90 protein-coding genes and 2 tRNA genes (2 of these 92 cut by a window edge) are annotated in these 115,343 nt (G+C 66.5%); 34 read left to right on the forward strand and 58 right to left on the reverse strand.

Annotation, left to right across the window (positions count from 1 at the left end):
• The 21 genes from AC5RVS_RS10200 to AC5RVS_RS10300 form a co-directional block, all read right to left on the reverse strand.
• Positions 1 to 547 carry the beginning of an O-antigen ligase family protein gene (locus AC5RVS_RS10200; protein ID WP_494108044.1) on the reverse strand. Its footprint begins 707 nt before the window's first position, so the window shows 547 of its 1,254 coding nt (coding positions 1-547); the start codon lies at positions 545 to 547; its stop codon lies off the left edge, out of view.
• Entirely contained in the window at positions 540 to 1,925 is a 1,386-nt protein-coding gene (locus tag AC5RVS_RS10205; RefSeq protein WP_493987990.1) for a Wzz/FepE/Etk N-terminal domain-containing protein, read from the reverse strand. The genes AC5RVS_RS10200 and AC5RVS_RS10205 overlap by 8 nt, the downstream gene beginning before the upstream one ends.
• Positions 1,926 to 2,109: 184 nt before the next feature.
• Positions 2,110 to 3,351: a hypothetical protein gene (locus AC5RVS_RS10210; RefSeq protein WP_494108045.1), complete on the reverse strand. Its 1,242-nt coding sequence runs from the start codon at positions 3,349 to 3,351 to the stop codon at positions 2,110 to 2,112.
• A 118-nt stretch (positions 3,352 to 3,469) separates the two neighbouring features.
• Positions 3,470 to 4,894 (reverse strand): sugar transferase, encoded by a 1,425-nt coding sequence (locus AC5RVS_RS10215; protein WP_494108046.1) that lies wholly within the window; start codon positions 4,892 to 4,894, stop codon positions 3,470 to 3,472.
• 648 nt (positions 4,895 to 5,542) lie between these two features.
• Complete coding sequence (locus tag AC5RVS_RS10220; protein WP_494108047.1) at positions 5,543 to 7,990, reverse strand: LuxR C-terminal-related transcriptional regulator; 2,448 nt, start codon at positions 7,988 to 7,990, stop codon at positions 5,543 to 5,545.
• 224 nt (positions 7,991 to 8,214) lie between these two features.
• Positions 8,215 to 10,920 (reverse strand): LuxR C-terminal-related transcriptional regulator, encoded by a 2,706-nt coding sequence (locus AC5RVS_RS10225; RefSeq protein WP_494108048.1) that lies wholly within the window; start codon positions 10,918 to 10,920, stop codon positions 8,215 to 8,217.
• Between the two features lie 730 nt (positions 10,921 to 11,650).
• Positions 11,651 to 12,244 carry an aminoacyl-tRNA hydrolase gene (pth, locus tag AC5RVS_RS10230; RefSeq protein ID WP_493987976.1) on the reverse strand — a complete coding sequence of 198 codons (594 nt, stop codon included), beginning with the start codon at positions 12,242 to 12,244 and terminating at the stop codon, positions 11,651 to 11,653.
• Between the two features lie 116 nt (positions 12,245 to 12,360).
• Positions 12,361 to 12,963 (reverse strand): 50S ribosomal protein L25/general stress protein Ctc, encoded by a 603-nt coding sequence (locus AC5RVS_RS10235; protein WP_494108049.1) that lies wholly within the window; start codon positions 12,961 to 12,963, stop codon positions 12,361 to 12,363.
• 302 nt (positions 12,964 to 13,265) lie between these two features.
• Positions 13,266 to 14,291 carry a M28 family peptidase gene (locus AC5RVS_RS10240; protein WP_494108050.1) on the reverse strand — a complete coding sequence of 342 codons (1,026 nt, stop codon included), beginning with the start codon at positions 14,289 to 14,291 and terminating at the stop codon, positions 13,266 to 13,268.
• Positions 14,292 to 14,394: 103 nt separating this feature from the next.
• Positions 14,395 to 15,645: a heparan-alpha-glucosaminide N-acetyltransferase domain-containing protein gene (locus AC5RVS_RS10245; RefSeq protein ID WP_494108051.1), complete on the reverse strand. Its 1,251-nt coding sequence runs from the start codon at positions 15,643 to 15,645 to the stop codon at positions 14,395 to 14,397.
• Positions 15,646 to 15,666: 21 nt separating this feature from the next.
• Positions 15,667 to 20,892, reverse strand: a complete 5,226-nt coding sequence (locus tag AC5RVS_RS10250) for a Pls/PosA family non-ribosomal peptide synthetase (protein ID WP_494108052.1) — start codon at positions 20,890 to 20,892, stop codon at positions 15,667 to 15,669.
• A gap of 407 nt (positions 20,893 to 21,299) precedes the next feature.
• Entirely contained in the window at positions 21,300 to 22,679 is a 1,380-nt protein-coding gene (locus AC5RVS_RS10255; RefSeq protein ID WP_494108384.1) for an aspartate kinase, read from the reverse strand.
• A gap of 219 nt (positions 22,680 to 22,898) precedes the next feature.
• Complete coding sequence (gene ectB / locus AC5RVS_RS10260; RefSeq protein ID WP_494108385.1) at positions 22,899 to 24,254, reverse strand: diaminobutyrate--2-oxoglutarate transaminase; 1,356 nt, start codon at positions 24,252 to 24,254, stop codon at positions 22,899 to 22,901.
• 597 nt (positions 24,255 to 24,851) lie between these two features.
• The gene (locus tag AC5RVS_RS10265; RefSeq protein WP_494108053.1) at positions 24,852 to 27,554 is read right to left on the reverse strand and encodes a helix-turn-helix transcriptional regulator; all 2,703 of its coding nucleotides are present in this window, start codon (positions 27,552 to 27,554) and stop codon (positions 24,852 to 24,854) included.
• Entirely contained in the window at positions 27,551 to 29,755 is a 2,205-nt protein-coding gene (locus AC5RVS_RS10270) for a helix-turn-helix transcriptional regulator (protein WP_494108054.1), read from the reverse strand. Before AC5RVS_RS10270 ends, AC5RVS_RS10265 begins: the two co-directional genes overlap by 4 nt.
• Before the next feature lie 636 nt (positions 29,756 to 30,391).
• Positions 30,392 to 31,372 carry a ribose-phosphate diphosphokinase gene (locus tag AC5RVS_RS10275; protein WP_493987972.1) on the reverse strand — a complete coding sequence of 327 codons (981 nt, stop codon included), beginning with the start codon at positions 31,370 to 31,372 and terminating at the stop codon, positions 30,392 to 30,394.
• A complete protein-coding gene (gene glmU, locus AC5RVS_RS10280; protein ID WP_494108055.1) occupies positions 31,369 to 32,862 on the reverse strand; it encodes a bifunctional UDP-N-acetylglucosamine diphosphorylase/glucosamine-1-phosphate N-acetyltransferase GlmU in 1,494 nt (497 codons plus the stop codon). Before glmU ends, AC5RVS_RS10275 begins: the two co-directional genes overlap by 4 nt.
• Before the next feature lie 101 nt (positions 32,863 to 32,963).
• A tRNA-Gln gene (locus tag AC5RVS_RS10285) sits at positions 32,964 to 33,035 on the reverse strand.
• A gap of 110 nt (positions 33,036 to 33,145) precedes the next feature.
• Entirely contained in the window at positions 33,146 to 34,729 is a 1,584-nt protein-coding gene (locus AC5RVS_RS10290) for a putative bifunctional diguanylate cyclase/phosphodiesterase (RefSeq protein WP_494108056.1), read from the reverse strand.
• Positions 34,719 to 35,105: a SpoIIAA family protein gene (locus tag AC5RVS_RS10295; protein WP_494108057.1), complete on the reverse strand. Its 387-nt coding sequence runs from the start codon at positions 35,103 to 35,105 to the stop codon at positions 34,719 to 34,721. Before AC5RVS_RS10295 ends, AC5RVS_RS10290 begins: the two co-directional genes overlap by 11 nt.
• A gap of 205 nt (positions 35,106 to 35,310) precedes the next feature.
• The gene (locus tag AC5RVS_RS10300) at positions 35,311 to 36,348 is read right to left on the reverse strand and encodes a hypothetical protein (RefSeq protein WP_494108058.1); all 1,038 of its coding nucleotides are present in this window, start codon (positions 36,346 to 36,348) and stop codon (positions 35,311 to 35,313) included.
• 211 nt (positions 36,349 to 36,559) lie between these two features.
• On the opposite strand from AC5RVS_RS10300, the gene AC5RVS_RS10305 reads away from it, so the two are divergent.
• Positions 36,560 to 36,721 carry a hypothetical protein gene (locus AC5RVS_RS10305; protein WP_494108059.1) on the forward strand — a complete coding sequence of 54 codons (162 nt, stop codon included), beginning with the start codon at positions 36,560 to 36,562 and terminating at the stop codon, positions 36,719 to 36,721.
• A 79-nt stretch (positions 36,722 to 36,800) separates the two neighbouring features.
• Here the strand turns inward: AC5RVS_RS10305 and AC5RVS_RS10310 are convergent, their stop codons facing one another.
• Entirely contained in the window at positions 36,801 to 38,525 is a 1,725-nt protein-coding gene (locus AC5RVS_RS10310; protein WP_494108060.1) for an ATP-binding protein, read from the reverse strand.
• A gap of 255 nt (positions 38,526 to 38,780) precedes the next feature.
• Here AC5RVS_RS10310 and AC5RVS_RS10315 point away from each other — a divergent pair, with 255 nt between their 5' ends.
• Complete coding sequence (locus AC5RVS_RS10315) at positions 38,781 to 39,749, forward strand: ATP-binding cassette domain-containing protein (protein ID WP_494108061.1); 969 nt, start codon at positions 38,781 to 38,783, stop codon at positions 39,747 to 39,749.
• The gene (locus AC5RVS_RS10320; RefSeq protein ID WP_494108062.1) at positions 39,749 to 40,576 is read left to right on the forward strand and encodes an ABC transporter permease; all 828 of its coding nucleotides are present in this window, start codon (positions 39,749 to 39,751) and stop codon (positions 40,574 to 40,576) included. Before AC5RVS_RS10315 ends, AC5RVS_RS10320 begins: the two co-directional genes overlap by 1 nt.
• 43 nt (positions 40,577 to 40,619) lie before the next feature.
• Here AC5RVS_RS10320 and zapE read toward each other — a convergent pair whose 3' ends face one another.
• On the reverse strand, positions 40,620 to 41,768 hold the full coding sequence (zapE, locus tag AC5RVS_RS10325) for a cell division protein ZapE (protein WP_494108063.1): 1,149 nt from the start codon (positions 41,766 to 41,768) through the stop codon (positions 40,620 to 40,622).
• 163 nt (positions 41,769 to 41,931) lie between these two features.
• A complete protein-coding gene (locus tag AC5RVS_RS10330) occupies positions 41,932 to 42,507 on the reverse strand; it encodes an NADPH-dependent FMN reductase (protein WP_493987963.1) in 576 nt (191 codons plus the stop codon).
• A 124-nt stretch (positions 42,508 to 42,631) separates the two neighbouring features.
• Between AC5RVS_RS10330 and AC5RVS_RS10335 the strand changes: the two genes are divergently transcribed.
• The gene (locus AC5RVS_RS10335; protein WP_493987962.1) at positions 42,632 to 43,123 is read left to right on the forward strand and encodes a MarR family winged helix-turn-helix transcriptional regulator; all 492 of its coding nucleotides are present in this window, start codon (positions 42,632 to 42,634) and stop codon (positions 43,121 to 43,123) included.
• Positions 43,124 to 43,132: 9 nt separating this feature from the next.
• Here AC5RVS_RS10335 and AC5RVS_RS10340 read toward each other — a convergent pair whose 3' ends face one another.
• From AC5RVS_RS10340 to AC5RVS_RS10360, 5 genes are all read right to left on the reverse strand, one after another.
• On the reverse strand, positions 43,133 to 44,968 hold the full coding sequence (locus AC5RVS_RS10340; RefSeq protein ID WP_494108064.1) for an ABC-F family ATP-binding cassette domain-containing protein: 1,836 nt from the start codon (positions 44,966 to 44,968) through the stop codon (positions 43,133 to 43,135).
• A gap of 72 nt (positions 44,969 to 45,040) precedes the next feature.
• A complete protein-coding gene (locus AC5RVS_RS10345) occupies positions 45,041 to 45,976 on the reverse strand; it encodes a 4-(cytidine 5'-diphospho)-2-C-methyl-D-erythritol kinase (protein ID WP_493987960.1) in 936 nt (311 codons plus the stop codon).
• 18 nt (positions 45,977 to 45,994) lie between these two features.
• Positions 45,995 to 46,915, reverse strand: coding sequence for a 16S rRNA (adenine(1518)-N(6)/adenine(1519)-N(6))-dimethyltransferase RsmA (gene rsmA, locus AC5RVS_RS10350; RefSeq protein ID WP_494108065.1), 921 nt, complete (start codon positions 46,913 to 46,915; stop codon positions 45,995 to 45,997).
• A gap of 113 nt (positions 46,916 to 47,028) precedes the next feature.
• Positions 47,029 to 48,141, reverse strand: coding sequence for a resuscitation-promoting factor (locus tag AC5RVS_RS10355; RefSeq protein ID WP_494108066.1), 1,113 nt, complete (start codon positions 48,139 to 48,141; stop codon positions 47,029 to 47,031).
• Between the two features lie 328 nt (positions 48,142 to 48,469).
• A complete protein-coding gene (locus AC5RVS_RS10360) occupies positions 48,470 to 49,423 on the reverse strand; it encodes a TatD family hydrolase (RefSeq protein ID WP_494108067.1) in 954 nt (317 codons plus the stop codon).
• Between the two features lie 150 nt (positions 49,424 to 49,573).
• Here AC5RVS_RS10360 and AC5RVS_RS10365 point away from each other — a divergent pair, with 150 nt between their 5' ends.
• The 3 genes from AC5RVS_RS10365 to AC5RVS_RS10375 are packed head-to-tail and all read left to right on the forward strand — an operon-like array spanning position 49,574 to position 54,362.
• A complete protein-coding gene (locus AC5RVS_RS10365; protein WP_494108068.1) occupies positions 49,574 to 50,611 on the forward strand; it encodes an AAA family ATPase in 1,038 nt (345 codons plus the stop codon).
• Positions 50,612 to 50,616: 5 nt separating this feature from the next.
• Positions 50,617 to 51,990, forward strand: coding sequence for a DUF58 domain-containing protein (locus AC5RVS_RS10370; RefSeq protein WP_494108069.1), 1,374 nt, complete (start codon positions 50,617 to 50,619; stop codon positions 51,988 to 51,990).
• A gap of 5 nt (positions 51,991 to 51,995) precedes the next feature.
• Entirely contained in the window at positions 51,996 to 54,362 is a 2,367-nt protein-coding gene (locus tag AC5RVS_RS10375) for a transglutaminase TgpA family protein (protein WP_494108386.1), read from the forward strand.
• On the opposite strand, the gene AC5RVS_RS10380 is transcribed toward AC5RVS_RS10375, so the two are convergent.
• Positions 54,350 to 55,831, reverse strand: a complete 1,482-nt coding sequence (locus AC5RVS_RS10380; RefSeq protein WP_494108070.1) for an NAD-dependent succinate-semialdehyde dehydrogenase — start codon at positions 55,829 to 55,831, stop codon at positions 54,350 to 54,352. The two genes, AC5RVS_RS10375 and AC5RVS_RS10380, sit on opposite strands and share 13 nt — an antisense overlap.
• Positions 55,832 to 56,051: 220 nt before the next feature.
• A complete protein-coding gene (rsmI, locus tag AC5RVS_RS10385; RefSeq protein WP_494108071.1) occupies positions 56,052 to 56,936 on the reverse strand; it encodes a 16S rRNA (cytidine(1402)-2'-O)-methyltransferase in 885 nt (294 codons plus the stop codon).
• A 146-nt stretch (positions 56,937 to 57,082) separates the two neighbouring features.
• On the opposite strand from rsmI, the gene AC5RVS_RS10390 reads away from it, so the two are divergent.
• A complete protein-coding gene (locus AC5RVS_RS10390) occupies positions 57,083 to 58,726 on the forward strand; it encodes a dolichyl-phosphate-mannose--protein mannosyltransferase (protein WP_494108072.1) in 1,644 nt (547 codons plus the stop codon).
• A 49-nt stretch (positions 58,727 to 58,775) separates the two neighbouring features.
• Positions 58,776 to 60,587: an AMP-dependent synthetase/ligase gene (locus tag AC5RVS_RS10395; protein WP_494108073.1), complete on the forward strand. Its 1,812-nt coding sequence runs from the start codon at positions 58,776 to 58,778 to the stop codon at positions 60,585 to 60,587.
• A gap of 10 nt (positions 60,588 to 60,597) precedes the next feature.
• Here AC5RVS_RS10395 and AC5RVS_RS10400 read toward each other — a convergent pair whose 3' ends face one another.
• Complete coding sequence (locus tag AC5RVS_RS10400) at positions 60,598 to 61,770, reverse strand: TIGR01906 family membrane protein (RefSeq protein ID WP_494108074.1); 1,173 nt, start codon at positions 61,768 to 61,770, stop codon at positions 60,598 to 60,600.
• A gap of 319 nt (positions 61,771 to 62,089) precedes the next feature.
• The gene (locus tag AC5RVS_RS10405) at positions 62,090 to 63,082 is read right to left on the reverse strand and encodes a stage II sporulation protein M (protein ID WP_494108075.1); all 993 of its coding nucleotides are present in this window, start codon (positions 63,080 to 63,082) and stop codon (positions 62,090 to 62,092) included.
• A 110-nt stretch (positions 63,083 to 63,192) separates the two neighbouring features.
• Between AC5RVS_RS10405 and AC5RVS_RS10410 the strand changes: the two genes are divergently transcribed.
• Positions 63,193 to 63,996 (forward strand): RDD family protein, encoded by an 804-nt coding sequence (locus tag AC5RVS_RS10410; RefSeq protein ID WP_494108076.1) that lies wholly within the window; start codon positions 63,193 to 63,195, stop codon positions 63,994 to 63,996.
• A gap of 43 nt (positions 63,997 to 64,039) precedes the next feature.
• Here AC5RVS_RS10410 and AC5RVS_RS10415 read toward each other — a convergent pair whose 3' ends face one another.
• From AC5RVS_RS10415 to AC5RVS_RS10430, 4 genes are all read right to left on the reverse strand, one after another.
• Positions 64,040 to 65,284 carry a L,D-transpeptidase gene (locus AC5RVS_RS10415; protein ID WP_493987947.1) on the reverse strand — a complete coding sequence of 415 codons (1,245 nt, stop codon included), beginning with the start codon at positions 65,282 to 65,284 and terminating at the stop codon, positions 64,040 to 64,042.
• 198 nt (positions 65,285 to 65,482) lie between these two features.
• Complete coding sequence (ahcY, locus tag AC5RVS_RS10420) at positions 65,483 to 66,976, reverse strand: adenosylhomocysteinase (protein WP_494108387.1); 1,494 nt, start codon at positions 66,974 to 66,976, stop codon at positions 65,483 to 65,485.
• A gap of 10 nt (positions 66,977 to 66,986) precedes the next feature.
• Positions 66,987 to 67,229, reverse strand: a complete 243-nt coding sequence (locus AC5RVS_RS10425; protein WP_494108077.1) for a Trm112 family protein — start codon at positions 67,227 to 67,229, stop codon at positions 66,987 to 66,989.
• Between the two features lie 118 nt (positions 67,230 to 67,347).
• Positions 67,348 to 67,737 (reverse strand): DUF3499 domain-containing protein, encoded by a 390-nt coding sequence (locus AC5RVS_RS10430; protein WP_493987945.1) that lies wholly within the window; start codon positions 67,735 to 67,737, stop codon positions 67,348 to 67,350.
• Positions 67,738 to 67,907: 170 nt separating this feature from the next.
• On the opposite strand from AC5RVS_RS10430, the gene AC5RVS_RS10435 reads away from it, so the two are divergent.
• Complete coding sequence (locus AC5RVS_RS10435) at positions 67,908 to 68,393, forward strand: metallopeptidase family protein (RefSeq protein ID WP_493987944.1); 486 nt, start codon at positions 67,908 to 67,910, stop codon at positions 68,391 to 68,393.
• Between the two features lie 31 nt (positions 68,394 to 68,424).
• Here the strand turns inward: AC5RVS_RS10435 and AC5RVS_RS10440 are convergent, their stop codons facing one another.
• From AC5RVS_RS10440 to AC5RVS_RS10450, 3 genes are read right to left on the reverse strand one after another with little or no spacing between them, the layout of a single operon-like run.
• Complete coding sequence (locus AC5RVS_RS10440; RefSeq protein ID WP_494108078.1) at positions 68,425 to 70,344, reverse strand: DUF5719 family protein; 1,920 nt, start codon at positions 70,342 to 70,344, stop codon at positions 68,425 to 68,427.
• On the reverse strand, positions 70,341 to 73,868 hold the full coding sequence (locus AC5RVS_RS10445; protein ID WP_494108079.1) for a glycosyltransferase family 2 protein: 3,528 nt from the start codon (positions 73,866 to 73,868) through the stop codon (positions 70,341 to 70,343). Before AC5RVS_RS10445 ends, AC5RVS_RS10440 begins: the two co-directional genes overlap by 4 nt.
• The gene (locus tag AC5RVS_RS10450; RefSeq protein ID WP_494108080.1) at positions 73,754 to 74,302 is read right to left on the reverse strand and encodes a WhiB family transcriptional regulator; all 549 of its coding nucleotides are present in this window, start codon (positions 74,300 to 74,302) and stop codon (positions 73,754 to 73,756) included. The genes AC5RVS_RS10445 and AC5RVS_RS10450 overlap by 115 nt, the downstream gene beginning before the upstream one ends.
• Before the next feature lie 272 nt (positions 74,303 to 74,574).
• On the opposite strand from AC5RVS_RS10450, the gene AC5RVS_RS10455 reads away from it, so the two are divergent.
• The gene (locus AC5RVS_RS10455; RefSeq protein ID WP_494108081.1) at positions 74,575 to 75,270 is read left to right on the forward strand and encodes a TIGR03089 family protein; all 696 of its coding nucleotides are present in this window, start codon (positions 74,575 to 74,577) and stop codon (positions 75,268 to 75,270) included.
• Between the two features lie 25 nt (positions 75,271 to 75,295).
• Here the strand turns inward: AC5RVS_RS10455 and AC5RVS_RS10460 are convergent, their stop codons facing one another.
• Positions 75,296 to 75,871, reverse strand: a complete 576-nt coding sequence (locus AC5RVS_RS10460) for a GtrA family protein (protein ID WP_493987939.1) — start codon at positions 75,869 to 75,871, stop codon at positions 75,296 to 75,298.
• Positions 75,872 to 76,019: 148 nt separating this feature from the next.
• Here AC5RVS_RS10460 and AC5RVS_RS10465 point away from each other — a divergent pair, with 148 nt between their 5' ends.
• From AC5RVS_RS10465 to AC5RVS_RS10485, 5 genes are all read left to right on the forward strand, one after another.
• Entirely contained in the window at positions 76,020 to 77,192 is a 1,173-nt protein-coding gene (locus tag AC5RVS_RS10465) for a 5-(carboxyamino)imidazole ribonucleotide synthase (RefSeq protein WP_494108082.1), read from the forward strand.
• Positions 77,189 to 77,716, forward strand: coding sequence for a 5-(carboxyamino)imidazole ribonucleotide mutase (gene purE / locus AC5RVS_RS10470; RefSeq protein ID WP_494108083.1), 528 nt, complete (start codon positions 77,189 to 77,191; stop codon positions 77,714 to 77,716). The genes AC5RVS_RS10465 and purE overlap by 4 nt, the downstream gene beginning before the upstream one ends.
• A 52-nt stretch (positions 77,717 to 77,768) precedes the next feature.
• The gene (locus tag AC5RVS_RS10475) at positions 77,769 to 79,358 is read left to right on the forward strand and encodes an LCP family protein (protein ID WP_494108084.1); all 1,590 of its coding nucleotides are present in this window, start codon (positions 77,769 to 77,771) and stop codon (positions 79,356 to 79,358) included.
• A 232-nt stretch (positions 79,359 to 79,590) separates the two neighbouring features.
• Complete coding sequence (manA, locus tag AC5RVS_RS10480) at positions 79,591 to 80,868, forward strand: mannose-6-phosphate isomerase, class I (RefSeq protein ID WP_494108085.1); 1,278 nt, start codon at positions 79,591 to 79,593, stop codon at positions 80,866 to 80,868.
• On the forward strand, positions 80,865 to 81,902 hold the full coding sequence (locus AC5RVS_RS10485; protein WP_494108086.1) for a lipid II:glycine glycyltransferase FemX: 1,038 nt from the start codon (positions 80,865 to 80,867) through the stop codon (positions 81,900 to 81,902). The genes manA and AC5RVS_RS10485 overlap by 4 nt, the downstream gene beginning before the upstream one ends.
• A gap of 85 nt (positions 81,903 to 81,987) precedes the next feature.
• On the opposite strand, the gene glpX is transcribed toward AC5RVS_RS10485, so the two are convergent.
• Positions 81,988 to 82,977, reverse strand: coding sequence for a class II fructose-bisphosphatase (gene glpX, locus AC5RVS_RS10490; RefSeq protein WP_493988242.1), 990 nt, complete (start codon positions 82,975 to 82,977; stop codon positions 81,988 to 81,990).
• Between the two features lie 243 nt (positions 82,978 to 83,220).
• On the opposite strand from glpX, the gene AC5RVS_RS10495 reads away from it, so the two are divergent.
• The 5 genes from AC5RVS_RS10495 to AC5RVS_RS10515 all read left to right on the forward strand — a co-directional run bounded on the left by AC5RVS_RS10495 (position 83,221) and on the right by AC5RVS_RS10515 (position 87,920).
• Positions 83,221 to 83,814, forward strand: a complete 594-nt coding sequence (locus AC5RVS_RS10495; RefSeq protein ID WP_494108087.1) for a DUF4245 domain-containing protein — start codon at positions 83,221 to 83,223, stop codon at positions 83,812 to 83,814.
• A gap of 61 nt (positions 83,815 to 83,875) precedes the next feature.
• Positions 83,876 to 84,490: a carbonic anhydrase gene (locus tag AC5RVS_RS10500; RefSeq protein WP_493987932.1), complete on the forward strand. Its 615-nt coding sequence runs from the start codon at positions 83,876 to 83,878 to the stop codon at positions 84,488 to 84,490.
• A gap of 125 nt (positions 84,491 to 84,615) precedes the next feature.
• Complete coding sequence (locus AC5RVS_RS10505) at positions 84,616 to 86,043, forward strand: class II fumarate hydratase (RefSeq protein ID WP_493987931.1); 1,428 nt, start codon at positions 84,616 to 84,618, stop codon at positions 86,041 to 86,043.
• A 292-nt stretch (positions 86,044 to 86,335) separates the two neighbouring features.
• Positions 86,336 to 87,646, forward strand: coding sequence for a S8 family serine peptidase (locus tag AC5RVS_RS10510; protein ID WP_494108088.1), 1,311 nt, complete (start codon positions 86,336 to 86,338; stop codon positions 87,644 to 87,646).
• 43 nt (positions 87,647 to 87,689) lie between these two features.
• Positions 87,690 to 87,920, forward strand: coding sequence for a hypothetical protein (locus AC5RVS_RS10515; protein ID WP_494108089.1), 231 nt, complete (start codon positions 87,690 to 87,692; stop codon positions 87,918 to 87,920).
• A 120-nt stretch (positions 87,921 to 88,040) separates the two neighbouring features.
• On the opposite strand, the gene AC5RVS_RS10520 is transcribed toward AC5RVS_RS10515, so the two are convergent.
• Positions 88,041 to 88,547, reverse strand: a complete 507-nt coding sequence (locus AC5RVS_RS10520) for a prepilin peptidase (RefSeq protein ID WP_494108090.1) — start codon at positions 88,545 to 88,547, stop codon at positions 88,041 to 88,043.
• 56 nt (positions 88,548 to 88,603) lie between these two features.
• Between AC5RVS_RS10520 and AC5RVS_RS10525 the strand changes: the two genes are divergently transcribed.
• The 4 genes from AC5RVS_RS10525 (at position 88,604) to AC5RVS_RS10540 (ending at position 92,760) form a co-directional block, all read left to right on the forward strand.
• Positions 88,604 to 89,392, forward strand: a complete 789-nt coding sequence (locus AC5RVS_RS10525) for a hypothetical protein (protein WP_494108091.1) — start codon at positions 88,604 to 88,606, stop codon at positions 89,390 to 89,392.
• A gap of 335 nt (positions 89,393 to 89,727) precedes the next feature.
• The gene (locus AC5RVS_RS10530) at positions 89,728 to 90,657 is read left to right on the forward strand and encodes an AfsR/SARP family transcriptional regulator (protein WP_493987926.1); all 930 of its coding nucleotides are present in this window, start codon (positions 89,728 to 89,730) and stop codon (positions 90,655 to 90,657) included.
• A gap of 101 nt (positions 90,658 to 90,758) precedes the next feature.
• Complete coding sequence (locus AC5RVS_RS10535) at positions 90,759 to 91,421, forward strand: response regulator transcription factor (RefSeq protein WP_494108092.1); 663 nt, start codon at positions 90,759 to 90,761, stop codon at positions 91,419 to 91,421.
• A complete protein-coding gene (locus AC5RVS_RS10540; RefSeq protein WP_494108093.1) occupies positions 91,411 to 92,760 on the forward strand; it encodes a sensor histidine kinase in 1,350 nt (449 codons plus the stop codon). Before AC5RVS_RS10535 ends, AC5RVS_RS10540 begins: the two co-directional genes overlap by 11 nt.
• Positions 92,761 to 92,899: 139 nt before the next feature.
• Here AC5RVS_RS10540 and phoH2 read toward each other — a convergent pair whose 3' ends face one another.
• Positions 92,900 to 94,297, reverse strand: a complete 1,398-nt coding sequence (gene phoH2, locus AC5RVS_RS10545; protein WP_494108094.1) for an RNA 5'-3' helicase PhoH2 — start codon at positions 94,295 to 94,297, stop codon at positions 92,900 to 92,902.
• 268 nt (positions 94,298 to 94,565) lie between these two features.
• Positions 94,566 to 95,327 carry an isoprenyl transferase gene (locus AC5RVS_RS10550; protein WP_493987922.1) on the reverse strand — a complete coding sequence of 254 codons (762 nt, stop codon included), beginning with the start codon at positions 95,325 to 95,327 and terminating at the stop codon, positions 94,566 to 94,568.
• Between the two features lie 124 nt (positions 95,328 to 95,451).
• Between AC5RVS_RS10550 and trhA the strand changes: the two genes are divergently transcribed.
• On the forward strand, positions 95,452 to 96,213 hold the full coding sequence (gene trhA, locus AC5RVS_RS10555; protein WP_494108095.1) for a PAQR family membrane homeostasis protein TrhA: 762 nt from the start codon (positions 95,452 to 95,454) through the stop codon (positions 96,211 to 96,213).
• Positions 96,214 to 96,246: 33 nt separating this feature from the next.
• On the opposite strand, the gene AC5RVS_RS10560 is transcribed toward trhA, so the two are convergent.
• The 3 genes from AC5RVS_RS10560 to mca all read right to left on the reverse strand — a co-directional run bounded on the left by AC5RVS_RS10560 (position 96,247) and on the right by mca (position 99,738).
• Positions 96,247 to 98,406 (reverse strand): thioredoxin domain-containing protein, encoded by a 2,160-nt coding sequence (locus AC5RVS_RS10560; protein ID WP_493987920.1) that lies wholly within the window; start codon positions 98,404 to 98,406, stop codon positions 96,247 to 96,249.
• 2 nt (positions 98,407 to 98,408) lie between these two features.
• The gene (locus tag AC5RVS_RS10565; protein WP_493987919.1) at positions 98,409 to 98,759 is read right to left on the reverse strand and encodes a hypothetical protein; all 351 of its coding nucleotides are present in this window, start codon (positions 98,757 to 98,759) and stop codon (positions 98,409 to 98,411) included.
• 64 nt (positions 98,760 to 98,823) lie between these two features.
• Entirely contained in the window at positions 98,824 to 99,738 is a 915-nt protein-coding gene (gene mca, locus AC5RVS_RS10570) for a mycothiol conjugate amidase Mca (protein WP_493987918.1), read from the reverse strand.
• Between the two features lie 54 nt (positions 99,739 to 99,792).
• Here mca and AC5RVS_RS10575 point away from each other — a divergent pair, with 54 nt between their 5' ends.
• Together AC5RVS_RS10575 and greA are read left to right on the forward strand one after the other, a co-directional pair.
• Complete coding sequence (locus tag AC5RVS_RS10575) at positions 99,793 to 100,242, forward strand: DUF4307 domain-containing protein (RefSeq protein WP_493987917.1); 450 nt, start codon at positions 99,793 to 99,795, stop codon at positions 100,240 to 100,242.
• A 270-nt stretch (positions 100,243 to 100,512) separates the two neighbouring features.
• Positions 100,513 to 101,004, forward strand: coding sequence for a transcription elongation factor GreA (gene greA, locus AC5RVS_RS10580; protein ID WP_493987916.1), 492 nt, complete (start codon positions 100,513 to 100,515; stop codon positions 101,002 to 101,004).
• A gap of 98 nt (positions 101,005 to 101,102) precedes the next feature.
• Here the strand turns inward: greA and AC5RVS_RS10585 are convergent, their stop codons facing one another.
• The 5 genes from AC5RVS_RS10585 to AC5RVS_RS10605 all read right to left on the reverse strand — a co-directional run bounded on the left by AC5RVS_RS10585 (position 101,103) and on the right by AC5RVS_RS10605 (position 106,081).
• On the reverse strand, positions 101,103 to 101,681 hold the full coding sequence (locus AC5RVS_RS10585) for a rhomboid family intramembrane serine protease (RefSeq protein ID WP_494108096.1): 579 nt from the start codon (positions 101,679 to 101,681) through the stop codon (positions 101,103 to 101,105).
• A 2-nt stretch (positions 101,682 to 101,683) separates the two neighbouring features.
• Entirely contained in the window at positions 101,684 to 102,922 is a 1,239-nt protein-coding gene (gene ilvA / locus AC5RVS_RS10590) for a threonine ammonia-lyase (protein WP_494108097.1), read from the reverse strand.
• Positions 102,919 to 104,196 carry an AI-2E family transporter gene (locus AC5RVS_RS10595; RefSeq protein WP_493987913.1) on the reverse strand — a complete coding sequence of 426 codons (1,278 nt, stop codon included), beginning with the start codon at positions 104,194 to 104,196 and terminating at the stop codon, positions 102,919 to 102,921. The genes ilvA and AC5RVS_RS10595 overlap by 4 nt, the downstream gene beginning before the upstream one ends.
• Before the next feature lie 37 nt (positions 104,197 to 104,233).
• Positions 104,234 to 105,160, reverse strand: a complete 927-nt coding sequence (locus AC5RVS_RS10600; protein WP_494108098.1) for an aldose 1-epimerase family protein — start codon at positions 105,158 to 105,160, stop codon at positions 104,234 to 104,236.
• 78 nt (positions 105,161 to 105,238) lie between these two features.
• Positions 105,239 to 106,081 carry a Bax inhibitor-1/YccA family protein gene (locus tag AC5RVS_RS10605; protein WP_493987911.1) on the reverse strand — a complete coding sequence of 281 codons (843 nt, stop codon included), beginning with the start codon at positions 106,079 to 106,081 and terminating at the stop codon, positions 105,239 to 105,241.
• 222 nt (positions 106,082 to 106,303) lie between these two features.
• Here AC5RVS_RS10605 and AC5RVS_RS10610 point away from each other — a divergent pair, with 222 nt between their 5' ends.
• The 5 genes from AC5RVS_RS10610 to AC5RVS_RS10630 all read left to right on the forward strand — a co-directional run bounded on the left by AC5RVS_RS10610 (position 106,304) and on the right by AC5RVS_RS10630 (position 111,033).
• On the forward strand, positions 106,304 to 106,600 hold the full coding sequence (locus tag AC5RVS_RS10610; protein ID WP_493978707.1) for a GroES family chaperonin: 297 nt from the start codon (positions 106,304 to 106,306) through the stop codon (positions 106,598 to 106,600).
• Between the two features lie 281 nt (positions 106,601 to 106,881).
• Positions 106,882 to 108,204, forward strand: coding sequence for a branched-chain amino acid ABC transporter permease (locus AC5RVS_RS10615; protein WP_493987910.1), 1,323 nt, complete (start codon positions 106,882 to 106,884; stop codon positions 108,202 to 108,204).
• 11 nt (positions 108,205 to 108,215) lie between these two features.
• Positions 108,216 to 109,196 carry a branched-chain amino acid ABC transporter permease gene (locus AC5RVS_RS10620; RefSeq protein ID WP_493987909.1) on the forward strand — a complete coding sequence of 327 codons (981 nt, stop codon included), beginning with the start codon at positions 108,216 to 108,218 and terminating at the stop codon, positions 109,194 to 109,196.
• 74 nt (positions 109,197 to 109,270) lie between these two features.
• Positions 109,271 to 110,266 carry an ABC transporter ATP-binding protein gene (locus tag AC5RVS_RS10625; RefSeq protein ID WP_493988241.1) on the forward strand — a complete coding sequence of 332 codons (996 nt, stop codon included), beginning with the start codon at positions 109,271 to 109,273 and terminating at the stop codon, positions 110,264 to 110,266.
• Positions 110,263 to 111,033 carry an ABC transporter ATP-binding protein gene (locus AC5RVS_RS10630; protein WP_493987908.1) on the forward strand — a complete coding sequence of 257 codons (771 nt, stop codon included), beginning with the start codon at positions 110,263 to 110,265 and terminating at the stop codon, positions 111,031 to 111,033. Before AC5RVS_RS10625 ends, AC5RVS_RS10630 begins: the two co-directional genes overlap by 4 nt.
• Positions 111,034 to 111,351: 318 nt before the next feature.
• On the opposite strand, the gene AC5RVS_RS10635 is transcribed toward AC5RVS_RS10630, so the two are convergent.
• From AC5RVS_RS10635 to AC5RVS_RS10655, 5 genes are all read right to left on the reverse strand, one after another.
• A complete protein-coding gene (locus tag AC5RVS_RS10635) occupies positions 111,352 to 112,746 on the reverse strand; it encodes an ABC transporter substrate-binding protein (protein ID WP_493987907.1) in 1,395 nt (464 codons plus the stop codon).
• Between the two features lie 144 nt (positions 112,747 to 112,890).
• A tRNA-Leu gene (locus AC5RVS_RS10640) sits at positions 112,891 to 112,963 on the reverse strand.
• 47 nt (positions 112,964 to 113,010) lie between these two features.
• On the reverse strand, positions 113,011 to 113,520 hold the full coding sequence (locus AC5RVS_RS10645) for a GNAT family N-acetyltransferase (protein ID WP_494108099.1): 510 nt from the start codon (positions 113,518 to 113,520) through the stop codon (positions 113,011 to 113,013).
• Between the two features lie 99 nt (positions 113,521 to 113,619).
• Positions 113,620 to 115,068 (reverse strand): NAD(P)/FAD-dependent oxidoreductase, encoded by a 1,449-nt coding sequence (locus AC5RVS_RS10650; RefSeq protein ID WP_494108100.1) that lies wholly within the window; start codon positions 115,066 to 115,068, stop codon positions 113,620 to 113,622.
• Between the two features lie 77 nt (positions 115,069 to 115,145).
• On the reverse strand, positions 115,146 to 115,343 hold the 3' end of the coding sequence (locus AC5RVS_RS10655; protein ID WP_494108101.1) for a S8 family serine peptidase. The gene runs 1,239 nt beyond the window's last position; the window shows 198 of its 1,437 coding nt (coding positions 1,240-1,437); its start codon lies beyond the right edge, outside the window; the stop codon is at positions 115,146 to 115,148.

Genomic DNA, 115,343 nt, shown 5'->3' on the forward strand with positions numbered 1-115,343 from the left:
GGCCGTGGACGACGCCATGAAGCACGGCGAGGGCGGGCAGACCGCACAGCAGGGCAATTTCGTTCGGCGATAGCGGCGGAATTGCCCCGCCTAGCCTTTCTCCCGAGAGCATCGGTCCTATGCCGGTGATCGCACTGAGCGTTCCGACTATGGCCATGGCTGCCAGCAGCGAATTCACAGCCAGGCGCGCAGGGTAAGCCCGGAGCAACAGGATTACCGTAGCGGCCAGCAGAACCACCCGTACGGCCAGCACCGCGGACGGCAGCGTGTTGCCGTGCGCGAATGCGCCGGTGACGGAGACAGCCAGGATCAACAGCAGAAAACCCAACGACCGTCCGCCCAGTGGCTGCCGCCCCGGGGCCCGGGCCAGCACGGCCGCGGCGATCAACAGGGCTGAGCACTGGATCAGCGCCTTGGCCACTACGACGGGGTCGATGCCTCCACTGTAGAAAGCTCCCTGTCGCCAAGGCACGAGGCTGATGACGGCCAGTAGCCAGATGAGGACCGGGGTGCCCGCCAAGCGCAAGGGACTGCCGGTTTCAGCCATTGATGTCCGCACCGCGGACCACTGCATGGCGTCCGGTGGCCGCCACTGCCTGCTCGAATCCCATGACCGCCGACGGCCGCCGGCGGTACGGAACCCCGGTCAGGACTACAGCATGCGGCGGGCTGCCGGCCGCAGCAAGTTCGGCAAAAGTTCGGCGCAGTTCATCCCGCGTGGTTTTGCCGTACTGACAGATGACCACCATATAGTCAGCGTGAGGCACCAGTTGCTGCGCATCCAAGGGTCTTGACGTTCCGGTGGTTTCGGTCAGCGTGATATCAAAGCGTGCCTTGAGTTCATCTACAACCGGAATCACCTGCTGCGCCACGTCGACGCCGCGCCCTCCCTCTGCTTCCTGGCTCCCCGCCTGGACATAGGAAACCAGCCCTGCGGGCTCGGTGCTCCGTATGACGGAGGAAAGCACAGTCCGACCGGCAAGCACCTCGCTCAGTCCCGGCCCCGCCACCTCATCTCCGAAGGCCGGCGGCAGCATGGCGTCCGTCTCCAGGACGCAGACCCGCTTGCCCATATCCGCCACCATGAGTGCGAATTTCCGGCGCTGGAAGTCGCCACCGGCACCCGGGGAGGCGGGCACAAGCAACATCAGCGGCGGCAGTTTTGCCTGTCCGGCCAAAAGGATGTTGGTCAGGAGTTCGCGGTGGGCAACCCAATGCTCGCTGTCCCGGCTCCATTCAGCCGGTTTTCCAGCCCGGCCCCGATAGCGGGGAAGCTGGCCCACTACGGGAACGCCGACTGCCGATTGCACGTCACCGCCGGTGCGAAGCCGGGTGTCCAAGCGGTAGGCAGTAATGGCGAACAGCAATCCGGCGGAGAGCCCGATCAGGGCACCCAGTGCCACGTTGAGCGCGGTCTGAGGAGAGGCCGGAGCGACCGGCTGCTCCGCAGGCACCGTCAGTTTCGGATTCACAGTTACCCTGTTGTCTCCGGCAGTGGTTTCCAGCTGCCGGATATGCCGGCCCAGACTTATCGCCACCGCATTGGCGATATCCGAAGCTGTCCGCGGGTGCGGTGATTGGGCCGTGACATTCAGGAAAATCGTATCCAGCGGATTGTCCGCCGCAACCCTGTCCGCCAGCTCATCCGGACCGAGATCAAGACCGAGCTGGCGGATAACGGGTCGCAGGACCTCCGGGCTTTTAACCAGGCTCGGATAGGATTTGACCCGCTGCAGACTGAACTGAGATCTCTCATAGGCGGAACCCGAGCCGGTTTCAACCTTTACGAACAAAGTGGCTCGCGCTTCATAGACCTGCGGCATAGCCGCACTGACCGCCAAGGCGCAGCCGCTGCCCGCGAGCGTCATGACAAGAACGATTACCCAGCGGCTTAAAAAAGCCCTTGTGTAGTCACGCAGATCCATTAGACCAAACCTTTCCAGTGCCCCAAGCCGAAGGTGTACACAACATAGCACTCAGGCGCCGCTGTGGGCACTTAAAGCATTACTTTTCCGCTGACCTGCATTCGGCATTTATTTGGTGCGAACATTGAGCACGTCCTCGCCTTGCCGCGCGCCCGCCTTGGTAGGCGCCCAAGCTCGTTTTGGATCAAACATGGGCACCCGCTGTCTTGCGTGCGGCGGTTTTCTGCATCTCGTCCCGTTTCAGGGGAATCAGCAGGAGATATCTGATGGCTGCACCACCGAGCACCGAACCCAGCGCGGCCGCCCACGGGGCAAAGGCGAATTCCCCGGTCAGGTGCACAACGAGAACAACGCCGACCAGGGACAGAAGCGTTTCGACCGTCCGCAGCGCGAAAACACGCTTGGCGCTGCCTTTCACGGCAGCCAATGCTCCGTAGGGAGAGACGACAGCCACCGAGGCGGCATATGCCAACCAGCCGGCGACAGCAACGAAGTCGGGTATCTGACCGGTTGCCAGCGGTCCAGCGACGGGCAGCACCCATAGCGCAACGGCTGTTCCTGCCGCCGTAATCCCCAGCACCATCAGCAAAGCACGGTCGGCTTGGGCCAGGAGTGCAACTACTCCGGAGGCCCTGGTTTTCGCATAGGCCGCGAAGAGGTAGGAAGAAATCCCGCCGACGAACAGCATGGCCGGGGCAGCGTATATGCGGGCAATCTCCAGTTGGCCCGTCGCGGCGACCGTCACCAGGATCATCACCGTCAACCGCATGGCCGTCATCAGGCCCGGACGAAGCATCTGCTGGGCCGCTCGCCACGTTCCGTACGCGGCTACGGCTTTCCAATCCGCCTCTTTAAGGCGTACCAGATAGCGGTCGGGCCCGGGGACGAGTAAGGCTCCGACGACTATGCCCGCTGACTGGCCGCAAGCAATTGCGGCCAGGTAGCCGGCCAGGGACGCGCCGCCGTCCACGTTCTGTTGCAGCCACACCATACCCAGTGCGGCTGAGGTGGCCGACAGATCCATTAGGACGATACGCGCGAAGCCCATATGTGCCATCAAGAGACGACGGACGACATCCTCGACAAGATAGGCCACAATGGCCAGCCCGAGCAGGAGCGCTTCAATTGCGGAAACAAAACCGACGGTGAAGCTGATCGCCGGCACGAGGATTCCGCAGGCACAGCTCAGAGTCAGCAGCCACAGCTGCATCCCGGCCCGGAGCCTTCGGCCCGTACGGTCCAGCACCGTGAGGGAGTCTCCGACGAAGCCGCTGGTCGTCGCGGCACAGAGCACCAGCACTCCGTACAGCACGCCCAACTTGCCCAACTCTTGGATTTCCAGCGTCCTGGCCGCGAGGGCCATGATGAGGAAACTGCCAACGGCCTGGCTGCCCTGTGCGGCCAGCGCACCCAGGGCGCCGGTCATGGAAACCGGAAACGGCCTCAAATTCACGGCAGGTCACCCGTCCCTTCCGCGCGGTGGAACCCATGGCCTAAGCAGCGATCAGAACGACGGTGGCCACGTTGACCGGCTCTGCCTTTCATCAGTACGCTCCCACAGGATTCAGCATGACTTTCAGCGTGCGCCACATGATGATCAGGTCCCCCGGGACCGACCAGTTCTCCACGTAGTAGAGATCGAGTCGCACGCTCTCCTCCCAGTCCAGATCAGAGCGGCCGTTAATCTGCCACAGTCCGGTGCATCCGGGCTTGATAAAGAGCCGCCGATGGGTATGGGTTTCATACTTGCTGACTTCGTCGTGCAATGGTGGTCGCGGACCCACCAGGGACATATCTCCCCTCAAAACGTTGTAAAGCTGCGGCAATTCGTCCAGTGAGAATTTCCTGATCCAACGGCCAACCCTGGTAACCCTAGGGTCATCCCGAAGCTTAAAGAGGACTGAGTTGCCCTCGTTCAAATGCTTCAGCCGGGCCAACTCGTCTTCTGCGGTTACCACCATCGAGCGCAACTTGTACATCCGGAATGTTCGACCCCCTTTGCCTACACGCTCCTGAACGAAGAATCCCGGGCCGCGGCTGTCCAACTTCACGGCAACGACCAGCATGGCTATCAACGGTGCAAGAATTATTAGGCCGACAAGGGAACCCAGCACGTCGAGACAGCGCTTAACAACGTGACGGCCTCCTGTGAATGAAGGAAGTTCAACGTGCATCAAAGGCAGGCCTTCAACGGGCCGCACACGGATGCGCGGACCCGCAACATTGGTCAGGGCGGAGGCGACCACCAATTCTGTGGAGGTCTTCTCCAGATCCCAGCTGAGCTGCTGGATGTACCCGTTTCCGCGGTGCAACTGTCCGGCCACTATGACTGCGTCCGCGCCGTTAACAGCAACGGCGTCTTGAATCGTATCCAGATTCCCCAGAACGGGAACCGCGACCTTTCCGACCTGCAGCGCAGGGAATTTCAGCTTTCCTTCCAAAGCCACGCCCACGACGTCGTAGGCAGCACCCGACTTCCGCGCGATCTGGGCCACAACGTACCGTACATCGTGGCGATTGCCCACTACGATGACCCTGGATAAATAGTGGCCGAAACGGCTTTGGTAATTGAGCCATTTGCGCCAGGCCCATCGCCCCGCCAGCAGGAGGACGAGCCCCACAGGCCAGGTCAGAAAAAAGAATCCCCGCGGACCGGGAGAGTCCAGGAACACGTAACAGACAGCCACGAGTCCAAATGTCGCAGCGCTGGCGTCGATGACACGCTTGTACTCTCCTGCACCGACACCTATCAGTCTGGGATCCCTGGTACGCATCAAGCTGGTCATGCCGAACCAGACCACCGCGACGACCACCGCGACCGCTGCGTGGCTGAGAAGGACTTCTGTCGGTTGCTGCTGCGCGACCGGGACCAGCCAGACGGTCGAAGCCGCCACCGTCGCGGCGATCAGCAGACCGTCAGTGATCCGGAGCATCAGCTGGTAGCGGCGCCGCCACGAGACTCCGGACACTGCCGATGCCTTCTTCTGCGACTGTGGCACGCCTATGCGTAATCCGTATCCGCGAGTCAAGGTCATAGGACTATGCACGGCGATTCTCCTTCCGCATGAGCGTCGAGACCGTGACCCTGGTCGGCCTCCAAGTTAGGATGTGAAAGGAGCCGGCGGCTGGGGGTTGGGCTCCCGATTTAAGAGACCCATACGCCGCCGGCTCCGTATAGGGGGCCCTGGCACCGCACGGCTGCGTCTGTGCAGCAGGCAGGGCGATATGCGTGCTCCCGGCGTCGGCATTTGCCCACCGGCCGGCAGAACACGCGTTATTGCGGACGGGAGAGCGGCCGGGCCGCACTTCTCCCAGGAAAAGACCATTCATCATTTCGAGCCCCCCAACTCGTCCCCAGCCAAAACTCCTACAAAACGCAGAACCCTTTGAGAAGTTCTCTGTGTGCTGAAGCCTACGGATCCCGTCACGGGCTCTCACGAGTACGGACCACTGGGTTTTTCAGAAGTCCTTCCGCCAACTTGCGGCGCCCGCTCAGTACCCGGGGACGGGTACTCGGAAGTACGTTTCACCGGCCGGCTGGGGGCTCGCAGCCGTGCCTCTGCGGTTTGAGCGCAAACGGAAGAGGGCAGATCGCTGAGCAGCACCTGGCGGCAGCGTTAGTACTTGCTGATCAGCTTTGGAAGTTCTTCCCGACGGCTGATTCCGAGCTTCGAAAACATGCGATAGAGATGGCCTTCCACCGTTCGTGTGGACACGGAGAGCTCGCTGGCGATTTCCCTGTTCGAAGCACCGCGTCGCACCAGTGCTGCGATGGCCGCCTCCCTGCGGGTCAGTTCCGGCAGCGCGCCTTCTGCCTTGGCCGGCACCGGCTTCGGGACTTCCGACAGCTGCTCTCTGGCGGCAATGATCTCACGGCGCAGCTTGGCGAGCCTCGCATCACGGGGCAGCTTTTGGGCACGTTCGAGGGCACTGTCCAAACAGGCCGCTGCCAGAAGGTTGAAGCCGGCGTCCTTGGCTTGGGCTGCAGCGGATGCCGCAGCTTCAAGATCTCCTTCGACAAGGGCCTTCGACACCCTGGCAAGAATCCGGCTGTCGGCCCCCTCATAGACAGGCGGAGTGTTCACAAGGCGGCGCAGTATGCCGGGAATTCCCAGATGCAGGCCCAGTTCCAGTGCGTGAACTTCGACGGCGACCATTCCGCTGGCTGCCGCCAGGTCTGCCAGTTCCACCAGTTCCGCGGTGTTTCCGTCCATGGCGGCCCGTGCAGCGACAACGTAGCAGCGGCCCAGCATCAAGGTATGGGCATGACCGGCGACACGGAGCCGTTCGAATTCAGCGCAGTAGAATTCTGCCTGTTCCCGCTCGCCGCAGGCCACAGCGGCGTATGCGCCCAACCCCAGGGCCAGCGGTAACTTCTGTTCCATGTCATGTTGGTGCAACGCTTCGATGCTCATGCTGATCTGCGGCAAAGCTTGTTCAAAGCGGCCTTGGCGGCACATCACCGTTGCTTGGGCCAGACCCATTGTGCCGCCAAAGTAGTTCAACGCCCGTGGTTCCGTCACCGGGTATGAGGTGAGGACGTCCTCGAGCTGTCCCCACTTGCCGCCCAGGATCAGCAGTTCGAGGTGCCGGCGAGCTACCAGGCCAGCATGAACCGCCGTAGCAGGGCTGCCGCAACCCAGCATTTGCACGGCCTCGCTACTGGCTCGAATCCCTGCCTCGATTTTCCCCGAGAAACCCAAAGCCTCGCCCAGCAGGGCCAGCGCCAGCATTCTATGGACCGGTGCTATCTCATCGTTCTCGGGCACGGCAGTCAATTCGGCCAATGTATATGAGTAGAGGCCTTCGCAGTTGAAGGCGTAGCATTCCAGCAACTTCGTGCTTAGCCGAGCATCAGCCAACTGCTCGACGCTACCGTCGCAGGACGGCTCCTCGGCGGTGCGTTCAATGACTGCTCGCAACTCGGAGACATATCTGGCTACGCCTGAGCCCGGCTTTCCGGCAGCAACGAGTAGTTGTGCCGAAGTCCACGCCGCAGCTTCAGCCGCTTTCAGGCTCGTCGCAGCAGGTATGAGGCCGCTGAGGAGTTCCTCCGAAGCCTCGAGGTCATTTCGGAGCATCTTTGCGCGGGCAAGTTCAACTCTTGCCTCCACCATCAGCTCCGGATCCTTGACCATGGTGGCAGCCCGAATGGCAAAGACCGGATCGAACAGTTGGTTCGCCTCTGCTGCTGCGCGCAGCAGGCGGCTGCAGGATACGGGGCTGCCGCAGTCCAGCGCCCACTCAACCCGGCGTATTGTCCCCTCGGCGGGTTCATCCTCCGGCTTGAGAACCTGGGTCAATGCGTTCCGGAGGGCCATCCTGCGTCCAATTGGTATGGTTTCGCGGATGACTGCGCCGAGCAGCGGCTGCGTCAACCGCGTCGAGCCGGCCGGGCAGTCTTCATTAGTAATCAGTCCGTCATTTTCCAGCGCGTCCACGGCGGACGGACCGCCTAGGATCAGCAGAGCCGAAAGCGGCACCGGTTCACCCATGCCAACGGTTTCCAGCAGCATCCGCTCCGATACAGAACGGCTGGACAGCTGTGCCTGCACCAGATCACCAATCAAACGGCCGGGCTTGGGCGGTTCCCCCGAGAGCACCCAGAACCCCTTGCACTGCAGCAAGTGCCCAACGTCTCGGCTGCGGTCAATGGCCAGTCGCATGAGCATGGGATTGCCTCGAGTTGCGGCGAGGAAATAGCGACTCGCGGACGGCAGCAAATCGCCTGCCAGATGAAGGGCGCACAAATTGTGTGCCTCCGAAGCAGTCAACGGCGGAAGATCAACCCGACGGAGCAGTCCGTCTCTCATCAACGCGAGCAGGTCGTGCGGCAACCCTGAAATCGACCGCGTGAGCACCAGAAGCCGCACTTCTTTGGCTGCGGTCAACTGGGCAAGGATCAACGCGGAGCCGTCGTCGAGGTACTGCGCGTCATCGACCACCACCACCGGCCGGACCTCGGAATCTGCCTGCACAACCTTTAAAAACTCGCGGAAGCTGCGCAGGACCGCGAGGGCGGACAGGGTATCCCCAGAGGCCTCAAGGGATAAATGCGGTGCCATTGCACCAAACGGAAAAGCGGTAAGGACTGGCGATCCTAGAATCCAGAGGGACGATGTTCCATGAACTGGGCTCTTGAGGACCCGACGGACGAGCGCGGACTTCCCCATCCCGGCGTCGGCCACGATCACTGCGCCATCCACCACGTCTGAGCTTAGGCTCCCCGCGACAACCTTGCGGAGATCAGTACGGCCGACAAAAGAATCCTCCGCCCAGCCGGATCTCGTCATCTGGAGGACGCCTCGAGCACATCCGACAGCTCCGACCTGCCACTGACATGTAGCTTTGTGTAGATCTGGTATAGATGGCTCTCAATCGTGCGGACGGATACGACAAGTTCATCGGCGATCTGTCGGTTCGTCAGTCCGGCAACGGCGCGCAAGGCGATCTCCATTTCCTTAGCGGTGAGCGGGGTGTGGGAGGCTACCGGCACGCCGACGGGCCCCAACAGCGCGCGATACTGCTGGGTGCGTGCCTTCGCCGCTGCGATCCTCGTCCCATCGTTGGCAGCCTTGGCGAGCGAGAACGCAGCCAAGGCCGCCTCGAGGGCAAGAAGATCATGTCCAATCAGGTGGGCGTGCTCGGCGGCTATCAGGAGTTGTTCAGGATCTCCGCCGGCGAGCCCTTTGCCATAGTGCTCGCAGAGCCGGGCGAAAGCACCTTGGATCACAGAGGCCCTGGCGACTAGTTCTTCCGCGGCAGCGGAGTCCCCGAGGCGCACTGCACCGCTGATTGCAAACAGTTCAGCATTCAGCCCTCCTCGTGCACGGTGCTGGTCGGCCTGTTCGAGCAGCTTGGCCGCGGCCAATGCTTTGGATGAGAAGGAGGCAGACGCCATCGCCAGGAAGTAGTCCCTGTCGCACTCAAAAATCCAGGTAGCTCGGCTCTGGATGGTACGGCTTTCCTGAGCCTGCCGATAATACTGACGGCCCTCCTCCAAATCGCCGCACAAGCAACTCGCGTAGGCGGCCGCAGCTGAAGCGACTCCGAAGAGACCGTCTGGATCAAATTGCCGTAGCTGACTGATTTGTGGTCGGAGCTTCTTTAAACCCTGGTCCGCGCGGCCGCGATGGACGTCCATGATGCCTTCCGCCATGCCTGAAGTCGCACTTGGGATCCGCCTGTGAGCAGCCTCAAAAGACTGATCGACGGCGGATACGGGGTCGCGGCGGTGCCACTCTCGGGCAATAAAGCGCACGAGGAACAGGTCCCGGGCGGCTGATTCCAGCAGCCCGGCGGGCTGTCCCTCCCGCTGGAACCGCTCCAGCTGCGCCTGTGCGAGCTGCAACGCGTCGTCGTTTCTGCCGGCCGCTGCCATGGCCTCGGCAAGCAGGTAACCCGCACGAAGTGAATGGACCCCGCCGTTGTTCGGCAGTTCCTGCTGAACCTGCTCCAGTGCTGGAATGGCGGCCGCATGCCGTCCATCACGCGCTAATAATCCCGCAGCGGCCAGCTCGACCCGAAGGCGTAGCTCCGCGTTGACGGCGCCGTCTTGGTCTTTTCTTATCTTGGCTCTGGCGGCAGCAATAGACCGGTGGGCCGTTTCTTGATCACCGCTGTCACCCGCTATTTCCGCCGCAACCAGATCCAGCTCCACATGTGAACTGAGGCCAAAATGCACGGTTTCCAACGACTCGAGCAACTCACGGGCGCGGCCGTGCTGGCCCAAGCCCGCCAGCGCAACCAGCTGCACCAAAACTACGTCCGGATCCCCTCGTCGGTGTCCCAGCGCGCCTAGAATTCGTAGACAGGCCTTGAAACTCCCTAACCGGTTCGCCAATCGGGCGCTCTCCAATGCAAGCCCCTCGTCCGCCTCCATCCGGCATCTCATCCGCCACAGGGTGTAGGCGAGACGGCCCCTTGGCGTCATGCCCGTCACGTCTATGACGCCCTCGAGGCGTTCAAGCAGCCTGCTAGCCCGCCCGGAGGGCACATTGTCCCGAATGACCTCGCCCAAGAATGGACTACCCATAATCAGAACCGGCCCGTCGGCCAGCCTGACCTCAACCAAACGATGGGACTCGAGCTGATCCACTTCGTCCCGTCCGGCCAGGCCGTTAGCCACCCACAACGGCAGTTCCTCCGCCAGCGCGCACACGTCGAGCAGGTCCCGCTGTGCAGCTGTGAGATGTGCGAGACCGAGCTTAACGGCTTCGGCTATGCGCCCGCCATGTTCGATCAGTTCATTCCGGCAAACCCACACTCCATCGCGGCGCAACAGGTGGCCGGCATCGAGCTGCTCCACTGCCAGCGCTTGTAGGAGCCTTGGATTGCCATTTGAGGCTCTCCACAATTGCACGACTACAGTCTCGGATACAGGGCCGTTTAGGGCACCGGCGAGAACATCCCGGGATTCCTCCAGAGACATCCCTTCCAGATCAAGCCGTTCCAGGGCGCCGTCAGTCCACATGCGCATAAAGTCCGGAGCGCGGGTCAGATCACGGACGGCCACCACAGGAGTCACAATGTCCGCTGCGGCCAGCTGCGCGAGGGTCAGGGCGGAAAGGCTGTCCAGGGATTCCGCGTTGTCCACGAACATGATGACGGGCAGGCCCGCCGCCTCGGTCCGAATCGCGTCGGAGATGCCGCCGAGGATCCGCACCGGATGATCCAGCTCCACACGGAACCGGCTGAGGATAACGTTGAACGCCCCGTACGACGTCCCTTTGTGTGAAGCAGAACCGCGGAGATGTACGACATGCGACTGGCCACCAACACACCGCAGGACATGCTGAATCAGTGCGGTCTTGCCCACTCCGGCTTCACCGACTACAACGACGCCTCGGCGGTCAGGACCAGCCAGCAGCGAATTCATAGCCTTGATGTGTACTGCTCGGCCCAAAAACGGCCACGGCAAAACAAGCTGGGTCATTTCGGCCCCCCCCAAGAACCGATAATGTCGGAACCGAACCCCCCAGTCCGGATCCAACATGTGTTAAAGACACAGCCGCAGGTCCCCCGCTTGATGAGCATCCTGCAGACTGATGCTTAGCGTACCTGCAAAACGCGATTCCCAACAGGGCGAAATTCTCAATCCGGCAGTCGTACATAGGCGACATGGAAATTGGTCCACAGCCACAGACTCTGCCCGCCATCCAACTCGCGGCGAAACCCCGACGGCTTGCACCCGATTGCCGTATCGCCCGGCTTCTCTTGGGGAAGCGGCCTTGCCTGTCGCGGGCATTGGAAGGGGCCGACGATGGGATGGGGGTGGCCCGGTCTCTTCAGGCCGCCCATCGTCGGCCCCGCTCAGGGAGCCGCAATGGCTGAAACGATTTTATCCACGTGCAATGCGGTGTGCCAATTGACGGTTTTGTGACGCTTGCCAGGGCGTGCAGCACCCTGGTTATCCAGCAAGGACCGACGGGGCCTGGGGGGAAGGTTCCGCCTGCGCGGTTCCTCTGGCATTAGCCAACCCCGCCGGTCCGCTGGAGGCGCCTGGATCCTTGGGCTCCAGGCGCACGGTATTGCGACACCGCCTTGAGGGCGCCAGCAACACTTTCTCAGCGTAAACAGGCACGGGCGGCCTGACACGAGTAGTCACCACTCGTTCTTGGGCCGAGGATGCGGTGCCCGTGACCCGCGGCTACCCGGGGTTCCGCGCCCGGGCGTGCTGTCCTCCGCCGTCGGACCATGGGGTGGGAGACCCGGTCTCCTGCCGCTCACCCCTGCTTGGCATTGGCGTGGTACTTCTGCTGCGCGGCCAGGAGCCCGTCGGCCAGGAGCAGTTCGACGGCGTCTGCTGCATCGTCCAGAAGGAAGGGCAGGTCTTTCTTTTCCGCCGTTGAAAAATCGCGCAGCACGTAGTCCGCCGTATCCATCCGCCCGGGCGGGCGGCCAACGCCTATGCGGACCCTGTAGTACTCCTTGGTCGCCAGCGCCTTGGACATGTCGCGGAGGCCGTTGTGCCCGCCTTCTCCCCCGCCGATCTTGAGTTTGATCGTGTTGAAGGGAATGTCGATCTCGTCGTGCAAGGCGACCACGTGGTCCGGTTCGATTGAAAAGAACCTGCACAGCGCCGCCGTCGGCCCTCCTGACAGATTCATGAACGTCAGTGGCTTGGCGAGCACGACCCTGGGCCCGCCGATTCCCAGACGCCCTTCCAAGACCTGGGCGTGCGCCTTGTGCGACTTGAACGAACCGCCGACCCGGCCGGCCAGCTCGTCGAGGGCCATCTGGCCGACGTTGTGTCGATTGCCGCTGTAGCCGGGGCCTGGGTTGCCCAAGCCGATTATCAGCCAGGTGTCGCTGCTCACGTGGACGGGTGCTCCTCGGACGGTAGATGCAAAGGATTCAAGATCATCCTAGGGATAGACCAAAACCCCCGGCGAATGCTCAAAAGCAGTCGCCGGGGGCTTTGGAGGCAGCGTTGTTACTCGGCCGGGGTTTCGGCTGCCGGCTCAGCGGCTTCGCCCTCTTCCTCGGCTTCAGGCTCGGCCACGGTCGGAGCGGAGACCGCGGCGATCACGGTGTCCTCGGGGATCAGCAGGCTGACGCCGGCAGGCAACTGGATGTCGGTGGCGTGGACGTGCTCGCCAATCGCACGGCCCTCAACGTTGATGGTCAGCGCCTCCGGCAGAGCGGTCGCATCCGCTTCGACCAGAACGGTGAACTCTTCCAGATCCAAGACAGCACCGGGTGCGACTTCGCCCTCAACATGGATGTTGACGTCGACGTGGACCTTCTCGCCCTTGCGGACGGTGAGCAGGTCGACGTGCTCAATGATCTGGGCGATCGGATCGCGCTGGATGTCCTTGGCCAGGGCCAGGTGCTCGCTCCCGTCAACGTCCAGGGTCAGCAGCGCGTTGGAGGTACGCAGCGCCAGCGTGGTGGCCTTCTGCGGGAGCAGCACGTGCAGCGGCTCTGCCCCATGGCCGTAAATGACGGCGGGGATCTGGGCGTTGCGGCGGGCGCGGCGGGCCGCGCCCTTGCCGAATTCGCTGCGGACTTCAGCTGCAAGCTTCTGCTCGGACATGATGTTCTCCTTATGCTGGGTGGTTTTGAGGCGGGTGCCTAGAGACCGACCTACCGCACCGATACCAGCGCAGAGAAACGAAGCTGCTAGCCACCGTCGATAACGGAGGGCCGATGTTGGCTCTCCCTCGCCTAGGCAATGCATGAAGTTTATCAGGGTCGGGCCGCTGGCCCGAATCATGCACCGGGATGATCTCGTGCTTGGACTGCCCTGCGCGGGCCAGTTGATCAGAGTCCGGAAATGGGCCACGTCCCCCACGGGTGGCAGCCGTGCTCTGAGCCTGTCAATACATTAGCCGCCGCTTACTCGAGGGCGCTGCTGTCTTCGGCCAGGCTGGTGGCGGCATGGGTGATCGCGTCGGTCATGATGGTGAGAGCCTCCAGATCGACGTTGTTAATGTCATCGCCTGACTTGTGGTAGTTCGGGTCGCGTGGCTGCCCTGGAGCGCCACCGAAAAGGATGCTCTCCCGGGCCGTTTTCCTCTCGTTGCTGCCGGTGAACAGGCCGCCCACTGCAACATCTTCCTCAACGAACGCGACTTGATCGGAATAGAAGTCCCAGTCCGTAGACACCCAGGGCTGGGCCCGGGAGTCGAAGTAGTCGGTGAAGAAGTTCATGATCTCCAGCGAACCGTCCGGCACGTCCCGCAGGGAGTCGTTATCGGTTTTACGTGGGTCGTAGACCGCGATGACATAGTTGGGTGAGGCGACCATGTCGACGTTGAGATAGGCGGCGATGTGGTCGAGTTCGCCGCTGTCGTCCTCTGCCAAGTCCTCGACATAGTGCTGGGAACCGAACGCCTCCGGAAACTCTTCCGCTCCCCACCACGCGAAGCGCACTTTGTTGCTGGGTTCATTCCGTTGGCTGAGTTCTTGCGCGGCCTCCAGCAGAGCCGCCGCGCCGGAAGCGTTGTCATTGATCGCAGGACTGTTCCGCACTCCGTCGAGGTGTGCGCCAAGCATGATCACGTTCTCGTCGCTGCCGCCAGCGGTCTCGGCAAGGATGTTGAAGGACTCATGGTTCTCGCCACGACTTTCGAAAGTGAAGTACTGGCGCCAGCTTTGATAACCGGCATCCTCGAGTTGCCGTTCTACGTACTGAGCCGCGGCCTCATATCCGGAGGTGCCGGTAGCTCGGTCACCGTGCTCGTCGGCAATTGCTTGAAACTCTTCCAGATGCTCGTACGCTGTTACAGCCCGCGCCTGCGGCCCGGAATTGTCCGTCCGCACCATGGCCATGACAAGCGCCACCAGGAGAACAACCAGCCCGAGCGCCGCGATGACGACAATTGGCCTCCGAGGCCGGCTTCGGGGCCAGTGCCATTTCATGTCACCCTCATGTGTGCAACATCACGACAGCATTCTAGCGTCCGGGGCTGTCGGTCAGCGAATGTCCGATGGCAGGCATGCAGGGTGTTCCGCTGGTCCCTAATCAACGGGGAAACGTTCCGGATGCCGCGCTGGAGCCGGATGATCCGTCGTCCACGATCTCTCGAAAGTTTTTGGCAGCCGCAGCGACCGGTCTCTCCAAGGGGCCTTGTCCGAGCCACCGGCTCCAGACCACGCCGAACGCCACGGCAACCGACAGATGCACGAGGAACCACAGGAATGGTGCGTCGTAGTGCACCTCAGGGCTGAGCGCGAGCAGGTGGGCGGAGTAGAGCGTCAGGGTCATCGTGCCCATCGCGGCAAGGGGTGTCAGCAAGCGTTCGACCGCCCGCTCGGCCAGGAGGAACAGACCGGTCGCCAACAGACCGAGCCCCAGGCTGCTGGCGATCGCCAACGGCATGTTGGAGTGCGGAGTCGCGATGGCGAGCCACCAAGCGGAGGTGTCCGGGATGATCCCCGGCCCAAAGACGAGACCATAGTCCAGCTCTTCACCCGTCATCTCGCTGGTGGCCAGCAGCCGCTCGAAGCCTCCCATGCCGTACAGCAGGATGGCTGAGACCGCGTTGGAAAAGATCGCCAGGCCTGCACCGATACCGGCGATATAGCCTTGCACCTTGGGCTTTCGCAGGTCCAGTCGTCCGATCCCCAGGCCGGTCAGGATGTAGCACATGTACGGCAGCGCCGGATATGAGCCGGTCAGCAGTAGATCCGAGGTCACGCCGGCCGGTTCGAAGAAGAAATGCCCCACGGTGGGGTTGAACGTCGACGATGTTGGGAGCATTGGATCCAGCTTCTGCAGCAGGATCGGCGAGACAATGCCGAAGACGGCTGCACTGATGAACAATGTTCTGGGCCGCAGATGGAGGAAAGGAATGGCGAGCAGGAAGAACACCGAATAGTAGATCAAGATGCCGTAGGCAGGAGGGTCCTCCTGCTGCAAGAAGGGTGCGATCACCAGCGCTATGACTCCGATCAGGACGGCCCGCACGGCCAGTCCCAGACGGTCCCCCGCCATCTTCCGCCCCGTGTGCGGTCTGTACCCACCGGAGGACAGGGCCAGGCCCACTCCGGCCAGGAGGGCGAACAGCGCAGCGGAGTCGCCGGCGAACAGGATCCACGCCAAGGTCGGCTCGCCGGTGTCCTCGTTCGCGTCCGGCAAGATGTGAATGGCGATCATCCCGATGAGGGCCAGGCCGCGGGCCGCATCAATGCCGATCAGCCGCCGCCGGTTCTGCATCGACTTAGCGTCTGCAGGACCGACGTCGCGTCCCTGCCTGTCCTGCATGGGGCTCATCTACGTCCTTCTTTGTCGGTTTTAGACGATCTCCCGTGCAGGGTTGCCGCCGTACCGCGCGCCTTCCGGCACTTGGCTACCCTTCATCAGGAAGGAGTCGGCCTCCAGCACCGAACCGTCGCCCATGGCGACGTCGTAGAGCACGTAGGCGCCGACGCCCAAGGTGACCCCCCGGCCGATGGTGATGGCGTCGAGCTTGAAGACGCCGTCCTCCATTGAGTGGCACTGGACGACGCTGGCGAGGTTGAGGGTCGTGTCGTCACCGATGGCCACCAACGTCTTCTCCGGGATGACGCAGCCGTCGTCAAAGACCCGCTTTCCCATCCGCACGCCATGCAGGCGCCAGAACAGGGGCTTGAACGGGGTGCCGTCGAAGAAATACAGCGGATACGAGATGAACTTCCAAAACCGTTCGTGCCGCCAGAATTTCACGTCATAGATGGAGCAAACGGTCGGGACCATCGCTTTAAATCCCTGGGCGGCACGCTCGAGCACGATGAAGAAGGCGATCATGAAGGCGCCGAAGCTGACCGTGCCCACATAGAGCCCGGGGCCCGGTACACCGGGGAACAGGATGATGGCGAGTGAGAACGCCAGCATGCCGGCGAGGACGAGAACCCACCGGCTGGCCAGATACAGTCCAATCGACAGCGCATTGTGCCGGTTCTTGGCCCGTATCCCGCGGACGATTTCCTCCCGGCGGTTTACCTTGAGGAACGCTGTGTCCCGATCGACCGACCGGGGAATCTCGAATGCCGGTGAACCGAGCAAGCCTACGTTTTGCCGGACCTCGCCATCGATGGGAACCATGACTTTGCTGCCGAAAAGAACGTTGTCGCCGGCACGAGCGCCGGCGGGATACGGGATGTCGTTGCCGAAGAAGTTCTTCGCACCGATCTTTACCTCGGAAACGCGGAAGGACGTACTTGAGTAGTTGGCGTTGCTGATCGACACCCCGTCGGAGATCATGGTTCCGGATCCTACGGTGGTCAGGTAAGGGTTGTCGTGGTCGAGTTCCGTCCCGAAGTTCGATCCTGTCTGCTCCAGGTTGGGCTGCTTGTAGCCAAGCAAACGGAGGTAGTGCACAGCCAGGGAGCTGTCCCCGCTGATATGCATGAACTGGAAGACGTTGGTCATCCGGAAGATCAGTCGGTGGGCCGCATAGCGCAAACCATACAGTGGATAGGCCTGCCCGGGTTTGATCAAGAGGTTGAGCAGCCGAGGAACCGTCAGCATTGCGGTCAGACCGACGAACATGCCACCGAACAGCAAGACGAAAGAAGCGGATACCAGGTCCAAGTAGAACCCAGGGTTCGCATGGTCCACATGGCCGGTTTCCACGTAGGCCGGCAGGAGCAGCGCGATGGCCAGCAGAAGCAGCGGGCCGAGCAGGACCGTGTTGTTGATCAGGACGAACGCGCTGTAGGTGAGCCGTCGCCACCGGCTGCTCCGCACCGGCTCAACCAACCGGTAGTTCACGTCCGTTGGTACCGCAGGGGATCCGTGCCAGCTTTCGCCGGCGGGTACGGACTGCAGTCGCTGCAGCGACGACGAGTGGCCGAGTTGCGCTCCGTCACCCATCGTAGAGCCGATGTCCAGCACGCACCTCTCGCTGATCAAGACGTCCTGGCCAAGCGTGACCCGGCCGGTCTGGATCCACCCGTTATGGGCCCGGTAACCCAGGTAGAACGTATCCCTATTGATCACCGTCCCGCTGCCGATCGTCAAGAGGTCGGTGCACACCGGAGTAATGGGGGTGAGGATGGTGACGTTGGCGCCGATCTTGGCCCCCAGCAACCGCAGATAGAACGGAAGGATTGGAGTGCCCACGAAGTAGGCCAGCGGGTTGAGTCTAACCAGCACACGGACAAACCAGAACCTGACGTATGCCAGGGACCAGATGCGAATGTTCTGCTCTTTCCACCGTCCGAGGATCAGCCATTTGAGCAGGATCGGCACGATGCTGAGAGCCAGAAAGAAGCTGACCCCGACGACGATCGAACGTCCCCAGATCTCCAGGACGTCGGCCCCTGCAATGACCCAGGTATAGCCGGCCACGATCGCCGTGATGAAGGCGTAGGAGTAGCCGATGGAGAGCGCTGCTTGCAGGACACCGCACAGCACAATGTCGAAAGTGGAAATCCGCCCTCGTTTTGGCCGGGCGGGCGCTTCCTGTTCCGCCCAGACGTCGGCGGCGGTCGGAGAAGCGATCGCCGCAGCGAGCGCTCGGATCGTCGGATGCTCGTAAATGACCTGCAGACCGACCGGCGGCAGGTCGGTGTGTGTGCGCAGCGCAGCGGAGAAGCGCGCAACCAGCAGTGAGTTGGCCCCGAGGTTGTCGAAAATATGAGCCTCAACCGAGACGCGTCCCAATCCCAGCACGTCAGCGAGCTGCTCCGCCAGAGCCGCCTCGGCGTCCGACGCCGGCTCGCAGTACTCGGCGTCGACCGAAGCGCCCACCCGGTTGCTGGGCGTCGGCAGGTTCTTACGGTCGGCCTTGTCGCTGGGCAGCATCGGCATGGTCTCCAGCTGCTCGTAGAAAGCCGGGACCATGTAGCTCGGCAGTCGGTCGCGGAGCTCCTCCCTGATCATCTCGGGCGCGAGATCGGAGACACCTTTGCGCAACGTATAGAACGCGGCGAGCTCGGTCATCCCCGGTGCTGAATCATGCGTCTCGACCACTGCCTGAGCAATCCCGGGGACTTGCAGGAGCACCGATTCGATCTCGGACAGCTCGATCCGGTATCCCCGGATCTTGACCTGGGTGTCGATCCGGCCGTGGTACTCGATCAACCCGTCGTCGGTGATGCGGCCAAGATCGCCGCTGCGATAGATTCGTCCGGAGGGATTGTTCGGAATGCCCATGAAGTCGGGGATGAAGACTGAATCTGTCTTCTCGGGATGGTTCACGTAACCGACCGCTAGCCCGATCCCGGCGATGCCGATCTCACCCATTTCGCCCCGTGGCAGTGCCCGTGGCTCCTCTGGATCCAGGATCATGATCGTGTAGGTCGGCAGTGGCTGGCCGAGGGTGATCGGCTTGTCGGGGTGCATAACGTCCCACGTGGCGGTCACGGTCGCTTCGGTAGGCCCGTAGACATTGAGGAACCTCCGGCCCGGCCGGTGCCAGCGCTCGGCCAGGTCGCGCGGGCAGGCCTCACCGGAGACCAGCAGAAAACGCAGGCCAGGAAGCTCATGCTCCAGTGTGGCCAGCAGGGTGGGTACACAACACATCGCGGTAACACGGTTGTCGATGACGAACCGTTCCAAGTCTGCCCCGAGCAGGCTCTTCGAACTCGGCTTGGGCACCAGAGTCGCACCGACCATCCACGGCACCCACATCTCCTCGACGGAGAAGTCGAAGGCGATTGTCAGCCCCTGATAGACGCGGTCGTCGCTCTGATATCCGTAGACCTCGGCAGCGACCCGGACGAAGTTGCAGATGCTGGTGTGTTCGATGGCCACCCCCTTGGGACGGCCGGTGGACCCCGAGGTATAGATGATGTAGGCCAAGTTCTCGACTGGGTCAGGCTTCTCGCTGTCGGTGAGCCGGGAGCCGGGCAGACCCGCAATGTCCGCGGCGAACGCGTCCAAAGTCAGGGCGCGGGCGCAACCTTCCGGCAACAGGCTGGCCAAGTGGCTCAAGGTCAGCACGCAGCTGGCCCCGGAGTCCTCCATGATGTAGCCCATCCGGTCCGGCGGGAATCCGGCGTCCAACGGCACATACGCCGCCTGGATCTTAAGCACCGCCAGCATCGAGACGTAGGACCACAGCGCATCGTCGAACAGCAGCGCAATACGGTCGCCGGCCCGTGCTCCGTCGGCGAGAAGGTGCCGGGCCAGCTGATTGGCCCGCGCGTCAAGCTGATCGTAGGTCAACGTCGAGTCCCCGGAGTCGACAGCCAACTGGCTTGCTCGGCCTTCGCGGCGCAGCGAGTCGCATCGGCTCTCGAAGAGCGCTTCCAGACGCTCACCCGGCGACCACCGCACACTCTGGCGGTGCGGGGACTGCAACAGCAACGGGTCCAAAATATCTGCCGTCGCCTCATTAACCGCGTCAGCCGCGGGTACCGAATCGTTTGAGCGCACCTCGTACGGCGCCGCGCCGTGCGCCGTCTCGCTCAGTTCGAGTCCCCGTCCGGCAGGTTCGGCATGCCCGTCGGCCCGGCCGGTAAATACGAGGCCTTCAGAATCGGCGCGGACGAGGTCTCCGGTGCGGTAAGCCCGAGGCCAGCCCAGGGTGTCCACGGGAGCATATTTCTCGGCATCTTCGCCGGGATCGAGGCACCGGCCCAAGCCGACCCCGCCGATGACCAGTTCTCCTTCTTCGCCCCATGCGACAGGCGTGTCGTCCTTGTCCACCACGGCCAGTTGCCAGCCGGGCAACGGGCGTTCGATGCGTACAGGAGTCGACCCGTCGGCCTGGGCGCAGGCGACGACGGTGGTTCCGGTGGGCCCGTAGGTGTTCCAGACTTCCCTGCCGGGGGCGGCCAGTCGTGCCGCAAGATCCGCGGGGCACGCCTCGCGGCCAAAGATCAGCAACCGAACGTTTTGCAGCGATTCCGCCTGCCAAAGTGCAGCCAGGGCAGGCACCGTGGGGACCACGGTGATACCCCGTGCCGCCATCCACGGAACCAGCTCCTCGCCGGAGCGGATCACATCGCGTGGGGCCGGCACCAGGCAGGCGCCGTTTCGCCAGGCCAGCCACATCTCTTCGCAAGTGTCGGCATTGACGGGAAGACCGGCCAGCACACGGTCGCCGGGCCCGAGCGGCTCCTCGGTGCAGAAGACGGACGCTTCAGCGTCCACAAAGGCGGCCACCGACCGGTGGGAAAAAGCAATCCCCTGGGGCTTGCCAGTCGAGCCGGAAGTGAAGATGATCCACGCATCGTCGTCGGCGGTGGGCGGGCGGGCTTCCCCATGGGAGGGCGCTTCGATCACGGGACGGACCCGCAGCCCGGATTCGACTACCGCACATACTTCTGCCTCTTCCCAGACCATCGTGGCCCGGTCCCCTGGCTCGTCAGGATCGACAGGGACGTATGCCGCGCCGCGGACGAGCACGGCCAGCACGGCGATATAGAGGTCGATCGTATCTGGGGCCATCAGGATGCCGACCCGGTCTCCGGCACCGATCCCGCGTTCGCGCAGGTTCAGGGCCAGGGACTCGATCCGCCCCAGCAACGCCAGGTAACTCAACGAGGTGGTGCCGTCATCCAGCGCTACCGCGTCCGGGTACTCGTCCACGGTGCGAAAAAGGATGTCCAACAAAGTGCGAGGGATTGGCGCAGGGCCCCCCGAGGACACTGCGGTCGAGGGAGCAACCGTGCTGCCGGCCCGTCCGTTGACTCCTGCCGGGGCCTGGTCGGTTCGGGCGGCCTGCGTGGCGAATGTTTCCGGAGCCGTCTCGTGGGCACCGGCCCGCCGCTTCCGCACCGGCAACTGTCCGACGACCATGGTGGTGTCCTCTGATCCAGAGTATGAGTTCTCGGCTGGAGCCATTGGTACCTCCCGTATCGGCGGTGCTTTTTGGGTAGATGGGGTTGCTGCGGTTAGTCCCTGCTCAGGTGGCGCAGAAAGCCCATGTCCTGTGCCGGGTCCTTGTGCCGGCCCGGCAGGGTGTCTGCGCCTGCGCCTTCCCTTTCAGCCCGACGTCAGAGAGAAGATCCTGGCCGTGTAGAGGCGACAGCCTGAACGACGAACGGAGGAAGTGTGTCTTGCGTACGGTCCCCCACGGCTTCCTTGTCCAACGGCGCGGCTTCTTTTTCCAAAGGCGTCAGGCCAAAGGCGATCTGAAGCGCGCGGACAGCATCGGCAAGCTCATCGGTGCGTGCCACAGCCGCGATGCACAGCTCCGAAATTGAGATCATTTCCGGACTGATTCCGACGTCCGAGAGCGCTTTGAAGAAAGTGCTCAAGGTAGCGGGCGAAGAGCGCATCCCGAGTCCATTGAGCAAGACCTTGCCCACTTCGTCATTGTGATAGATCGCTTCAAAACCGATGCAGCTCTGGGCTGCGTCCAAGACCGAAATGGCTGCCGGCGCCTCCGCGGATGGAAGGGTGAAGGTGATATCGGCGATTTCGGCGCCCGCATCCCGCGGATTTTGGGCGATCATCTCGATGTGCAGCCCCGATGCGGCGAGTTCCTGAAGGAGCCGCGCTGCGGTCCTCGAGCAGGTTGGGATGCCAGCGACGGTGACTTGTGCTGCAGAGTTGACGCTTGCCACGCCCGAAACCAGAGTCTGTTCGCCTGCGTGCGCATTCGAATGGGGCTGGTCGAGACTGGGCAGAATCATGGTGCCCCGCTTTTGCACGAACGAGGACCGGACATGAATGGGGACACCGAAACGACGAGCGTATTCAATGCATCGGAGGTGGAGAACCTTTGCTCCCGCGGCCGCGAACTCAAGCATTTCCTCGCTGGCGAGCACGTCAATCTTGCGGGCATTGGGTACTATCCGCGGATCCGCCGTATGGATACCGTCCACATCCGTATAGATCTCACAGACGCTTGCACCCAGTGCTGCGGCGAGCGCGACGGCGGTCAGGTCCGAACCTCCCCTTCCCAGAGTGGTGACCGTTTTCCCTTTGCGGCTTTTACCCTGGAACCCTGCCACGACGGCGATCTGACCGTTCTTCAGACAGGTGCGGATTCTGCGCGGATCGACATCGATAATGCGCGCTTTGCCATGGCAGTCGTCGGTGATGAGGCCCGCCTCGCTGCCGGTGAATGTCCGAACATCGGCCCCCATATCGGCCAACGCGATCGCCAGCAAGGCCGCCGAAACGAGTTCGCCGGTCGTCAACAGGGTGTCGAGTTCGCGGGCAGGTGGATGCGGCGAGACACTGGCCGCGAGATCCAACAACTCGTCGGTGGTGTCGCCCATGGCGGAAACCACCGCTACTACTTGATATCCAGAGGCCTGTGTCTCAGCCACCCGCTGAGCCGCGCGTCGAATGCCTGCGGCATTCGCCACCGACGAGCCACCGTACTTCTGCACTATGACGTTCGTCGATCGTCCCGCCGTGCCCATCGTTACCGGCAGTCCGCCCGGCAGCGCCCCGCCGCTCGTCGAGGCGCTGCGCGGGAGGGCGAATGAGTCCTTCGCCATCCGGACAGCAGCCCCATCCATGCGCTTGAAGTTTTTCACCCTGGTCCCCCGATCTTCGTGGACTGCGCTGCACCTCGGTGCGGTGCACTGCCCGCCACCACTCCGGCCTGCCCTGCGGCGCGCGGCCGGAGCGCTTTCCACCTATCTGCCAATGTGCTCGGCCGGCTCACTGACCGCCTGCTGCAGAACGGAAGTGGATGCTCGTGCCCCCGGAACTTCCCCGCCGCGGTTGCTTGATACTTCGTCGCGCCGCTCACCGGTAACCGACCGGACCGCCTCTGCAAGAAGGTCAAGCCCGCGGGTCATGTTTTCCGCGCTGATGGTCAGCGCCGGCATGGTTTTGACCACTTCTCCCTCCGGTCCGGAGGTTTCTACGAGCAAGCCTCGGGCGAAGGATTCGGCGGCAACCTTTCGTGCCATGGTCCGGTCCGGAAGATACAGGCCGGCCAAGAGCCCGCGGCCGCGGACACGGGCGCCTTCGGTTCCGGCCGCCATCATTGCAAGAGCTGCGTGCAACTGTGCGGCCCGAGCAGCGATGTCTTGTTCGAATCCGCGGCCGTTCCAGAAGTGCTCCAGCGCAGCGGTCCCGGTGACGAAGGCCGGGTTATGGCCGCGGAAGGTGCCGTTGTGCTCGCCAGGCTTCCAGATGTCTAGTTCGGGCTTTGACAGCATGAGGGCAAGCGGCAGTCCGAAGCCGGACAGCGATTTGGACAGGCAGACAATGTCGGGGCGGATGCCTGCTTCCTCAAAACTGAAGAACGTGCCGGTGCGCCCGCACCCGGCCTGAACATCGTCAACAATAAGAAGCACACCGTGCTGGTGGCAGAGATCGGCGAGCCGCCGCAACCACCTTCCACCGGCAGCTCTCAGCCCTCCCTCGCCCTGGACAGTCTCCACGATGACTGCGGCGGGTTTATCCATTCCGGACCCGCTGTCCTCCAACGCATGCTGCAGCCACAGAAAATCTTCCGTCGGCTGGTCAAAATAACCATCGTAAGGAATGCTGGAGGCGTTATTGAGCGGAACTCCTGCGCCTTGGCGCTTCATAGAATTGCCCGTCACCGCCAGGGCGCCGAGCGTCATCCCGTGAAATGCATTGGTGAAGCTCAGCACCTGGTGCCGGCCAGTAACCTTGCGCGACAGCTTTAGCGCCGCTTCGACGGTGTTCGTTCCGGTGGGGCCCGTGAACATGACCTTGTAGTCCAGCCCGCGCGGCGCCAGGATAAGTTCCAGGAACGTCTCTAAGAATCGCCGCTTTGCCGTCGTCTTCATATCTAGTGAATGAACGATCGAGCCGGAGCGCAAATACGCAATCAGCGGCTCCAGCAGAAGCGGATTATTGTGCCCGTAATTAAGTGCGCCTGCGCCGGAAAAGAAGTCCAGATATTCCCTGCCGTCCTCGCTATACAACTTGTCCCCGGCGGCGTAGTCGAAAACGGTATCCCACGTCCGGCAGTAACTGCGGACCTCCGACTCCAGGGATGCAAAAATGTCCATCATTTGTCTGCCTTAGCTGTCGCGGACTGCCCCCGGGGTATCTCCTCGGAGCGAGGGGAGCATGGGACTGCCGGGTGACCGGCCCGGACGACGCCGGGGTCCCCTCCTGCTGCCTCGGACGGTGCGGGGCCGTCGTATGAGTGTCCATGCGGGTGGCGGACCCTCGAGACCTTGACGAATTCTTCGATCATGACCATTCCCCAATGCGTTTAACCGGGTCCCCAATCCGTTCCACCAGACGGATTCTGCGCTCGACCAGCGTGCGCTGCGCTACTGCCGTGACACTGTGAAGCGCGTTGCTGCCCGTGGCTCAGGTGAGGCCCGTATCCCCAATGCGGTGCCGGGATGGATGCACAGCCCGCCGACGCATGTCTGCGAACTGTCCCGAAACCGATGTCGTCGAAAGCCCATGCCCCCTTGTGTTTTCCGGTGCTTTCGACACTTTCAGCCTAGGAAGCGGCTACCTTGTATGCCCCAGTAGCCGACACTCGACTTGGACCGCCAAATCGGCTGATTCCCGCCCGGCCGGCCCGACTGCCTACGTACTGCTTGCCAAGCGGTACTTGGATCCGCGCGTTCAGATACTTACTGATGGCCTCACTGATCCAGTGCTTCGGCATACTGAATCAGCTGTTTGCGGTTCTCAACCCCGAGTTTTAGATATATCCGGTAAAGGTGTCCCTCGGCCGTCCGGGGAGAGAGCGTCAAGGACTCCGCGATCTGCTTGTTGGTGGCACCCTGACGCACCAGGAAGACAATTTGTTGCTCCCGCGCGGTCAAGGCCGGTCCACCCCCACGGGCACGCTCGATCGCAGGAGTCGCAACACCCTCGAGTTGACGCAGCGCCACCCGCAATTGGTGCAGTGCACCGTTGTGCTGGCGCTGAAGCCCCTGCCGCTCGTAGATGCCCGATGCCCATGCCAGTGCCGTGGCCGCGAGTAGGTCTTTGCCTGCCCGCGTCGCCATCTCGGCTGCTGCCATCAGGTCCCCCGGATCCGATGACGCCCGGCCGGACGCGACAGCCGCCAAAGCCTGGGTTTCGGGTCCATCCAACGGGGCGCAGAGTTCCGCGAGACGGTCCGCCCCGGCACCGTCCCCGAGCAGCAACTGCTGCTCCAGGATCTCTTTCTCCGCGCTGACCCATCCTGCGGCCCTGGCTGTCGCCGCGCGGGCCTCAAGTTCTGCCTGCAGAAGGACCGGAATCGGACGTGGCTTCCCCGGCGGACCCTCGCGGCACGTTGCAGCAACCGCAGCGAAAGCAGAGGCTACAAGCAGGCGCGGGCGCCTCCCGGTGACCGCTTCGTCCTGCAAGCCCGTGCGGAAGTCTGTGGCTTGCTCGCCGTTGCACAACATCGCCGCAGCAGCTGCCGCAGCTCCGACCGCGGACGGAAGCAGCATCCCTTGATCCTCATGCCGCAGCGGCCCCAAACCCTCCGCCAACGCATGGACCGCAGTCTTCATTCGGCCCCGTCGAAAGAGAAGCAGTCCTCGTAGAGCGGGTTCGGTACCTGAAAACCAACGGTGCCGGCACGGAGCGCTCCTGCCGTAATCATCCAGAGCGCGTTCGGCTTCCTGGTAGCGGCCGGAGATCAACAAGGACTCCACATGGCGGGAGAAGACGAAAGGATAGAGGGCCCGCAGCGAGGGAGTCGCTTGGACCAACTGTAGGGCCTCTGTCCCGGCTTCCGCCGCTTGCCGGAAGTGGCCGGTTTCCGCGAAGCACAGCGCCTTGACGGTACCGGTAAGCAGCCGGGCAACAGCATCCTCAGCTCCACCGGCAGGGGCCGCCAGCTGATCAAGGGCTGCTCCGAAGTCTCCTTCCAACGTGTGGGCATAAGCCCTCAGCAACCAAGCGCCGGTTGCTGCATCCAGGCAAGCTGCCGTGGCGACCGGGGCGTCGCCCGGGGCCGTCGGGGGTTGCGCTCCCGCTGCTTCCATCCAACCGGCCGAGATCCTTTCCAGCTGAACCCGGTAGTCGGCTTCCGGCTCAACCAGGGACGCCCGGAGGAGCGCGGCGGCCGCGATAGTTCGATGGTCCGCGGTGTCCTTGACCAGGTCCAATGCCGTTTTGGCATCCGTACTGTCGCCCAGCCCCCAATGGGCGCGCGCCAGTTCCACATGGGCCGCGGCAGAGTGGCCGGTTGTGGCCGCGGCATCGGCAAGCCGCAAGGCCAGCGGATGGTCACACTCGTCATTGGCATGTCGTGCGGCGCGCAACGATTCTTCAGGTGATGGCGGCCGGCCGGCGTCGATCTGCCAGCGCGCCAGCTCCACACTGGTTCTTTCCGGCGATGGTTCCAGACGGTTCAAGACGTCCAGGAACTGGTCCAGCAGTTCCGCGCTGCGTCCTGCGGGAACCATGGACCGGATAACATCGGCGTACGCCGGGAACCGGAGCCGCACGGTAAGGTCCCCGGTATGCATGTCGGCCAACAGCCCCACCTCCTCCAACGATCGGACCACCGCGCTGTCGAAGAGAGAACCGGCCGCTGCCGCCGGCACCGGGCCAGCCAGTGCGGCGATGTCCAATACACGCCGCTGTGATGCATCCAGCCCATTGACGAGTCCCTTGAACAGATCAGTGGTGACTGGATCGAGTCCAGTGGGTTCCCGGATCATCCGCCACAATCCGTGGTGCTGCACCACAGCGCCTGTTGCAGCAGCGTGTGCGGCCAGCGCCTTTAGCAGGTGCGGATTTCCCACGGACTTGTGCTGCAGCAACTGCACAGTCCCGCCGGCTATCCTCCCTCCGAGCATCTGCTCAAGGCTGTGGCGGACTTCCGCCGTCGTCAGCGGCGGTACTTCGAAGGCTTCCAGGATCCCGTCCTGGCACAATCCAAGGAGTTCACGCGGCTGCGAGCTCCAGCTTCGACAGAGCGCCAGGATCTTGAGCGAACGCGCCATGACCAGTTGCGCCAGCAGATAACTGCTCGCGTCGTCCAGGTCATGGACATCGTCGACAATCAGCAGCAGGGGACGTGCCTCGCCGTTGGAGCCCTCGGCAAGGGAGGAGCGCACTGTCCGCAGGACTGCCAGCGGAGAGTCCAATTCCGCCGCGGTCACGCCCCTTAGATAAGGAAAGAGCGCCCCGTAGGACACGTTTGCCAGCGTTTGTTCGGCCCGTGCCCGCTGCACCCGCACCGTGTCTCCAAGGCTCCGGACTACCTCATCCGCGACGGTGGACTTCCCTATCCCGGTGTCCCCGTAAAGCACCGCGCCGCCAGTAGCATGGCCGGCCAGACATCCTGCTACGGCATCGATGAGGTTCCGGCGCCCGCCCCCGGAGCCGGGGACGTTCATGCCGTTGTGCCCGGAGATTCCGGAGCCAGCATCTCGGCCAACTCTTGACGGCTGCGGATGAGCAGCTTGGCAAACACCTGGTACAAGTGGCCTTCCACCGTTCTGGTCGAGACACCCAGTTCCTGGGCAACAGCGTGATTGCTGCGGCCCTCAGCAACAAACCGGGCTACATCCTGTTCACGCGCCGTGAGGCGCCCGCGCCATGCGGCCTCGTAGCCTGGTGCCGCCCCGTCCGTCAAGAAGGTACGAATGTTGCGCCTGACTCTGCGGAGGACATCGGCCCGCCCAGATCTGGCTGCGGCCGCCTCAGCCTGGCCGGCCGCGTCGCGGGCGAAGGCCAGGTGACCGGCGCGTTGCGCTTGCTCGGCCGCTTGGAGAAGCAGGCTGGCATTTCCGGCGGCAAGCCCCTTCGCATACGTTTCACAGACAGCGGCGAAAGGTCCCTGGCACCGGGTGGCAAGTTCCAGCATCCGCTGGTCCTCGTCAACCCCCGAAAGACGCGCCATGGCCGCCAACGCCATCAGCTCAATTGTGCCGACCGCCGCTGACCGGTCCGCAGCCGCCTGCTGCCGAAGCAGTCGCAGCGCACCATCGACGTCGCCGCTGGCCGCCCGTGCCAAGGCGCGAAAATGCCGTTCCAAGCGGCTGATGAGCCAAGGGCTTGGACCGCTGCCGGGGGGCTCTGCTCCCGCCTCACCGCCGGCTTCATGGAGCACGGCCCGGCAGTAAGCCGAGGCCGCTTCGGCGAGCGGTGCCAATCCGTCCGGGTCCGCTTCCGAGACTTGGGCGCGGGCGGAACGCAGCAGGCCCGCTGCGCGGTGCAGATCACCGGTCAAGGCCAGCACGATGCCGTCAACCAGTTCCTCCCAGGTACCGCCGGCATCACCACGGCGGCCGCACTGGCGGACACTTCCACCAGAGCCCAGCCACGAGCCGGACAGCAAGTAAGCCGCGGCCCGGTGCTGTTGGATCTCCAGGCGGAATTCCTCAGACACCGTTGCAAGGTCCGGCCGGAGTTCGTCGGCGAACGCGAGTGCGTCATCACCGCGCCCGGTGATGGCCAAGGATTCGCAGAGCAGGGCCCGGCTGAGCAGCCTCTGCCAGGTCGGGACAAAGGGATCCTCCGCACAGCGCCGAAGCAGCCCTATCGACCGATCGTACTCACCGTGGAAGACCATGGACCGGGCCGCGTCCAGCGGCGGCACCAAGCCGTGCTGGATCGGTCCTGGCTGGCTGCGGGCGCCCGTCCTCCGGTTCACCGCTAGTGGCCGGGATCGATAATGGCCGTCGGGCGACGTTGCGCGCACGGCCTCGGCCACGAGCCGGTCGGCGATGTCGGCCACTGGGAACGGACGGTAGCCGATGCCAACGATTCCGCGGTGCTGAAGCTGGTCCAGGGCCTCGCCGCGTCCGGCTGCTTGCAGATCGGACAATGAAAGACCGCCGGATGCCGCCAGCTGGCGGGCGAGATCCAGTACGTCATCGTTTAAACCGCTCAGGGTCGCACACACCGTGCTTACCGTGAGCGGTCCCAACCGGACTGGATTCCCGGTATGAACCCAAACACCGTACCGTTCCCGGAGAGCACCTGACGAAACATAGTCCCTGACCAGCAACGGAACGAACCTCGGGTTCCCGCCGGAATGCGCCTGCAGCACCCGCGCGGCTTCGCGTGAAAGCCGTCCGTCCAGCCCGGCCGCAGCCAACTCGCCAACTTCCGCCTGATCCAGCGGAGGCAGGTCGATGCGCTGCAGGCGCGGGTCGTGGCCCAGGCGCAGGAACGCCGGGGGAACCGCCGAAAAGTCCCGGGCGAGGATGATGACCCGTGCGTCTCCCCGCTGGACCAGTTGGCTGAGCAGTGTGGCGGAGTCGCCGTCGAAATGCTCCGCATTATCGATGAACAGGACGACGTCTCTCCTGCCGGCCGCCTGGCTGAGCTGTTGTGACAGTCCATCGAGAACCAGCATGGGGTGCGCCAGCTGCGAGTCATCCAACTCGGCCAGCAAGTAGGTCAGCGCGCCGTAGGAGCGGCTGCGCGCGTACGCGGTGCCCCGCAGCTGGACGACCAGAACACTCGCCCCAAGCTGTCCAGCCACATGCCGTGCCAGCAGGGTCTTCCCGTATCCGGAAGGCGCGACTACGACTGCGCCCGCGGATTCACTGTCCGTCAGCGCTTCAAGAATCGCTCCTGTGGCTTCCACCCGGCCGATCAGAACGCTGTCCGGGCCGGGCACAAGCGCATGACTGAATAAAGTTCCAGCCTTCATGGCGAGACCGTCTTTCTTTCCCCTGCCCCCAACGCCCAACCCCCATCGGACGTGAAATTAACCATAGCCAGCAAGCCGGGCCTTGTATACGAGTAGCAGGTGGGCCGGGAACGGCAGCGGCAGACGATCCACGGTGGCGAAGGCACAATCCCGGTCTCGGAGGACTGCTCCAACCTCGGGACCACTCTCGGCCTGCGCTTCAGCGGTGAGGGGGAATTCCGCTGGCGCTCGGCCGATTCTGCCATGGCCGCTCCCGGCCCACATCCCTAATGTAGGAGCCTGGAACCACGCGGGCACGGGGGGACGCTACGCGTCTTGACGTTGCGCTACCTAGACGCCGGCTGCGGGCTACCCGCTTGGACCAGCTCACAGCCAGCGGCCCCCTTGCCACTCCAGCCGCAGGGCTTCGGGCCAATGCTCATGCTCCGGCGCCGCTCCGGGCGGCGTTCCATCTCCGGACAACGGAAAACGGAGCCGGCGACGGGGCGGCCCGTTTCTTCGGGCTCCCCCGTCGCCGGCCCCGCTCGGGAACCCGTTAAGGCTGGTGGAACTTGGTTCGGAACGCCGTTGTCAGGCCTTGCCGTCGAAGAGGCTCGTGACCGAGCCGTCTTCGAAGACCTCGCGGACCGCGCGGGCGATCAGCGGAGCAATGGAGAGGACGGTCAGTTCCTTGAAGTTCTTCTCCGGCGGGATCGGCAGCGTGTTGGTGACCACCACTTCCCGGGCACCGCTCTCGGAAAGCCGGCGGGCGGCGGGATCGGAGAACACGGCGTGCGTTGCCGCGATGATGACGTCCTTGGCGCCGGCGTTCTTCAGCACCTGGACGGCGCCGGAGATGGTTCCGCCGGTATCGATCATGTCGTCGATCAGCACGCAGGTGCGTCCCTCAACCAAACCGACGACCTGCTTCGACACGGCCTGGTTGGGCGCGTTCACGTCGCGGGACTTGTGCACGAAGGCCAGCGGAGCTCCGCCCAGTCGCTCGGCCCACTGTTCGGCAACACGGACGCGGCCGGTATCCGGGGACACGACGGTCAAGTTGTCCAGGTCGACGCGTGTGCGGACGTACTCGGCCAGGAGCGGAATAGCCATGAGGTGGTCGACTGGGCCATCGAAGAAGCCCTGGATCTGCGCCGTGTGCAGGTCCACGGAGATCAGCCGGTCCGCGCCGGCCGTCTTGTACATGTCGGCCACCAGACGGGCCGAAATCGGTTCCCGGCCGCGGTGCTTCTTGTCCTGCCGGGCATACGGGTAAAACGGAGCGACCACGGTGATGCGCTTGGCGGAGGCCCGCTTCAGCGTGTCCACCATGATCAGGTGCTCCATCAGCCACTCGTTGATGGGAGCCGGGTGCGCCTGGATCACGAACACGTCAGTACCGCGCACGCTTTCCTCGAACCGGACGTAGATCTCGCCGTTTGCGAAGTCATAGGCGGACGTCGGCAGGAGGTCGATCTCCAACTCTTTGGCGATCTCCCGCGCCAGTTCCGGATGGGCGCGTCCGGAGGCCAGCACCAGCCTCTTTTCGCCCTGTGCCTTGATTCCGCTCATGAAGGATCACTTTCTGCAGTTGGGGATTGCGTGGAGGAAGTTCGGGAGGCAGCTTCTGCAGATGAGCTGCCGGGGCGGTTCTTCTGCACCCAGCCGTCAAGGTTCCGCTGCGGTGCGACGCTGACCGCAAGCGCTCCGGGCGGCACATCCTTGCGGATCACCGCGCCTGCGCCGGAGTAGGCACCGTCGCCGACGCGCACGGGAGCGACGAAGACAGTGTTCGAGCCGGTGCGCACGTTCGAGCCGATGACGGTCCGGTGCTTCTTCTCGCCGTCGTAATTGGCGGTGATGTTGCCACAGCCGATGTTGGCGTTCTCACCGATCTCGGCATCGCCGGCGTAGCCCAGATGGGACAGCTTGGCGCCCTTGCCGATGCTCACGTTCTTGGTTTCGTAGAACGCGCCGATCTTGCCCTTTTCGCCCAGGACCGTGCCGGGGCGCAGGTAGGTGAACGGGCCAACGGTGGCGCCGGGCCCGATCTCGGAATCGGTGCCGTGCGTCCTGACGACCGATGCGCCTTCGCCCACGGTCACGTTCGTCAGGGTCGTCTCCGGCCCCACCACCGCATCGGAGGAGACATGGGTGGCGCCGTGTAGTTGTGTGCCGGGCAGCAGCGTCACGTCGGTGCCGAACGTCACCGTCGAGTCGATCCAAGTGGATGACGGATCCACGATGCTGACGCCGGACCGCATGGCAGCGTCCAAGACCCGCCGGTTGTGCTCGGCGCCAAGGGCCGCCAACTGGACCCGGTCGTTGGCCCCCTCCACCTGCCAGCGGTCGGCGGTGACGACGGCGGCCACCCGACCGCCGTCGGCCCGGGCCAGCGACAGCACGTCGGTCAGGTACTTCTCACCCTGGGCGTTGTCCGTGGTGATCTTGGACAGGGCAGCGCGAAGGACACCGGCATCGAAGGCATAGATGCCGGAGTTGACCTCGCGGATCGCGCGCTGTTCTTCCGTGGCGTCCTTGTGCTCGACGATGCCCTGGACACTGCCGTCGTCGGCGCGGATGATCCGCCCGTACCCGCCGGCGTCATCGAGGACCGCGGTCAGCACGGTCACGGCATTTCCGCTGGACGCGTGCTCGGCCACGAGTTCCTTGAGCAGCGCCGTGGTCAGCAGCGGAACATCGCCGTAGGTGACCACCACAGGGCCGTCCAGTTCGGCAGGAAGCGCCTCCAGCGCCACTTCCACTGCACGCCCGGTACCGGGGATCTCGTCCTGGTCAACGATCAGTACGTCCGGATCCAGCGAAGAAATGTGCTCCGCCACCCGGTCGCGCTCGTGGCGTACGACGGCGGCGAGCACCGTGGGGGCCAGGCCGCGTGCCGCGGCGATCGCGTGGCCCACCATGGAGACGCCGCCGATCTCGTGCAAAATCTTGGGCTTTTTGGACTTCATCCGGGTGCCCGCCCCCGCGGCCAGGACGATGACCGCTGCCGGTGTTGAAGCGTTTTTGACGTTTTTTTCAGGGACGTCCTGGGGGCTCACTAAGTGGCACTCCTCGCTGCGCTGATTCCGGTGTGGCCGGTGCATTCCGGTTAACGGCATCCTACCTGCCGCACCACCGCCCGTTTACCGGCCGGTGGTCGTTCCGCCCATAGGATTCGAACCTATACTCCACGGCTCCAAAGGCCGGGGTGCTGCCATTACACCAGGGCGGACTGTGCCGCCAGGAACACTGACCCGGTGGCACAAGTGTCCATTTTGCCACGTTTGCCAACCTCGATGCGACTCGGCGGCACGGGCCGCCGACAGAGGGCATCCGTGCCGGTCACTCGGCCCCGGTCGCCAGGCTCAGTTCGTCCTCGCAAGACGGCTCGGCGGCCGCCGGCAGGCAGGCACCGCTGCGCAACAGCTTGGCGATACGGGATGCCGACACCGGCTTGCTGAAGTAGAACCCTTGGCCACCGGTACAGCCAAGATCACGCAATTGTTCGGCTTGCTCCCGCGTTTCGATGCCCTCGAAGATCGCGTCCAGCCCCGCAGCACGAATGAGCTGCAGTACGGCGCCGATGAAATCCTGCTGCGAGCCGTCGGCCGAATGCGTAGCAATGATGGACCGGTCCACCTTGACCAGATCGACCGGCAACCGGCGCAGGTAACTGATTGAGGAGTAGCCGGTTCCGAAGTCATCGATTTCAATGCCGATCCCGAGCTTCCGCAGGGCCAGCAAGGAGTAGGTTTCGACTTCGCCCCCAGTGACCAGGCCGGTCTCTGTGATTTCCAAGACCAGCGACTCGGCCGGCATTCCTGAGTCCCTCAGGACCCCGCGAACATGCTCCACCAAGTCGATGCGCTGAAGCTCGGCCACCGAGAGATTTACACGGATCTGAAACCCCGGATCCAGCGTCAGTTCGGCGGACCACTGGGCAAACTGGTGTGCGGCCGCGGACAAGGTCCACCGGCCGAGATCAACTATCAGGCCGGTTTGTTCCGCCATGGGAATGAAATCGCTCGGCATCACCCGTCCGCGCACCGGGTGATTCCACCGGACCAACGCTTCCACCCCGATTGGCAGGCCTGTGCACAGATCCACCACCGGTTGGTACTCGAGCTCGAAGCCGCCGGTCGCGATGGCTCCGCGGAGTTCGGACGCCATCTGGTTGTGCAGTTGGCGTGCCTGGAGCATGTGGGATTGGAAAATCTTGGTGCGGTTTTGAGGGTCTTTTTTCGCCTCGTACATGGCTGTGTCCGCGTCCAGCAACAGGCCCTGCGCGCTCTGTGCCGCATCTGCTACGCGCACGCCAATACTGGCCTGCGGCCAGACAGTGACTTCGTCCAGTTGGATTTCGTCATTGAGCACGCCCAGAATCCGCTGGGCCATCTGAAGCGCGAGATCCGTCGTTGCGCGCGGAAGAAGGACCGCAAACTCGTCGCCGCCCAGCCGTGCCACCGTGTCGCCGTCGCGCACGATGGACCTCAGCCTGTTCGCCACGACCGTGAGCACGCGGTCGCCGGCGTCGTGGCCATAACTGTCATTGACCTGCTTGAAGGAATCCATGTCCAGCAGGAGCAATGCCGGGGCCCGCTGGCCAGACCGGGCATCATCGAGCGCGGCGTCCATGTCCTTCGCCAAGGCCGTGCGGTTCGCCAGCCCGGTCAAAGCATCCGTCAGGGCCATCCGGCTCATGTCCCGATGGGCTTGGCGCAGCTCAGCCGTCCGTAGGTCGACGCGCTGTTCCAGTTCCATGTAGCTGAGCTGCAGCTCCTCAGCCAGGAGGTTGACGCCGGTAATGACAGCATCAATTTCGTCGCGGGCCGGCGAGGGCTGGATTCTGGTGGTCAGATCGCCCCCGGCCAGGCGGACCATTCCGTCGACCAGCAGCTGGAGCCGCGGGTCGGGATTATGCGGCATTGTCCCGTTCCAGCCACGCAAGGGCCTGTGGTTCGGAGTCAAAGTACCGGACCGGGCATTCCGAGGGTTCGGCTCCCAGCACGAAGTTAGCGATCACCCGGTCCACCGGCGACTCACCCACGAGGGCAATGGCGGAAGCGTTGGTGTGCCGCCCGAGCATCGACCGGGCCATGCGGGAGATCGATGTGACTCCCTTCATCCGCATCAAGACACGGCAAGGGTGGCCGCCGGAAAGCACGCGAAGCTGTGTTGACGTGCGGGCCGCGACTTCGTCGGTGAAGGCTGCTCCCCGGGGAAGATCGACGCTGATGATGCCGTCGCCGGCACTGATCACGTCGGCTGCAACGGCGCCGGCCGCGTCAATCACGCGCCTCATGCGGCCGCGTCGTCATTGGATACCGCTCCTGCAACCCTCTCGGGCCAGCCATGACCTAGCACGTGCATCCGCTCCCCAACGATTCGGTAGAAGCTTTCGCTCCCATCCAACAAATCCAGAACTTACTGCTTCAGAATTGCCAATTGTTCACAGCGTAAACGAACGGAGTTCTCGACACGCTCAATGACACGACGAAGAATACATATTACGAAGCTCGCGGAAACTGGGCGATTGTAGCCGCAACCTGCGCCGCCCGATCTTTGGCACCCGCTTGGCTAAAATAGGCTTGGCTGTCCTTAAGGCAACGCAGCGCATTCATGAAGTCGCCCTGCTCCCGCAAGGCCCTGCCCAGGAGAAGATTCGCTTCTCCCGCGGTCTGGTGGCCCATTGCCTCCGACTCGCTGCAGATAGCGACGAGTATCGCCACGGCTTGATCCAATTCCTGGTTTAGGACGTGCCAGTTGGCGCGGTTCAAGCGGTTCTTAAACCGGTCGCTGCCATCCTCACCGATAATCGACGCGGCCAACTCAGCGCGCTCCATGCAATGCTCTGTTTCTGCGTCTGCCACACCTGCCGACAATCGCATTGATGCAGAAGCGCGATTGAACCAAGCCCACAGAGCCAGATCATTCAACGGCGACAGGTACTCAGCTGCGAGCTTGTGGTATTTAATCCCGTCCTCGGCCTCATGCCGCAGGAAGGCCACATTACCGATGACCCAGTAGCCCTTACCTGTAGCCTGTGAATCGATGCCTGACCCCAAGATTCCGACAAGCTTCATGCACTCCTGCCAGGCCTGCTCCAATTCGTCGCTCTCCGCAAGGGAAGCGATCAAGGCCAGAAAGGAACCTATTCTCAGGTTCTCACCTACATCTATGTCCGAGGAAATGTGAACCGCGTTGGCCCCGAACTGAACAGCTCGGTCTAGCTCGCCCGCTGCTTGACAAACATCCGACAGCAGGGTGAGCACACGGCATTCGAGTTCTCGCGACCCCAGCGTGATGGGATGATTTCGGAGAACTTCTGCCGTATTAATGCAAGATCGTATGTCACCCATGCCGCGCTGGCATTCGGCTTGGAACAAGGTCATCTGCCACCATGCCGTTTCATCACCCGCCTGTTTCGCACGACACGCGGCCTGGAGTGCAAGCTCCAGCCCGTGCAGAAAGTCCCTTCGGCCGAAAGCCTCCCGCGCGCGCAGCTCGATTAGGAAACTATCTCCGGACGGATCAGCTGGAGCCATGGTGCCTATCCTCCTCCATGCATCGAAGTTTATTCAGACAGGCGAGTGGTCCCATCTGCATCATCCTATTAGGCCGCGCGCGCTATCTGGGGAACCGGTCAAATGTGTCGTTTAACCGGTAGTTTGAACGCCCACCTGTCTGTACACTGAACAGTGTCACCACCACTGCATCGATTTGCGAGTCTATGCATAAACAAAGAGGGAGCACCAGATGAAAAAGTTCTCGGCATCAGTACTCATTGCTGCAGTTCTAGCCATTACCGGCGCGACGGCTGCGTCAGCAGCAGAAACAGCCATTCTGCCGGTCACCACAGTCAAGTCGGCACCGGTTTCTGGCGGCTTTTCGATTCAGACCGGCAACTGGCCGCACTAAGTAAGTAATAGAGCGGGATTCCGCTCGCCGGCTGAGGCCGTGGCATGCATCTTCGGAGGCGCGCCACGGCCTTTGTGGTTTAAGAGACGGAGACTTTGTCCGAGGACTCGGCGGGCTCCTTCGTCGGGTTGGATTGCAGCGGCAGAGTGATGGTGAACGTAGTGCCCACGCCGACGCTGGACTCCACGGAAATATGGCCGCGGTGCTGGTCGACCATCCCCTTGACGATGGCAAGGCCCAGGCCGGTGCCTTGGATGGCATGGGCATTGGATGCCCGGTAGAAACGGGAGAAGAGCTGCGGCAGGTCTTCTCCCGGGATACCGATCCCGCTGTCGGCGACCTTGACGACGGCGCAGGGGACGCCGTCGTCGTCATTTCCGCCGAGGCCGACGCTGACCCGCACTTCCCCGTCCTGCGGCGTGAACTTGACGGCATTGGACAGGATGTTGGTGAAGACTTGCTCCAACATCTTGGTATCGCCGTCAGCGGCGAGCCGGGTGTCCAGCCCCTCGCCGACCAGCTTCACGTTCTTGGCCTGCGCAGCCGGTTCCAGCGCGGTGGAAACCGTGCTCAGGAGGCGCGGCAGGTCCACCGGTTCCGTCTTCAGGCCACTGCCCTGGAAATCCATTCTGGACAGGGTGAGCATGTCTTCGATCAACTCGCGGAGCCGCGCGGCGTTACGGCCCACGATTTTCAGCATCCTGGCCACCGACTCCGGGACCTCACCGGCGTCTCCGTCGAGCACCAGCTCCAGGTATCCGGCGATGGACGTCAGCGGAGTACGTAGCTCGTGGTTGACCGTTGCCACGAAGTTCGACTTGGCCTGGTCCAGCTCGCGGAGCTTTTCCACGACTTGCTGTTGCGCCGTGATCAGGTGCCCCTGGATCAGACCGTGCGCCAGGTTGCCGGCTACGTGCTGAAGCAGCGAAATCTCGGCCGGTGACCACGGTCGCGGCCGTCCCGTGCGGGTCAGGCAAAGCAAGCCGAAAGCCTTGGGGCCCTGCCCCAGGGGCGCCAGCAGGGATGCCTTGCCCTGCGCGGTGGCGAGCCATTCGGCAACATGCGAATGTGCGGCGAGGTCGATACCGCCGTCGTCGGCCGACGTGAGCACGCTGTGCCTGGCCCAGAGCGCCGAGGACAGCTCCAGCACCTGCTCCTCGGTGCGGTGGGGCATGGCCATGGCCTCGCGGGTGGAATCACTGGTCCACTGAGCGGCGGTATGCGGCACGCGTTCGTCCGCCAGGGTACGCACCCAGACGTGGTCGGCTTCGAAGGCCTCGCCGATGCCGCGCAGGGCAAGGTTGATCATTTCGTTCGGGTCATTCGTGCTGCGAATGCCATCGGACACGTTCCGGATCTGCTCCCGCAGGACGGCCACCCCGTTGCGTTCCCGGCGCCGGTGTTCCGATCTCGCGAGGGTCACGCGGACACGGTTCACCACACTCGATGCCGTCAGCGGCTTGATCAGGTAGTCGGAGACACCCAGCTCATACCCGCGCTCCACCAAGTGCAGTTCGTCCTGCGTGGCCATGAGCATCACACGCCACTGCGCGCCCGGCTGGCTGTCCGACAGCCGTCGCACGGCTTCCATCCCTGCCAGAGACATATCGGCGGCGTCCACCAAGAGGATGTCGGGCGGATTGCGCTGCATCTCGGCCAGGACCTCGGCGGCGGAAGTCAAGGCAGCGACCGACATTCCGGCATCGTTCAGGACGCTGTGGAGGAACTCGCGGGTCGCAGGGTCCACCGCGCCGACCAGTACGGTTGGGCTAACTGCCCCGGGCTCACCTGCAACGGTCCGCACTGCATTCCTCCTGCATAGAACGCGGCCCGGCGTCGTCCCGGCCCCCCGACGTTATGAATGAAGAGTAGCAGTGCTCTCACCGGTACGACGGGAGGTTCCGGCCCTGTCTGCCTGCACGAAACCCCTCCCCGACCACGGGGCCGAAATGCCGCTGTCGCGCTTCCAGGACCGTTGCTGTCCGCGATGACTTCGTGTCCGTAGACTCCGGGCCCCCGCGGGCGTAGCGTTTTGCCATCGCCGAGACTGGGAGCCCCAGTGATCCACACGGACAAACTCACCAAGCAGTTCAAGAACAAAAAGGAAACGGTGGAGGCGGTCAGGGGCGTCGACATCGATGTTTCGCCCGGCGAGCTGGTGGCCTTCCTGGGCCCCAATGGCGCCGGCAAGTCCACCACGCTGCGGATGTTGACCACTTTGCTCTGGCCCACCTCGGGCAGCGCCACCGTCGCCGGCGTGGACGTGATGGCCGATCCCGCAGGAGTACGTTCACGCATCGGCTACATCGGCCAGGGCAACGGCGGCGGCCACAGCTTTCGGGTCATCGACGAGCTGGTCATGCAGGGCCGTTTCTACGGGATGAACGCCGCCGATGCCCAGTCGCGTGCCCGCGAACTGTTGAGAACGCTCGACCTGCAGGACTTGGAAAAGCGGACGGTCATCAAGCTCTCCGGCGGCCAGCGCCGCCGCATGGATGTGGCCCTGGGGCTCATGCATTCGCCCCAGCTGCTGTTCCTTGATGAACCTTCGACGGGCATGGATCCGCAGAACCGGGCGAACCTGTGGGAGCACATCATGCGGATGCGGGCCGAGCACGGAACCACCATCGTGTTGACCACCCATTATCTGGACGAGGCCGACTCCATGTCCGAGCGGGTGATCGTGATTGACCACGGCCGGATCATTGCCGACGATACGGCGGCACGGCTGAAGTCCAATCTCGCCGGGGACCTGCTGGCCGTGGAGGTTTCCTTGGACTCGGTCCAGGCCGCCCGTGCCGTCCTCGGCCGCGCTGCCGCGGATGGGGACTTGGAAGAAAGCAGGAACGACGGCGCTGCCCGCTTCCGCGTCCGCCTCACGGATGGCGCCCGGCTGGCTCCCGGACTGCTCAAGGCGCTCGACGACGCCGGCGCTCCGGTAATGTCGCTCCAGCTCAACCCGCCGACCCTGGACGACGTGTTCCTGGAACTGACCGGGCGCAGCCTGCGGGAAGGATCCGAGGTCTGATGCATCAGCAGCGGACAGACGCGGGACAGCTCCGTCGGAGCGCCCCGGTCACCACACCCAGCCTGGGCAAAATCGTCCAGGACACCAAGTTTGTCTTTTGGCGCGAGCTGCTCCTGGTGCTCCGGGATCCGTTCTCCCTGATCTTCTCGCTGTTGCAGCCGCTGATTTTCCTGGCCCTGTTCGGCCCCCTGCTCGACGCGGCCGTCGGGGCCGAAGCATTTGGCGGGGAGAGCTCGCTGCAGTGGTTCCTGCCGGGCGTCGTCGTCATGATCTCCCTGTTCGGCACCACCATGACCGGCTCCAACCTGCAGTACGAACTGATGACCGGCTCCTATGAGCGGGTTTTGGCGACACCGCTGTCCCGCTCCTCGCTCATGATCGGCCGGGCGCTGAAAGAGTGGGCGCCCCTGGTGGCACAGGGTTTGCTCATCGCCGTGGTCTGCATCCCGTTCGGGTTTGTTTTCCATCCGCTGCAGGTCCTGCTGGGTCTGCTGATTCTGGGGATCTTCGGGATCGGCATCGGCGCGCTCTCCTACACGTTGGCCTTGGTCACCCAGGGGACGGAATGGGTGTTCTGGGGCGTGCAGCAGACCCTGCTGTTCCCGCTGATGATCCTCTCCGGCATCATGCTGCCTGTGGAGGCCGGACCCGGCTGGATGCAGGTGCTCAGCCGCTTCAATCCGCTCACCTATCTGGTCGATGCCGAGCGGGAACTGTTCGCCGGCGCCATTGGCTCGGACACGCTGTGGGGCCTGGTGGCGGCGGTGCTCACCGCGGCCGTTGGGCTGGTCGTCGGCGTGCGGACCACGAAACGGCAGACGCTGTGAGGCGTAGCGCTGTCCCGCCGGGCGCGACCGGCGGGAACGGCAGTCAGCGCCCGGCGCCCACGCGGCCGAGGGTGCCCAACCGGCTGGCAATGCGGGAGATGTCGACGGCGGAGGGGCTGGCTGACGGGTCCAGGTCAAGCGGCTCCGCGCTGATGACCGTCAGCGGCACGTCGGCGTCATAAAGGATGTCCACGATATTGCTGAAGCGCTGCCAACCGTTCATGCTGATCCCTTCCCGGGCCGGCACACCGGAAATAATCCAGTGCGCGGCATGCGCCAGCAGGCCCAAATAGTCGGAGGCGGCGGTGGGGCCTTCGCACAGGTCGCGGAAATCGAACCACAACTCGGCCGGCGTGCTCCGGAGGACCGGCAGCGGCCAGCTCGCCGGCTGCAGGTCGCGCGCCTCTGCCGGGGAAGGCCATTCAAGGCCTGCCTCGGCGACCCTCGGGTCCTCGGGGCCATCCGGGGCAATGACCATCGCACCGTCGCCGAACCGCGCGGGGCGGGCACCGCCGTCGTCGTCCCGGCCTCGGGTCCGCCCGGCAGGCTGCGTGCGGTAGTCGACCGGCCCGGCGATGGGGGCAACGTGCATGGTGCGGCGGATCAGGGCGATGGTGGGCTCAAACAGCTCATGGAAGGCCTCGCCTGGCATCAACTGGTCGGGCGGATAGTTCGAGGTGGTGACCAGCACTATGCCGCGGCGGTGGATTTCGCGCAGCAGCCGGGCCAGCAACTGGCCGTCCCCCGGATCGTGGACGTGGAATTCGTCCAACACCAGCAGGGCGCAGTCGCGCAGCAAGCCGTCGATGGCCACCTCGATGGCGCTGGTGCCCGGCGGCCTCGCCGCCGGGTCCTGCGCATCGCGGCGGCGGGCGTGCAGCTCTCGGAACAGGTCGTGGAAGTGCCAGCGCTGCTTGTCCGGCACGTCCACGGCCTCGAAGAATGTACGGGCCAACCAGCTCTTGCCCCGCCCGACCGGACCCCACAGGTACAGCCCGCGGTGCTCGCCCGGCCGCGCGGGCTCTCCTGCGCGGAGCCGCGCGGCGGCATCGGCCAGCAGGCGGGCGGCCTTGTGCTGGTCGCTATCGAGGCGGAAGCCTGTTGCCGAGGCGGCCTGCTCGAGGTGGCCGAGCATCGGCCGGCCGCTGCAGGTCTTGCCCTGCCGGCCGGCCGCAACGTTTCCTGCGTCCACGACGCGTCCTTCCTGTCCCGATACCCCCGAAACCTACCCTCCGGCGACCCTGTCCCGGCCGTCCCGCCTTAACCGCGGCGGGCGCCCCGGCTTCCCTAAGGGGAAGCACGGAGCGCCCTGCCGTGCGGATCGTTAAGCGGCGCAGTGCCGCGGGGACCGCAGGTTAGTTGGCGGCGACAGCGGCGGCGCGGACAGACTCCATGGCCTTGGTCCACGGGATGAGCTGGTCGATCATCGGCGCCAGGGTGCCGGCGTTCTGCTCGGTCGGCTTGAAGTCGGCGAAGTTCTCGAAATCGGTGAACAGCGAGAACATGACCTGGTTGCGCACGTGGGCGATCTGCAGTTCGGACAGGATGTTGCGCAGGTGCTCGGCGGCACGGGCGCCACCCATGGAACCGTAGGAAACGATGCCGGCGGCCTTGTTGTTGAACTCGACGTTCAGGTAGGACAGGGCGTTGGTCAGGGCCGGCGTGACGGTGTGGTTGTACTCGCCGGTGACGAAGATGAAGCCGTCGAACTCGCTGATCTTGGCCGACCACGCCTTGGTGTGGTCGTTCTGGTAGTTCTGGTAGGCAGCCGGGTAAGCTTCGTCCAGCAGGGGCAGGTTGAAGTCGGCGATGTCGACGACCTCGAACTCGGCGTCGGTGCGGCCGGCTGCCTGGGCGAGAACCCAATCGGCAACCTGCTTGTTGACACGACCCGGACGGGTGCTGCCGGTAACGATAGCGATCTTGGTCATAAATAACCCCTTCGAGGTCTGGTCCCGACGCGCCAACAATGTTGACACGTCATGGTTTTGTTGACACGTCAATTATGCAGGGCCGAAACTTGAATTGTCAACCAAAGACGAGGAAGGGACAGTCGTGAACTCCGACACCCGCTGGCTGAACGACCACGAGCAAGAGATCTGGCGTGCCTTCCGCGAATTGCTGTGGGGCTTCGAGTCCGCCATGGACCGCCAGTTGCTGCGCGACTCCGACCTGTCCGGCGTGGAGTATTCGGTCCTGGCCTCCCTGTCGGAGGCGGCCGAGGGCGTCATGCGGGCACGGGATATCGCGCAGCAGCTGGACTGGGAGCGCAGCCGGCTGTCCCACCTGCTCAAGCGGATGGAAGCGCGCGGACTGGTGGAGCGGGTGGCTTGTGCCACGGATGCACGGGGTTTCAACATCTCGATGACCGATGCCGGTTGGGATGCCATCAGGCAGGCCGCACCCGGGCACGTCCGCTTCGTGCGGGAGAACGTGTTCGATCCGCTCTCGGCTGCCGAACGCGAGGCGCTGCTCTCGGCGACCACCAAGATCCAGCAGTCCATCCGCGACGCGGGCCTTTGGGGGAACACCGGCAAGTCGTCCTGAGCCGAGGGCTCACTCCAGGATTTCGGAGACCTCCAGCCACTCCATCTCCAGGCCCTCCTTCTCCTCGGCGATTTCCTGGAGCTTGCGGTTCATCTCCGCCAGCCCGGCGAAGTCGACGTCGGCCTTGGCGCCTGCCGCGTGCATCTGCTCCTTGAGTTTGTCCTCCTGCTGGCCCAGTTTGCCCAGTTGGCGCTCGATCCGGTTGAGGTCCTTCTTGGCCTGGCGCTTGTCGGCTTCGCTGTGTACGGAACCGGAGGACGTTCCGCCGCCGGCGCCTCCGGTGCCCGGTGACGGCGAGGACCTGCCGGCCAGCGCCGCTTCGCGCAGCTCAAGGTACTGGTCCACTCCCCCGGGCAGCCCGCGGAGCTTGCCGTCGCCCAGCAGCGCCACCTGGTGATCGGTCACCCGTTCCAGCAGGTAGCGGTCGTGCGAGACGACCACGAGCGTGCCCGGCCAGCCGTCGAGCACGTCTTCCACGGCCGCCAGCGTGTCCGTATCCAGGTCGTTGGTTGGCTCGTCCAGCATCAGTACGTTTGGCTCGCCGACCAGCAGGCGCAGCAGTTGCAGCCGCCGCCGTTCCCCGCCGGACAGGTCCCGCACCGGCGTCCACTGCTTCTCCTTGGAAAAGCCGAGCTGTTCCACCAGCTGGCTTGCGGAGACTTCGCGTCCGCCGATGTTGAAGACCTGGCGTTCGCGCTGGATCACCTCCACCACGCGCAGATCCGAGACGTCATCGAGTTCGCGGACTTCCTGGGTGAGCATGGCCGTCTGCACCGTCTTGCCGCGCTTGACCTTGCCGGCGGTGGGGTGGATCTCGCCGTTCAGCAGCCGCAGCAGGGTGGTCTTGCCCGCCCCGTTGACGCCCACCAGGCCGAGCCGTTCTCCCGGTGCCAGCCGCAGCGTGATGTTGTCGAAGAGCGCGGCGGGTCCGTCGTCGCCGTCCGTGGGCCGGGGCGGCGGCGTGTACGAAACCTGCTCGAGGTCCAGCACGTCCTTGCCGAGCCGGGCGGTGGCCATCTTGTTCAGGGCCACCGCGTCCCGGGGCTCGGGCACATCGGCGATCAGCTCGTTGGCGGCTTCGATCCGGAACTTCGGCTTCGCGGTCCTGGCGGGAGCACCGCGGCGCAGCCAGGCGAGCTCCTTTTTCACCAGCTGCTGCCGCTTGCCTTCGACGACGGCGGCCGTCCGGTCGCGTTCCGCACGGGCCAGCACGTACGCGGCGTACCCGCCGTCGAACGGGTCCACGGTACCGTCGTGGACCTCCCAGGTCCGGGTACACACTTCATCCAGGAACCAGCGGTCGTGGGTGACCACCAGGAAAGCTCCCTCGGTGGGGCGCCACCGCGTCTGCAGGTGCCGGGCGAGCCAGGCGACCCCCTCGACGTCGAGGTGGTTGGTCGGCTCGTCGAGCATGATCACGTCGTGGGGCTCGATCAGCAGCTTGGCGAGGGCGACCCGGCGGCGCTGCCCGCCGGACAAGGACGATACCGACGCGTGCCAGTCGACGTCGCCGACGAGGCCGTTCATGATTTCGCGGATCCGCGGGTTGGAGGCCCACTCGTGCTCGGCGGCTTCGCCGACGATCGCCACGCCGACCGGCAGGTCTCCGTCCAGCACGTCCTGCTGGTCCAGGTAGCCCACGTTGACATCGCCGCGCTTGGTGACCCGACCGTCGTCGGGCGTGGAACGATGCGCCAACAGCCGCATCAGGGTGGACTTGCCGTCGCCATTGCGCCCGACCATGCCGATCCGGTCCCCTTCGTTGAGGCCGAGGGACACCGAGTCCAGGATGGTGCGGGTGGCAAAGGAGACGCTGACGTTTTCTGCGCCGAGCAGGTGGACCAAGGATGCTGCTTTCTGTTGCGTTGGTGGATGCGGAGGCGGGCCGCCGCCGGCGTCCAGGGGCAGGGCGGGCGGTCAGGCCATGATGCGGGCGCCGTGCACCGGCCCGCGGACCGGCAGGGCAACCACACCGGCGACATCCGAGAGCCGCTGCCCCAGCTCTGCCGCCTCGCGCCGTCCGGCGGTCAGGAAGGCTACCGTCGGGCCGGAACCGGAGACCAGGCCCGCAAGCGCGCCTTCGGCCTTGCCCAGTTCAAGGATATCGGCCAGTTCGGGGGCCAGCTCGATGGCGGCCTCCTGCAGGTCGTTGTGCAGGCACCCCGCCAGCTGATGGACGTCGCCGGACTGCATCGCCTGCAGGATCGCAGGGTCCACCTGCTCGGGCTCGTCCGGGACGTGGCCGCGGCGGGCGCGCAGGTCATCGGCCACGGCGTAGACCTTGGGCGTCGACAAGCCGAACGAGGCAGGTACCAGGACCCAGTGCATTTCGCTGCGCGCCAGCGCCGGCGTCAGCCGGTCCCCGACCCCCAGCCCGACGGCCACTCCGCCGTGCAGCGCGAACGGCACGTCCGCGCCGAGCCCGGCGGCCAGGCCGATCAGCTCATCCCGCGAGTAGCCGGTGTTCCAGAGTGCGCTGCAGGCCACCAGGGCCGCGGCCGCGTCGGCGGAGCCGCCGCCCATGCCGCCGGCGATTGGCACCCGCTTGGTGATCTCCAGGTGCACGCCCTGCGGGTGTCCGGAGGTTTCGCGGATCAGGTCGGCGGCCTGCACCGCCAGGTTGGAAGCATCCAGCGGGATGCCGGCCAGATCAAACTCCAATCCGGGCCCGTTGCGCACGCTGACGGTGATGGCATCATCCTCACGTGCGGTGGCGGTGACCTCCTCGTACAGCGAGAGCGCCAGATAAACGCTGGCCACCGAGTGGTAGCCGTCCGCACGGGGGCCGCCGACCCGGAAGGAGACGTTGATCTTTCCGGGTGCCATGACGCGGACGGGACGTGTTCTGGTCATATCGGTGCCGCCACCTTCCTAGCCGACAAGCGGATGGTTGAACTCGGCGATGCGGGCGAAGGCGGCAATGTCCAGCACCTCTCCGCGGGCGCTTGGGTCCACGTTGGCCAGCCGCAGTGCTTCCTCGGCCCGGGCGGCGCTGCCGGCCCAGCCGGCCAGAGCGGCGCGCAGGGTCTTGCGGCGTTGCGCGAACGCCGCATCGATGACGGCAAACACTTCACGGCGGGGGGCGCGGGTCACCGGCGGTTGCCCGCGGGTGAACTCCACCAGCCCGGAAGCGATCTTGGGAGCGGGCCAGAACACGTTCATGCCGATCACGCCTGCCTTGCGCATGGTGCCGTACCACGCGGCCTTGACGCTGGGCACACCGTAGATCTTGGAGCCGGGCTTGGCCGCGAGCCGGTCGGCCACCTCGTCCTGCACCATGACCAGACCGTGCCGCAGCGACGGGAAGTGCTCCAGCAGGTGCAGCACCACCGGCACGGCCACGTTGTAGGGCAGGTTGGCGACCAGCGCATCCGGGGCCTTGGGCAGTTCGGTGACCCGCAGCGCGTCCGCCAGCACCACGTCCAGGCGCCCGGCGGCGTCGGGACGCCATTCGGCCGTTGTGCGTTCCAACCGGGCGGCGAGTTTGGGATCGATTTCGACGGCGACCACATGCCCGGCCGCATCCAGCAGCCCGAGCGTGAGCGACCCCAGGCCGGGACCGACCTCCAGGACCGTCTCGCCGGGGACAACATTGGCGGCAGCCACGATCCGGCGGATGGTGTTGCCATCGATCACGAAGTTTTGCCCGAGGGTCTTGGTGGGACGCACGTCCAGTTCGGCCGCGAGCCGCCGGACGTCGGCGGCTCCGAGCAAGGGCCGGGTGGGGGCGGGCGCGGCGTCCCCGGCGTCGTGCCGGGAGTCGGTGCCGGATGCGGAGTGGGGTTCTGTCACTGTGCCATCGTATCGGGCCGGGGCCCGCTGCCGCCGCGGCCCCGCCCGGCTAACGCACCTCGGGCCCGGGCGGCAAGGCCCGGGCCCGAGGCCGGTGGATAGCCGGCGGATGCCTAGAGCAGTCCCAGCTTGGCGGCACAGGCGGGCCAGTGGCCCCAGCCGCCGTTGCTGCGCAGCACCTCGGCGGTGGCGATCTGCTCCGAGGGCGTGGCCATGTAGGCGTAGGGCGCGTACTTGCCGCCGCCGGCGCCGAGCCAGGAGCTTGCGCTGAACTGCAGTCCCCCGGAGTAGCCGTTGCCGGTGTTGATGGACCAGTTGCCGCCGGACTCGCACTCGGCGAGCGCCTGCCAGGTGCCGCCGACGTTGGCGTTGTTGACCTTGGCCGGGCGTTTCTTGGTGCCGACCGTGACCTTCTGGCTGACCGGTTCGCGGGTGACCTTCTCGCTGACCAGCTTCCGGTCGGTCTCCTTGCCGTCGGTCAGGACGACTTCGTAGACCTTGACGCGTTCGCCGGCCTCCCCCGCGCGGGTGACCTTCTCTTCGCCCTCGTACATGGCGGAGTTCGTCGTGGTGGCCGTCCCGAACGGGACGGACTCGGCCTCCTCCACACGCTCCCGGTCGATCCGGGTCACTTTGACCTTGGTGCCTTCGGCAACCGGCTCGGCGGCGGCAACGGAGAGCTTGTCTTCCTTGCCCAGCTTGATCTTCTGTTCCTTCAGGAGGTCGCCGATGGTGGTCGCGGTGGTGACTTCCTTGCGGGTCTCGCCGTCGACCGCAAGGGTGACATTTTTCGGCGTCGAGATGGTCACCGCGCGCACCGAGGCCAGTTCGGCGGTCAGCGGGGCGGACAGGGCCGACTTTTCGTTGACTTCCAGTTCGTCCAGCAGTTCCTTGACGGTGGCGGCCGTGGTGTGCACGGTGGAGGCCTCGCCGTCCACGTTCACGTCCACGGGTTTGGCGGTAACCACTTCGATGCTGGCACCGTCGGTGATTTCTTCGCCCACGGCCGGGGTGACGTCGTCGAGCTCGCCGACGTGCACCTCGGATTCGGCCAGCACGTCTGCAACGGTGGAACCGAACGTGGAGACGGTGCTGGCCTGCCCGTCCACGGTCAGCGTGACCGACTTGTTATTGCCCACAAAGGCCACCAGTCCAAGGACCAGGGCGGTCATGACGACGACCTGGCCGGCGATCTTCACCCAGCGGTTCTTCAGCGCGTTTGTCACGGTTCCCGAATCTGTTGCAGTTTCCGGGCACGGGGACATAAAGACACGCGCGTGGGACGTGCCGGTCTCAACGGCACGGTGCGAGTGCAGGCAGCACCCGCAGCGGATGTTTGGGCGTACGAACGGAACGTCCAACGGCTACCGCCACGGGTGTCACAATGTCCGGTTGCCTTCCCCGACCCCGGCCATTAGCTACCTACCGTAATCGAAACGTGACATGGCGACAAGCGGGGCCCCTCGGCCGCAGCACCGGCCGATGGGATTGCCTCCCTCGTTCGGGCGCGCCGACGTGCCCGTCTTCCGGTCCGGCCGGGAAAAATGCCGCGGGTTATTCCTGCTGCCAGGAGCCGTAGACACGCCGCGTGTTGTCCGCCACCTCTGTGCATAACTGCGCCAGGTCCTTCCCGAGGACCTCGGCCATCGAGCGCATGGTGTAGGGCACCAGGTAGCTGGCGTTCGGCCGTCCCCGGTAGGGATGCGGGGTCAGGAACGGAGCGTCGGTCTCGGCCAGCACCAGGGCCGGTTCCGCGGTCGCCAGGGCCTCACGCAGGCCGTCGGCATTCCTGAAGGTGACGGTTCCGGCGAAGGACATGTGCCAGCCGTTGTCGTTGCAGGTCCTGGCCAGCGCCGCGTCACCGGAAAAGCAGTGGAAGACAACCTTGTCGGGAGCGCCCTCCTCGAGCAGCACGCGCACCACGTCGTCATGCGCGTCCCGGTCATGGATCTGCAGGGCCAGGCCCAGCCGCTTGGCCATGTCGATGTGGCGGCGGAACGATTCCTGCTGGGCGCCCCGGCCTCCGCTTCCGGTCCGGTAGTAGTCCAGTCCGGTCTCCCCGATGGCCCGGATCCTCGGGTGCGACGCTATCGACTCGATCTCCGCCAAGGCCTCCTCCAGCGTCCCCGCATCGGCCAGCGGGGGTGCGTCATTGGGGTGGATGGCCACCGCGCCCAGCAGCCTCGGCTCGGCCTCGACAGCCTGCAGCGTGAAGCGGGCGGATTCCAGGTCGCAGCCCACCTGGACGGCGCCGGCAACGCCGACCGCCTCGGCAGCGTCCATCGCCTGCCGGACCGTGACCGCCACCAGCCCGTCGCGGAAGTCCAGGTGTGTGTGGTTGTCCATCACCGGCACGGGCAGCGCTTCGGGGGCCGGCGGATAGCTGAGATCACGACGCCGGCCGTCCCCCTCGGTGGGGCTCCGCACCGCCGTCGTCCGGGCTGCGGTGCTGTCAACTGTGTAGGCGGCAGGAGTCTCGCCGGCGACGGCGGCTGGAGGATTGGACATGATTCCAGCCTACTGAAGCGCCGGGTGCGGTACCGGCGTGAAGGGAAGCGGGCGCGCCAAAGCAGCGTCCGAGTGTCTACCGCATCACACAGCCAACAAGTAGGGTTGGAACAACCGGCCCTCGGGGAAGGCACACCGGAAGGTACTTTCATGGATACGCAGCAGCACATGGCAGAGGCCGGGACCGTCCACTCCGATCGAGCGGGCCTGGGGGCCGGCGAGGGCCTCGCACTGACGGAGTTCCACGACGCCTGCGGCCGGATCAGGGCAGCGATCGAGACCGTCATCGACGGCAAGTCGGAGGCGGCACGACTGGCGCTGACCGTGCTGCTGGCCCAAGGCCACCTGCTGTTGGAGGATGTGCCCGGCGTCGGCAAGACCATGCTGGCGAAGACGCTGGCCAAGACCATCGATTGCAGCGTGCACCGGATCCAGTTCACGCCGGACCTGCTGCCCTCCGACGTCACCGGTGTTTCCATCTACAACCAGGACATGCACCGGTTCGAATTCCGCCCCGGGCCGGTGTTCGCGAACATCGTCATCGGTGACGAGATCAACCGCGCCTCGGCCAAGACGCAGTCGGCGCTGCTCGAATGCATGGAGGAACACCAGGTCACGGTGGACGGCAACACCTACCCGCTGGACACGCCCTTCATGGTGATCGCCACCCAGAATCCGATCGAAATGGAGGGCACCTACCCGCTGCCGGAGGCCCAGCGCGACCGTTTCATGGCCCGGATCTCGATGGGATATCCGGATCCCCGCGCCGAAATGGAAATGCTGGAGACCCACCAGTCCGTCTCGCCGCTGGAGTCGGTGCGGCCGGTGGTCACGGTGGGCGAGGTGCGCAGCATGGTGGCCATGGTCCGCGATGTCTACGTCTCGCCCGCGGTGAAGGAATACACGGTCAACATCGGCCGGGCCACCCGGGAACATCCGCACCTGCGGCTGGGAGCGAGCCCGCGGGCCATGCTCCAGCTGCTGCGTGCGGCCAAGGCGACGGCGGCCCTGAGCGGCCGCGACTTCGTCCTCCCCGACGATGTAGCCGCCGTTGCCGAGGCCGTGCTGGCCCATCGGTTGATCCTTGACCGCAAGGCCATGACGGCCGGCGAAGACGCCTCCAGCGTGGTGGCCTCAGTGTTGGCCAAGGTTCCCGTGGGCGGCGAATCCCGCCGCGCTTCCTCCTGACGGCCATGGACGCGTTCGGCTGGCTGCCCACCCGGTATGTCACGCTGCGCGGGTGGGGCCTGCTGGCGGCCGGCGTGCTGGCACTGCTGCTGGCGCAGATCCTGGGCCGCCGGGACCTGCTCACCCTGGGGGTGTTCCTGATCGGCCTGCCGCTGCTGGCCGCCGCGGCGATGGTGCTCCTCAAGCCGGAATTCACCGTGGAGCGGAAGTTCCGGCCCGCCGCCGTCGAAACCGGCCTCGTGGTCCAGGTCCGGTTGTCGGTGCGCCGCAGCGGCGGCCTGGCGGGACTGGTGTACATGGAGGAGCAGCTGCCGCTGCGCTTCGGCAAGGCCCCGTCCTTCCGGTTCCCGGCGCGGCACCCGTCCCGTTCCGGGGCCAGCGTGTACGAATACAAGCTCCGTTCCAGCAAGCGCGGGCTGTTCGCGATCGGGCCGGTGACGGCGGATTTCTCCGACCCCTTTGGGCTGGCCAACCACCGGCACCAGCTGGGGGAAACCAGCCCGCTGGTGGTGACCCCGTCCCCGGTGGAACTGCCCGCCACCTCGCTGACCGGCGCACGGGGTTCGGACGGCACGGCAAGCACCCGGCGGCAAGCCAACCCCAGCGACGACGACGTGATGACCCGCGAATACCGGTACGGCGATCCGATGCGCCGGGTGCACTGGGCGGCGACGGCCCGCCAGGGCGAGCTCATGGTCCGCCAGGAAGAATCGGTGACCACGCCGCAGGCGACCATCGTGCTGGACCGCCGGGCCTCGGCCTACGGCACCGGCCTGCTGCCAGCCTTCGGCGATGGCCCGGGCCAGCACGGGGACCTGCTGCACACCTCGCCCTCCTTCGAGTGGGCCGTCACTGCCGTGGCCTCCGCTGCCAATGACTTCCTGCAGCGCAACTACACCGTCCGGTTCCTCGACGTCCATGCCCGGGCAGCAGTACGGGAGTCCCCCTCGGCCCCGTCGCCGGGCCAGGAGGATTTCGACGGGCCGGCGGGCTACCAGGACCTCGCCGAGGGGCTGGCCGCGCTGGGGCTGGCCGAAGACCACAAGAAGTCCGACCGGCACCCGGGAGAGCCCGCTTTCGGGGACCGGCTGATGGACAAACTTGCGGCACACAAGTACAAGGGGCCGCTGGTCGCGGTCCTGGGCCAGATCAGCGCGGGGGAAGCGCGCCTGCTGGCCCCTGCCGCCGTATTCGGCTCCCATGCCTTCGCCCTGATCGTTACCGACCGACCGCAACAGGCCCGGCCCGTCATGGACGTGCTGCGCGCCGGCGGCTGGCGGACCGTGGCGGTCAGCCCCAAGGCCTCGCTGCCGGCCGCCTGGGCGCACTTCGACCTGGTCGACCGGATCGAACCGGTGGGAACAGGAGCGGCCCCGTGACCCTCATGGTGGACAAACAGGCAGAACTCCGCGGCCCCGAAACACCCGGCCCGAGCGGCGGGCGGCCGCCCTCCCCCGGCGTCGCACCGTGGTTGATGAGCGCCGCCGTCGCACTTGCCGTCCTGCTCACGGCCGCCAGCCTGCACGGGGTCCTCGAGGGCTGGAGCTGGCTGTTCCAAGCCGCCGTGACGGTCTGTTGCACCGAGGCGGGCACCGGGCTGGCCCGCCGGCTGGACTGGTCGGCGCTGGCCGGGGCCCTGCTGGGACTGACCGGGCTGGTGATGTCGGTCACGGCGATGTTCCTGGCGCCGACCGGCTTCCTGGGCGTGATCCCCGGCCCCGGCACGTTCGCTGCCCTGGATCCCATGATGGAGGAAGCCCGGGACACCGTTGTCTCGCAGGTCGCTCCGGTGCTGGTCAACGACGGCATCGCGCTGGCGGCGTGCGTGGGGGTGGGGCTGATCGCCCTGCTGGTGGATACGCTGGCGGTTCCGCTGCAGATGCCTGCCATCAGCGGCCTGGGCCTGCTGGGCCTGGCCATCGTTCCGGCCATCATCAAACCGAACAGCATCGGAGCGGCGGGTTTCCTGGCCGCCGCGGCGGGCTATCTGCTGCTGCTGGGCTGCGCCCAATGGCTGGCCGCCGGCGGCAGCGGCAGGGGCCGGCTGGCCTCCGTCGAGCAGATCCGCCGTGCCTCCGGCATAGCGGCGGCCGGCCTCGCGGTCTCGCTGGTGCTCCCGCTGGCCATCCCGGGCTTCACGTCCGGATTGTTCCCGGAGGGTTCGCGGCTGAATTGGGGGGCGCCGACCGGCCTCAATCCGGTGGTGAGCCTGGGCGACAACCTCCGGCGGCCCGGCGCCTTCGGCAGGATGACCTATGCCACCGATGCGGAGGAACCGCTCTACCTGCGCTCGGTCACGCTGGAGAACCTTACCGGCGCGCGCTGGAGCCCGAGCGACTTCGACGGCCACCGCCGCACCGGCATCGACGAACTCGGGGTGCCGAGCGTGCGGAACCTGCTGGCCGACGGAGAGGTGACCACCACGCGGATCAGTACGGCATCCTTCACCAGCCCCTGGCTGCTGGCCCCTTACGCTCCGGCGAGCGTCTCGGGCGTCCGCGGCAAGTGGAGCTGGGATCCCCGCACGCTCAACATCCGCGGCGAGTCCGGCACCACCACCGCGAACCAGGAGTACGAAGTCCGCAGCGTCAGGCCGGCGCTGACGAGGGAAGCGCTGCGGGCTTCGGAGCCGTCGAGCAATCCCGTCGTCGATCCCGTCTTCTCCGAGCTCCCGGACAGCATGCCCGGCATCATCGCGGACACCACAGCGACCGTGCTGGAGGGTCTGGAGAATCCGTACGAGCAGGCCATGGCCATCCAGACGTACCTTCGGACATCCGGGTTCGTGTACTCGGAACAGGCGCCGGTCGACGGCGGCTACGACCAGAGCGGTTTCGAGGTCGTGGCAGCGTTCCTGGAGGAAAAGTCCGGCTACTGCATCCACTACGCCGCGACGATGGCGATCATGGCCCGGATCGCGGGCATCCCCAGCCGGATGGCGGTCGGCTATGCTCCGGGGCGTCCCACCGGTGCGGTCTTTGACGACGGTGCCGGCGGGGAACTGGAGGAATTCGAGATTGATTCCCGCGACGCCCATTCCTGGCCGGAACTCTACTTCAGCGGAATTGGCTGGGTCACCTTCGAGCCCACGCCGTCACGGGGAGTGCTGCCACCCTACGCCCGGCCCGAAGGCGCCGGCGGCCCGGTGCTTCCCAACGACGACCCGCTCAGGCCGGCGGGGCCGCCTCCGGCCGCCACCGACGACCCCGGAGATCCGGCTGCCTCGGGCGCCGGTCCCGCGGGCGAAGACATGCTCTCGCAACGGCTGTGGTCGGCGGCAGCGGCGGCCATGCTGCTGGCCCTCCTGTTGACGCCGCTGGTGCTGCGCCGCCGGCGTACCGGCTGGCGCAGGGCCGCGCTGGCCGGAGGAGGCGGGAGGGCCGCCGTGGCCACGTGGGCGGAAGCCGTGGATACCGCGGAAGACCTCGGCTGGGCGGCCGCGGCCACGGAAACACCCAGGGCCTTCCAGCAACGCCTCGACGACGCCGGCGTGGTCACCGGGAAATCTTCTGCCGCCTTGGCGCGGCTGCGGGCCGGCTACGAGCGGGCCGCCTACGCGGCTCCGGAGGCACCGGCACCGGGCGGCGCCGAAACCGCCCGGTGGTCCGATGTGGAAACCGTCAAAAACCGGCTCCTGGAGCGGGCCGGATGGCGGCGACGCCTGGCCGGGCTGTTTTGGCCGGCGTCGCTGTTCCGCCGCCGGCCGCCCGGTGAGGACGGCCGGTCGACGGATCGGACCTACCGGGCGTAGGGGTCCGCGATGCCGATGTACTGGACGCTGGTGTACTCGTCCAGGCCTTCCGCGCCGCCCTCGCGGCCCATTCCGGACTGCTTCACTCCGCCGAACGGGGCGGCGGCGTTGGAGATCACGCCGGCGTTGTAGCCCACCAGGCCGAATTCGATCTGCTCGGAGACGCGGAACATGCGGTTCACGTCGCGCGAGTAGATGTAGGAGGCGAGGCCGTACTCGGTGGCGTTGGCCAAGGCGATGGCCTGCTCTTCGGTTTCGAACGTGGTCACCGGGGCCACCGGGCCGAAGATTTCGCTCTGCAGGATATCGGCGTCGTTCGGAACGTTGGACAGCACGGTCGGCTGGTAGAAGTAGCCGTCGCCTTCCACGGGCCCGCCGCCGGTGCTGACGGTTGCGCCCGCTTCCACGGCGGCGGTCACCAGGGCATGCACGTCCTCGCGGGCGCCACCATCGATCAGCGGGCCCACCGTGGTGTCCGCTTCGGTGCCGCGGCCCGGCTTGAGGGCCTTCATGGCGTTGGCGAACTTGGTGGTAAATTCCTCGGCCACGGAGGCCTGGACCAGGAAGCGGTTGGCGGCCGTGCAGGCCTCGCCCATGTTGCGCATCTTGGCGGCCATGGCTCCCTCGACGGCCTTGTCCAGGTCGGCGTCTTCGAACACGATGAACGGGGCGTTGCCGCCGAGCTCCATCGAGGTCCGCAGGACATTGTCCGCGGCGTCCTTGAGCAGCTGCTTACCCACCGGCGTGGAGCCGGTGAAGGAAACCTTGCGCAGGCGGGAGTCCTGCATCAGCGGCCCGGAGATGCCGGAAGCGCTCTTGGAGGAGACCACGTTCAGCACTCCTGCGGGGAGGCCGGCCTCCATCATGGTCTGGGCGAAGAGCTGGCTGGTCAGCGGGGTGAGCTTGGCGGGCTTGAGCACCATGGTGCAGCCGGCGGCTACGGCCGGACCGACCTTGCGGGTAGCCATGGCGAGCGGGAAGTTCCACGGGGTGATCAGCAGGCAGGGGCCGACCGGCTTGCGCTGGACCAGGATCTTGTTCTTGCCCTCCGGCGTGGTCAGGTAGCGGCCATAGTCGCGGACGGCCTCCTCGGAGAACCAGCGCAGGAATTCGGCGCCATAGGCCACCTCGCCGCGGGATTCGGCCAGCGGCTTGCCCATTTCCATGGTCATCAGCAGGGCGAAATCCTCGGAGCGCTCGGTCACCAGATCGAAGGCGCGGCGGAGAATCTCGGCGCGCTGGCGCGGAGCCGTGCGGGCCCAGGCTGCCTGCGCGCTGTCTGCGGCGTCGAGGGCTGCGAGCGCGTCCTCGCTGGTGGCCGAGGCCAGGGTGGCCAGCACCTTGCCGGTGGCGGGGTCGTGGACGTCGAAGGTCCCGCCGTCGGAGGCGTCGCGCCATTCGCCGTTGATCAGCAGGCCGGTGGGTACTTTGGCGAGCAGTTCTGCTTCGCGGGCTGCGGTTTCAGCCATGGCGGTGCCTCCAAGTGTTCGGGATTGAGTCCGTGGGCACAGTTGCCCGGTTTCCTTCACGGTAGGGGTTCCGCTTCACAGGTGTAAATGCGAAGGTGCACTACGTTCCACGGTCCCTACTGTGCAGATCGACAATACCAATCCGGCGGCCGGGGTCAGGTCACAGAGCGCGCAGATTACGACACCCCAGGCCGCCGCCTGCACCTGCATCGGCCAAGGATCAGCGCCCGCCGCCGGTCCGGGTGGCCAGGACCGCGGCGTAGAGCTCGCGCTTGCTCACCCGGGCATCGGCCGCGACGGCGGCCACCGCGTCCTTGAGCCGGGCACCCTGCGAAACCAACGCGTTGACGCCTTCCACGTGGTCTTCGGGGTGTTCAGGTGCCGCTTCCGGCGCACCGGCAACCACCACGGCGATCTCGCCGCGCACCTCATGGGTTTCCGCCCACTCCAGCAGTTCGCGGACCGGACCGCGCAACACTTCTTCATGCAGCTTGGTCAGCTCTCGGCATACCGAGGCGCGGCGGTCCGGGCCGAACCCGGCATCGAGCGCCCGCAGCATGGCCGCCAACCGGTGCGGCGCCTCGAAGAAGACCATTGTCCGCCGCTCGGCGGCGAGCTCCGCCAGCCGCGCAGCGCGCTCACCCTGCTTGCGGGGCAGGAAGCCCTCGAAGGTGAAGCGGTCGGTGGGCAGGCCGGACAGCGCCAGCGCCGTGAGCACGGCCGAGGGCCCGGGCACGGCAGTTACCAGCAGGCCTTCCGCCACGGCCGCCTCCACCAACCGGAAACCGGGATCCGAGACCGCCGGCATGCCGGCGTCGGTCACCATCACCAGGGTGCTGCCGGCACGGACCAGTTCCAGCAAGTCGGGGGTACGGGCCGCCTCGTTGTGCTCGTGGTAGCTGATGATCCGGCCGGCGGCCGTGATGCCCAGCAGTTGCAGCAGTTTGTGCAGCCGGCGGGTGTCTTCGGCGGCGACTACATCGGCGGTTTGGAGCAACTCGACCAGCCGCGGCGAGGCGTCCCCGACGTTCCCGATCGGCGTTCCGGCCAACACGATCTGCCCTGCCTGCCGCCCTGCCGGGGCGCCCCGTTCCTGCTCATTCACATGGACAACCCTACCTGCGGCGTTCGCCTCTTTCACCGGCGGCTTATATAGAGTCGGTATGTGCCCCACTGCAGCGAGGACCGCCCTTCGGCAGCCGACGTCCCGGCTCGTGGCCTCGCGCACCCCTGCACCTACCGGTCGGTAACATGATGGCCGTGACCCGAACCGCATCCCGGCCGGCTGCGGCTGCCCGGCGCGGCCACTGGCTGGAGTCCCCGGGATGGGCGTTCAGCGAGGCGGTGCTGCGCCGGCGGCTGCTCGGACTTCCGGCCCCGTTCGGCCTCTGGGCCTGGCTGCTTCCCGTGCTCACGGCCGTCCTCGGCGGGGTCTTGCGCTTCTACCGCTTGGGTGAACCGGGTTCGCTGGTATTCGACGAAACCTACTACGTCAAGGATGCCTACTCCTACCTGCAGTCCGGCTACGAACGCGAATGGCCCAAAGACGCCAACGACTCCTTCAACGCGGGCAATCCGGATGTCCTGCTCGATACCCCCGAATATGTGGTGCACCCGCCCGTCGGCAAGTGGATGATCGCCGCGGGCATGTGGCTTTTCGGATCCGACAACGGTTTCGGCTGGCGTTTCGGCGCCGCGCTCACCGGCACGCTGTCCATCCTGATGATCGCCCTGATCGCGCAGGCATTGTTCAAGTCGCCGGCACTGGGCGGGGTCGCCGGCTTACTGACGGCCATCGACGGGCACCATCTGGTCCACTCCCGGACGGCTTTGCTGGACGTCTTCCTCATGTTCTGGGTGGTCGCCGCGTTCGGCGCGCTCCTGCTGGACCGCGTCGACGGACGGCGCCGGCTGGCCGCGAAGATCGCCCGGCAGGCAGGCCCCTCCGGGATGCCGCGCCCTGCCCGGCTGCTGTACGGCCCGTGGGTACTCTGGCGGCCGTGGCGGCTGGCGGCGGGTGTCTGCCTCGGGCTGGCCGTGGGCACCAAGTGGTCGGCACTGGCGTTCGTCGCGGTGTTTGGCCTGATGTGCGTGTTCTGGGACCTTGGCGCCCGGCGTGCCGCGGGGATCAGGGAGTGGTTCTCCGCAGGCGTGATCCGCGACGGGGTGCCGGCCTTCTTCACCATGATCCCGGCTGCGGCGGTGACCTATCTGGCGACCTGGACGGGCTGGCTGCGCTCGGACGGTGCGTACGACCGACACTGGGCGGCGTCGAACCCGTCCGCGACCTGGGGCTGGCTGCCGGACTGGCTGCGCTCGCTGGCCGAGTACCACCGCAGCGCCTACACCTTCCACAGTGGCCTGGATTCCGAGCACCCGTACGAATCCAACGCCTGGACCTGGTTGTTCATGGGCCGCCCGACGTCGTTCTACTACCATGCCGAGGAGGCCGGCCAGGGCGCCTGCCGGGCGGCCACACGCTGCTCCGAGGCGGTCACTGTGGTCGGCAACCCGCTCGTCTGGTGGGCTGCTGCTGCCTCGCTGCTGGTGCTGCTCTTCTACTGGGCCGGGCGGCGGGACTGGCGTGCGGGTGCGGTGCTGGCGGGCGTCGCGGCCGGCTACCTGCCGTGGTTCCTCTACCCCGACCGGACCACGTTCTTCTTCTACGCGATCTCCTTCCAGCCGTTCCTGGTGCTGGCCCTGACCTACGTGCTCGGGCTGGCGTTGGGCCGGCCGACGGATCCGCCGTGGCGCCGGCGCCAAGGTGTGCTGGTGGTAGGGCTCTTCGTGGCGGCGGCGCTCCTGGTGTCGGCGTTCTTCCTGCCGGTCTGGACCGCAGAGATGATCGGCTACGACCAGTGGCGCTGGCGGATGTGGATGCCAAGTTGGATTTGATGCAGGCAAGACGACACGACTTTTACCGGATTCAGAAAGTGGGCACGACGTGCGCGAAGCAGTAACCGAAGTCCTGGCGGCGATGCCGGCCGGGTCGAACATTACGGACATCCTGGTGGCCCAGCATCAGCGCGACCCGCAGCGGGCGCTCTACGCGGTCAAGCGCAACGGAGCCTGGTCCGATGTTCCGGCCGCCGAGCTCCTGGCTCAGGTCAGCGCCGTGGCCAAGGGCCTGATGGCCTCGGGCATCGAAGCCGGAGACACCATTGCCGTGATGTCCAAGACCCGGTTCGAGTGGACGGTGGTGGATTTGGCCGGCTGGTTCGCCGGCGCGGTGGTGGTTCCGATCTACGAGACGTCGTCCCCGCACCAGGTGCAGTGGATCCTGCAGGACTCGGCGGCGAAACTGGTGTTCGCCGAGGACGCCGCCAAGGCCGCCGTGGTGCGCCAGGCCATGTCCGGGCTGCCGGCCGGGATCCCGGTGTGGCAGCTGGACGGGGAGGCCGATGGGCTGGCTGAGCTCGAGGCCCGTGGAACCGCCGTCACCGACGAGGAACTTGAACTGCGCCGGACCTCCCGGGGCATGCACGACGCGGCCTCGCTGGTCTATACCTCGGGCACCACCGGGCGGCCGCGCGGCTGCATCATCACCCATGGCAACTTCGCGGAACTGGCGGTCAACACCGTGGAGTTCCTGGCGGACATCCTCAAGCGTCCGGACGCAAAATCGCTGATGTTCCTGCCGCTGGCCCACGTGTTGGCCCGGGCCGTGCAGGTGATCTGCCTGACCGCCGGAGTGAAGATGGGCCACACCTCAAGCATGGCCGAGTTGATCGAGGACCTGGGCACCTACCAGCCCACGTTCCTGCTGGTGGTTCCGCGTGTGTTCGAAAAGGTTTACGCCACCGCCCGGCAGAAAGCGCACGACGGCGGCAAAGGCAGGATTTTCGACGCGGCGGCGCGGACAGCGGTTGCCTATTCACGGGCACGGGATGCGCAGGCACGCGGCACCGGCGCCGGGCCCGGCCTGGCGCTCAAGGCCCGGCACGCCGTGTTCGACAGGCTCGTCTACGGAAAGCTGCGCGCGGCGTTCGGCGGGCACGTGGAGTACACCGTCTCCGGCGCTTCGGCACTGAATCCGAAGCTCGCGCACTTCTTCACCGGCATCGGCGTGCCGGTGCTGGAAGGATACGGACTGACCGAATCCACCGCCCCTGCAGCGGTGAACCTGCCCCGGGCCAACCGGATAGGCACCGTGGGACTGCCGTTGCCGGGCACCACCATCAGAATCGCCGACGACGGCGAGGTCCTGATCAAGGGAATCGGCATCACCCCCGGCTACCACAATAACGACGACGCCAATGCCGAGTACTTCCGGGACGGCTTCTTGTGCACGGGGGACGTCGGCACGTTGGACGACGACGGCTACCTCACCATCACCGGCAGGAAAAAGGAGCTGCTGGTAACGGCAGCCGGCAAGAATGTTGCTCCGGGTCCGTTGGAGGACGCGTTGCGCGAACACCGGCTCGTGTCGCAGGCGGTAGTGGTCGGCGAGGGACGCCCGTTCGTCGGGGCCCTGGTCTGCCTGGATGAAGAGGGCTTGGCCGGCTGGCTTGCGTCGGCCGGCCGCGGCCCGGTCAGCGTGGCCGATGCCGCGGAAGACCCGGCGGTCCTGGCCGAGCTGCAGCAAGCCGTGGACCAGGCCAATCAGTTGGTCTCGCGGGCCGAGCAGATCCGGAAGTTCGCGGTCCTGGGACAGGACCTCACCGAGGCCTCCGGGCACCTGACGCCGTCGCTGAAGCTCAAGCGCGTCACCGTGCTGGAAGACTTCGCCGGCGAGATCGAATCACTGTACCGCTAGGGCCTGCAGCTCAGTCCTGCCCGCGGGCGAGCAGGAGTTCGTGCCGGCGGCGCCGTTCTTCGGCGGCCGCGGCGCTCCGGTTCCGGCGCCCGCGGGTCGGCCAGGTCAGGGCGAGCACCAGCGAGGAGATCATCAGCACCAGCAGAGCGATGACGATTCCGGCGTCCATCCAGAACTGTGCGGGGAACAGACGGATCAAGGTGTCGTCCACGAAGAAGGTCCAGGTGCCGTCGGCAAAGAAGATCCGGTGGAACTCGGTGAAGAACTGCTGCCAGTTGAGGGCCCCCAGGACGCCCAGCAGCAGGACCAGGATCAGCGTTGCGGCGGAACCGGCGAACAGGCCGCGCCGGATGCCTCCGTGGTAGCGGCGGGCCAGGTAGACCACTGCGACGACGGCCAGGAGCAGCAGGACCGCCCCGGCAATCATGGCCGCGAGGAACACGCCCTTCACGTCGGCCATGTGGCTGACCTCGGAATCCAGAAACAGGCTGCCGCCGTTGGGGCCGGGGAGGTCTCCCAGGTACTGCGGGCCGGCGAAATTCAGCAGGTAGTCCACCGCATAGGAGCCGTAGGTCATCCGCTCCTCGGTGCTGAAGCCAAAGCTGTCTGCCGGGAACCCGGGACGGTGGTACTCGACCCAGAGGAACAGCGGCGTGGCCACCAGCCGGATGGCCCCGATGATCAGGAGCGGCGGGAACAGCACCGCCAGCACCACCTGCAGGATTCGTCCGGCCAGCGGTTTGGCGTTCATGGCCTCGTCGCGTTCGGTGGTGCGCCGGACAACCTCCGAACGCGGCGGGCGTACCGACAGCGCACCGGTCGCAGGGTTCGCGTCGCTGCCGCCGGCAGCTGCGGCGGTGCCGGCGGGCGGCACCGGTGGGCGCGCCGGCAGCGGCTTCGGGGCAGCCGGGCCCTGACCGACCGCGGCGGCTGTGCCGGTCCTCCGGGGCCCTCCGCCCGGAGCGGCAGCCGCTGCTCCGGCGGGATCCGGCCGTCCGGCCGCGGAACTGCCGGCACTGTCGGCCGCCGCCGGGGCTCCGGTCCGGGCGGCCTCTGCAGCGGCACCATCTCCCCCTGCGGCCGGCGCGGCGGCGTCGAGGTGGGTGGGCCCGTCGCTCCGGGGTTTCGTTCCGGCGCCGTCCGGAGCACCGCCGTCGCGCGCGGTGCCCTGGCCGTCTGACACGGCGCTCAGATCCGGCAGCCTGCTGGGCCGGCGCATGGGAAGCGGGTTGGCGCCGTCCCGGAACCGACCGTTGACCGCAGGGACCGGAGGCGCCGGAGCGCGCTCGGGTTCAATGCCAGGGCCTTCTCCCGGCGCTGTCCGTGCCCTGCGTTTGTCTCCGCCGGGGTTCACCTCTTCGACTGCCACGTCCGTCGCCTCTTTCTGTACCGCTGGCCTCTCTGCCTATGAGACTACCGCCGGCCGGCGACGCTTCACGGTTGCCACCCCGGGGCGGCCCACCCGGCCATCGCCGGTTTGGCCGCGGTCGGCCCGGTCGCAGCTACCCGGTGGCGGCGGCCTCGCCGGCGTCGAACCGGCCCAGGTCGCCGCGCTCCCCCGCCAGGTAGGCCCGCCGGCCCACCACAAGGGTGTAGATCCAGTAGGCGGCCAGCACCAGTACGCCGATGCCCAGGCGCAGCCAGTCCGGCAGCGCGCTGGGGGTCACGAAGCCCTCGACCAGGCCGGAGATCAGGAGGACCAGGACCAGCCCCAGGGCAACGGTGATCAGCGACCTGCCTTCCCTGGCCAGCGATGCGGCGCGGGTGAGCCGGCCGGGCGAGACCCAGGACCAGAAGATCCGCAGGCCGGCGGCTCCGGCAATGAAGATTGCGGTCATTTCCATCAGCCCGTGCGGCAAAATATAGATGAAGAAGACGTCCAGCCGGTCGTAGGCGGCCATCATCCCGCCGGCCATGCCCACGCCTTGGGCGTTCATGAACAGGATGTACGGCACCCATAGTCCGGTCACTCCGAAGGCCACCGCCTGCGCGGCGATCCAGGCGTTGTTGGTCCACACCATGCCGGCGAACGAGGCGTTGGGATTCTCCGAGTAGTAATTGACGAAGTCCTCATCCACGTACTGCCGGATCTCCTCGTTGGACCCCATCGCCTTGATGACCTCGGGGTTTCCCGCCACCCAGGCACCGAACAGCCAGGCGACCAGGATGAACAGGGCGCCGATGGCCACGGTCAGCCAGCGCAGGCGGTAGAACGCGGCCGGCAGGGACAACACGAAGAACTCCGCCACGTCCCGGGCGAAGTTGGAGCGCGCCCCCGTGAACCGCGTCCGGGCGCGCGACAGCCGGGTGGAGAGGGCCGCCGACAGTTGGCCCTCGGCGGCGACCGACCGGATCATCGACAAGTGGGTCGACGTGCGCCGGTAGAGCACGAGCAGTTCATCCGCCTCGGCGCCGGTGAGCTTGCGTTTGGCGCTCAGTTCGTCCAGCCGCTGCCAATCGTGCTCATGCACCGCGGCGAAGGCATCGATATCCACGCCACTAGCCTATCCGTCGCGCGTCCAGGCTCCCGGCGGCGCCCGGCCGGACACCTCGGATCGATAGAGTGGAACCGGGCGCGGCACAGACCGCCCGGGAAAGGGATCCGATGAGCAACGTCATCACCGGCGAGGCGGTAGTGCTGGAACTGCGGCCGGCGTCGTTCGGCGTCCGGGCGCTGAGCTCGATCATCGATGTGGTGGCCAACGTGATCCTGCTGATCGCCGCCTTCGTGCTGCTGGCGGAAACCCTGGAGGTCGGGTTCGACGCCGCGGCCGCCCGGGCGCTGGTCATCGCGGTGGTGCTGTTCTTCCTGGTCGGCGTGCCCATCGCCGTGGAAACGCTCACGCGCGGCAAGTCGCTGGGACGCTGGATCATGGGGCTGCGGATCGTGCGTGACGATGGCGGTGCCATCCGCTTCCGGCATGCGCTCATCCGCGGCCTCGTGGCTGTCTTCGAACTGTACATCCTGCTCGGTTCCGTGGCCTTCATGGTGGCCCTGTTCAACGACAGGTCCAAGCGCCTCGGCGACCTGCTGGCGGGCACCTACAGCATGCGGGAACGCGTCGCGGTCATGCCGAAGATCCTGCCGGAAATTCCCCCGCAGCTGGCCCCCTGGGTGAAGCTCGCGGACATGGGGCGGCTGCCGGAACCGCTGGCCCGCCGGATTGTCCAGTTCCTCTCCCAGGCGCCCAAGATGATTCCGGCGTCCCGCGCGCGGTTGGCCACGGCCCTGGCCAACGAGGCCTCCGGCTATGTCTCTCCCCCGCCGCCGGCGGGGACTGAGCCGGAGATGTACCTGCTGGCAGTGATGGCCGAACGGCGCGAACGCGACTTTGCCCGGCTGGCCCGGCAGCAGGAACGCGCCGCCGAGCGCGGCGCCCGGCTGCATTCCCTGCCCTTCCGGGACTAGGAGCGGCCGCACGGTCCGCCCGGCCGGGCGGACCACGGGACGGCTAGCTCTTGTCCTGCGACGTCCAGGTCTTCCAATCCACGTTCCAGTCCCCGAAACCGTCCGTCGGATCCAGGAACCCGCCGTCGGTGTTGCGGATATCCACGATGTCCCCGGTCCGCATGGTCTCGTAGAAGTACCGGGCGCCGGCTTCGGACATGCCCACGCAGCCGTGCGAAATGTTGCGCACGCCCAGGGCCGAGGGGTCGAGGGTTGTGTGGACGAATTCGCCGCTGTTGCTCAACCGGCTGGCGTACTTGGCGTCGAACGGCTCGTACCAGTCCGGGTCTCCCGGTTTGAGCCCGATGCTGCGCGGGTTGAACGGAAGCGACTCATGCATGTCCATGATCGGGTGGATGCCCTTGCTTGACGGCCAGTTCGGGTCGCCCAGAGTCACCGGGAAGGTTTTGGCCAGCTCACCGCCCACGTAGATCTTCATGGTCTTGGTCTTGTTGTCCACGATCGCCCTGCGGTCATCGAGGATGTTGACGGTGATCTTCTCGTCGTTCATCCCGACCATGTTGTTGCCGAACTCCACGCCGAACAGTTTCATGTCCACTGTCACGGTGCTGTTCGGTTCCCAGTATCTTTCGGCACGGAAGCGGGCCTTGGTGTCCGAGTACCAGTAGAACTCGCCCTTCTGCCCGGCGGAGGTGGTGATGGAGATGGCCTTCTCCACCGCTTCCTTGTTCAGCACGGGTTCACTGAAATTGAACTCCAGCGGCTGGGCGATGCCCACGCTCTGTCCGTCCAGCGGGTACATCCAGCCGTCGGCCTGGTTGGGTGCCAACACGGTGGTGAAGCTCTGCTGCTTGGCGGTCTCGGTGCCGGCGCGGTCCACGAGCGTGTAGCTGAAGTCGTATTCGGTCAGGAAGTCCAGGCGTTCCGTTGCCTTCCAGACGCTGCCGTCTGCGGACAGTTCGCCGGCGATCGGTTCGCCGCCCTCCGCCGGCGTTAACACCACATCCTTGATGGAGGCGTTCTTGGCGGTGATGGTGGCCACGGTGGCCGGATTGACTTCCACGGCTTTGTCTTCCGGGGTGACTCCGACCGACATCGCCTTGACGACCGGCTCCGCGAAGCCCTGCCGCTCGGCCGGCGCGGCGGCGAACACCCGTCCCAGCTGGGAGGCGAAAGTCGGCGACGCCATGGCCGCTGCCGTGACGGCCGCGGCGGCTGCCACCAGCACTCCGATGATGCACAGCAGGGCAATCTTGAGGCCCTTGCGCTTCTTTTTTCCCTCAGTCATCCCAACCCAACTCACGAGACCTCGGCGGCACCTGATCGCCGCTGAAGGGCACAGCAGCACCCTGCTTCCATCGTAGGGCGCGCGGCGCCGAAGGGACGTGTTATTGCGGGCGGGTCCGCCCAACAATCCGGTAACCATTAACCGGCCGGCCAACGGCGGGGGCGGAGGCGCCGCCCGCCGTTAGCCGTCCGGACCCGATCAGTAGCGGTAATGATCCGGCTTGTACGGGCCGGCGACGTCCACGTCCAGGTACTCGGCCTGTTCCTTGTTCAGTTCGGTGAGTTCGACGCCGAGCGCGCCCAGGTGCAGCCGGGCTACCTTCTCGTCGAGCACCTTCGGCAGCACGTAGACCTGGTTGGCGTATTCGGGCTCGCCGGTGGCCGAGCCCTCGGCCGGCTTGCCGTGCTTGGTGAACAGCTCGATCTGCGCAATGGTCTGGTTGGCGAAGGAGTTGCTCATCACGAACGAAGGGTGCCCGGTGGCGTTGCCCAGGTTCAGCAGGCGGCCCTCGGAGAGCACGATGATGGAGCGTTCGGTCGCCAGGCCGGCATCGAAGACCCATTCGTGGACCTGCGGCTTGATCTCGACCTTCCGGACGCCCTGGACGTTGGCCAGGCCTGCCATGTCGATTTCATTGTCGAAGTGGCCGATGTTGCCCACGATCGCCTTGTCGCGCATCTTCACCATGTCGGACGCCATGATGACGTCCTTGTTGCCGGTCGTGGTGATGAAGATGTGGCCCTCGCCGACGACCTTGTCCAGGGTGGTGACCTGGTAGCCGTCCATCGCGGCCTGCAGGGCGCAGATCGGGTCGATCTCGGTGACGACGACGCGGGCGCCCTGGCCGCGCAGCGCCTCGGCCGCGCCCTTGCCGACGTCGCCGTAACCGCAGACCACGGCGGTCTTGCCGCCCATCAAAACGTCGGTGGCCCGGTTGATGCCGTCCGGCAGCGAATGGCGGATGCCGTACTTGTTGTCGAACTTGGACTTGGTCACCGCGTCGTTGACGTTGATCGCCGGGAACAGCAGCTGGCCCTGCTCCGCCAGCTGGTAGAGCCGGTGCACGCCGGTGGTGGTTTCCTCGGTGACGCCGCGGATGCCGGCGGCGACCCGGGTGAACTTCTGCGGGTCCTTGGCCAGCGAGGCGCGCAGCACGTCCAGGATGATCGTGTACTCGTGCGGGTCGTCGGCGGTGGCCGAGGGAACGGCACCGGCGGCTTCGAATTCGACGCCCTTGTGCAGCAGCAGGGTGGCATCGCCGCCGTCGTCCAAAATCATGTTCGGTCCCAGCTCGGGGTTCTCGGCGGCACCCGGCCAGGTCAGGATCTGCTCCGCCGTCCACCAGTATTCTTCGAGCGTTTCGCCCTTCCAGGCGAAAACCGGAACGCCCTGCGGCTCTTCCGGCGTGCCCTTGCCCACCACGACGGCGGCGGCGGCCTCGTCCTGGGTGGAGAAGATGTTGCAGGAGGCCCAGCGGACCTCGGCTCCGAGTGCGGTCAGGGTTTCGATCAGGACCGCGGTCTGCACCGTCATGTGCAAGGAACCGGCAATCCGGGCCCCGGCCAGGGGCTGGGCCTCGCCGAACTCTGCGCGCAGTGCCATCAAACCCGGCATCTCGTGCTCCGCCAAGCGGATCTGGTGGCGGCCGGCGGCTGCCAGCGAGAGGTCCTTGACCTTGTAATCGAACGTCACAGTCATGCTCCTAAGCGTCAGCGGGGCCGTCATGGGGGGAAGCAGCGGCGCCGTCGTTGGTTGGATCAAGGGCGCCGGCGGCCGGGGCGGCGTGCGGCAGCAGCACCGGGATGCCGTCTTCGATCCGGTAGCGCAGCCGCGCTCCGTCGGCGGTGCGGCCGGTCGAGACCAGCTCGTCGCCCTCCTGGGCCAGTGATGAACCGGTAGCCGGACAGCGCAAAACCGCCAGCAGTTCGGGGGTCAGATGTGCCATGCAATGGTGTCCTTTGATCTCCAGCAGCTTCGGCTGCGTCCGCTTCCGGCGGCGCGGGGCTTCGCCACGGACGGCAGGTTGCCGGCACGGCGGGCTGCCCGCCTCCCAGCGTATCGCCCTATGGTTGTCCGCGCAGAACGCGCAGGTGCCCGCGCCGGGTGCCGGCAGCACCTGCTGGAGGCTCCAACGGCTCGCGCTGGCCGCGCGGCTGGGGCACCTCGTCGGCTGCCTCCGGTGTGCGGGCGGCCTCGCGCACGGCGTCGGCCAAGGCCAACAGGTCGTCGGGGTTGGGGACCGGCGCCTGCTCCGGCAGGGCCAACCGCATGACTTCCCAGCCGCGGGGTACGGTCAGCCGTCCGGCGTGCTCGGCACACAGGTCGTAGCAGTGTGGCTCCGCGTAGGTCGCCAGCGGGCCCAGGACGGCAGTGGAATCCGCATACACGTATGTCAAAGTAGCGATGGCCGACCGTTGACAGGCCGAGCGTGAACATTGACGAAAGGATCCCACGAGAGAGCATCCTACTCCCGGCCTCCCTCCTTCCGGACCACCGGCGCGGGCCGGTGAAGAAAAGATTTGGTCACAATCGGGTCGCCCGGACGCTGCTCCCCCGGACGCTCCGGCGCACCGGCTGCGGGGGCCGGGTGCCTTATTCCGGTTCCCGGGCTTAAAGTCGGTATATGGACAACGGACCATCACTGACCCTCTCGCTGGATAGCGACGGCGGTGGCTGGCGCCGTCCGTTTGCCGCACGACGCCGGAACCGCCGCGGCCGCGGGCTGCGCGGCGACCTGCTGCCCGCCAACCTGCCCGGCCATCTGACCAGGTCGGAACAGTTCGAGCAGTGGGTCTCGGAGTCCGCCGAGCGGCTGGCGTACTTCTGGGGCGAGCGGGTCGAAGCAGCCCAATTCGTGGTCGAAGACATTCCGCCCCGCCTCGAGGAGCTGCTGGCCCGCGGCCAGGCCGCGCCGCTGGGCAGCTTCACTCCGGCCTCGCCGGGCCGCCCGGCCGTGGTGACTGTGTTCCGGCAGCCGGTCCAGACGGCCGCCCGGCTGCGGGCCGAGCTTCCGGAGCTCATCCACGATGTGGTGGTGGAGCAGACCGCGCAACTGCTGAACATGGCACCGGAAGCGGTTGACCCCGGCTACGGCCGGACCCGCCCCTGATCGGGCGTTACGGTCCAGGCGCCCCGTCGTCCTAGTACCCGATATCGACCGGCACCGCGGTCTGCGCCTGCGTCCCGGCGGGCACCGGCAGGACCGCAATATCGGGTGCACCGCCGTCGGTCAGGACCTGGGCACCGTAGACGGCTTCGCCGGAGGCGCTGATCAACAGGGCCGCAGCGTCGGTGCCGTCGGCCTTGGGATCCAGGGTCACGGTGGTTCCGGCGGGGACGCTGACCACCTGCTTCTCCCCCGGTTTGCCTTTGAGATCCACCGGAGTAATTTCCACCGTGGCGTCCCCGGACGGCGCGCTGAAGGCCATCCTGGAGCTGACACCGCCCGGCACGACGGCCAGATGGTTGCTGCCGAGGCGGCCGGCGGCAGGTGACCACCCGAAGTCCACCGGTTCGCCCGTCTCAGTTGCCCTGCTGACCCGTGCGGCGGCAGCGATGGACACGTCGGCGCTGATTTCGACGGAATACGTGCCGGCGGGCAGGGACTCCAGCGGCACCCTGGTGACGCTGCCGGCCGCCGCGGTGATGACGCCGCCGCCCGGGAGGCCGACCGGCCCGTCCGAACCGAACACGCGCACTTCCAGGACCGCGTCGGTCACGCCGGGCACCGCCACCTCCAGCGCCGGCGCGGCGTTCCCGTAGCCGTCCTGGCCCCGGATCGCCCGTGCCAGTTTCTCGTCTTGGACGGTAATTCCCGTGACCACCTGGCGCGTTCCGGCCGGGGCAGACGCCTGCAGCAACTCGACGCCGCCGGGGGTCAGCTGACGCAGGATGCTCTGCTGGATGAAGCCGGTCACCGGGCCGCCGGAGGATTGCACGCGCACGGCCAGTGATTCCTGGTTCGCGGCCACGCCCGCCAGCACGATGGAACGCGACTCCCCCGGAGCGACCAGCAGCCCGCGGGTGCCCGGAGCCTGGATCTGCCCCTCGGAAGAGATTAGTTCGAGGTCGACCGAGGACGGTGTCTGGGAACTGTTGTGCAGTTTCAACACGGAGGTGGTTCCCACGGTGGTGGAGGCGCCGAGCAGCCAGAAGTCATTGGCAGGGGCCATGCAGTTGGCCGCGGCCAGTCCGCGCAGGTCGCCGTCGGAGGCACGGTAGGTCATGGCCGCACCGGCCAGCGCCGTGGACTCCCCCATCGGGGCGGCCCGCAGCACGGTGGGGGCGGACAGGTCCTGTCCGGACACCACGGACGCCACCATCTTGGTCTCGCCGGAGGACTTTTCCGTTGGTTCGGCGATGCGCGCAAGCGGAGTGCCCGCTCCCAGTTCCGTCAGTTCGCTGCCGGGGACGTTGCCGCCGAGGTCGCTGAGCACCAGGGCCCTGGCCCTGGTTTGCGCCGTGGTGGAGACCGGGCTGAACTGGGGATCGGTGTCTTCGGCGGCAGTATCGAGCAGCCGGAGAGGCTCCGGGCAGACGGCGGTGTAGTCTCCGGCCGGAACGGCGGCGGACACGGGCGGGCGCTCGGCTGCCGCGCCCGGCACGTCCAGCAGGCTGCCGGCCGCTACCGCCGCTCCGGTCAGCAGCAGAAGGCCCGCTCCGGAGACGGCGCCCAGCGTCCGCCGCCCGCCGCCGCCCTTGGGCGTGCCGCTTGCGGTGGAACTGCCGGAGCGTGCGGCCGCCTTGCCGGCAGCGGCATCGCGTGTGCGGTCCCGCCGCGCAGCCCGCTTGGCGGCCTTGCGGTCAACCGGCTGATCCGGCTCGGCCTTGCGGTCAACCGGCTGATCCGGGTCGGCCTTGCGGTCGACCGGCTGATCCGGCTCGGCCTTGCGGTCGACCGGCTGATCCGGCTCGGCCTTGCGGTCGACCGGCTGCGCCGGCTCGGCCCCGCCTTCCCGGTGCGGCTGGCCGCCGTCCTGTGCCGATCCGGCAGCGGCGGTTGCACCGGTGTCTGCGTCTGTCGCCCGCGGCTCCTCGCCGCGGCCACCCGTCTCGGTCATCGTTGCTGTCCTTTTCCGGCCAAGGCAACTGCGGCGCCGTCGGCCGGGTCCTCGAATGCTGCCCTGCGCAGTTCAGCGGTGCTGGCATCCGCCCCCGTGGTCTTGATGTGGTCGACCCTGCGCGGCACGAACCGCCGGCGCGCCGGGATCGGTACGGCGAGCAGGACGGTCAGACCGATGGCGAGCACCTGGAGAATTCCGATCCACGGCGACCAGGGGCTTGAATAGCCGATCTTCACGGTACCCGCTGCTGCCGGCACTTCAAACGCCTGGGCCCAGCCGTCCTGCGACGATTCCAGCCGCTGGCCGTTCAAGGTAGCCGTCCAGCCCGGGTCGGTCCGCTCGGCCAGGATCAGCCGTCGCCCGGGCTCGCCGGCGGGAATCTCGCCACCCGCCGCGGTCCAGCCGGACGGCACCGTTTGCAGCAAGTCGCCGTTGGCATCGACCAGGCGTACCCGGGCGGTCAGTTGGCCCGCCGCGGTGCCGTCTTTGCCGGTCGTTCCGACGACCCGCCAGAGCCAACCGGAGTCGGTGCGTCCCACCGAGGTCAGTCCGGGCACGGCGTCGATGCGGCCGGCCAGCAGTTCGGCTGCCGTGTCGGATTCCTGCAGCACCACGAAGTCCACGCCGAGCCGCACCAGGGAGGGCCGCGGATCCACGCCGGTGCCCGCCACGATGACAGCGACCGTGTTCCGCAGTTCGGCGTCGGCGTCGTCGTCGGAGCGGACCTCGGCTTCGGTCAGCGGACCGGCCAGGGCACGCGCCGAATAGATCGCCGACAGCTGGTCCAGGGTGGTGCCGCTGCCGTGCATCACGGCCGCCGTCACCGCACCGCCGGTTCCCGCCGTCAACACGAGCGCACGTGCCTGCTCCGGCCCGGTCCCGCTGTCAGCAGAGGTGGCCGGCAGCGTCCGGTCGGCCCCGGGCGCCACCGCCATGTGCGTGCCGAAATCCGTCAGCGTCCGCGTCTCGCTGGACGGTGTGTAGCCGGTGAACTGGGGGACCAGCCAGTGTGCCAGGCTCGCCACCGGGCCCAAGGCCATGAGGACGGCGGCGGCCACCGCCACGGTGCGCCGCAGGCCCGACGCCGGGCGCCCCGAAGCGGCCAGGTCGTGCCGCAGTCGGTCCCCGGCGATGAGTGCCGCGCCCAGGAGCAGGAACAGGGTGAGCGAGACAAAGGGACCGGTGAACGGAGTGACCACGGCTCCCGGTGCGACGGCGGTGGCCAGCATCGAGGAACCAAAGGAGGCCGCGAGGGTCAGGAACGCGCCGAGCCAGAGCAGCCGTGCGCGGCCGGCCCCCCTGCCCATGACCGCCCCGGCCACGGCCAGCGCCAGCATCGGCACGGCGACGACGAGCGCGTAGAGGAGCGCCCACGGCCCCTGGGCCAGTTCCTCCAGCAAGCCGGCTCCGGCCAGCCCGTCGGCGGGGTTGAAGGCGAGCGGGAAGCCCATCAGCTGCTGCCACAGCGGGGCGGCGTGGAAGGCCAGCGGCAGGCCGGGATCGCCCAAAAGCGCGCGCGGCTCGTCCAGCCCGGCGGCGAACATCGGCAGGGCGAGTGCCAGCGGCGGGATGAGCGCCCACCAGACGGTTTTGGCCCGGCGGCGCAAGGCCAGCATCAGGACGACAATAAAGACGACAACCACGGGCAGCAGCGCCGGTGCCGACGCCGTGATGCCGGCCAGGCAGAGCCCGGCCGCTGCCGCGGCGGTCCACGAGGGGTTGCCGTTAATGCCGGGCTTGTGCACGGCTTCGTGCGGCAGCAGCGGCCGGTTGGCGTCGGCGCGTTGAACGGCGGAACCGGTGGCGCGCAGCAGGCCGAGAACGGCCCACGGGATCAGCAGGTGGGCCATCAGTGCGCCCAGCCGGCCCGTGCCCAACGCGACCTGGAACGCCGGAACGCTCGCCCAGAACATCGCGGCCCAGAAGCGCAGGCCGCGCCGCTGCGTGAGGGCCCCGGCGGCGAACCATGCGCCGGCGGCGGCCAACGGCATGGCCAGCAGCACCAGCGTCAGGACGGCGGCAGAGCCATTCCCCAAACCCAGCACGGCCAGGACGGCCAGGACGTAACCGAAGGGGTCCCCGTGCCCGGGAACGCCGGAACCAAGCGAAACCCACCAGCTGGACGCGTTGTGCCAGATTTCCGCCACGGTGGCCGAGACCGGCAACAGTCCGCCGCCCACCAGCGCCGGTGCCCCGAAGAAGTCAAACATGCCCACCGTGGACACGAGGGCCAGCACGACGGCGGCGGCCACCAGGCCCGTACCGACCCAGGTCCGGGCGGGCGCGGCGAGGGAGGCAAAGTCGTCGGATCCGCCGGTGGGCTGGTCGCTGCCGCCGGCGTCCGAACCGGAGCCGTCGCCCACTACGCCGACGGCGAGCTCGGGCCGCAGCGCCTCGGCGAGTGAGCGCCGATAGGCCCAGACCTCGCGCCGCGGGACCATCAGCGGGCGCACTATCCCCCGCGAGGTCCTGCGGGTCTTGGCCGCCTGCCGCCGGGACGCAAAGAAGCCCGCGGGACGGAACAAGGCGGCCAGGGTGGCACCGAGTTGCCGCAGGCCGTGCATCGGGTCCTTGGCCACCACCGAGGCCAGGAAGCTGTACACCCCGCCGAGCAGGGCTCCGATCCACAGGAACGGAACTTGCCACCACGCCGCATGCTTTAGCCGCAGGTGGATCTGCGCCTTACGGGCTTCCCGTGCGGTGCCGTGGCCGCCGGCGCGGGTGGCATGGCGAACCCTCGCGGTAGGCACAACCACCACGCGGTGGCCGGCCAGCCGGTTCCGCCAGCACATATCCACGTCGTCACCGGTACCGGGCAGGGCTGGATCAAACCCACCCAGCTCGTCGAAGACGTCCCGGCGCACCAGCATGCCGGCGGAATTGACTGCGAAGAAGTCGCTCCGGCCGTTGTACTGGCCCTGGTCCATCTCATCGACGTCGATCATGGTCAACCGCTCGGCCCAGCGACTCACGGTCAGGCCCACGTCGACCAGCCGGCGCGGGTTGTCCCAGTCCACCTGCTTGCAGCCGGCGATAGTCACCGACGGTGCCGTTTCCACGGCAAGCAGCAGTTCCTCGAGCGCATCGGGGTCCGGCGCGGAATCGTCGTGCAGCAGCCACAGCCATTCCTGGACCGGACTGTCGTCAACGGCGTGCTTGGGCAGCTCGGCCAGCCCCACCCGCACCGCGGCGCCGAAGCCGGCGCGGGTGGAAGCCGCGGCCACCGGGCTTCCGGCGGGCAACTGCGCGCGCAGCAGGTCAGCAGACTCATCGGACGACCCGGTATCGACCCCGATGTGGACATCGGCCGGTCTCGTCTGCCGTGCCAGGGCGGCCAGGGTTTGGGGCAGGTAGGAAGCGCCATTATGTGCTACCACAACGGCGGTGACGCGAACTTGCTGCTGAATTAGAGTGCTCTTTTCCGTAGCCGGCGGCGCTCGCGCTCCGACAGCCCTCCCCAAATGCCGAAACGCTCGTCGTTGGCCAGCGCATACTCCAGGCACTGCGAGCGCACCGTGCACGCGCCGCAGACCTTCTTCGCGTCGCGGGTTGAGCCGCCCTTCTCCGGGAAGAACGCTTCCGGGTCCGTCTGGGCGCACAGGGCATCGGCCTGCCAGCCGAGTTCACCCTCGTCCTCATAGCCGGCGCCGAAGCCCGGCAGCCCGATCCACAGCGGTTTCGGTGTCGGATCGGCCTCGGTCGGTTCCCGGAGCATGCGAGGAGCAGCCAGCTCCAGCACCTCGGCACCGGGTCCCTCCGCCAACGCTTCGTGCGCCGCGAGGAAGGCTGTGGCCGCGTCCTCGAGTGTCTCTTGGCTGGTTTCGCGGAAGCGCTCTGCCGCCGCCGGATCGGCCGGATCCACATACCAATCTGCCGGTACGCCGCGCGATCCGTGCGATGCCGAAGCCTGCGCTTCAAGCTCCCGCCGGTGCGCACTACGTTCTGCCTGCCCCATCAGCCCTCCCGGAGTTCCTGTACCAGCGTGGTGCTAGATTCGTGTCCAGCGCTGGATCTCAGCGCCGGACACAAGCATGCTGTTACACGTTTAATAACTAATTACATGGGTGTAATACGTTCAAGTCAAGCGCCGGCGGGAATCTTAGAGACCCGGCAGCGAAATCCGCGTACGCCACGCGAGGGCTTGTCTCCGTGATGTACGTCACAATCTACCCGTGCCGGCGTCAGCCCGCATCCGGCCGGGCCCGGAACCCGACCCTAAGGAGCACCGTGAGCACCTCCGCCACGATCACCGACCTGCTTGCCCGGCTGCGCCCGGACTCCTCCCCCTGCCTGGTCTGGTACGGGCCGGAGGAAGAACGCGTCGAGCTGTCCGGCCGCGTGCTGGACAACTGGGTGGCCAAGACGGCGAACCTGCTGGCCGAGGAGCTGGACGCCGCCGAGGGAACGAGCGTGGGTCTTCGGATGGAGCCGCACTGGCGGTCGTTGGTCTGGGCGCTGGCCGCGTGGCGGGCCGGTGCCGCGGTCCGGCTGGACGAGGGCGCCCGGACCGCGGATGTGGTGGTGGCAGCCGATCCCGCCCTCCTGGTGCAGGAGGGCGGCGCGCATCAGGTCGTGGTCGCCCTGGGGGCGCTCCAGTTGCGCTGGCCCGGGGAATTGCCCGACGGCGTCTTGGATTACGCTGCGGAAGTCCGGTCCTACGCGGACGACTACCTGGGGATCGATTCCTTGGCGGCAAACGGCTTGGCCCTGGAGTACGACGGCGGATCCCTCACCTTCGCCGAGCTGCTTGGCCGGCCGGCAGCCGGCAGGACCCTGCTGGTGCCGGCGCTAACCCCCTGGCCGGAGGTGCTCCGCGAAGCCTTGGCGACGTGGCAGGGCGGCGGCACGGTCGTGCTGGTGCACCCGGAGGTAGGGATAACCCAACGGTTGTTGGACAGCGAGCGGGTCACCGAGCAACTGTGAACCGACGTTCCGGCCCCTGTCTTGCCTAGCCGCGCGCCGTGCCCGACGATTGGGGGCCGTCGACCTCCGGTGCAGCGTCCGCGGCAGGCTGGGGGGCGGCCTGCTCCTCGTGGTGGCGTTCGAAGATCTTGCGGTCGGCAGCGAACTCCGGCTCGGCGTCGAGCTCAACGTTGAACACCAGGAACCGGTAGGCGAAGAAGCGCATGACGGTGGCCAGGACCGTGCCGACGATCCCCGCGAACAGCAGCATGGTCCGGTCCGTCACCTCCAGCGGGTAGCGGGCTATCCACACGCAGCCGGCGGAGACCACCATGCCGATCACGTTGATGACGATGAACAGCACGAGTTCGCGCAGCACGTTCGCCTGGCGGCGATGACGGAACGTCCAATAGCGGTTGGCTACCCAGGAAAACAGGGTCGCCACGGAGGCGGAGACGAACCGCGCCTTCACCACGCTGTCGTCCATGGGCCCGTTGATCAGCCACCAGTACACGCCGTTGTCCACGATGAAGGCGATCCCGCCGACCGTGCCGAACTTCGCCACTTCCCGCCAAAAAAGGGAAACGATGGCGCGCAGGCGCTCGGAAATAGTTCGATTCATGATCGAAGGTGGATCCCTTTCGCTCGGATGCCGGAGCAGTGCCGGCCGACGCACTATTGTATTGCTCCAGTCTGCGCGTTACCTAGGACGTCCCCGCCGCGGGAAGCGCAATGCCGCTCGTCCGGGGCCTGTTCGGTACCCTGACTAGGTGAGTTTTCCAGTGATCGGCGTAGTGGGCGGCGGCCAGCTTGCCCGAATGATGGCACCGTGTGCGGTAGAGCTCGGCTTTGAACTGCGTGTTCTGGCCGAGGCCGCCGATGTTTCTGCGGTCCCGGCGGTGGCCACCGCACCGGTGGGCGACTACCGCGACCTGCAGGCGCTGCGCGAATTCGCGCAGGGCCTGGACGTGATGACCTTCGACCATGAGCACGTCCCCACCGAACATCTGCAGGCCTTGATTGCGGAAGGCGTCAACGTGCAGCCGCAGCCGGATGCGCTGATCCATGCGCAGGACAAGCTGGTCATGCGCACGGTGGTGGACAGGCTGGGGCTGCCAAACCCGGCATGGGCGTCCGTCTCCGGAGTCGACGAGCTGGTGGCCTTCGGCGACAGGATCGGCTGGCCGGTGGTGCTGAAAACGCCGCGGGGAGGCTACGACGGCAAGGGGGTGCGGATCATCGCCGATGCGGCCGCAGCCGTCGACGCGGCCGACTGGTTCACCGGCGGCGCGCTGCTGGTGGAAGAAAAAGTCGAGTTCAGCCGGGAGCTCTCGGCGCTGGTAGCCAGGACTCCCTCCGGCGAAGCGCGGGCCTGGCCGGTGGTGCACACCATCCAGGTAAACGGCGTCTGTGACGAAGTGATCGCGCCGGCGCAAGAGCTGCCGGAGGACGTCGCCGAGGCTGCCCGGCAGGCGGCGCTTCGGCTGGCCGACGAGCTGGGCGTGACCGGCGTGATGGCCGCCGAGTTGTTCGCCACCCCGGGACGCGGAGCAGGCTTCGTGATCAACGAACTGGCCATGCGTCCGCACAACACGGGCCATTGGACCCAGGACGGGTCGGTCACCAGCCAGTTCGAGCAGCACCTGCGGGCGGTCCTGGATCTGCCGCTGGGCGATACGTCCCTGCTCGGCGGCGTCGTCGTCATGAAGAACTACCTGGGCGGCGCAAATACGGATCTGTTCTCGGCCTACCCGCGCGCGCTGGCGGCCGAGCCGTCCGTCAAGCTGCACGGCTACGGCAAGTCGGTCCGTCCCGGCCGGAAGATCGGCCATGTCAATGTGGTGGGCCGCGATGCGTCCCAGGTCGAGGAACTGCGGCGGCGCGCAAACCGTGTGGCGGCGATTGTCCGTGACGGCGTGGACCCCCAGGAAGGCAAACCATGAGCAACAAGCCGGTAGTCGGGGTCGTGATGGGGTCGGATTCCGACTGGCCCGTCATGGAAGCCGCCGCACAGGCGCTGGAGGAATTCGGCGTCCCCTACGAGGCCGACGTCGTCTCCGCGCACCGCATGCCCGAAGACATGATCAGCTACGGCCGCGACGCGCACTCCCGGGGACTGCGGATTATTGTCGCCGGCGCCGGCGGTGCCGCGCACCTGCCCGGCATGCTCGCCTCCGTGACCCCGCTGCCGGTGATCGGGGTGCCGGTGCCCCTGAAGTACCTGGACGGCATGGACTCCCTGCTCTCCATCGTGCAGATGCCCGCCGGCGTACCGGTGGCCACCGTGTCCATCGGCGGAGCCCGCAATGCCGGGCTGCTGGCCGTGCGGATGCTGGCAGCCGGCGGTGACGAATTAGCCGCACGGCTGCAGCCGGCCCTGCTGGACTTCGCTTCCGGCCTGCGCCAGGCCGCCTACGACAAGGGAGCCGCGCTGCGTGGACGCGTAGCCGGCTCCGGCGGGGCCTAGCAACGTGGGTCCCCAGCCGCCCAGGCGGACGTCGGGGTCTTCGGCGCGCGGGGTGACCGATCCGGTCCGCTACCCCCAGCACGCTCCGGCACCGGTGCGCACGAAGCGCGCCTTCGTCCTGCTGCTGCTGACCCTGCTCGTCCCGGGCAGCGCCCAAATCGTGGCCGGGGACCGCAGGCTGGGCCGGCGCGCCCTGGCGGTGACGCTGCTGGCCTGGGCCGCCATCCTGGCCGCGGCCGTCATGGCTTTGGTGAACTGGCCGCTGCTGGTGAACCTGGCCACCGACCGGTGGGGTTCGCTGGCGCTGATTGTGGTGCTGGCGGCGCTGGCGCTGTTCTGGGCCTTCCTGTTTTTGAACACCCTGCGCATCATCAGGCCAAACCTGCTGGCCCCGGGAGCCAAGCCGGCCGTGGCGGTGACGCTGGTTGCCCTCATGGTGCTCACCAGCGGCAGCCTGGGCTACGCCGCCTACCTGCTCAACGTGAGCCGCAACGCCTTCAGCACCATCTTCGAAACCCGGCCCGCCTTCGACCCGGTGGACGGCCGCTACAATTTCCTGCTGATGGGCGGCGACGCCGGTGCCGGACGGGTCGGGCTGCGCCCGGACAGCATCCAGGTGGTGAGCGTCGACGCGAAGACCGGCCAGACCGTCTTGTTCGGCATCCCGCGCAACTTCCAAAACGCCCCGTTCCCGGCAGACTCGCCGATGCGCGAGGTCTATCCGGAAGGCTTCAGCTGCGGTGACGAGTGCATCATCAACGCCCTCTACGTCGACGTGGAGCAAAACCACGCCGACCTTTACCCGGATGCCAAGAACCCGGGCGCGGAAGCCATGAAGGACGCCGTGAGCGGGATCCTGGGCATCGAGATCCAGGCGTATGCCCTCGTGGACATGGACGGCTTCGAAGCCCTGGTGGACGCGATGGGCGGCATCACGGTGAACGCCGGCGGCTGGGTGCCTATCTCCAACAGGACCATCCCCGGCACGAACCAGCACTACCCGCCGAAGGGCTGGATCGCCCCGGGCGTCCAGGAGCTCGACGGCTACCACGCCCTCTGGTACGCCCGCTCCCGCGAATTCGCCACCGACTATGACCGCGTCCAGCGCCAGCAGTGCGTGATGTCCGCGATGGTCAAGCAGCTGGACCCGGCAACGGTGCTGACCCGCTTCCAGCAACTGGCCGAAGCCGGCGAACAGGTCGTCGAAACGGATATTCCCAGTTCCCAGCTGGGCAGCTTCGTCTCGCTGGCGCTGAAGGCCAAAGACCAGAAGGTGAAGCGCCTGACCATCGGACCGCCGGACTTCGGCACCGCGGCGGAGAACTTCGTCACCTACCCGGACTTCTCCGTGATCCATCCCCGTGTTCAGGAGATGTTCACCCAGGAAGAGCAGACCGGGCAGAAAGATCCCAAGGACGACGACGGCGGCACCGGCGGCCCGGGTGCAGGCGGCGGAGAAACCGGCACCGGCGAGGGCGGGGCCGGCCCGGCGGACGAGTCGGCACCGGAACCGGCCGACGCCCCGGAGGCGCCGGCGGAGCCACAGATCACCGCGGAGTACCTCCAGCAGCTGGCCGAGATTGGCGATACGGCTACGCTCGGTGCCCTGGTGGCCAACAACGGCAAGTGCTCGGTCCCCTGATCCCGGTACTGCCGGACCCCGGTCTCGCGGGTGCTGCCGAACCGGTCCGGCGGCTCAAGCGCCGGGGCGCCGCGCCGGTGCCGGTCCGCTTGGCCGCGCCGGGACGCTGCGGTCCGACCCGATGTTGCGCTGGTCTGGCGGCGTCCGCCCGGTTCGGTGCGGACGGGCGGCATGCTGCTTCGGCGCGGGGTCTGAGAGGATCGTTGGAACAAGGACGAGGAAGAGGCTTGACATGTATCGGTTGACGAATGTACTGCGTCCCTATGCCTGGGGTTCGACGACGGCGATTGCCGAGCTGTTCGGGCGGGAACCGTCCGGCGGGCCGGAAGCCGAACTCTGGATCGGCGCGCACCCCGACTCCCCGTCAATGGTGCAGCTGGCCGGCGGTGAACGGCCGCTCGACGAGTTCATCAAGGAGAATCCCGGCGCCGCCCTGGGCGAGACGGTCCTGGGCATGTTCGGTGCCACGCTGCCGTTCCTGACCAAGGTCCTGGCCGCCGATTCCGCGTTGTCGCTTCAGGTCCATCCCACGCTTGAGCAGGCGCGCCTAGGGTTTGCCGCGGAGAACGCCGCCGGCATCTCCTTCAACGACCCGCAGCGCAGCTACCGGGACGACAACCACAAGCCGGAGATGATCTTCGCGCTCAGCGACTTCCAGGCGCTGTGCGGCTTCCGTCCCCCGCGCGATGCGGCGCGGCTGCTGGCCGGGCTGAAACCACGGCTGGCAGACGCCGGCGCGGCTTTGGACCTGTTGGACGAGGTGCTGGAACTGCTGGACGGCGGCGACGAGGAAACGGCCCTGCGCGGTGCCTTCGTGGCGCTGCTCGACGGCGGAGAGCGCTCCGCCCGGCTCGCCGCGGACACGGCCCGCATCCTGGCGGCCGCGCCGGCCGGCAGCCTGGGCAGCGAATACGCAGCAGTCGCCCGCCTGGGAGAACTCTATCCCGGCGATCCCGGCGCGTTGATCTCGCTGCTGCTGAACCTGGTGGTCCTCTCCCCCGGCCAGGCCCTGTGCCTGCCGGCCGGAAACATCCACGCCTACCTGCAGGGTGTCGGGGTGGAGGTCATGGCGACCTCGGACAACGTGCTGCGCGGCGGCCTCACTCCGAAGTACATCAACGTGCCCGAACTGGTGAAGATCACCGACTTCCGCCCGATTGCCCCGCCCCTGGTGCAACGGACCGTGACGGATGCCGGCCAGGAACTCTACTGCCCGCCCTTTGCCGAGTTCCAGCTCCAGCGCATCGAACTGGCCGACGGCGGCAGCCCGGTACCGCTGGCCCAGCACGGTCCCGCGATCGTGCTGGCGGTGTCCGGGAGCGTCCTGCTGGACTCCCCGAAGTCCGACCTGACCCTTGGCCGCGGCGAAGCTGCGTTCATCCCGGACATCGAACAACCGGTGAACGTTCATCCGGCCGGAGACACCGGAACGGGTGCCGTGTTGTTCGCGGTGACCGCCTCGGGCAGCACGCATGAATTCGACCAACAACGAACGGGAGCAACACTTTGACCGCTTCGATCCTGCAGTCCACGCCGTGGGCCGACTTTCAACGCAGCCTGGGCAAACAGGTTTTCGAACGCAGCGGTGACGGTTGGGCCTTCCTGGCCATCGCGGAAAAGACGCCGTTGGGCCGGTTCCTGTACGTTCCGTACGGCCCGGCGGCGGACGACAACGCCGCCCTGATCCGCGCGCTGGCCGCCCTGCGCTCCCTGGCGGCGGAACAGCGCGCCCACTACGTGCGGATCGAACCGGTCGGCACGGACCTCGGCCAGCGGCCGCAGTCGGCGCTGCAGTCGCTGGGCCTGGTCAAGGCACCGGTGGACGTCCAGCCGAAACTGACCTGGATGCTGGACCTGGACCAGCCGGAAGAGGACCTGCTGGCCGGCATGCGCAGCACCAGCCGTAACCTGTACCGCAATATCCACAAGAAGGGCGTCACGTTCGATGTCTCCGCCGACCCGGACGACATCGGCATCCTGCTGGGTTTCCTGCACGACGTCTCCGAGCGCGCGGATTTCAAGGCCCAGTCCGACGACTACCTGCGGCACGCCGCCCGGACCCTGGTGCCGGCCGGCGCGGCCAAACTTTTCATCGCCCGGTTGGACGGGCAGCCCATCGCGGCCGCGCTGTCCTACGACACGGAGACCACACGGGTGTATGCGCACGCCGCCGCGGACGACGCCCACCGCAAGCTCAACGCCGGGATTCCGCTGGTGGTGACCATGATGATGGACGCCCGCGCCGCCGGCATCCGCCACTTCGACATGTGGGGCGTCAGTCCCGAGGACGAGCACGACCACCCGTGGGCCGGTTTCTCCCGGTTCAAGCGTTCCTTCGGCGGCTACGAGGTCAGCTATCCGGGCAGCTGGGACCTGCCCGTCAACCAGCTCATGTACCGGGCTTACCTGCTCTCGCGCACGGCCCGCGAGGCTGTCACCCCCGCCGTGCACAAGGTCCGCTCGGCGGTGCTGCCGGCGGCCGGCAAGGCGCGCACCGCCGTCGTGCCGGCCTTGCGGAAACTGCGCGGCAAGCTCCGCCGCTGACCGCCCACGGGTCGGTCGGGAACCAAGAGACGAAAACCCCGCGCCGGCGCAGGCCGGTGCGGGGTTTTCCTGTCCTTGCGGGTGGCTAGAGCTTCCGCTCGAAGCGGTCCCACTTGTATTCCTGGTGCTCGCCCTCGACGAAGCGGATCGTGCCGGACTTGGAGCGCATCACGATCGACTGGGTCAGGACCTTGTGGTTCTTGTAGCGGACACCGCGCAGCAGGTCGCCGTCAGTGATTCCTGTGGCCACGAAGAAGCAGTTGTCGCTGGTGACCAGGTCATCGGTGGTCAGCACCCGGTCCAGGTCGTGGCCGGCGTCGATGGCCTTCTGCTTTTCCTCGTCGGTGGTGGGCCAGAGCCGGCCCTGGATCACGCCGCCCAGGGACTTGATGGCACAGGCCGTCACGATGCCCTCCGGGGTGCCGCCGATGCCCATCAGAACGTCGACGTCGGTGCCTTCGCGGGCGGCCGCGATACCGCCGGCAACGTCGCCGTCCATGATGAACTTGGTGCGCGCGCCGGCGGCGCGGATCTCCTCGACGTACGGCTTGTGCCGGTCGCGGTCCAGGATCATCACGTTGATCTGGTTGATCTTCTTGTTCTTGGCCTTCGCGATCAGGTGCAGGTTCTGCTTGATGGGCAGCCGCAGGTCCACCAGGTCCGCGGCTTCGGGGCCGGTGACCAGCTTCTCCATGTAGAACACGGCCGAGGGGTCGAACATGGTGCCGCGCTCGGAGACGGCCAGGACGGAGAGCGCGTTGTTGATGCCCAGCGCCGTCAGCCGGGTGCCGTCGATCGGATCCACGGCAACGTCGCACTCGGCGCCGGTGCCGTCGCCGACCTTTTCGCCGTTAAACAGCATCGGGGCCTCGTCCTTTTCGCCCTCGCCGATCACGACCACACCGTTGAAGCTGACGGTGGACAGGAAGGCGCGCATGGCGTCCACAGCCGCGCCGTCGGCGGCGTTCTTGTCCCCGTAGCCGACCCAGTGGCCGCCGGCGATCGCCGCGGCTTCGGTGACGCGCACCAGTTCCAGCGCCAGGTTTCGGTCCGGCTCGTTGTCGCCGACACGCATCGACGGCGGGAAGTTGGAAAAGGGGTCAGCCTGGGCTTCTTGGGACACTTCGACCTCATCTTCGAGTAGCTCTTCAGACAGCACCGGCTGCGGTGCCGTGACGGATGCGTCCGCGGTGCGGACACTTCCATTGCTTTCGATCATAGTCGTCAGCACGCCGGGAGCCAGCGTGCGGGCCGCCCCGCCCGCCCGCTCGTGCGGGGGCGTGTGCGCACAACGGCGGGGATCTGAGATCATGGAACAGTGAGTGAAGCGCGTCCCGAAGAATCGTCCGAGTTGCCTGTCAAGCCGGTGTTGACGGCGAAGCAGGCCAACCGTGCGAAGGCGCCGGTGGTCGGCATGCTGATGGCCGTGGGGCTCTCCCTGGCCGTGCTGCTTCCGGTGATGTTTTTGAATCCGGGCAGCAAGCCCGGAGTGTACGAACGTAATATTGACGTGCCCGGGGTGGCCCTGCAGGCCGAATCCACGGCGGGTTACCTGCCGCTCGCCGTTGACCTCCCGGCGGGCTGGACGTCCAACTACGCCCGGTGGAATACCGGGGGCACCGCCCAGGTGGCAGCCTGGGAAGTCGGCTACATCACCCCCGGCGAGCAGTACATCGGGCTCATCCAGACCGACAAGGCCAACCCCACCTGGATAGGCCAGGCGACCGGCAACGCGCCGGTCACCGGCGACCGCGACGCGGGTGCCACCTGGGAACTGCGCGACGCCGGCGCGGGCGAGCGCAGCCTCGTGCTGGAGCACGGCGGCTTCACCGTCATCCTCACCGGCACGGCGGAGCTGGACGAATTCGACGTCCTGGCCACCGCCGTCGTCGAAGAACTGGACAGCAAGTAACCCCGCCCCGACACGGTAACGGGTGCGCGGGACGGGCCCCGCGAAGCAGTAAGGTTGCTTCGTGCCCACCTCACTGACTCCCGCCCAGGCCTGGCAAAAACTCATCGACGGCAACGCCCGCTTCGTGGCAGGCACGTCCGTCCACCCGAACCAGGACGCCGCCCGGCGCAGTTCACTGGTCAACGAACAGCATCCGTTCGCCATCATCTTCGGCTGTTCCGACTCGCGGCTGGCTGCCGAAATCATTTTCGACCTGGGACTGGGCGATGCCTTCGTGGTCCGCACCGCCGGCCATGTCCTCGGTGACGCAGTGATCGGTTCGCTCGAGTACGGCGTGGATGTGCTCAACGTTCCTCTGATTGTCATCCTGGGCCACGACAGCTGCGGCGCCGTGACGGCGGCAAAGAACACGATAGACACCGGCGAAATGCCGCGCGGCGGCCTGCGCGACCTCGTGGAGCGGATCACGCCGTCGGTGTTGGCAGCCCGGCGTGCCGGCCTCGACGACCTCAACGACATGGTGATCGAAAACGTGCGGCAATCCTCCGAACGCCTGCTGGACAGTTCGCGGGCCATCTCGGAGGCGGTCGAGGCCGGCCGCACGGCCGTCGTCGGCGTCGCCTACCGGCTGGCGGACGGCCGCGCCGAGCTCGTTGCAGGGCACGGAGCGCTCTAGCCGCGCACCGGGCAGGACAGGTCCTGCCCGGTGGCTGCAGGCGCCGTCGCCGCACCGTCGGGTGGGCCGCCGCCGGGCCGCAACACAATTCGGAACCGGTGCGCGGCGGGCATAAGCTTGGAGCCATGACTTCTGCTGATTCTGCTGAATACCGCATCGAACACGACACCATGGGCGAGGTCCGCGTTCCGGTCAACGCCCTCTACCGTGCGCAGACCCAGCGCGCCGTCGAGAACTTCCCGATCTCCGGCAAGACGCTGGAGCGCGCCCACATCGAGGCCCTGGCCCGGATCAAGAAGGCTGCCGCCACCGCCAACGCCGAACTGGGCGTGCTGGACGGCGAGCTGGCCAAGGCCATCGCCGCGGCAGCCGACGAAGTAGCCACGGGCAAGTACGACGGCGACTTCCCGATCGACGTTTTCCAGACCGGTTCCGGCACCTCGTCGAACATGAACACCAACGAGGTCCTGGCGGAGCTGGCCACCCGCGCGCTGAAGGCCGCCGGCAGCGACAAGACGGTCCACCCGAACGACCACGTCAACGCCTCGCAGTCCTCCAATGACGTCTTCCCGACGTCGGTGCACGTGGCCGCCACCTCGGCCCTGATCAACGAGCTGATCCCCGCGCTGGACTACCTGGCCGCTTCGCTGGAGCGCAAGGCCGAGGAGTTCAAGGATGTGGTGAAGTCCGGCCGCACCCACCTGATGGACGCGACGCCGGTCACCCTCGGACAGGAGTTCGGCGGCTACGCCGCGCAGGTGCGCTACGGCATCGAACGCATCGAGGCATCGCTGCCGCGCGTGGCCGAGGTTCCGCTGGGCGGCACCGCCGTCGGCACCGGCATCAACACCCCGGCCGGGTTCCCGCAGCGCGTCATCGAGCTGCTGGCCGCCGACACCGGCTTGCCGCTGACGGAGGCCCGCAACCACTTCGAGGCCCAGGCCAACCGCGACGGCCTGATTGAAGCCTCCGGGCAGCTGCGCAACATTGCCTACGCGTTCATGAAGATCAACAACGACCTGCGCTGGATGGGTTCGGGCCCGAACACCGGCCTGGGCGAGATCGCCATCCCCGACCTGCAGCCGGGCTCCTCGATCATGCCCGGCAAGGTTAACCCGGTGATCTGCGAGGCAGCGATCATGGTGGCCGCCCAGGTCGTGGGCAACGACACCACCATCGCCTTGTCCTCCACCAACGGCGCCTTTGAGCTGAACGTCGGCATTCCGGTGATGGCCGCCAACCTGCTCGAGTCCATCCGCCTGCTGGCCAACACCTCGCGCGTGATGGCGGACAAGATGATCGACGGGCTGACCGCCAACGTGGAGCGTGCCCGCTTCCTGGCCGAGGCCTCCCCCTCGATCGTGACTCCGCTGAACAAGTACATCGGCTACGAAAACGCCGCCAAGATTGCCAAGCACTCGGTCCAGGAAGGCCTGACCGTGCGCGAGTCCGTCGTCGCCCTTGGCTTCCTGGAGCGCGGCGAACTGACGGAAGAGCAGCTGGATTCTGCGCTGGATGTGCTCTCCATGACCGTTCCGCCGCAGGCCAAATAGCAGACCGGTCCCCGCGGATTTAGAAGGGTGCTCTTGCTTCGGCAGGGGCGCCCTTCGGTGCGCGGCAGGCCCGCCGCCGGCCCGGTGCACCGGCGCGGGACCTGCGGCAGGACCGGGCCCGCCCGCTATTTTTGCCCCCGACGGGCTGAAACGATTGCCTACAGGTTGAACCGTCGGCCCCCGGGGCTAGGATGATGCGCACACGTCCCCGCGGACGGCGGGTGAACGGCCCCTCCCGGGCCGCCGCCCGGCCCATCGGGGACCTATGCGGAAGAGTGTCCAGGAGGTCTCCGTGATTGGCGATTCGCAGCCCCCGTCCCTGGCGACAGCCGACTATTCCCTGCCCGGGCATCCGAAGACCACCGGACGCTATATCGTCGTCTTCTACGGCCCGGCCGATGAATGTGCCGGGATCCTGGCCGACGCCGCCGGTCTGTCGAATGTCGCGGACAGCCGCGATTTCGGCACCCGGGGAGTGGATCCGGACTCGGCCTCCGGCGCCGAGGCAACGGTCTTCGCAAACCTGGGCATCGCCGTCGTCGCTGCCGGCCCGGACCAGATCAGTTCGCTCCAAGTCAGTTCCGCCGCCCGACACCGTGTCCTCTCGGTCTCGCCGGAACTCATCCACGATGTGCTGGGCCCGGTCGAGGACTATTCTGCCGGCTACCGCGACGGCGTGACCGACCTGTCCGGCCGGCTCGCCGCGGGCCGGCACGAACGCCGCGAAGCGGGTCCCGCGCCGGCGGGTTTCGCCGACAACAACAATTTCACGTGGGGGCAGCAGGCCACCAGGGCCGTCTCGTCGCCCTATTCCGGGCAAGGCGTGCGCGTCGCCGTGCTGGACACGGGCTTCGATGAAGCGCATCCCGATTTCGCCGGACGCAGCATCACCAGCGCCTCCTTCATTGCCGGCGAGCCGCCCCACGACGGACACGGCCACGGCACGCACTGCATCGGGACCGCGTGCGGCCCCAAGGCCCCCGGCAACGGTCCGCGCTACGGCGTGGCCCACGAAGCGGAAATCTTCGCCGGGAAGGTGCTCAGCAACGCAGGTTCCGGGACCGACGCCGGCATCCTCGCCGGGATCGACTGGGCCGTGGGCAACGGTTGTGCCGTCATCTCCATGTCGTTGGGGGCCGACGTGGCGCAAATCCACCCGCCCTACACGGCGGCCGGGAGCCGGGCGCTGGAACAGGGTTCCCTGATCATCGCCGCCGCGGGAAACAACGCCGACCGCCGGAAGGGCGAGTTCGGGTTCGTCGGTGCCCCGGCGAACAGCCCGTTCATCATGGGGGTAGCCGCGCTGGACCAGGCCCTGGAGGTCGCGTTCTTTTCCGCCCGAAGCCTTCCACTGCGCGGCGGGCAGGTGGACTGCGCCGGCCCCGGATTCCAGGTGTATTCGTCCTGGCCGATGCCGAAGCGGTACAACACCATCAGCGGGACCAGCATGGCAACACCCCACGCCGCCGGCGTGGCGGCCCTGTGGGCAGAGGCTACCGGCCGGCGTGGCTTGGAACTGTGGGCCACCCTGGTCCAGGAGGCGGAGCGGTTGCCCGTGCCCTCCGTCGATGTCGGGGCAGGGCTGGTGCTTTCCCCGCAGTGACCGGCCTTCCCCCGGGAGGGGGCCGCGGACCTATCATGGGGGTATGCAGATCACCGTGACGGTGCGCCACGACTACCTCTCCGATACCGGGCGGATCGCCGAGCAGTTGGCAGCCGGCGGCATGCAGGTGGAGAACGTGTTGTCCACCTTGGGCATGATTACCGGTTCACTCCCGGAGGGACAGCGTGCGGCTGTTGCCGGAATCGAGGGCGTGGAGTCCGTGGACGAAGACCGGCGGTTCGTCCTACCGCCTCCCGACTCCGACATCCAGTAGGCTCAGCGAACTCCATCGGACCGCCCGCGTGGACCTCGGCCAGGTGCTCGGCCTCGGCAACGACGCCTGCCTCTTCCAAGACCCCGCGCACCACGCCCGGCGGCAGGCTGCTCCCCCGGGCTACGTCGGCAGCAACAGCGTCACCCACGCACCGGCAATCATGAACGGCCCGAACGGAATGTCGCTGCGCAGCGATCCGCGCCGCAGGACCACTAGCAGCACACTGTACGCCCCGCCCAGCAGGAACGCCGCGAACGTCCCCAACAGCACCTGTTCAAACCCCAGGTAACCCAGGTACATCCCCAGCACTCCGGCCAGTTTCACGTCGCCGAACCCCATGCCGGCTGGATAAATGAACCGGACGGCGAAATAGAAGACCCAGAGCAGTGCGCCGCCAGCCGGCACCCGCCAGAACATGCCGGCATCGTAGCCTCCCAGGGAGGCGGCAATCAGCAGCACCCCGGACACCGCGTAGGCCGGAAAAATGATGCGGTTCGGCAGTCGGTGCGTGCGCAGGTCGATCCAGCTCAACCGGGCTCCGATCACGAGCAGATAGCCGCCGGCGGCCAAGAGCATCCAGAACGCGAATGCGCGGCCGGGCCACAGCAGCGCCAGTTGCTCGACCATGGACCCAACCTACTGCACCCGCCTGATCCCCGGGAGCCGACGGCTACACTGTGGATATGAACGGCGGGAGCGTGCTCAAAACCGGCGACGCCGCCGGCAACGCGGAGATCTTCAGGTGCCTCTGCCGCTCTTCTCCCTGGAAGTGGGAATCGCTGCGGTTCGAGCTCCGCGCCGTCCAGGCCGATGCACCGGAGCCGGACGCTTCCGGCGGCATGCTGCGTGCGTGGACCCGGCGCCCCGGCGCGCTGCGGGTCGAGTCGGCCGACGGCCGGCTGCTGTACAGCACCACCGGCATCAACGACTCCCGGGACGGTTTCTACGTCAGCGCGACACGCAAGTCGTGGCTGTTGCCGCCGCATCTGGTCACGCCGGTGTTCAACGACATCCACTTGGTGCGCCGCCGGCCCGAGGCCGCCTACGGAGAGCCGGTCTTCGGCAACGGGCGCTGGTCCGCCATGCTGGATCCGGTTGAGCTGGCCGGCAGCGCGCCGGTGGCCTATGAGGCGCCCTTCGCCAACCCTGTGGAGATCCATGAACTGCGCGAGGTCGAGCACCAGGGCCGTCGGGCGCTGGAGGCCGTCGTCTCGCCCAACCAAACGTACGCGCCGTACGACGCCGGCCATCCGCTTCTTCCCGAGGGCCGCACCGAGGTGCGGGTCGACTGGCGGACCGGGGTTTGTGTCTCCGCGGTAGCAATGGACGGGCCTCAGCAGGGCGGCGGCCACTCGTTGACCATCCTCGGGGTGGACGAATACATGCTCGACGACCTATTCCTGGAGGTCAGCATGAACCTCACCGATGTGCGGGAGCACATTCCCTGGCCCCTACGCCCGCACCCCGCCTGAGGGGCCGGCGCCGCGCACCGGCGCCGACAGGTCCGGCCGTCCGGCCGGGGCGGGACGCGCGACCGGGCCCTGGCGTTGAGGGGTGACGCCAGGGCCCGGCGGCGTGCGCCCGGCCGGCCTGCCTCGCTGAGCCGGAGACCTCGGGATCACGAGTCCAGAGTCTCCATTCCTCCTTGGAAAAACCCGGTGCTGTCCCGGCACCCCCTCAAATTAGGGGTGCTGGCTCCCCCACGCGAGGCTGTCCGGCCGTCACGTAGGCAACGCACGATGGTGGTGCACTCATGGGGGGGTGCGTGCTACGAGGGGGAATCGTGGAGCAATTGAGTGGACGGGCCATGCCCGTGGCTGTGCAAATGATCGGAAACTTGCGGATTCGTCGCGGCGAGGACGTGTTAACAGCCGACAAGCTGGGCGGCCCAAAGCCGCGTCAGGTGCTGGAGATATTGTTATTGCACGTTGGTTCGCCCATGTCGAAGGACCGGCTGGTGCACATGTTGTGGGGCGGCCGGGCGCCGGGCGAAGCGCTGGCCACCTTGGAGAGCTATGTCAGCATTCTGCGGCGCAACCTGCAGCCTGGCTGCGCAAAGACGGGACCGCTGCGCACCGCCAACGGCGGTTACCTGATCGACCGGGACATGGTCGACGTCGACCTGCACCGGTTCCAAGCCCTGGTGCGGGCCGCCGAGTTTTCCGATCCGTGGAGGGCGTACCCTCTGCTGGCCGAGGCTCTGTCGCTCGCCGCTGAACCGCTGCTGGGCGACGAATTGACTCCCGATTGGGCAGAAGAGGCCCGGTCGAGGCATGCCGAAATGGTGCAGCACGCCCAACAGTTGGCTGCAGAGGCCGCGCTGGCCCTGCAGCGGCCCGATGAAGCGGTGCTCTGGGCGCAGCGCTGCGTTGCTGCTTCTCCGCTCAATGAGGCGGCGTGGACAGCCCTGATCGGAGGCCTGGAGCTTTGCGGACGGCATGCGGACGGGTTGCAGGCCTACGAACGATGCCGGCAATTGTTCGGCAGCGACCTCGGATGTGCACCCGGCCCGGCCCTTCAGGAGATCTACGTGCGGCTGCTGAAGGCCACCGCCGACGCGCAGTCCGGCCTGTCGGAAGTCCTGGCGGCACTACTGGTGCTCAACGAACGGCTGGACATGCCCGCAGCGACGTACCGGAAGGAACAATTCACAGCTGATGTTACGGCGGAACCGCGCTATATGGCGGCCGGGGACATCGTCAGCTCTTTCTTGCGCAAGGCGCTGACGGCCAGCTGAGACCGCGGGACCGCGCTGGCCCGGTATGTACTTCCAGGTGCGCACCATGCATACTCTAGGTGGGGTCAAGTCCTTCGTGTCTTGAGTTGGGGAACTGGAGTATGAGCTCTTTGGGGGAGCAAGAACTACGCATCGCCGTCGTAGATGACCACACGACTTTCGCGGAGTTGCTGTCTGATGCCCTGGATCGGGAATCGGATCTGATCAACGTGGGCAGCGCCACCGGCGTGACGGAGGCGGTTGCCCTGTGCCGCCGGACCCGGCCCGACGTGGTGATCATGGATTACCATTTGCCCGACGGAGATGGACTCAGCGCCGCGGAGCAGATCCTGCAGGCTGCCCCGGAGACGCGGATCATCTTGTTGACCGGTAACCCGTCGCTGAATGTACTCGCGCGCGCCGCCGCATCGGGTCTTTGCGGTTTCCTACCCAAAGACGGCTCCCTCTCGACACTGCTCGAAACAATCCGGCACGCCAGGAGCGGCAGCATGGCGGTCCATCCGTCCGCGCTCACCCGATGTGCCACCGCTCCGCCGGCCCAGGCAGCGGACAGACCGGCGCTGACCAAACGCGAGCATCAGGTACTGGCTCTCATGGCAGCAGGCTACGATGTCCGCACGAATTCCCGGAGGCTGGGCATTTCCCCGCACACGTGCCGGGGATACGTGAAGTCGATTTTGGCCAAGCTCGGCGCTCATACCCAGCTGGAAGCCGTCGCCACCGCCCAGCGGCTGGAACTGCTGGGCGGCGCGCATGGTCGTTGAGTTCGCCGCGCGGGTCCGGCGCAGCATCCTCGCTGAATCACGCTCCGAGCCCCGCCGCCGGAAGCCCTCGGAAATGCAGGCGGCCCTGCGCCGCTTCGCGTTGTCCGGACTGGCGGCTCTGATCATCGTCACGGTGCCGGTGATCATGGTCGCCCGCTCGCTGGCTGCCGACCAGGCACTCCTCCACACCGCCGAACACACGGAACAAGTCGTCGACCACGAATTCGCGCAGGACGTCACGGAAGGCGTGCTCGCGGGCAATCCGGAGGCCCTTGCCGAGTTGGACAGCGAAGTCGACCCGATGATTGACGACGGCCACATTTTGCGGGTCAAGGTCTGGGACTTCGACGGCACGATTGTGTATTCGGACGTCGATGAACTCATCGGGCAGCAGTTCGACCTGCCGGCCCATCTCCTGGTGCAGCTGCAGGGGGATGCACCTGTCAGCGTCGTGGAAGATCCGGCGGACGCCGACAAAATCTTCGAGACGGGCCAGGCCCAGCTGGTTAACGTTTATGTGCGTGCACCGGCCGGCAACGGAGATGACTACATCTTCGAGTTGTCCTACCCGGCGGACGAAATCAACCGCATGCAGGACGAGATGCTGGGCATCCTGCCTGTCATCTTGATCGCGTTGGCCGTGCTGCAGATGCTCCAGCTTGGACCCGCAATCCGAATGGCGCGCCGCATGCGGAAAAATAGTGAAATCCGGCGAGGACTGCTGCAGCAATCAATGGCGGCATCCGAACAAGAACGCCGGCGTCTGGCCCGGACCCTTCATGACGACGTCATCCAAGAGCTGGCCGGGCTGGCCTACAGTCTGGAATCACGCGGACAGCAGCAGGCTGGTTCGGACAGCACCTTTCATGCGCTGGCGCAGAATGTTGTGCAGGGCAGCATCCGTAACTTGCGCCACATCACGCTGACACTGTATCCGCCGGACCTGTCGGCTGAGGGCTTGCCGGCTGCGCTCGACGGATTGGGTGTTCTGGTCCGCCAACGCGGAGCCGACTGGCAATTGGATATTGACTTCCCGGAGCCCACCGCTCTCGGCTCCCCCGAGCTGCTCTACCGCGCAGCGCGTGAAGCCGTCACCAATGCATCCAAGCACGCCTGCGCCCAGCTGGTCAGGGTCTCGCTGCGGCAATGGAGCAATGCAGTGGTGCTGGAGGTTGTCGACGACGGCGTCGGCTTTACTCCTGACGCTGCCAGGCGGGCGGACCACATCGGCCTCCGAATCATCCGCGACACCGTCCGGGAAGCCGACGGTACGCTGCAGGTTGAATCGGCCCCCGGTGCCGGCACCCGGATCGTCATCGCCTTTCCTTCCGGGAAGTAGTCTCCACCGCGCCTGACCAGGGCACCACCGGCGGTAGCCCGGGTACGATAACGGCGGCAATTGACCGGCTGTAGTCGGCGGGAAGCGGGCCGCGCTTCGGCAGCCCGCTTCCCTCCAGTAGGCCGGGGAATGCCGCCGGCTAGATCTCGGCGCCCTCCAGCAGCTCCGTGACCAGGGCGGCAATGGGCGAGCGCTCCGACCGCGTCAGCGTCACATGGCCGAAGAGCGGGTGCCCCTTGAGCGTTTCCACGACGGCGGCGATGCCGTCGTGGCGCCCGACGCGCAGGTTGTCACGCTGTGCCACATCGTGGGTGAGGACAATCTTGGAGTTCTGGCCGATCCGGCTCATCACCGTCAGCAGCACGTTCTTCTCCAGGGATTGCGCTTCATCCACCACCACGAACGAATCGTGCAGGGAGCGGCCGCGGATGTGGGTCAGCGGCAGCACCTCAAGCATGCCGCGGTCCATGACTTCCTCGACCACTTCGTTCGAGACCAGGGCGCCGAGCGTGTCGAACACCGCCTGGGCCCACGGATTCATCTTTTCCGATTCGGAGCCCGGCAGGTACCCGAGCTCCTGGCCGCCGACGGCGTACAGCGGCCGGAACACCACCACCTTCCGGTGCTCGCGCCGCTCCAGCACCGCTTCCAGCCCGGCACACAGCGCCAGGGCGGACTTGCCGGTACCGGCCCGTCCGCCGAGGGAGACTATTCCGACCTCCGGGTCCATCAGCAGGTCGATGGCCAGCCGCTGCTCCGCGGAGCGGCCGTGCAAACCGAACACGTCACGGTCGCCCTTGACCAGGCGGACCTGCTTGTCGGCTCCCACCCGGCCGAGCGCCGATCCGCGGTTGGAGAGCAGCACCAGGCCGGTGTTGGCGGGCAGTTCCGCTGCCTCCGGGATGAACACCGGCTCGTGTCCATACAGCGCGTTCACGTCGTCGTCGAGAACATCCAGCTCGGCCACGCCGGTCCAGCCGGAGTCCTTGACCAGTTCGTTGCGGTACTCGTCAGCACGCAGCCCCAGCGCAGACGCTTTCACCCGCATGGGCAGGTCCTTGGAGACCACGGTGACGTTGCGGCCCTCGACGGCCAGGTTTTTGGCCACGGCCAAAATCCTGCTGTCGTTGCCGCCGCCGCGGAATCCGGCCGGCAGCACTTCGGGGGAAATATGGTTGAGCTCCACACGGAGTGTGCCGCCCTCCGCACCCAGCGGTATGGCCTGGTTCAGGCCGCCGTGCTGCACGCGCAGGTCGTCCAGCAGGCGCAGTGCCTGGCGGGCGAAGTAGCCCAGCTCCGGGTCGTGCCGTTTGCCTTCCAGCTCCGTGATCACCACCACCGGCAGGATGACCTCGTGCTCGGCGAAGCGCAGCAGTGCCCGGGGATCGGACAGCAGCACAGAGGTGTCCAGGACAAACGACGCCCGCGCTGTTTCCGGTTCCCCGGCGGAAACAGAACGACCGGACGAGGTGGCAGCGGCGGGCTGCTTCCCGGGTCCGGTCGTGGCGGCAAGGTGCGGATTCTTGGTGGCGGTCATGCTTGCTCCCGTCCGGAGCGCGACGGCTCCGACTGATTGAAGCGGGGCGTGGACGGTAGGGCCACCAGGCCGGAACCGGCCTCCCCCGATGCGGCTTTCGCTGTGCGCATCAAACTGGTGGCCTCCCGATCAATCTGCGGTTTGCTGACTGATAGTCCCAAATTACGCGGATGTAATTCACTGGGACAAGAGCCCGGGAGAAATCGTTTCAATGAATTCTGCGCGAACGGTAACGACGCCGGTGGCCCGCCCGCTCTGCCGGCCTGCCTCAGGCGCCGAAACGGCGCTGCCGGCTGGCGTAGTCGCGGAGAGCGCGCAGGAAGTCCAAGCGCCGGAAATCCGGCCACAGGGCCTCGCAGAAGTAATATTCGCTGTAGGCGCTTTGCCACATCAGGAAGCCGGAGAGCCGCTGTTCGCCGGAGGTCCTGATGACCAGGTCCGGGTCCGGCTGGCCGCTGGTGTACAGGTAGCGGGAGATGTCCTCGACGCCCAGCGCATCGGCAACGTCCGCCAGGCTCTTGCCTTCGGTGTCGGCATGGCGGAGCAGGCCCTTGACCGCGTCAACGATTTCCCGGCGGCCGCCGTAGCCCACGGCCACGTTCACGTGGACGCCGTTGACACACGCGGTCTGCTCCCCCAGATCGCTGAGTTTCGCGGCGAGGTCGGCCGGGAGCGTCTCCAGCGCACCGACGGGATGGACGCGCACGTTCTTGCCCTCGCCCAACCGGTCCAAGGTATTGCCAATGACACCGAGCAGTTCGCGCAGTTCCTCTTCCGAACGGCCCATGTTGTCCGTGGACAACATGTAGAGCGTGACCACCTTGATGCCCAGGTCGCCGCACCAGCCCAGGAACTCCAGGATCTTGTCGGCTCCCGCCTGGTGTCCTTCCCGCGTGGGAGCCCCGGCCAGTTTGGCCCAGCGCCGATTGCCGTCAACCACCACGCCGATGTGGCCCGGGATCCGGTCAGGCGCCAGCGAACGCTGCAGGCGCCGCTCATACAGGCGGTACAGGACGCCGGGAAGAGACACAGCACCCCGCCTTCCTGATCGCCCGTTCACGACTTAGAATTCTATCCCCCCGTTCGCCCGGTTCCGCGCCACACGTAGTTACCGGCCGGTAACCAAGGCGGCCCCGGCCGCTAGAATTATCCGCATGAGTGAACACGGCGCCGTCACCGGGCCATCCGGCTACCGGGGCGGTCGCGAGGATTCCGCTGCCCGCCGGGAGGCGACGGACGGCCCCATCGAACGGACCGTGGAGCAGGTCGCCGACGCACTCAATATCAAGCCGAGGTTCCGTGGCTGGCTGCATGCGGGGGCCACCCCGCTGGCCCTGGTGGCCGGAATTGTCCTCGTGGCGCTGGCACCCACCGCAGCGGCCAAATGGGCGTGCGCGGTCTACGCGGCCACGGGCTTGCTGCTCTTCGGCGTCAGCGCCGTCTATCACCGCGGCAACTGGAGCCCCAACGTCAAGCTGGTGCTCAAGCGCCTGGACCACACCAACATCATGCTGGTCATCGCCGGAACGTACACGCCGCTGGCCTGGTCACTGCTGGAACCGGCGAAGGCCACGCTGCTGCTGTGGCTGATCTGGGCAGGAGCCATCGCCGGCGTCGGGTTCCGGGTGTTGTGGCCCCATGCCCCGCGTTGGCTCTATGTCCCGGTCTATTGCGCTCTCGGGCTGGCCGCCCTGTTCTACCTGCCCGACTTTTTCGCTGCCAGCGTCCCCGCGTCGGTCCTGATCTGCGCGGGAGGTGTTTTCTACATTGGCGGTGCGGTGGTCTACGGGATCAGGCGGCCGAATTTCTCTGTCACCTGGTTCGGCTTCCACGAGTTGTTCCATGCCTTCACCGTGGTGGCCTTCGTCTGCCATTACACCGCCATCGTCATCGCGGTTCTGGGCCGCTCCGGTTGACGGTCGCCAAGGGCTTCGGGAAGGGTGCCGGACTCAGCTTGCTCCCGGGCCGAGCTCGGCCAGCAGGTCATTGACGGTGGCCACCGGCCGCCGGCAGACCATTCCGCGGCACACGTACGCCAGCGCACCTTCCGCCGGGGCTGGCTTATCGGCCAGCAGCGGGGCCGCCCCCTCCGGCGGCCGCGCCTCTGAGGAACGGGCGATGACCATGCCCGGGCTGCCGGTTGCGCGCGCCGCGGCTATGAGCGCGGCGGCTGCGCCCGGTGCCCCCGTGACGGCCAGCTCCACCGGCCCGGCCGCCAGTGCCTGCGCAGCGGCGAGGCCCCACCCGGCAGCACGCGGTGCCCGCACGGCAATCCGCTCCAGATAGCCGAGCAGCCGGCCGGCCAGATCCCGGTGCCGGACGGAGCCGCTGTAGGCCGCATAGGTGGCCAGCGCGCCGGCAAACAGGCTGGTGCCGCTGGGGGTGGCGCTCTCCAGCGGATCCGCGGGCGGAACGGATCCGGCGGCGGCAGCCACCTGGGCGGCAGGGGCCGCCTGGTCGTTGAGCTGTCCCTCACCCAGGAACACCTCCTCCGCGCGCAGCACCAGCGCTTCCGCGGCGGCAAACCAGCGGGGCTCCCCGGTGGCCGCATAGAGCGAGAACAGTCCTTCCGCACAGCCGGCGTAGTCCTCCAGCAAACCTTCGAAGTGCTGGGCAGAACCGTTGTGGGAAACCCGGGCAAGCCGGCCGGAGCCGTCCAGGTGCACGGCCAGCAGGTAGTCCGCCACGGCCACGGCGGCGGCGGTAAGGTCGGGCCGTTCGAGCAGCTCGCCGGCTTCGGCCAGCCCGGCCACGGCCAGCCCGTTCCAACCGGCAACGACTTTTTCATCCCGCTCCGGCTGCGGCCGTTTCCGGCGTGCCGCCAGCAGTACCGGACGCAGCCCTTCCCAGCGCTGCCGCTCGTCCGGCCCCAGCACCCGTCCCGGGTGCAACGTCGACCCGGTGGCGCTGACGTTGCCCCGCTCGCCCACACCCATCACGGACGCGACCCAGCCGCCGTCGTCGTCGCCGAGCGCCTCCCGCAGCTCTGCCGGCGACCACAGGTAGGTTGCGCCTTCATGGTGGACGCCGTCGACGACGGTGTCGGCGTCGAGCGAGGACGCCAACCCGCCGTGCGCCAACTGCAGCCGGTCCAGCATCCAGTCCGCCGTACCGGCCGTGACCGCCCGCCCCAGGTTCCTCTCGGCCTCGACCGAAGACTGGAGGGCCCATTGGGCATACACGCGCAGCAACTGGACATTGTCGTAGAGCATTTTTTCGAAGTGCGGCACGGACCACTGACGGTCCACCGCGTAGCGGGCAAAGCCGCCCTCCACTTGGTCGTACAACGCGGACCCGGCCATGGCGGACAGCGTACGGGAAGATAATCCGGCGGCCTGCCCGGCAGTGTCGGACCGCGAGGCCGCAGCATGCCGGAGCAGGAAGTGCAGCACGGCCGACGGCGGAAATTTGGGGGCCGCGCCAAACCCGCCGAAGACGGTGTCCTCCTGGCGCGCCAGGACCTCGACGGCCTGTTCGAGGACCGGGCGGCCCGCACCCCAGCCGCTGGCGGACACCTGCACCGGTCCCGGCCCCGGATCGTGGGACCGGTCCGCCGCGCCGTCGTCGGGCCCCGGGGTGAGGTCCCCGAGGAGTTCGCGGTTGGCTTCCCCGGCCTCTGCGAGGGCCTGGGCCAGCGAGGCGGCAGTGGTTTCAACGGCGCCGCGGCGCTGCTCCCAGGCTTCATGGACCGCCTGAAGCACCTGGCGGAAGGATGGCTGGCCGGGCAGCGGCCGCGGCGGGAAGTAGGTGCCGGCATAGAAGGCCCGGCCGTCGGGCAGGGCGAAGACGCTCATCGGCCAGCCGCCCTGGCCGGTCATCAGCTGTGTGGCCCCCATGTAGACGTTGTCCACGTCCGGACGTTCCTCCCGGTCCACTTTGACCGGAACGAAGTGCTCGTTCAGGTAGCGGGCCGTGGCCTCGTCCTCGAAGGATTCACCGGCCATCACGTGGCACCAGTGGCATGCCGCGTAGCCGATCGAAACGAAAACAGGCACGTCGCGCAGACGTGCCTGTTCAAAGGCCTGGTCACCGAACGGCCACCAGTCCACCGGGTTCCCGGCATGCTGCCGCAAGTAGGCCGAAGCCTCTGAGCGCAGTCTGCCGGCCATGGTCACTCCCTGCGGTCCGGGCGGCCCGAGCCGCCGCTGTGTTCGTTCGTGCTCCCCGTTTCGGTGCCGCCGCCGTCCGTGTGCCCGCGCGTGCCCCCACCTGCCTGCCCGGACGCTTCGGAGCCCGCCTCCCGCGCATCGTGGCCGCCGCTCTCCTCCACCTGGGAGCGGTAGCGCACCCGCCGGATGCGCCGGGACATATCCCAGATCAGGAAAACCACCACGGCCGCCAGGGCAAAGGTGAAGAAGAAGCCCCAGGGCCCGGGCGAAACCTGGTCAGCGTCCAGGCCGGGCCGGAGAGTGGGTTCGCCGGCACCGGCGGCGACGGCGGCAAGGATCTGGATCAGGGGCAAGTTTTAATCTCTTTCTCGCTGCGTCCCGGAAAACTTCGGTTCCGGCGCTGGTTGGCTGCAAGGTCTATCTTATGCCCGCGAAAAAATCCGTTTCGGGCACGCTGGTCTCCACCCGGGCGTGGATCAGCGAGAAATCCTCCCACGGCCAGACGGTCCGCTGCATTTCCTCCGAGACCGCGAAGAAGAACCCGGTGGGCTCCACTTGGGTTCGGTGCGACAGCAGCGCGCGGTCGCGGTGGCGGAAAAAGTCGCCGCAGTCGATCTGCGTGGTGGTCCGGTGGTTGGGCATGGGCGGCTGGTGCCCCTCGGCGTCGGCCTCCAGCCATGCCGCGAGGCGTGCGGCGTAGGGCGACTGCAGCCCGGCTTCCTCCAGGGCGTAGTGCAGTGCGCGGAACCGTTCCGGGTTGAACGCACGGTCATAGTAAAGCTTGAGCGGCTCCCAGGGGCTGCCCGCCTCCGGGTAGCGCTCCGGGTCGCCGGCGGCGTGGTACGCCTCCACCGCCACTTTGTGCGCCATGATGTGGTCCGGGTGCGGGTAGCCGCCGTTCTCGTCGTAGCTGATCACCACATGCGGGCGGAACTCGCGGACCAGCTTAACCAGCGGGGCTGCAGCCCGTTCCAGGGGCAGGGTGGCGAAGCTGCCGAACGGCAGCGGCGGGAGCGGATCCCCCTCCGGAAGGCCCGAATCCGCGAACCCCAGCCAGCGATGCTGTACGCCCAGCTCCGCTGCCGCCCGGGCCATCTCCACCCGCCGCATCCCGGCCAGGTCCCGGTGCGCCTGCGGATCGGAGGCAGCCTCCGCGTTGAGGATGTCTCCGCGTTCACCGCCGGTGCAGGTGGCGACGAGCACCTGGACGCCTTCGGCGGCGTAACGCGCCATGGACGCGGCGCCCTTGCTGGATTCGTCGTCCGGATGGGCGTGGACCGCCAGCAGGCGCAGTCCCTCACTCTGCGCCGGCCGGGCTGCATCGAAGCTCACGTGGCTGCTCCTGGAAAATCTTGCATGGGTGGGTGGGAAGCTAAACTTGAGGGCGTGAGCACCTCCGGCCCCCGAACTCCTCAGACTCCCCCCAGCTTAACGGTTTCCGAACGTTACGGCACGCCGCGGCGGACGCTGTCGCGCCGCAGCAAGCTGGCAATGGCGGGCGGGGCACTGGGCGTGGCCGTCATCGGCGCCGGTTTCTTCGCCCTGGGCCAGGACGGGCCGCAGGTTGAGAGCAAGGACGTTGGCTTTTCGGTGGCCGACGCCGGCCACATCACCGTGGACTTCCAAGTCACCAAGGATCCCGAGGCTACGGTCCACTGCGCCGTACAGGCCCTGAGCGAGAACTACGCCGTCGTCGGCTGGAAGGTCGCCACGATCGGGCCCGCCGCCGAGGGGGATACGGCCGAGACCACGGCACACCGCGTTCAGCTGAGGACCGAATCCCTGGCCGTCTCCGGCGGCGTGGACAGTTGCTGGGCCGCCGACGCCAGCGGCTGACGCACCCGGTGGGCGCGCCCGCAGCCCTGCTTTCCAGAGTGCGGCGCATCTTTTGCCACCGTGTTATTGGGAAAACCGGCGGGGGCTGACTACAATTGAGCAAATACATTCCGCCCCGCCTCCGGTGAACTGGGAACTCCCAGAACGAATGATTCACCTTCATGGCGGGGTCTTTGCATGGAGTGGCCGCCAACTTGGCGGCCTTTTGTGCAAAGAGCCACCGTGCCGGCCCCGCGTCCAGCGGCACCGGCAGCAACTAAGGAGAACTACGTGTCCACTTCCAGCGCACCCGTCGCCTGGCTCACTCAGGAAGCCTACGACCGCCTGAAGGCTGAACTGGATCACCTTTCGGGCCCCGGCCGGGCAGAGATTGTCGACCGCATCGAACAGGCCCGCTCCGAGGGGGATCTCAAGGAAAACGGCGGATACCACGCCGCCAAGGAAGAACAGGGCAAGGCCGAAGCCCGGATCCGTCAGCTCACCGAGTTGCTGCGCAACGCCCACGTGGGCGAAGCACCCGCTGACGACGGAATCGTAGAGCCGGGCATGGTCATCGAAGCGAAGATCGCCGGCGACACCGAGCGCTTCCTGCTCGGCAGCCGCGAGGTCGCCGGAGATTCCGAACTGGACGTGTACAGCGAAAAGTCCCCGCTCGGCGCGGCCATCCACGGATTGCGCGCGGGAGATACCACCACCTACGCCGCGCCTAACGGCAAGCAGATCGCCGTGGAGATCATCTCGGCCAAGCCCTACGCCGGCTGATCACGCACCCCATCATAAAGGGCGGGCTCCTGCGGGAGCCCGCCCTTTCGCGTAGGCGGGAGCAGGTGTTGGGCGTTTCCGATCGCTGGGGAACGGGTTCAGCGGAGGCCCCGTCTGCGGCGGCGCAGCAGCACCGCGGCAGCGACTCCCCCGACCGCCCCGAAAAGGTGCGCCTGCCAGGAAATCCCGGGCAGCGCCGTCGGCAGGACACCCCACAAAACCGAGCCGTAGAAAAGAAAGATGACCACGGCCAGCAGGATCTGGCGCCAGCTGTGATTGTAGAAGCCGCGCACCAACAGGTAGGCCAACAGCCCGAAGACCAGGCCCGAGGCGCCGATTGTCAGGCCCGCACCGGTCAGCCAGACCCCCAGCCCGGAGGCAAGCCAGCTGCAGGCGAGCACCACGCAAAACCGCCGGATTCCTTCCAGCAGCGTCAGGAACGCGAGCACCAGCAGCGGGACGGTGTTGCTCAACAGATGGCTGGTATCGGCGTGCAGCAGCGGCGCGAACACCACGCCGTCTAGCCCCTCGAGCCGCCGTGGGGCGATGCCCAGCAGCAGGCTGAAGTACCCGCCGGCAAAGATGTTGACCAGGAAGACAACCCAGAGCAGTGCCGCGAATGCGCCGGCTCCGGCCAGCGCCGGGGCGGGGCGCAGTCCACGGCTTCCGGCCGCCACGGTCAGTGGACGACGACGGGCTGGAAGCCCGCGCCGCGGAGGCTGCCGAGCACCAGTTCGCAGTGCTCGTGGCCCTTTGTCTCGATGTCGATGGTGATGGCAACGTCGCCCATGCTGATGGACCCGCCGATGCGGGTATGGTCCACGCGGGTGACATTGGCATCCGATTCGGCGATGATCCGCGAAATCGTGGCCAGCGAACCGGGACGATCGTCGAGCATGATCCGCACGGACATGAACCGGCCGGAGGCATACAGACCCCGCTGGATCACTTTCAGCATCAACATGGGATCTATGTTTCCGCCGGAGAGAATCACCGCCGTGGTGCCCGGGTCCGGGATGACACCTTCCATGAGCGCCGCGACGCCGACGGCGCCGGCAGGTTCGACCACCAGCTTGGACCGTTCAACCAGGAAGATCAGGGCGCGGGCCAGGGCATCTTCGCTGACCGTGACCACGTCGTCGACCAGCTCCCGGATGATGGAGAACGGCAGCTGCCCGGGGCGGCCGACGGCGATACCGTCGGCCATGGTGGAGACCTTCTGCAGCGGCACCAGCGCATCGGCGGCCAGGGAGGGAGGGTATGCTGCCGCATTCTCCGCCTGCACGCCGATGACCTTGATCTCGCGGCCCATCTCCTTGGCCCTGGCCTTGACCGCCGTGGCGACCCCGGCCAGCAGTCCCCCGCCGCCGACGCCCATGACGATGGTCTCGACGTTGGGGACCTGCTCCAGGATCTCGAGCCCCAGGGTGCCTTGGCCGGCGATGATGTCCGGGTTGTCGAACGGATGCACGAAGACCGCGCCGGTTTCGTCCGCATAGCGCTGGGCCTCGGCGAGGGCTTCGTCCACGTTGTGGCCGTGCAGCACCACTTCGGCACCATGGCCACGGGTGGCTGCGAGCTTCGGCAAGGCAACGCCGAGCGGCATGAAGATACGGGCTTTGATGCCCAGGCGGGCTGCCGCCACTGCCACGCCCTGCGCGTGGTTTCCGGCGGAGGCAGCCACGACGCCGCGTGCCTTCTCCTCATCGGACAGCCCGGCCATCCGCACGTACGCCCCCCGGACTTTGAACGACCCGGCCCGCTGCAGGTTCTCGCACTTGAAGAACACATCGGAGCCGACCATCCGGCCCAGTGCGCGGGATTGTTCGATCGGCGTCTTGGCGATGATGCCGTCAAGGGTTATCCGGGCGGCCTGGATGTCGTCGAGCGTGACGGGAAGCTGGGCGGTGACTGTCACTTGTCGGTCTCTTTTCTGTGCAGCAGGACGCGGCGTCTGCGGGAGGGTTCCCGGTCTGAGGGCTCGGGCGGATTTCCGGGACCCGGCGAAGCCAACGCCGGTTCCGGCGCCCGGTATGGCTCTTCCACCGGTGGCGGCGCACCCAAGGCCGGATCCGTTTCCCATCCGCGGGCGGCAATGTACTTCACGACCGCATTGAGTATCGCGAGCAAGGGGACGGCAAACAGCGCACCGGCGATTCCCGCGACCATGGAGCCGCCGGCGACGGCCAGCACGACGGCCAACGGATGCAACGAGACAGCCTTGCCCATAATCACCGGCTGGAGCACGTGGCCCTCCAACTGCTGCACACCCAGCACGATGGCGAGCATGATCAGCGCATTGACCCAGCCGTTGGCCACCAGCGCCAAGAGGACGGCGACGAACCCGGTGAGCAGGGCGCCAACGATCGGGACGAAGGAGCCAAGGAATACCAGGACGCCGAGCGGCAGTGCCAACGGCACCCCGATAATGGCCGCGCCGGCGCCGATGCCGACGGCGTCAACGAAGGCAACGAACATCTGGACCCGGATGTAGTGGACCATGGAGGTCCACCCCTTGCGGCCGGCGCCATTGCCTGCCGCCCGCGCCTTCTTGGGCAGCAGCCCGACCATGAAACGCCAGATCCGGTCACCGTCGTACAGGAAGAAAATCAGCGCGAAGATGGTCAGCAGCAGGCCGGTGACTAGGTGTCCGGCGGTGGACCCGACGCTGAGGGCGCTGGAGAAGATAGCGCTGCTGTTGTTCTGCAGCTGGTCCAGGCCTTCGTTCAGGTAGTCGTTGAGTTGTTCGTTGGTCAGGCGGAGCGGTCCGTTCGTCAACCAGCCCTGGACCTGGCCGATGCCTTGCAGCACCTGGTCCCACAGCTCGCTGAAGCCGATGTAGAGCTGCCGGCCGACCAGGGAGAGAGCCCCGCCAATCAGCCCCAGGAAGCCCAGGATGGTGATGACCACCGCCAGGCTCTTGGGAACCTTGGCCTTGCGCAGGAACCGGACAACGGGGGAAATCAAGGCGGCAATCAACGCCGCGACCATCAGCGGAATGATCAGCAGCGAGACGAAACTGAGCAGCCAGACCAGCAGTCCGCCGACGACCAGGATCAGGCCCACCCGCCACGCCCAGGCCGCACTGATCCGCAGCGCATAGGGCACGTCCTCGCGGACGTGGTGTTGACCGTCGGCTCCGGCCAAGCGTCCGGCCGGCAGCGCACGGTTTTCGGGGAAGGACCGGTTCATACACCCAATAGTTTCATATTGTGACCCAGCCGTGCGTTCAGTGAAGCTGCGCCGTAATGCCCCAGCTTCCGCCGAACGTTGCACCGGGTTCCAGCCATTGAAGCCCCAGGCCGGAATTGAGGCTGTTTGCGGGCGCCGTCATTGGTTCCACCGCAACGGCGCGGTCGCGGCCCGGATATTTGGTGGTCACAAAGACATGGACGTAGCGGAACGGTTCTTCCTGCCACAGCCCGACCACCGAACCGCCCTCCGAGGCGAGTGTGGTCACGACGCGCCCGCCGGGTCCGGCAGACAGTCCGGTATAGCCGCGGTCGATGTCGAGGCCCGCCACCAAGGCTCCACTGCGCAGGTCGGTCTGGTCGTTGACCGGGGCTTCCGCTGTCGGAATCTTGGTGTGCCGGTCCGCCGGAAAGAACCGCGCGGCCGGCACGGTCAGGGTCAGCCGGTCGGCGGGTTCGTCTCCCAGCCGGATGAACGGATGCGCGCCCAGTGCGACCGGGGCCGCCGTTGCGGACAGGTTCAGCAGTTCTTGCCGGACCGTCAGGTCGCCGGCCTGGTCCAGGGAGTACTCGGCGGCATGGCTGAGCCGGAAGGGGTAGCCGTGTTGGGGGAAAATCTCAGCCTGCAGCACCATCGCGGAGCCGCTGCGGTCGATCAGCCGGTAGCCGGTGTTGCGCAGCAGCCCGTGGATGGCATGGCCGCGGCCCGGTTCCGTGATGTCCAGTTGCTGGACGGCGCCGTCGAGCTCCCACCGTCCTCCGTCCACCCGATTGGGCCAGGGTGCCAGCAGGATCCCCGAGGCCGAGGGCGGGATTCGGTCATCGTCGAATGTCTCAGTTAGCTGCACGCCCTGTTTTTCAAAGAGCCGGAGGCAGCCCGCCAGTTCGGTGATCACGGCCCGCGATCCGGCGCGCAGCAGTTCAAACTGCTCGCCGGTCGCTGCCCGGCCGCGCTGGCCCGTCATGGTTCCACCGTACCGGGCCGCCGCTTAAACAGCCGACCCCGGCGCCGGGCCGGGGTCGGTGGGTGAAAATACGGCGGATTACTCGTCGCCGCGGAGGATTGCGAGCAGGCGCAAGATCTCCACGTAGAGCCAGACCAGCGTCACGGTCAGGCCAAAGGCGGCCGTCCACGAGTACTTGCGGTCCACGCCCTGCCTGACGCCCTGCTCGATCGAGGTGAAGTCGACGATCAGGGAGAACGCGGCCAGGCCGATGGCCAGCAGGCCGATGATCACGCCCAGCGGGATGCCGATGCCCATGATGTTGATCTCCATGCCGCGCATGCCCCACTGGTTGTCCAGCACGCCGAACCACATCAGGCCCAGGTTAACCAGGGAGAAGAGCGCGTAGCCGATCAGTGCGATCATGAAGAAGCGCATGGCCTTGGGCGTGGCGCGGACCTTGCCGCTCTTGAACAGGGCCAGCGTGACGGCGAAGACGCACACCGTGCCCAGCACGGCCTGCGGGGCCACGCCTGGGTACATCGCATCGATGACCATGGACAGGGCGCCGACGAACAGGCCTTCGGCGGCGGCGTAAGCCAGGATGAGGCCCTTGGACGGTTCCCGCTTGAAGGCGTTGACCAGGCCGAGGACCAGGCCGGCGATCATGCCCGGAATCAGCAGGATCGGGAACATCCAGCCGATGGCACCGCCGACGACCACCAGGGACAGGCAGGCCAGGGTCTTGAGGATGACGTCGTCATAGGTCATCCGGCCGGTCTGGGCGGGGCCCGCCGACGGCTGGTTGTACAGATCCTGCAACTGCTGGCTGGAAAGCTGGGTCTGGCCAGCCAGCACCGCAGAGCCGGCTCCGGCAGGTCCCGCGGGTGAACCGCGGAACGCCTTCGGGTTGTTGAAAACCGGATTTCCTCCGATTGCCATCTTGTTGTCCTCCATCGTCAGGGGGCGAGCTAATGCTTAGACTACCAATCCCAACGAATAACACGGCAGAAAATTCCATGACGGGCCGGTGAACCCTCATCGGGCAGCGCCGCCGCCCTCCCGGCGGCCCGCTGCGCCTGCCCCGGGTAGAATGCTCCAGTGACTTCCCGCAGTCCTTCCAACCCGCCCCGTTCCTCCGCCCGGGCCAAACTGCCCCTGCGAATGCTCCATGACCGCATCCTCGTGGCCCCGGACCAAGACAGCAGCGAGCGCCGTTCGTCCTCGGGAATCGTCATTCCTGCCACCGCCGTCATGGGTAAGCGCCTGGCGTGGGCAGAGGTAGTCGCCGCGGGCCCGCACGTGCGCCAGGTGGCGGTCGGCGACCGGGTGCTCTTCGACCCCGAAGACCGGGCGGAAGTTGAAGTCAACGCCGCCGACTACACACTGCTCCGCGAGCGCGACGTTCATGCCGTCTCCCAGCCGGAGGAAGCGGACAGCGGCACGGGGCTCTACCTGTAGTTCCCCGCCCTACCCGTAGCCACCCCGGCGAATCCGGCCGCTCCCGTGCGGCACGGCCGGCATCCGGTAGTCAGGCTGCCCCTCGGTGCCTTTACGTTTCACCGTTGCTAAACGACGGCTTCACAGTTGTTACCTGATCGCGACAGAACGCGCGCTCCCGTCACCCGTGACGCAGGTAACATAAACGACACGTCGGTGATTTCCCTCACAGACGCTGTCAGCGCCTGCCGGCAATCCGGCGGACCACACCCCCCACTGTGGAGGTTCATATCTTGATCGCGATGCCGAAGCTTGTTCGGCCATTGGGGACACTACTCGCCTTGCTGGCGATCATCACGGGGATCCTCTTGTCCGCTCCCCCCTCACTGGCTTCGACCACGTCACCTGAGCCGACCCCTGCTACGACGACGACCGCGCCGGCGGAGCCGTTCCGCGACACGATCAGCGGCGTCCTGCGCAATGCCGAAGGCCCCGTCGTGGGAGTGCGGATCACGGCCACGGGCGAAGGATTCAGCGGCGAAGCAATCACCGGCGAAAACGGGTCCTGGTCGATCGGTGTTCCCGTCCGGGGAACCTATCAAGTCGAAGTGGACGTCTCGACCCTCCCGGAGGGAGTGGAGCTGGCCGAAGGCACACCCAATCCACGGGAAGTCACCTTCAGCAACACGTCCAACGCCGCGGCCATCTTCCCGCTCGGTGAAGGCATTGTGCTCCAAGGCGCCGGTTTCGGCGAGATCTTCGTCGAGCGTCTTATTGCAGGCCTGAGCTTCGGCCTGCTGCTGGCCCTGGCCTCGGTGGGGTTGTCCCTCATCTACGGCACGACCGGCCTGACCAACTTCGCCCACGGCGAGATGGTCACCGCCGGCGCGGTGCTGATGTTCGGCTTCGCACTTCTCGGCATTCCGGTGTGGCTGGCGATGCTGTTGGCCATTGTCCTGGGCGGTGCGTTCGGCTGGGCCCAGGACGCCTGGCTGTGGAAGCCCCTACGTCATCGGGGTACCGGGCTGATCCCCATGATGATCATCAGCATCGGCCTGGCCCTGGCTGCCCGCTATGTCATCCAGTTCAACTTCGGCGGCGCCACGCAGCAGCTGCCGCAGGCAAGGAGCCCCATCCTGGAACTGGGCAACATTTCGATCAGCCGCAATACGCTGCTCTCCCTGATTGTCAGCCTGATAGTGATCATCCTGATTGCCATGCTGCTGCTGAAGACCCGCCTGGGCAAGGCAACCCGGGCCGTCGCCGATAATCCCGCGCTGGCGGCGGCCTCCGGCATCGATGTTGACGGCGTGATCCGCATCGTCTGGACGGTCGGCGGGGTGCTGGCCGCGCTGGGCGGCATCCTGTGGGCCTATTACCGCCCCGGGGTCACCTTTAACATGGGGCAGCAGATCCTGCTGCTCGTCTTTGCCGGCGTCATCCTCGGCGGCCTGGGCACCGTGTTCGGCGCCCTGGTCGGTTCCGTCATCGTCGGCCTGTTCGTCGAACTGTCGACACTCTGGCTGGAAGCAGACCTGAAGTACGTCGGCGCCCTGCTGATCATGATCGTCGTCCTGCTGTTCCGGCCACAGGGCATCCTGGGCCGTCGAGAGCGCGTGGGTTAGGAGGCAACACCATGGATTTCCTGAATATATTCACCAACGCACTGGGCGAAATCATCAGCCCGACTACGGCCGCCTACGCCCTCGCCGCACTCGGTCTGGCCGTCCACTTCGGCTATACCGGCCTGCTGAACTTTGGCCAAGCCGGTTTCATGGCTATCGGCGCCTACGGCTTCGCCATTCCCACGCTCGAGTGGGGCGTGCCGTTCTTTGTCGGCGTCTTGATAGCCCTGATCGGTTCGGTGATCTTTGCGCTGCTGCTGGGCGTCCCCACACTGCGCCTCCGGGCGGACTATTTGGCCATCGTCACGATCGCCGCCGCGGAGATCATCCGGTACGTGGTCACCACCAACGACCTGACGGACATCACCGGTTCGGCCAACGGTCTGGCTGCCTTCGAAGGCGGATTCTTCGCCCTGAACCCGTTCCCGGAGGGCGTCTACAATTTCGGCCTGGTGAGCTTGAGTGAGCGCGGCCTCTGGATCCGCGTAGTTGGCTGGGGCCTGGTGGCACTCTGCTGCCTGCTGGTGTTCCTGCTGATGCGCAGCCCGTGGGGCCGTATCCTGAAGGGCATTCGCGAGGACGAGAACGCGGTGCGGTCCTTGGGTAAGAACGTGTACTCGTACAAGATGCAGGCCCTCATTATCGGCGGCCTGTTCGGAACGATGGCCGGCATGGTCTTCACCCTCCCCCGCGGAGCGGTACAGCCGGCCAACTACCAGACGGAGCTGACCTTCTTCCTCTGGACCTGCGTGCTGCTGGGCGGCATGGCCACCGTCCTTGGCCCTGTTATCGGCGCCATGATCTTCTGGGTAGTGCTCTCGCTGACCCAGGGATTGCTCTACGGCGCCATCGAGGCGGACTACATCACCTTCCTGACAACCACACAGGCCGGACAGCTCCGCTACATCCTGGTTGGCATCGCCTTGATGCTGCTGATGATCTTCAGGCCTCAAGGTGTGCTGGGCAATAAGAAAGAACTGGCATTCACATGAGCGAACAAGACCGCACCACGGCTGTCGGAGCAACCGCTGTCCCGGACGAGGCGGACCAGCAGGCCAACGATTACATGACGGATACCCGTCCCATCGCCGCCGACGAACCGGGCCCGGGGTGCCGGAAGCGGGATCCCATCCTCGTCGCCAAAAACGTCACCCGGCAGTTCGGCGGCGTCAACGCCGTGGACGTGGAATACCTCGAGATCCCACGGCACCAGATCACGGCGCTGATCGGACCCAACGGGGCGGGCAAGACCACGCTGTTCAATTTGCTGACCGGCTTCGACGTCCCCCAGAGCGGCGAGTGGTCCTTCGAGGGGCATTCGCTCGCCGGCGTGCCGTCCTACAAGGTGGCGCGCATGGGCATGGTGCGGACGTTCCAGCTGACCAAGGTCATGGGAAAGCTCTCCGTCATGGAGAACATGCGTCTGGGTGCCACCGGCCAGTCCGGCGAGAACCTGTTCAAGGCCCTCTTCAAGAACATCTGGGGGCCCAAGGAACGGGAGATCACCAAGCAGGCCGACGTCCTGCTGACCAAATTCAAACTGGACTCCAAACGGGACGACTACGCAGCATCGCTCTCCGGTGGCCAGCGCAAACTGCTGGAAATGGCGCGCGCCTTGATGGTCCGGCCCAAGCTGGTCATGCTCGATGAGCCGATGGCCGGCGTCAACCCCGCCCTGACGCAGTCGCTGCTGGAGCATGTCAAAAACCTGAAGGCCGAGGGCATGACCGTGTTGTTCGTCGAACACGACATGCAAATGGTCCGCCACATCGCTGACTGGGTGGTGGTCATGGCCGAAGGGAGGATCGTGGCAGAAGGTCCGCCGGCCATCGTCATGAAGGATCAGGCAGTGATTGACGCCTATCTGGGCGCCCACCACGACGTCGACCTGGGCGACGCCGAAGGCGTCGAGGCGCTGGAGGAAGAGTTGGCACAGGACGCAGAGTCGGTCGTGGGAACGGCCAGCGAGGGCGTTCTGGGCCGCCACATCAGCGAGCGTGATTCCAGCGCAGACGAAGCCGACGACACCCACCGAAGCCCGAGAAGGAAGGACCAGCCATGAATGCGCGCCGCATCGAATCGACCCCGGCAGCCGTGGCACCGGGGGAACCGGTGGTCACCGTGACGGATTTGGTGGCCGGCTACTTGCCCGGCGTCAATATCCTTAACGGCTGCAGCATCGAAGCCCGCCAGGGCGAATTGATTGGCATCATCGGCCCCAACGGTGCCGGCAAATCGACCCTGCTCAAGGCGATGTTCGGCCTGGTCAAGGTCCACTCCGGCACCGTGGTGGTCCGCGGCCAGGACCTGACCGGGCTGAAGGCGAACAAGCTCGTCAGCCGCGGCATCGGGTTCGTCCCCCAGAACAACAACGTCTTCTCGACGCTGACCATCGAAGAAAACATGGAAATGGGCATGTTCCAGCGGCCCAAGGACTTCAGGAAGCGCTTCGATTTCGTGGCGGGCATCTTCCCGGACCTGGCCAAGCGGCGCGCGCAGCGGGCCGGCTCGCTCTCCGGCGGTGAACGCCAGATGGTGGCGATGGGACGAGCCCTGATGATGGATCCGGCGGTGCTGCTCCTGGACGAGCCTTCTGCCGGCCTCTCGCCGGTCAAACAGGACGAGACGTTCCTGCGGGTGCATGAAATCAACCGGGCAGGTGTTTCGGTCATCATGGTGGAACAGAACGCGCGCCGCTGCCTGCAGATCTGCGACCGCGGTTACGTCCTGGACCAGGGCAAGGACGCCTACACCGGAACCGGCCGCGAGCTGCTGAAGGATCCGAAGGTCATCCAGCTCTACCTTGGCACCCTAGCGGACACCGCCTGAGTCCACCGCAGCCAGCCACCTCGACGGCGGCGCTCGTCCTCCGGGGCGGGCGCCGTCGTCGTTTGGGCACTCGGACAAGTGCCGCCGCCGGTTGAGCACCCCCACAGGCACTCCGCTGCCGGTTGAGCACCCCCGCGGGCGGGCATTCCCGCCGCGTGCGGTCGCCGAGGCCCCTTCGGTCCCGGGCGGCCTTCTCAGGCCGCCCGCCGGCCGCCCACCGCCCGCCCCTCCGCCGGCAGCCCGCCCGGGAGCACGACAGAGGGTCCCGGCCGGCGGCCGGGACCCTCTGTCGTGATTACCCGTGGTGCTGGAGCGGCCTTACAGCTGGCCGAACTCCTCGCGCTTCGGCTGCGGTACGTTGGTGTCGTCGTACTCGTAGATGCCGATGTAGGCCTCGGTCGGGTCACCGTTCTCGTCGAACGAGATCGGGCCGGAGATGCCGTCGTAGTCGATATCTTCACCGTTGCGCAGCAGCGTGACACAGCCGGCAAAGTCGAAGCACTTTTCACCGTCCGCGGACACGCCCTGCATTTCCTTGGCGATGTCCTCGCCCTTGGTGCTTCCGGCGGCTTCGGCTGCCAAGGCCACCAGGTTCACAGCGTCGTAGGACTCACCTGCATAGGAGTAGGAATTGAGGTTGTCGTCGATTTCCGCCAGCGCCGCCTGGAAGTCTTCCTTGGCGAACGTTCCGGGGATCGTGCCCTGTGCACCGGCCATGGCGCCCGGATCGAGGTCCGCGCTCAGGTCCGAGGTGTTGCCGTCCACCAGGAACATCTGGTCGGGCGTGACTCCCTTGGACAACAGCAGCGGTGCGATCGACTTGATCTGGTCGAAGGTGATCAACGCGATGGCGTCGGGCTTGGCGTTGACGACGGCGTCCACCTGCGAGCTGAACTGGGAGTCGCCCTCGTTGAACATTTCGGTGGCCACCACCTGGCCGCCGGCGCCTTCAAAGGACTGCTTGACGTTGTCCGCCAAGCCGGTGCCATAGGCGTCGTTCAGAACGATCATGCCCAGCGTCTGGGCGCCACAGGACACCATGTAGCTGCCCAGCGTGCGGCCCTGCAGCACATCCGACGGAGCGGTGCGCCAGTACAGGTTCTTGTCATCCCAAGTGGTGAAATCCGGCGACGTGTTCGCCGGGGAAATCTGCAGCACCCCTGCGCCGGTGATCTGGTTGATCACGGTCTTGGATACGCCCGAGGACGCTGCTCCTACGACGGCGCTGACGTCCTCGCTCAGCAGTTCGGTCACGGACTGGGTCGCGATGTCGGTGGTGGTGTCACCGGAGTCGCGCTGGATGGTTTCCACGTCTTTGCCCAGTACGCCGCCGGCCTCGTTGATCCGTTCAACGGCCAGCTTGACGCCTGCAACTTCCGGCGGGCCCAAGAAGGCCAGCGAGCCGGTGGCAGGCAGCAGCGTGCCGATCTTCAGCGGGGTCTCGGTGGAGCCCTTGGTCTCGGGAACAGCGGACGGGTCGCCCGTCGCGCCTGCAGTGGGGCCCCCGCCCTCTCCTGCTTCGGGACACACCAAACCGGATGCGCCCGCCGGTGCCGATGTCCCTGCTCCCCCGCCGGTCTCCGAGGGCGTGGACGTCCCCCCGCCGCACGCCGAGGCAAACAAAGCGATCCCCAATCCGAGCGCGGCCACCCGTCCCGCGCGTGCGGAATTGCCGCCGGTGCCGAAAAGCACTGCGTTGCGTGTTGCAGTCATGTATGTTTTCTCCTCGATCGAAAGGTCCGCGAACCTTTGATGCGATCACCAGGTATTCCTGATTACAGAGAAAACTAGTCCAATTTGTCGGTGAAAATAAGCGTTTTGGGTTACATCCTTGTAACGCTCGTCACATTCAATCCGTACCCCCGGTGGGACTCGAACCCACACTGGACCGATTTTAAGTCGGTTGTCTCTGCCATTGGACTACGGGGGCTGGGCACTCCTGCACCTATCTAGGGTACTTGATGGGCCTGCTCCTGCTCACAGCCGCCCGAAGGGTTCGGCGTAGCGGAACACACCGGCGGGCAGCGGGCGGCCGGCGAGCGGAAGGGCCATGAAGTTGGCGCCCCAGCTTGGATCCGGGGCACCGATGCCGACTTCGCTGGCCGGCCGATAACCAAATCGCGGATAGTATCCGGTGCTCCCCAGCAGCAGGATCACGCTCTCCCCGGCGTCCTCGGCGCGACGCCGTGTTTCGTTCAGCAGGGCAGCCCCGATGCCTGAACGCTGACGGTCCGGCTCCACGGCGATGGGCCCCAGTCCCAGCGCGGGCTCGTTGCCAATCCAGCCGCGGGTGCTGATGACATGGCCGACGACGGCGCCCCCTTCCTCCGCGACGAGTGAAAACTCCGGCAGGAAGCCGTCGCAGTCGTACAACTCGGCCAGCAGTCGGGCTTCCACCGGCTCACCGCCGTCGTCGGTGTCGAAGGCGCGTGCCACCAGCCGGAGGACGGCGGGCCGGTCTTCACGTTGTTCTGTCCTGATCCTCACCACAGCATTCTAGGCAGCCCCTCCAGGGAAATCTCCCCGGGAATGCAGTAAGGCCCGGGCCCCGCCGATGCGGTACCCGGGCATGCTGCTGAGTTGGGCCTAGCGGCCGGTGGAGGCGAGTTCCTTGTCCGCCTCGGTGCCCTTGGCATCCCCTGCCGGTTTGGGAGCGTCGGCAGCCTGCGGCCGAGGCTTGGGGGCTGCCGCCTCGCGGAACTGGCGGTACGGGGTCTGCAGGTCGGCAAGGCGCGTAGTGTCGCGGCCCAGGAAAATTGCCCAGAACCAGTTCGAGATCACGCGGATCTTGCGCTCCACCGTCGGCATGGCCAATCCGTGGTAGCCGCGGTGGGCCATCCATGCCGGCCAGCCCTTGAGCTTGATGCCCATAATCTTGGCCACGCCTTTATTGAGGCCGAAGCCGGCGACGGCGCCGAGGTTCTTGTGCTTGTACTCGGTGACGGTGCCCACGCCCCAGCGGGCGGCGTAGATGTTCTTGGCAAGACGCTTCGCCTGGCGGATGGCGTGCTGGGCGTTGGGGACGCAGAAGCCACCCACGCCGCCGCCGGTCAGGTCCGGCACGGCGGCGACGTCGCCGGCGGTCCAGGCACCCTCGATCGGGCCGTTCTCGTCGATGATCTGGAGCGTTGCGTTGGCCTTGATCCGGCCGCGCTCGTCCTGCGGGAAGCCGAAGTTGCGTGCCACCGGGTTCGCCTGCACGCCGGCGGTCCACAGCAGCGTATCGGCCTCGAAGGTTTCGGCGGGAGTCTTGTCCGGCATGTTGATCAGCTCCAGCACGCCGCCCTCTGCCTTGGCGAGCGAGGTGTTGAGCATGACCTCGATGCCGCGCGAACGCATGTGCTCTACGACCCACTTGGCCTGGTCTTCGGTGACCTCGGGCATGATCCGGCCCATCGCCTCGACCAGCACGAAGCGCAGCTCTTCCTGGCGCAGCCGCCCGTTCTTCTTGACGGCGGAGCGGGCCAGGTCCTCGATCTCGGTCATGGCCTCGATGCCGGCGAAGCCTCCGCCGACGCCGACAAAGGTCAGCGCGCGCGTCCGCTCCGGCCCCTCAGGGAGCAACGAACCGGTTTCGATTCGCTCGAGCACCTTGTTGCGCAGTTCCACGGCTTCTTCAATGGTCTTCAAGCCGATCCCTGCCTCGGCCAGCCCCGGGATCGGGAAGGTGCGGGTCACGGCACCGGCGGCAACGACGACGTCGCGGTAGTCCAGCTCGAAGGCGTCGCCGACGGCGGGAGTGATCACGGCCTTCTTCACCGCGTGGTCGATCGAAGTCACCTTGCCGGTGATGAGTTCGGTGTCCTGCAGGTGCTGCCGGTGGTTGACCACGGCATGGCGGGCTTCGATGCTGCCGGAAGCCACCTCGGGCAGGAACGGCTGGTACGTCATGTAGGGCAGCGGATCCACCAGGGTAACGATGCCGCCGTGCCCCTTAACCTTCTTCTGGAGCTTCAGCGCGACGTAAAGACCAACGTAACCGCCGCCGACCACCAGGACGCGCGGACGATCGGACAGAGCAGGAGTGAGTGCCATGCCCCCAGTATAGCCACTTTTGTGAAAATTTTCACGAAGTCCCGGGCGCCCGGGATGGCCGCGAAGATCCCGCAGAATCAGCGCTTGGCCGGCTTCCGGATCTCTTCCCGAATCGGCGGCATGAAGTCCGTGTCCGCTTCCTCGACCGCGGCCGTGCCCTGCTGCACGGCCTTGCGCGCCCGCATGGTCTGGACCGCGCCCAACACCAGGACGGCGGCGATCAGCCCGCCGAACGAAAACACGAGGATGGCCGGCAGCACGGAGTTTTCGCTGCG

Source organism: Arthrobacter sp. Y3221048 (genome assembly GCF_059092685.1).

Coding starts and splice junctions, on each gene's coding strand:
- AC5RVS_RS10205 (WP_493987990.1), bottom strand. CDS start 1,925: ATGGATCTGCGTGACTACACAAGGGCTTTTTTAAGCCGCTGGGTAATC.
- AC5RVS_RS10210 (WP_494108045.1), bottom strand. CDS start 3,351: ATGACCGGCGCCCTGGGTGCGCTGGCCGCACAGGGCAGCCAGGCCGTT.
- AC5RVS_RS10220 (WP_494108047.1), bottom strand. CDS start 7,990: ATGGCACCGCATTTATCCCTTGAGGCCTCTGGGGATACCCTGTCCGCC.
- AC5RVS_RS10225 (WP_494108048.1), bottom strand. CDS start 10,920: ATGTTGGATCCGGACTGGGGGGTTCGGTTCCGACATTATCGGTTCTTG.
- AC5RVS_RS10235 (WP_494108049.1), bottom strand. CDS start 12,963: ATGTCCGAGCAGAAGCTTGCAGCTGAAGTCCGCAGCGAATTCGGCAAG.
- AC5RVS_RS10240 (WP_494108050.1), bottom strand. CDS start 14,291: ATGAAATGGCACTGGCCCCGAAGCCGGCCTCGGAGGCCAATTGTCGTC.
- AC5RVS_RS10245 (WP_494108051.1), bottom strand. CDS start 15,645: ATGAGCCCCATGCAGGACAGGCAGGGACGCGACGTCGGTCCTGCAGAC.
- AC5RVS_RS10255 (WP_494108384.1), bottom strand. CDS start 22,679: ATGGGCACGGCGGGACGATCGACGAACGTCATAGTGCAGAAGTACGGT.
- ectB (WP_494108385.1), bottom strand. CDS start 24,254: ATGGACATTTTTGCATCCCTGGAGTCGGAGGTCCGCAGTTACTGCCGG.
- AC5RVS_RS10265 (WP_494108053.1), bottom strand. CDS start 27,554: ATGAACGTCCCCGGCTCCGGGGGCGGGCGCCGGAACCTCATCGATGCC.
- AC5RVS_RS10275 (WP_493987972.1), bottom strand. CDS start 31,372: ATGAGCGGAATCAAGGCACAGGGCGAAAAGAGGCTGGTGCTGGCCTCC.
- AC5RVS_RS10290 (WP_494108056.1), bottom strand. CDS start 34,729: ATGCCGCATAATCCCGACCCGCGGCTCCAGCTGCTGGTCGACGGAATG.
- AC5RVS_RS10295 (WP_494108057.1), bottom strand. CDS start 35,105: ATGAGGCGCGTGATTGACGCGGCCGGCGCCGTTGCAGCCGACGTGATC.
- AC5RVS_RS10300 (WP_494108058.1), bottom strand. CDS start 36,348: ATGGCTCCAGCTGATCCGTCCGGAGATAGTTTCCTAATCGAGCTGCGC.
- AC5RVS_RS10305 (WP_494108059.1), top strand. CDS start 36,560: ATGAAAAAGTTCTCGGCATCAGTACTCATTGCTGCAGTTCTAGCCATT.
- AC5RVS_RS10320 (WP_494108062.1), top strand. CDS start 39,749: ATGCATCAGCAGCGGACAGACGCGGGACAGCTCCGTCGGAGCGCCCCG.
- AC5RVS_RS10330 (WP_493987963.1), bottom strand. CDS start 42,507: ATGACCAAGATCGCTATCGTTACCGGCAGCACCCGTCCGGGTCGTGTC.
- AC5RVS_RS10345 (WP_493987960.1), bottom strand. CDS start 45,976: ATGACCAGAACACGTCCCGTCCGCGTCATGGCACCCGGAAAGATCAAC.
- AC5RVS_RS10360 (WP_494108067.1), bottom strand. CDS start 49,423: ATGTCCAATCCTCCAGCCGCCGTCGCCGGCGAGACTCCTGCCGCCTAC.
- AC5RVS_RS10365 (WP_494108068.1), top strand. CDS start 49,574: ATGGATACGCAGCAGCACATGGCAGAGGCCGGGACCGTCCACTCCGAT.
- AC5RVS_RS10370 (WP_494108069.1), top strand. CDS start 50,617: ATGGACGCGTTCGGCTGGCTGCCCACCCGGTATGTCACGCTGCGCGGG.
- AC5RVS_RS10375 (WP_494108386.1), top strand. CDS start 51,996: ATGGTGGACAAACAGGCAGAACTCCGCGGCCCCGAAACACCCGGCCCG.
- AC5RVS_RS10380 (WP_494108070.1), bottom strand. CDS start 55,831: ATGGCTGAAACCGCAGCCCGCGAAGCAGAACTGCTCGCCAAAGTACCC.
- AC5RVS_RS10390 (WP_494108072.1), top strand. CDS start 57,083: ATGATGGCCGTGACCCGAACCGCATCCCGGCCGGCTGCGGCTGCCCGG.
- AC5RVS_RS10410 (WP_494108076.1), top strand. CDS start 63,193: ATGAGCAACGTCATCACCGGCGAGGCGGTAGTGCTGGAACTGCGGCCG.
- AC5RVS_RS10415 (WP_493987947.1), bottom strand. CDS start 65,284: ATGACTGAGGGAAAAAAGAAGCGCAAGGGCCTCAAGATTGCCCTGCTG.
- AC5RVS_RS10425 (WP_494108077.1), bottom strand. CDS start 67,229: ATGGCACATCTGACCCCCGAACTGCTGGCGGTTTTGCGCTGTCCGGCT.
- AC5RVS_RS10435 (WP_493987944.1), top strand. CDS start 67,908: ATGGACAACGGACCATCACTGACCCTCTCGCTGGATAGCGACGGCGGT.
- AC5RVS_RS10440 (WP_494108078.1), bottom strand. CDS start 70,344: ATGACCGAGACGGGTGGCCGCGGCGAGGAGCCGCGGGCGACAGACGCA.
- AC5RVS_RS10450 (WP_494108080.1), bottom strand. CDS start 74,302: ATGGGGCAGGCAGAACGTAGTGCGCACCGGCGGGAGCTTGAAGCGCAG.
- AC5RVS_RS10460 (WP_493987939.1), bottom strand. CDS start 75,871: ATGAATCGAACTATTTCCGAGCGCCTGCGCGCCATCGTTTCCCTTTTT.
- purE (WP_494108083.1), top strand. CDS start 77,189: ATGAGCAACAAGCCGGTAGTCGGGGTCGTGATGGGGTCGGATTCCGAC.
- manA (WP_494108085.1), top strand. CDS start 79,591: ATGTATCGGTTGACGAATGTACTGCGTCCCTATGCCTGGGGTTCGACG.
- glpX (WP_493988242.1), bottom strand. CDS start 82,977: ATGCGTGTCGGCGACAACGAGCCGGACCGAAACCTGGCGCTGGAACTG.
- AC5RVS_RS10505 (WP_493987931.1), top strand. CDS start 84,616: ATGACTTCTGCTGATTCTGCTGAATACCGCATCGAACACGACACCATG.
- AC5RVS_RS10515 (WP_494108089.1), top strand. CDS start 87,690: ATGCAGATCACCGTGACGGTGCGCCACGACTACCTCTCCGATACCGGG.
- AC5RVS_RS10520 (WP_494108090.1), bottom strand. CDS start 88,547: ATGGTCGAGCAACTGGCGCTGCTGTGGCCCGGCCGCGCATTCGCGTTC.
- AC5RVS_RS10525 (WP_494108091.1), top strand. CDS start 88,604: ATGAACGGCGGGAGCGTGCTCAAAACCGGCGACGCCGCCGGCAACGCG.
- AC5RVS_RS10530 (WP_493987926.1), top strand. CDS start 89,728: ATGCCCGTGGCTGTGCAAATGATCGGAAACTTGCGGATTCGTCGCGGC.
- AC5RVS_RS10535 (WP_494108092.1), top strand. CDS start 90,759: ATGAGCTCTTTGGGGGAGCAAGAACTACGCATCGCCGTCGTAGATGAC.
- AC5RVS_RS10540 (WP_494108093.1), top strand. CDS start 91,411: ATGGTCGTTGAGTTCGCCGCGCGGGTCCGGCGCAGCATCCTCGCTGAA.
- phoH2 (WP_494108094.1), bottom strand. CDS start 94,297: ATGACCGCCACCAAGAATCCGCACCTTGCCGCCACGACCGGACCCGGG.
- trhA (WP_494108095.1), top strand. CDS start 95,452: ATGAGTGAACACGGCGCCGTCACCGGGCCATCCGGCTACCGGGGCGGT.
- AC5RVS_RS10560 (WP_493987920.1), bottom strand. CDS start 98,406: ATGGCCGGCAGACTGCGCTCAGAGGCTTCGGCCTACTTGCGGCAGCAT.
- AC5RVS_RS10595 (WP_493987913.1), bottom strand. CDS start 104,196: ATGAACCGGTCCTTCCCCGAAAACCGTGCGCTGCCGGCCGGACGCTTG.
- AC5RVS_RS10600 (WP_494108098.1), bottom strand. CDS start 105,160: ATGACGGGCCAGCGCGGCCGGGCAGCGACCGGCGAGCAGTTTGAACTG.
- AC5RVS_RS10605 (WP_493987911.1), bottom strand. CDS start 106,081: ATGGCAATCGGAGGAAATCCGGTTTTCAACAACCCGAAGGCGTTCCGC.
- AC5RVS_RS10610 (WP_493978707.1), top strand. CDS start 106,304: ATGCTCCATGACCGCATCCTCGTGGCCCCGGACCAAGACAGCAGCGAG.
- AC5RVS_RS10615 (WP_493987910.1), top strand. CDS start 106,882: ATGCCGAAGCTTGTTCGGCCATTGGGGACACTACTCGCCTTGCTGGCG.
- AC5RVS_RS10620 (WP_493987909.1), top strand. CDS start 108,216: ATGGATTTCCTGAATATATTCACCAACGCACTGGGCGAAATCATCAGC.
- AC5RVS_RS10625 (WP_493988241.1), top strand. CDS start 109,271: ATGACGGATACCCGTCCCATCGCCGCCGACGAACCGGGCCCGGGGTGC.
- AC5RVS_RS10630 (WP_493987908.1), top strand. CDS start 110,263: ATGAATGCGCGCCGCATCGAATCGACCCCGGCAGCCGTGGCACCGGGG.
- AC5RVS_RS10635 (WP_493987907.1), bottom strand. CDS start 112,746: ATGACTGCAACACGCAACGCAGTGCTTTTCGGCACCGGCGGCAATTCC.
- AC5RVS_RS10650 (WP_494108100.1), bottom strand. CDS start 115,068: ATGGCACTCACTCCTGCTCTGTCCGATCGTCCGCGCGTCCTGGTGGTC.